Below are 113,703 nucleotides of genomic sequence, written 5' to 3'. Positions count from 1 at the left end.
CGGCGTCGTCGCCGAGCTTCTTGCGCAGCCAGGAGATGTGCATGTCGAGGGTCTTGGTCGACGACCACCAGGTGGTGTCCCACACCTCGCGCATCAACTGCTCGCGTGTGACCACCCGGCCCGCGTCGCGCACCAGCACCCGCAGCAGGTCGAACTCCTTCGCCGTGAGCTGCAGCTCCTCGTCGCCGAGCCAGGCGCGGTGCGAGTCGGTGTCGATGCGTACGCCGTGGGTGGCCGGCGGCTGCGCCTCGGTGGCGCCGCGGCGCAGCAGGGCGCGGACCCGGGCGAGCAGCTCGGCGAGGCGGAAGGGCTTGGTGACGTAGTCGTCGGCGCCCGCGTCGAGGCCGACGACGGTGTCCACCTCGTCCGCGCGGGCGGTGAGCACCAGCACCGGGAAGCCGTGCCCGTCGGCGCGCAGCCGCCGGCACACCTCCAGGCCGTCGATGCCCGGCAGACCCAGGTCGAGCACGAGGAGGTCGACGCCGCCGCGGAGCCCGGCACTGAGCGCCGTGGGACCGTCTTCTCGGACCTCCACCTCGTACCCCTCCCGGCGCAGCGCGCGGGCCAGCGGTTCCGAGATGGCCGCGTCGTCCTCGGCCAGCAGTACTCGGGTCATGGTGCGATGGTAGACCTCCTGTCACCGAGAGTGGGCCGGTGGCGTCCGGTTCTCTCACCTCCCGGTACGCACTAGAACGCCGCGGCGGCGCTCGTGCGCCGGTCCGCGCCGTCGCCGGTTCGCCGTGGCCCGTTCGCGGCCCGTGCCGTCGTCGCCGATCATGAGGTCACCGGGCCGGCGGGTCCGCGGAGAGGCGGGTGCGATGGCTGCGGTACAGGTCCGGTGGCGGCGGCGGCTCGTGGCCGTGGCGCTGGGGACCGCGGCGGCTCTCGTCGCGGGGGTGGTGCAGCCGGGCGGGACGGCGCCGGGGGAGCGTGCGGCGCAGCAGCACTCCGGCGCGGACGGGGCGCTGCGGCGCAGCGTCGGGGCGTACGGGGCGCATCCGCGGCAGCGGGTCACCGTCCACTGGCAGCCGCGCCGGGCGCCCCGCGGCGGGCTGGTCATCCTGCACGGCGGCTACTGGTCGTACGACACCGACTGGGGCGGCTGGGCGCGGGCCTTCGCCCGCCGCGGCTACGCGGTCTTCGACGCCGGCTACCGCCTGACCCCCGGTGTCCGGTGGCCGGCGCAGCGCGACGACGTGCTGGCGGCGCTGGGCTGGGTGCGGCGCAACGCCGCCGCGTACGCCGTGGATCCGGCGCGGGTCGCGGTGCTGGGCTCGTCGGCGGGCGGGCAGTTGGCCGTGGCCGCCGCCACGTACGGGGCGGGGCGTGCGCACGCCGCGGGGGTGGTGGCGCTGTCGCCGGTGGCGTCGCCGTACCGGGCCTGGCTGGACGGCGGGGCGCCGGGTGCGACGGCGGCGGGGCGGCGGCTGCGGGCGAGCGCGGAGCGGCTGGCGGGGTGCGTACCGGACGGCACGCCGGCGGTGTCGGCGGACCCGGTCTGCCGGCGGGCGTGGTGGTCGCTGGAGCCGCGGAGCGGGGCGTCCGGGCGGGACGACGCCCCGATGCTGCTGCTGCACTCGGCGGCCGACTTCGTGCCGGCGTACCACTCCGAGGCGGTGGCGGCGGCGGAGCGGGCGCACGGGATGCCGGCGGAGGACGCTCGGGTGCGGGTGGTGCCGGGCAGCGCGCACGGGATGCGGCTGCTGACCCGGCCGGGGGTGGTGGGGGAGATCCTGGGGTGGCTGCGGGGGCGGATCGGCTAGGCGTACGCGGTGGCAGACGGCGGTACGGACGACGGGCTGGCGAAAGACGGGCTGGCGAAAGACGGGCTACAGCGGCGCCGACAGCTCCGCCCACACCGTCTTGCCCGCCGCTCCCGGCTCCCGCTGCACGCCCCAGTCGAGGCAGAGCCGCTGCACGATGAACATCCCGTGCCCGCCCGGCCTGCTGGCCCGGTGCGGAGTGCGCGGCTCGGGTGTGCCCGTACCGGAGTCGCTGACCTCCAGCCGCAGCACCTTCCCCGCCGTACGCAGCCGCAGCTCGTCCGGGCCGCCGCCGTGCAGGCAGGCGTTCGTCACCAGCTCCGAGACGACGAGCAGGACGTCCTCCGCCGCCGCGCGCTGCTCCGCGTTCACCGCGGGCAGCCAGCCCCAGTCCTCCAGCGCGCGGCGGGCGAAGTCACGGGCGCGGGGCACCATGCCGCTGGCGCCGACGAGCCGCAGCCGGCGCACTTGTCCCGCGGGGCCGGGCTCGCGGCCGGGGCCGGGGCCGGGCTCGCGGCCGGGGGCGGGCTCGCCGGCGGACGCGGCGGCACCGCCGTCCGGGCACGCGGGCGCGGCGGCGCCGCTGCCGGCCTCGCCTTCCGGTGGCAGCGCCCCCGGCGGCAGCGACCTGAAGCTCATCGCCTCACGACCCCCCCTTCGCGCAACCGCACGCCCGTTCGCGCACCCGTCCGCGCATTCGTGCCCTTCCTGCCCGTAACAGAAGTTTCGCCTGGGCTTCTGCCCTACGAGATCGCGGAAACACCCCCGAGTTTCCCCGGGAAGCTGTGACGCGCATCACCTGCCGCACCGGCCCCACCCCGGATCCGGTGGTCAGCGGGTCACTCCACGAGCGCGGCTTCCAGGGTGTCGTGCAGGGAGAAGACCGCCTCGGCACCCGTGATCTCGAAGACTCTGGCCACCACCGGCTGCAGCCCCGCGAGGTGCACGGCACCCCCGTCGGCCTCGGCCTTGAGGCGGGCACCGAGGAGCACGTTCAGCCCGGTCGAGTCGCAGAACTCCAGGCGCGTGCAGTCGAGTACGAGCCGGCTGCGCCCGTCGGCGATACATCGCTCCAGGGGCTCCCGGAGCACCTCGGCCGTGTGGTAATCCAGTTCACCCGCAGGTGTGAGGACGGCGCTCCCGCCATGGACCCGCACGTCGACGTGCAGTCGGCCGCGGCCCGGGCTTCCGGCGGTTCCGGCGTCCATGCGCGCTTGTCTCCTGACCTTCGAGCTGTCGTGCGATGCAGCCCCGACCCTACGCCTTTGGTCACACGATCGACACCCGAACAGCCAACATAATAGGGCAAATATGGACACCTGATTCTTGCACCGGCGAGGAGAAGGGGGTAGGGCTAGAAGCACTTACGAGACGTGGCTTCGGGAGGCGCCGCAGACCACAGCGGACAGAGATGGCATCGGCAGCCGCATGCCGAGAACGATGGAGGACAAATGTCAACCCGGCTCGACGCCGCGGCCAGCACGCCGCCGGCACGACCCCACGCCGAGCACGGCGACGACCACACAGAGCACGACCGCGCGGCCGAGGGCACAGCCGAGGGCACAGCCGCCCGCGCCGAGCCCGGCGAGGACGCGGCGGCCCCGGTGAGCCCCGCGGACCCGGTCGGCGACGACACCGCGGCGGACCCGTTCACGGGGAGCATCGACGAGCTGGAGGGCATCGCCTTCGACGAGGTCGCCCCCGCGGACGCGCGGGCCATGTCGAAGACCCTCTTCGACCGGCTCGGCACCCTCGAAGAGGGCACCCACGAGTATTCGTACGTCCGTAACACCCTGATCGAACTCAACCTGGCGCTGGTGAAGTTCGCCGCCTCCCGGTTCCGCTCGCGCAGCGAGCCGATGGAGGACATCATCCAGGTCGGCACGATAGGGCTCATCAAGGCGATCGACCGCTTCGAGCCCGCCCGCGGCGTGGAGTTCCCCACCTTCGCGATGCCGACGATCATCGGCGAGATCAAGCGCTTCTTCCGCGACACCTCCTGGTCCGTACGCGTCCCGCGGCGGCTGCAGGAGCTGCGCCTGGACCTGGCGAAGGCGGGCGACGAGCTGGCGCAGCAGCTCGACCGCTCCCCCACGGTCGACGAGCTGGCCGAGCGGCTGGACATCGGCCGGGACGAGGTCATCGAGGGCATGGCCGCCTCGAACGCCTACACCGCCAGCTCGCTGGACGCGCAGCCCGAGGAGGACGACTCCGAGAGCGCCCTGTCCGACCGCATCGGCTACGAGGACCACGGTCTGGAGGGCATCGAGTACGTCGAGTCCCTCAAGCCGCTGATAGCGGAGCTGACGCCGCGCGACCGGAAGATCCTCTCGCTGCGCTTCGTGGCCAACATGACCCAGTCGGAGATCGGCGAGGAGCTGGGCATCTCGCAGATGCACGTCTCGCGGCTGCTGTCGCGGACGCTGGTGCGGCTGCGCAAGGGGCTGATGGTCGAGGAGTAGGCCGCGGACGGCCTGCCCGCCTGCCACCTCGCCGCCTCCCCGGGTTTCCGGGGAGGCGGTGCCATGATCGCCCCATGGCCTCCACCCGGCGGAGGGCCGGCGGCCCGGCCCCGGCGCTCGCCCTGCTCGCGGTCCTGGCCCTGACGCTGACGTGGCCGAGCGCGTGCGCGCTGCCGGACGGGGGCGGGAGCCCCGAGCCGCCTGACGCCGGCACCGCGTCGTACGAACCGGACCCCCGCGGCGACGAGTGGACCCCCTGCCCCCTGACGGGCATGGAGCAGCGCGAGTGCCGCGGCGTCACCGTGCCCGTGGGCGGCGGCAGCCACGAGACCCTCCGCCTCGCCCTCTCCCGCCTGCCCGCGCGCGACCCCGGCCGCCGCATCGGCGCGCTCGTCCTCGCCCCTGGCGGGCCCGGCCTCTCGGGCCTCCAGGAGGCGGTGTCCGCCGCCGTCGACTACCCCCGCGCGCTGCGCGACCGCTTCGACATCGTCGGCTACGACCGCCGCGGCACCGGCCGCAGCCACCGCGTCGACTGCGGCGAGCCCCGCGGCCCGCTGGACCGCCTCGGCACCGCGCGCAGCCTCCGGCTCGTCCGGGACGCCACCGCCGTCGACGCCGCCGCCCGCGACTACGTCGAGAGCTGCCGCATCTCCTACGGCCCGCTGCTCGCCCGCCTCGGCTCCCGCGCCGCCGCGACTGACCTGGAGCGGGTCCGCCGGGCGCTGGGCGAGGAGCGGATCAGCCTGCTGGTGCACTCGTACGCCACGGTGGCCGGCCAGGTCTACGTCACCCGCCACCCCGAGCGGGTGCGCGCGGCGGTCTTCGACGGGGTCGTCGACCCGGACCGGCCGGGCACGTCCTATGTACTGAGGACGCTGCACACCCGCCAGGAGCTGGACGACGAGCAGGTGCCGGAGCCGGCGGCCAGGAACGTACCGCGGCAGGTGCCGACGGACGTGCGGGCGGCGTTCGACGAGCTGGACCCGGGGCCGCCGCCGCTCGCCCTCTTCCTGGGGGTCCACTGCACGGACTTCCGGTGGCCGGGGAACCTGCGGGCGCTGCTGCGGGAGCTGGACGGCGCGGACGAGGCGCGGTGGCGTACGCGGACGGTGGCGCGCGACTACGCGCCCTGCGTCCACTGGCCGGGGCGCGGGCAGCCGCTGGGCGCGGTCCGGCCGTCGGACATCGACGGGGACTACGGCGCGGCCGACGGGGCGGATCTGCTGCTGATCAACAGCGAGCACGACATCCGCACCCCGGCGGCGGGCGCGGAGCGGGTGGCGATGCGGTTCCGGGCACCGCTGCTGACGGTCCCGGGCCGGCGGCACGGGCTGGTGGGCTTCGGCAACGAGTGCGCGGAGCGCGCGGCGGTGGACCACCTGACGGCGCGCCCCGTGGCGGACCCGGACGCCGGCATCAGTTGCTGACCCGCACGCGGGCGCGCGTCGTCTCTCCTCAGTTGCCGACCGGCGCGCTCGCGCCCCTCGTCGCTCCTCAGTTGCTGCCCGCCGCGCTCGCGCCCGGCGTCGCTCCTCAGTTGCCGACCCGCCCCGTCCCCCGCGGCACCCGCTCCCCCCGCCGCCACACCTGAGCCAGCAGCGGCACCCCCGGCCGGTACGCCAGGTGCACGTGGCTCGGCGCGTCCAGCAGCGCCGCGTCCGCCCGCGCGCCGGGCGTGAGGCGGCCCACGTCCGTGCGGCGCAGCGCCGCCGCGCCGCCCGCCGTCGCGGACCACACCGCCTCGTCCGGCGTCATGCCCATCTCCCGTACCGCGACCGCCACGCAGAACGGCATGGAGCTGGTGAACGACGAGCCCGGGTTGCAGTCCGTCGACAGCGCCACCGTCGCGCCCGCGTCCAGCACCCGCCGCACGTCCGGGTAGACCGCCCGGGTCGAGAACTCGCAGCCCGGCAGGAACGTCGCCACCGTCACCCCCGACGCCAGCGCCGCCAGGTCCGCGTCGGTCAGATGCGTCAGGTGGTCCGCGGAGGCCGCCTCCAGCTCGACGGCGAGCTGCACCCCGGGCCCGTACGACAGTTGATTGGCGTGCACCCGCGGGGTCAGGCCCCGCGCCTTGCCGGCGGCGAGGATCGCCCGCGCCTGGTCGCCGTCGAACGCGCCCTGCTCGCAGAAGACGTCGATCCAGCGGGCGTACGGCGCGCAGGCGTCCAGCATCTCGCCGGTGACCAGGTCGACGTACGCGCCCGGATCGTCCCCGTACTCCGGCGGGACGACGTGGGCGCCGAGGTACGTGACCTCCTCCACCCCCTCGACCTCCTGGGCCGCGACCCGCAGCCCCCGCGCCTCGTCCGCCACCGTCAGGCCGTAGCCGGACTTGGTCTCCAGCGTCGTCGTGCCCTGGCGGAGCGTCTCCCGGACGAAGTGCGCGAGGTTCGCGGCCAGTTCCTCGTCGGTGGCGGCGCGGGTGGCGGCGACCGTGGTGCGGATGCCGCCCGCGGTGTAGGGACGTCCCGACATCCGGGCGGCGAACTCGCGGGTGCGGTCGCCGGCGAAGACGAGGTGGGAGTGCGAGTCGACGAAGCCCGGGAGCAGCGCCCGGCCCGCCGCGTCGTACGCCGTGTCCGCGGCCGGCGCCGCGTCAGCCGCGCCGACCCATGCGACCCGGTCGCCGTCGAAGACGACGGCCGCGTCCTCCAGCAGCCCGAGCGGTCCTTCTCCGAGCGCCGGGTCGTTGGTGACGAGGCTGCCGATGTTGGTGATGGCTGCGGCGGTCATGCTCCTGCCCTCGGTCGATGGGATCCGGAATCGGGTACGGGTCAGCCGCGCAGCGCCCCGATCGCCGCCGCCAGCGCCCCCGGTACGTCCTCCACGCGCGCGTGCACCCCGTCCCGTACGACGTGCCGGCCCCCCACCACCGTGTGCCGCACGTCCGCCGCCGTCGCCGCGAACACCGCCGTCTCCGCGCCGAGCCGCGGCATCGCGCCCGCCGTGCGCACGCTGTCCAGCGCCACGGTGGTGAAGTCCGCGAGCCCGCCCGGCTCCAGGCGGCCCTGCACCCCCCAGCCGAGGGCGGCGTAGCCGCCCTCGGTGGCGGCGCGCAGCAGGTGGTGGGCGGTCCAGTGGCCGCGGCGGCGGGTGCGCAGCCGCTCGTTCAGCTCCAGCGCCCGCGCCTCCTGAAGGAGATCGATCACGGCGTGGCTGTCGCTGCCCAGCGACAGCACGCTGCCCGCCCGCTCCACGGCCGCGGCCGGGCCGATGCCGTCCGCGAGGTCCCGTTCCGTGGTGGGGCACATGCACACGCCGGTGCCGCTGCCGCCGAGGAGGGTGAGGTCGCCGTCGGTCAGGTGGGTGGCGTGCACGGCGGTGGTGCGCGGGCCGAGGACGCCGTGGTCGGCGAGGAGGCGGGCGGGGGTGACGCCGTGGGCGGCGGCGCACGCCTCGTTCTCGGCGGGCTGCTCGGAGAGGTGGACGTGGAGGGGGGCGCGGCGGTCGGCGGCCCAGCGGGCGACGGTGGCCAACTGGCCGGCGGGGACGGCGCGCACGGAGTGCACGGCGGCACCGATGCGGGTGGTTTCGTCGGCAGGAGAAGCAGAAGCGGCGGCGGGGCCAAGGGCGGTGGCGCGTTCCGCCCACGCCTCCGCGTCCCCGTCGCTGAAGCGGAGCTGCTGCCGGCCCGGCGGCTCGCCGAACCCCCCGGCCAGGTACGCGGTGTCGAGCAGGGTCAGCCGGATCCCGGCTGCCGCGGCGGCGGCGATCAGCGCGCGGCCCATGGCGTTGGGGTCGTCGTAGCGGGCGCCGCCGGGCGCGTGGTGGACGTAGTGGAATTCGCCGGCGCAGGTGATCCCGGCGAGCGCCATCTCGGCGTAGACGGCGCGGGCGAGGTCGTAGTACGTGTCGGGGGTGAGCCGGTCGGCGACGGTGTACATCACCTCGCGCCAGGTCCAGAACGTGCCGGAGCCGACCTGGACGGTGCCGCGCAGGGCGCGGTGGAAGGCGTGGCTGTGGGCGTTCGCGAGGCCGGGCAGGGTGAGGCCGCGCAGCACGGTGGCGCCGGGCGGCGGCGCGGGGACGCCGGTCCGTACCGCGGCGAGCAGCCCGCCGGACGCCGCCGGCTCCAGGACGACGCCGGAGTCGACGACGCCGCCGACCCACGCCTGCTCCGCCCAGTACGTCGTCACGCGGCCCCTTCCGCCCGTAGCGCAGTGTCCCGGTCGCCGTCCCCGCCGTCACCGTCGCCGTCGTCGCCGGCCAGGTCAGCCAGCACGTCCGCCAGCGCCCGTACGCCCGCCGCGCAGTCGTCCTCGGCCGCCGACTCGGCCGGCGCGTGCGAGACGCCCGTCGGATTCCGTACGTACAGCATGGCCGCCGGCACCGTCCCGGACAGGATCCCGGCGTCGTGTCCCGCCCCCGTGGGGAGCAGCGGCGCGCCGCCGAGACGCGTCGCGAGGCGGTCGCGCAGGGCGTGGTCGAAGTCGACGACGGGCGTCAGCGACTCGCGGGTGACCTCCAGCGCGGTGCCGTCGCGGCCCGCGCGCTCGCGGGCGGCCTGCTCGACGGCGGCGACGAGGGTGTGCAGGGTCTCCTCGTCGGCGGCGCGGGAGTCGAGCCAGCCGCGCACGAGCGCGGGGATGGCGTTGACGCCGTTGGGTTCGACGGCGACCTTGCCGAAGGTGGCGCGGGCGCCCGCCTGCACGGCCTTCTTGCGGGCGGAGAGCACGGTGTGGGCGTAGGTCAGCATCGGGTCGTGGCGGTCCTCCATGCGGGTCGTGCCCGCGTGGTTGGCCTCGCCGCGGAAGTCGAACCGCCAGCGGCCGTGCGGCCAGATCGCCGACGCCACGCCCACGGCGTGGTCCGTGCCGGCGAGCGCCACGCCCTGCTCGACATGCAGCTCGACGAAGGCGCCGATGCGCGCCAGCCGCTCGGGGTCGGGGCCGAGGGCGGCGGGGTCGTGTCCGGCGCGCTCCATCGCCTGCGGCAGGGTGACGCCGTCGGCGTCGCGCAGCTCGTGGGCGGCGGTGGTCAGTTGCCCGGCGGTGAGCCGGGAGCCGACGCAGGCCAGGCCGAAGCGGGCGCCCTCCTCGTCGCCGAAGTTGACGACGCCGAGGGGGCGGGCGGGGCGGGTGCCGCGGGCGCGCAGCTCGTCGAGGGCGGCGAACGCGGAGACGACGCCGAGGGGGCCGTCGAAGGCGCCGCCGTCGGGTACGGAGTCGAGGTGGGAGCCGGTGACGACGGCGCCGCCGGCGGCCGGGTCGCCGAGCCAGGCCCACTGGTTGCCGTTGCGGTCGGTCTCGTACGCGAGCCCGCGCGCCGCCGCCTGCGCGTGGAACCAGGCCCGGCAGTCGGCGTCGGCGGCCGTCCACGCGAACCGGCGGTAGCCGCCGGAGGGCGCGTACCGCCCGAGGGGCAGCAGCTCGCGCCACATCTCCTGGAACGAGGACGGGCTCACGAAGCGGGGTCGCCTTCCCGCATCGGTACGCGCACGTCCCGCGCCGCGGCGATCTCCTCGGCCCGCTCGTAGCCCGCGTCCACGTGCCGGATGACGCCCATGCCCGGGTCGTTGGTCAGCACCCGGCGGATCTTCTCGCCCGCCAGCGCCGTGCCGTCGGCGACGGTGACCTGGCCGGCGTGGAGCGAGCGGCCCATGCCGACGCCGCCGCCGTGGTGGAGGGAGACCCAGGAGGCGCCGGAGGCGACGTTGACCATGGCGTTGAGCAGCGGCCAGTCCGCGATCGCGTCGGAGCCGTCGCGCATGCCCTCGGTCTCGCGGTACGGGGACGCCACCGAGCCGCAGTCGAGGTGGTCGCGGCCGATGACCAGCGGCGCGGCCAGCTCGCCGCCGGCGACCATGTCGTTGAACCGCTCGCCGGCCCGGTCGCGCTCGCCGTAGCCGAGCCAGCAGATGCGGGCGGGCAGGCCCTGGAAGCGGACACGCTCGCCGGCCAGCCGGATCCAGCGGGCCAGCGACTCGTTCTCGGGGAAGAGGTCGAGGATGGCGCGGTCGGTGGCGGCGATGTCCTTCGGGTCGCCGGACAGGGCGGCCCAGCGGAAGGGGCCCTTGCCCTCGCAGAACAGGGGGCGGATGTAGGCGGGGACGAAGCCGGGGAAGTCGAAGGCGCGGGCGTAGCCGGCGAGCCTGGCCTCGCCTCGGATGGAGTTGCCGTAGTCGAAGACCTCGGCGCCGGCGTCCTGGAAGCCGACCATGGCCTCGACGTGCCGGGCCATCGACTCGCGGGCGCGGGCGGTGAAGTCGGCGGGCTTCTCGGCGGCGTACGCGGCCATGTCGGCGAACTCGACGCCGAGGGGGAGGTACGCGAGCGGGTCGTGGGCGGAGGTCTGGTCGGTGACGATGTCGATGGGCGCGCCCTCCGCGAGCAGTTGCGGCACCAGCTCGGCGGCGTTGCCGAGGACGCCGACGGACAGCGGGCGGCGGGCGTCGCGGGCCTCGGTGGCCAGGCGCAGGGCGTCGTCGAGGCTGTCGGCCTTGGCGTCGAGGTAGCCGTGCGCCAGGCGGCGCTCGATGCGGGAGGGGTCGCACTCGATGCACAGGGCGACGCCGCCGTTCATGGTGACGGCGAGCGGCTGGGCGCCGCCCATGCCGCCGAGTCCCGCGGTGAGGGTGATCGTCCCGGCGAGGGTGCCGCCGCTGTGCTTGTTTTCACGACTGAGTTTGGCGGCGACGGCGGCGAAGGTCTCGTACGTGCCCTGGAGGATGCCCTGCGTGCCGATGTAGATCCACGAACCGGCCGTCATCTGGCCGTACATGGTCAGGCCCAGCGCCTCCAGCCGGCGGAACTCCTCCCAGGTGGCCCAGTCGCCGACGAGGTTGCTGTTGGCGATGAGGACGCGGGGAGCCCACTCGTGGGTCTGCATGACGCCGACGGGGCGGCCGGACTGGACGAGCATCGTCTCGTCCGGGCCGAGGGTCGTGAGCGTACGCACCATGGCGTCGAAGGAGTCCCAGTCGCGGGCGGCCTTGCCGGTGCCGCCGTAGACGACGAGCTTGTCGGGGTGCTCGGCGACCTCGGGGTCGAGGTTGTTCTGCAGCATCCGCAGGGCGGCTTCCTGCTGCCACCCGCGGGCGCTGGGCCGGGTGCCGCGCGGGGCCCGCACGGGCCGGGGTCCTGCCATGCCTGCCTCCAGACTCGCCGTGCTGAATGACGGCGCTGAATGAATCAAAACACATCCTGACGCCGCTGAATTAGGCTAGTCAAGGCCGCCTCGCGTCCGACAGTTGGACGCCGTACGACAGTATTTGCGGACAGATGATTGACTGCGGTCGTGTCTTACGACGAGTCCGTGCCCGCACCGCAGAACCTCCCGCTCGCCGCCCGCCGCGACCTGGCGGTGCGCGCGGCGCTGGCCGAGGGGCTGGTGTCCGAGGCCGAGCCGGTCGCGGGCCTGCTGGACGTCGCGGGCATCCGGGAGTCGGCGGGTGCGCTGCGGGCCGCGTTCGACGAGGTGGTCACGCCGGGGACGCCGGTGCTGCACTCCTTCGCGGTCAAGGCCGCCGCCCTGGTGCCGGTGCTGCGGCTGCTCGCCGACGAGGGCCTGGGCGCCGAGGTGGCCAGCCCCGGAGAGCTGGAGCTGGCCCGCGCCGCGGACGTCCCTCCGGAGCGCACCGTGCTCGACTCCCCCGCCAAGACCGCCGCGGAGCTGCGCGGCGCGCTGGCCCTGGGCATCGCGGTCAACGCCGACAACCCCGAGGAGCTGGCCCGCATCGACGGCCTGGTCCGCTCGGCGCCGACCCGCTCGACGATCGGCGTACGGATCAACCCGCAGGTCGGCGGCGGCAGCATCGGCGCGATGAGCACGGCGACGGCCACGTCGAAGTTCGGCGTGACGCTCCAGGACGAGGGCGCCCGCGACTGGCTCGTCCGCGCCTACCTCGACCGCCCGTGGCTGACCGCCCTGCACACCCACACGGGCTCGCAGGGGGTGCCGCTGCCGCTGATGGCCGCGGGGGTGCGCGCGGCGTACGAACTGGCGGAGGAGATCAACGCCGCCGCCGGCCGCCGGCAGGTCACCACGCTGGACATCGGCGGCGGGCTGCCGGTCAACTTCGGCTCCGACGAGGTCGCGCCGACGTTCCGCGACTACGCGCGGGTGCTGCGCGACGGGGTCCCGGGGCTCTTCGACGGCCGCTACGGGCTGATCACGGAGTTCGGCCGGTCGCTGCTGGCGAAGAACGGCCTGGTGCTGGCGCGGGTGGAGTACGCCAAGTCCGCGGGCGGCCGGCCCATCGCGGTGACCCACGCGGGCGTCCAGGTGGCCGTGCGCACCGTCTTCGTCCCGGACTCCTGGCCCCTGCGCGTGGCCGCGTACGACGCCGAGGGACACCCCAAGTCGGGCCCGCCGGTCGTCCAGGACGTGGCGGGCCCGTGCTGCTTCGCCGGCGACCTGGTGGCCCGCGCCCGCGAACTCCCCCCGCTGGCGGCGGGCGACCACGTGGCCCTCCTGGACACGGGCGCGTACTACTTCTCCAACCCCTTCTCCTACAACAGCCTCCCCCGCCCCGCCGTCCACGGCTTCACGGCGGACAGCACGACCGGCACGGGCACGGTCCGCTTCGCCACGGTCAGAACGGCCCAGACCCTGGCGGAGATCGTCGCCGAATCCGGCGGCGCCCACGGCACGTCCCTGACCACCCTGGCCTGACCCCCGGCCCGTACGGGCGCGACCACCCGGCGGGCACATGCCGTATCGAGGCGGTCCCGCTTGACGCGGGCGTCGAGCGGGAATTGGCAGGGGCATGCAGACCCCCAACGCACCCGACCTCCACGTGTGGCTGGCCGCTCAGGCCAAGTCCGCCCGGAGGTCCCTCAACTCCGAGATCGTCTATCGCCTGGAGACCCAGCGCACCACTGCCGCAGCGGACGGCGAATCGCGCTGACGCCGATTCGGCTCTCCCTGCCCTGCCCGCAGAAGCCCGGATCCCCTCGGCACGAAGTCCGGGGCGTCGGAGGAACCCTGTAACCGCTCACGGCCACAGCATGCGCTTCGTCCAACCGGGCGGCCCGGACTCGTAGACGAGCCGGGTGTGCCGGCGCGCCTTGTCGCCCTGCCAGAACTCGACCGTCTCCGGCCGCACCGCGTACAGCGTCCAGCCAGGGGCCACAAGACCGGGGTCCGACTCCACCCGGACCAGCGACTCGCGGACCGCCGCGTCCCGCTCCGCCGGGTCCGCCAGCGGGCTGGACTGGCGGCCGAGCAGCGCCTCCGCGCGGGCCCCGGCGCCGCGGGCGAGGAAGTCGGCGGCGGCCAGCTCCGGGGCCGCGGTGCCGACCGGGCCCCGTACCCGCACCTGGCGGGCCAGCGGCGGCCAGTAGAAGGTCAGCGCCGCGTACGGCCGCTTGGCCAGGTCCCGGCCCTTCGCGCTGCCCGCGTCCGAGGCGAACTGCCAGCCGTCGGGGCCGACGTCCTTGAGGATCAGCACCCGCGCCGACGGGTCGCCGCCCGCGTCCGCCGTCGACAGGGTCATCGCGTGCGGCTCCCGCACCCCCGCCCGTACGGCCGCCAGCAGCCAGCTCGTGAAGAGCGCGACCGGCTCGTCCGGAGTGTCCCGCGGGTCGAACGACGGCAAGTCGCCCTCGAAGACCTCGATTCCGCGCAGCAGCCGCCTCAGGTCGCTCATGTGCCCTCCCCTTTCATGCCGATGGCCCGGCCGGAGGACGTCCGTCCGCCGGCCGGGCCACCCGCTCACTCGTGTCAGTCGCTGCCCTGCAGGATGGCGACCAGGCGCAGCATCTCCAGGTAGATCCAGACCAGGGTCAGGGTCAGCCCGAAGGCGGCGAGCCACGCCTCGTTCTTCGGGGCGCCGTAGGCGATGCCGTCCTCGACCTGCTTGAAGTCCATGGCCAGGAAGCACGCGCCGAGCACGACGCCGATGACGCCGAACAGGATGCCGAGGCCCCCGCTGCGCAGACCCAGGCCGTCACCGCCGCCGATGAGCGCGGCGAACAGGTTGACCGCCATCAGCAGCACGAAGCCGATGGCCGCGCCGACGACGAACCGCTGGAACCGGGCCGTGACCCGGATGATCCGCAGTTTGTACGCCACGAGCACACCGAAGAACACCGCCATCGTGCCGAGCACGGCCTGCATGACCGCGCCGTCGACGTAGGTGTTGAAGTACTCGCTGACGATGCCGAGGAAGACGCCCTCGAGGACCGCGTACGACAGGATCAGCGCGGGGACGGGCCGGCGCTTGAACGCCTGGACCATCGCCAGCACGAAGGCGCCGAGCGCGGCGACCAGGCCGAGGCCGAGCGACTTCTCGCCGTCGAAGGCGATCCAGGAGGCGGCGGCGGCGAGGATCACCAGGCCGAGCGTCATGCCCGTACGGGACACGACGTCGTCCATGGTCATCCGGCCGCCGGCGGGCGCCGCATACGGCGCCCATTCGCCCTGCTGCTGGTCCGCGGGCCGGGCGTACGGGTTAGTGGGGGCGCCACCCGGCTGCTGCGCATACGGGTTGGTGCCGGGCTGGGCGTACGGGTTGTTGCCCTGAGCGACAGCGGGGCCCCCGGCCTGCGACGGCGCGTTGAAGCCTGCCGAACCGCCCTCGCGGCTGAACCCCCGTCGCGTGAAGACCGGGTTGCTGCTCCTCATCTCACTCCTCCATGGCCGCACTGCGCGGCCTTGAGACAAGAGTAATAGGTAGGCAAAGACATCGCGCCAGACCTCAGGAGGATCTTTCGCGAGGCTTTCCCAAGTCTTTCCCGGCGGCAGGTAAGCAAGCGCTCAGAAACTGAGGTCCGCGTCACAGTCCGAGAACCGTGACCCCTTCACTACGTACAGGTAATTTCAGCCCAGGACCCTGCCACTCCACGTCCCCTGGGAGCCCCGATGCCCGAAGCCGTGATCGTCTCTGCCGCCCGCTCCCCCATCGGCCGGGCCGGGAAGGGGTCGCTCAAGGACGTCCGCCCCGACGACCTGGCCACGGGCATCGTCCAGGCGGCCCTCGACAAGGTGCCGGGCCTGGACCCCGAGGACATCGACGACCTCATGCTCGGCTGCGGCCTGCCCGGCGGCGAGCAGGGGCACAACCTGGGCCGCGTGGTCGCCGTACAGCTCGGCATGGACCACCTCCCCGGCTGCACCATCACCCGCTACTGCTCCTCCTCGCTGCAGACCACGCGGATGGCGTTCCACGCCATCAAGGCCGGCGAGGGCGACGTCTTCATCTCGGCCGGCGTGGAGACGGTCTCGCGGTTCGCGGGCGGCTCCTCCGACGGCATGCCCGGCACCCACAACCCGCTCTTCGCCGAGGCCGAGGCCCGTACCGCAGAACGCCAGGAGAAGGGCTCGGCCTTCGACGGAGGGAGCTGGCACGACCCCCGCGAAGACGGCCTCGTGCCGGACGTGTACATCGCCATGGGGCAGACCGCCGAGAACCTGGCGCGGGCCAAGGGCGTCACGCGCCAGGACATGGACGAGTTCGGCGTGCGGTCGCAGAACCTCGCGGAGAAGGCCATCGCCGAGGGCTTCTGGGAGCGCGAGATCACGCCCGTCACCACCCCGGACGGCACGGTCGTCGCCAAGGACGACGGCCCCCGGCCCGGCGTGACCCTGGCGGGCGTCGCCGGGCTGAAGCCCGTCTTCCGCCCCGACGGGCTGGTCACCGCGGGCAACTGCTGCCCGCTGAACGACGGCGCCGCGGCTCTCGTCGTGATGTCCGACACCAAGGCGCGGGAGCTGGGCCTCACGCCGCTGGCGCGGATCGTCTCGACCGGTCTGTCGGCCCTGTCGCCGGAGATCATGGGCCTGGGCCCGGTGGAGGCGAGCAAGCAGGCCCTGGCGCGGGCCGGGATGGCGATCGGCGACATCGACCTCGTGGAGATCAACGAGGCGTTCGCCGCGCAGGTCATCCCCTCGTACCGGGACCTGGGCATCGACCCGGACCGGCTGAACGTCAACGGCGGCGCCATCGCCGTCGGCCACCCCTTCGGCATGACGGGCGCGCGGATCACCACGACGCTCATCAACTCCCTGCAGTGGCACGACAAGCAGTTCGGGCTGGAGACGATGTGCGTCGGCGGCGGCCAGGGGATGGCGATGGTGCTGGAGCGGCTGAGCTGACACGGACCGGCCGGGTGACGGCGGTTGGTGACGGCGGTTGGTGACGGCGGTTGGTGACGGCGGTTGCGGGGCGTCCCGCGGCACCGTCACCCGGCGGTGGGACCAAAGACCCGCCCTATTCATGCCATTTTCCGCTAGGGGAGGGGTTCTGCCCTCCGGCAGGCTGAGGTAGAACATGGGGGTCCTACAGCAATCGGGAGTCCGACAGTGAGCGCCACCACCTTCGCCGTCCTGCTGGCCGCCACCCCCGCCGCGCTGCTCGGCGCCGCCGTGCTGCACGCGGTGAGCGGGCTGCGCCGCGAGGTCGTCGTGCTCCGCGCCGAGCTGACCGCGCAGCAGGCCGCGGCGCAGGGCGCCGGGGAGCGGGCGCAGGCCGCCCCTGAGACGGCGGCGCAGGCGGACGCCGACGGCGGGCGGCCCACTCCGGACGACACCGCGGACGACGGCGCGGTGCCGGCCGCCCGGCCCGTACCGGCCGCGGAGATACGTATCGCCGTCGCCCAGGCCCTCGCTGACGAGCGGGAGCGCGAACTCGCCGAGGCCCGGGCGTTCTGGGCCGAGCAGGAGGCGCGCGACAGCATCGACGCGACCCCCTTCCCCGGCGACCCCGTCGACTTCGGCGGCGAGGTGTTCATACCGCGCCAGGCCGGTTTCACCGAGTTCCCCGGCTTCGAGCCGCTGCTCGACCCGATCGACCGGCTGGACAGCATGGACCGCATCGACCGTACGGACCGCGCAGACCGCGCAGACCGCGCGGACCGGCCGGAGCGCAGGGAGCCCGCCGAGCCGGACGACATGGCCGCCGCCGCGGACGCGCCGCCCGCCGAGGGCGAGTCCGCCGAACTGGCCGCCGCCCGCCGGCGCCACCCCTCGCACCCGGACTTCCGCCCGCAGCCGGCCGTCGCCGACCACGAGCGCACCGTGAACCGGCTGGAGGACCTGGCCGCGGGCCGTACGCCGCTGACCGACGTGCGCCTCGGCCCGCTCGGCACGCTCGACGTCTACGTCTTCGCCGACGGCACCACGCTCTGCCTCTCCCCCGGCCACCGCGACACCGCGGAACGGCTCGCCGACGCGCTGGACGGCGGCGCGGCGCCGGTGCTGCTGGGCGGTTCCGCGATCAGCGGGGCGTTCGCGCTGACCTTCGACTGCGCCGGCGAGAGCGTGTACATCCTCGCGGACCGCGTCATCGCCTCCCTCTGAGGCGTACGGTCCGGACCGTACGGGAGGACCGCCGGACGCCCGGCGGCGGTGCGCTCACAGGCGTACGTCCCGTACCACCGCCAGCGCCTCCGCGAGCCCCTCCGCATCCTCCGCCGCCCGCAGCGCCTCCGCCAGATCCCGCCCCGCGACGGCCACCTGGTCCCCCACCGCGAACTCCCCCGCCGCCGGCATCTCGTACGGCACCCGCCCCGGCGCCTCCAGCCGCTGCGCCCGCGCGGACAGCTCGCGCGCCAGCGCGAGCCCCGTGGCGGCTGCGCCGGCGCGCAGCCGGCTCTGCGGCAGCGACCGCAGACGGTCGGCGATCCGGTCAACGGCGGTCACGAAATCGAGCACGTCGAGCACGAGCCGAGCCTAGGGCCTGTCGTTTGGATCTTGCTGGATCAGCCCTAACCCGCCGGTAGGCATCGGAGGTTCGAGCCGTCCCCCTCCAGATGGTTGTCAAGCGGCGCCCCCTCAGGCACGGTGCTGAGAAGGACTGCATACCGGAGGCGCCGATGTCCCAAGTCTTCTCCGCAGAAACCCACCGGAACCTGCTCTCCCGTATCCCCCACTGCACCGGCCGTGAAGTCTCCGACTGGCTGCAGACCGTCGAAGACGGTCCCTGCCTCCTCCGTTTCGAGGAGAAAGTGAGCTGGCTCCGTGGCGAGCACAACCTGGCGTACGGCCACGCCAAAGCGATCATCCACGAGTACGACCTGAGGCGGGCCGCGCGCAAACTGCTCTAGGAGGGGACGAGCACACCCCTGGCACAGCACTGAGCACCACGACACGGCGAATGAAGGGCCCGCGGGAGGCTGATTCCTGAAAACCGCCTGCCTCCGCGGGCCCTTCCGACGGGCACGGCCGCCCGTCACCCCGTTCCCCCGTACGTTCCCCGTACGCGCCTACTCGCTCTTGATGGCCGCGAGCATGTTCAGCCGCGACGCGCGCCGCGCCGGCCACAGCGCCGCCAGCATGCCCACCAGCGCCGCGCCCGCGAGGAACCAGGCCATCCGCTCCCACGGCAGCACCAGCGAGTACGTGTCGAGCGAGCTGGCGATCAGCTCACCGGCCGCCCAGCCGAAGAAGACCCCGAGGCCGATGCCGAGCACCCCGCCGAAGAGCGAGATCACCAGCGACTCCAGCCGCACCATCCGCTTGACCGCGCGCCGGTCCAGGCCGATGGCCCGCAGCATGCCGATCTCCTGCGAGCGCTCGAAGACCGACATGGCCAGCGTGTTGATCACGCCGAGGACCGCGACCAGGACGGCCATGCCGAGCATGGCGTAGAGGACGTTCAGCATCATGCTGATGAACCCGGCGATGGCCTCGGAGACGTCCTCCTCGTTCCTCACCTCGATGGCCGGGCTGTCGCCGAGTGCCGCCTCCAGCTTGTCCTTCGTCGCGTCGCTCTCGCCGCCCCGGACCTTCAGCCAGACCTCGAAGTCGGTGATCTTGTCCACGTGCGAGTCGACGACCGAGGTGTCGAGGATGATGCCGTTGATCATCTCGTTGCCGTGGTAGATCCCGGAGACGGCCAGCGCGCCCTTGGCGCCGTCCTGGTACGTCACCGCGATGGTGTCGCCCGTCTGCCAGCCCTCGTCCTCTGCCGTGTCGTCGTCGACGATCACCTTGGCGGCGGCGCCGCCGGCCGGGGCGCCCTCGGCGAGGACGTCGAACGAGCTCTGCTCGAAGTCCAGGTCCACCAACTGCCCGACGCTCTCGCCCTTGACGGCCGTGAGGTTCTCCTCGTCGCCTCCGATGTCCACGGGCACGTTGCGCAGCGGGGAGGAGGCGGTGACCTCGTCGAGGCCGGAGAGCTTCTCCTCCACCTCCGGGCTGAGCGGGGTGAAGTTCGACATGGAGACCGAGTAGTCGGCCTTCATGGCGTCGGTGGCCATCTTGTCGATGGCGTTGGCGAGGCCGCCGCCGATCACCGTCAGCCCCGTGATGAGGGTGAGCCCGACCATCAGCGCGGAGGCGGTGGCGGCGGTGCGCCGCGGGTTGCGTACCGCGTTCTGGCGGGCGAGCTTGCCGGAGACCCCGAATATCCGCAGCACCGGCGCGGCGAGCCCGATCAGCGGCCGGGACAGCAGCGGCGTGAGGACGAAGACGCCGATCAGCAGCACCGCGGCGCCGCCGCCCATGAGCGCCTTGCCGTCGTCGGCGGTGGTGCCGGCGACGACCATGAGGGCGCCGATGCCGGCGATGACCGCGCCGATGACGTTGCGTACGACGAGGCTGCGGACGGACGCCTGGGCGTGCAGGCTGCTCATCGCGGCGACCGGCGGGATCTTCGCGGCCCGGCGGGCGGGCAGCCAGGCGGCGAGCACGGTGACGACGACGCCGACGGCGAGCGAGATGACCACCGTCGAGGGCGAGACGATCAGCGGCCCGTCGGGCACGGTCTGGCCGCTGGCGCCCATCAGGGAGCGCAGCCCGGCGCCGATGCCGGCGCCCGCGGCGAGGCCGGCGAGGGCCGCGACCGTGCCGACGGCGGTGGCCTCGAAGAGCACCGAGCGCGTGACCTGGCGGCGGCTGGCGCCGACGGCCCTCAGCAGCGCCAGTTCCCTGGTGCGCTGGGCGATGAGCATGGTGAAGGTGTTGGCGATCAGGAAGATGCCGACGAAGAGCGCGATGCCGGCGAAGGCGAGCATGCCGGTACGCAGCCCGTCCATGCCCTGCTTGATCTCCCGGGCCTCGTCGTCGGCGAGCTTGGTGGCGGTGAGCGCCTCGGCCTCGGCCTCGGCGGGCAGGATCTGCTGCGCCTCGGCCCGCAGTTGCTTCTCGGAGGTGCCGGGGGCGGCGGCGAGGTCGATCTCGGTGTACTCGCCGGGCTCGGTGTAGAGGTCCTGCGCGGTCTTCGTGTCGAAGAGGACGAGGCTGCCGCCGGCGGCGACGTTGCCGTCGTCGGTGGTGAAGATGCCGGTGATCACCGGTTCGAGCACGGGGCCGTCGACCGACATCCGCGGGGTGTCGCCGACTTCGTAGCCGGTGCGCTCGGCGGTCTTGGCGTCGATGGCGATCTCGCCGGCGTTCTCGGGTCCGCGGCCGTCGCGCATCGGGTAGCGGGGGTCGGCTGCCTTGCCGCCGGTGCCGCCGGTGCCGTTCTCCCCGCCGGGGTAGTAGTTGGCACCCCTGGTGGACCAGCCGCCGCCGACGAGGTCGCCGTCCTTGTCGGCGAGCGCGGCGAAACCTGCGACGTTGCCCGTGGCGGACTTCACGCCGGGCAGGGCGGCGGCCTTGTCCAGCAGGTCCTGGGTGAGCGGGGGCGAGGCGCCGGGGCGGCCCTCGTCGGCGTCGTCGTCGGGCTGGATGCGTACGTCGAGGTGGTCGAAACCCTGCTCCGAGCTCTTGGTGTAGGCGTCGGAGATGGTGGAGGTGAAGACCAGGGTGCCGGAGACGAAGGCCACGCCGAGCATGACGGCGAGCACGGTCATCAGCAACCGGGCCTTGTGCGCGAAAACGTTGCGCAAGGCGGTGCGAAGCATATGGGGTCAGTCCTGTTGGGGTGGGAAGCCGGTAGCGGGCGGCCTGCGGGGCGGCGAGCGGGGCTCAGCTCACCCGGCTCTGCGTCGAAGCCTGGGGGGTCTGGGGGGCTGCGCCCCCCGGAAGGTGCCGCATCCGGTCGAGCACCTGCTCGGGGTCCGGGTCGCGCAGTTCGTCGACGATGCGGCCGTCGGCGAGGAAGACGACGCGGTCCGCGTATCCGGCGGCCACCGGGTCGTGCGTGACCATGACGACCGTCTGGCCCAGCTCGCGCACGGAGTTGCGCAGGAAGCCCAGCACCTCGGCGCCGGAGCGGGAGTCGAGGTTGCCGGTGGGCTCGTCGGCGAAGATGATCTCGGGCCGGGCGGCCAGCGCCCGGGCGACGGCGACGCGCTGCTGCTGGCCGCCGGAGAGCTGGCTCGGGCGGTGCTTGAGCCGGCCGGACAGGCCCACGGTCTCCACCACCTGCTGCAGCCACTGCTCGTCGGGCTTGCGGCCGGCGATGTCCATGGGCAGCGTGATGTTCTCCAGCGCGTTCAGCGTCGGCAGCAGGTTGAACGCCTGGAAGACGAACCCGACCTTGTCGCGGCGCAGTTGGGTCAGCTTCTTGTCCTTCAGCCCGGTCAGCTCGGTCTCACCGATGCGCGCGGAGCCGCCGGAGATCGTGTCGAGGCCGGCCATGCAGTGCATGAGGGTCGACTTGCCGGAGCCGGAAGGGCCCATGATCGCGGTGAACTCGCCCTGCAGGAATTCGACGGATACCCGGTCGAGGGCGACGACCTTCGTCTCGCCCTCGCCGTAGACCTTCGTCAGCTCGGTGGCGCCGGCCGCCGCCACGCGGGCGTAGGCGGCGCCGCGGCCGGGGGCGCCTGGGATGGTGGTGGTCACGGCGGTGGGCTCCTGTCGGGACGGTGGGGTGCAGCCTGTCCCGTCCATCCTCGCGGCGGATCCGGGCGATCGGATCAGCCCGCGCTCCGGTTCCGGGCGAGACCGAGGACGTACTCCGGCCCCCCGCCGGGTCCTCCTGGGGTATGACCCGCACCCTGACGAAGGCATCGGGCGAGGGCACCCAGAGACCCTATATGGGGAGTGGAATTTCATCCGAGGACTTCTTCGACAACTCGGGCCTAATTCAAGCCAACATCAGTCCGTAGATGGCTAGTTCGGCCCATCCGCACCGCTACTCTGGTTACGCGCCATGCGGTGGTCCGTACGCAGCGTGTGCGGGCCGGGAGTCCTGCCCGGATGGTGGAAAGCAGACACGGCGACCTTAAAAGTCGCTGGCCTTCGGGCCGTGCCGGTTCAAGTCCGGCTCCGGGCACCTCCCGGCAAGAGGTCGTCGACCTGCGAAGACGACTGGTCAGCACGGTGACCCCGCCCCTCCGGGGCACCGCTGACGCCCGGTTCGGCCTCACCCCGGCAGTCTGGAACCGGCCACTGTGCGGAAACGTTCACCCGGACACCGCCGCCCGCGGACGGGCCGCCGCGGCGCCCTCGCCCCCGGCCGCAGCCTCCGGCCCTTTCTCATCCCGCCCTCAGAATCCGCAGGTAGCCTCCCGCGCACGCGGTCGAAGACCCCCGACGGGAGGAGTGGACGTGGCGCGCGGGACGGTGGCGCTGGCACGGGCGGCGGTCGTGGTGCGCGCGGGCGCGGCACCCCTGTGGTGGCTGGGTATCGCCGCCGCGGCGGCAGGTGCCTGGCAGGACGGGCTGACCGGTCAGTGGATCGGGCTCTACGCGGGCGCGGCGCTGTTCCTGATCGTCGCTCCCGCGGTGTACGCGGCACGCCGCGGGCGCTGCCTGGCACAGGCGGAAAAGGCCCAACGGGCGGGCCGCGGCGCGGTGTTGCAGGACCGGGCCGTGACCGTACGGGCCTGGCGGCGGGCGCGGCGGTGGCCGCTGGCGGCGGCTGTCGCCGTCGCAGCCGGCTCGGCGGCGGCGGTGCCGATCGCCGGCGGGTTGGCGCTGGCCGCGGCCGGTGCGGGGGTGTGGGCGAAGGCCGCGTGGCTCGGCCGCTGGGAGCGGGAGCAGGAGGCACTGCTGTGGCTGCCGGTCGACGCGGTGACCCGCAGGGGCGCCGGAACGGGCGGTTCGGGCACGGCGTATGTCCGTACGGGCATCGCCGCGGGCGACGCGCTGCCGGGCGGGCGCGTGCGCCGGGGCTCGCCGGCCTCTGTCTGACGGCGGGCGTCTGACGGCGGGCGTCTGACGGCGGGCCTCTGGCGGCGGGCCTCTGGCGGCGGCCGGTGCGGGGTGCGCGGCGCCGGGTGCGCGGTGCGCGGGCCGGGGATACGGGGTCCGGGGCGCGGGTGGTATTCGCGTACCGGAAAATCCCGGCTATCGCCACCGACGCGGCACCGCGCACACCGAATTCAGCGGCGCAGGAATTAACGGCGATAAGTGAAAAAGCGCGTTCCGCATTACCCGCGTAGGTGCGGCTAACCGGGGCGTCAATCCGTTTCAGCGCCCATATCGCCGTGAACGCGTAGAAAGACGTCAACGGAAGAGGCGGAGCGGAACCGTGCGGGCGAGGAGTGCGTAGCCCTCAGGGTTGAGGTGGAGGTGGTCGCCGGTGTCGACGGCGGGCAGCAGCGCGCGGGGATCGGCCGGGTCGCGGGTGGCCGCGTCGAAGTCGACGACGGCGTCGAAGCGCCCGCTGGTGCGGATCCAGTCGTTGACGCGCTGCCGGGTCGCCTCGCGCAGCCCCTCCGGGTCGTCGTACTGCTCGTTGCCGCCGAACGGCGTGAGCGTGGCCCCGTAGACACTGATGCCCTGCGCGTGCGCGCGCGTGACGATCTGGTCGTACGCGGCCGTCAGTTCGTCGCCGACCTGCCGCTGCGCCGCCTCGGTGGCCGGCGCGGTGCCGATGTCGTTGATCCCCTCGAAGACCAGCAGCCAGCGCGCCCCGCTCACGGCCAGCACATCGCGGTCGAGCCGGGCGAGCCCGTTGGGGCCGAGGCCGTCGTCGAGGATGCGGTTGCCGCCGGCGGCCTGGTTGACGACGGCGACGGGTGCGGCGCCGGATCCGCGCAGGCGGTCGTTGAGCAGGTCGGGCCAGCGGTCGTTGCCGTTGGTGGTGGAGCCGCGGCCGTCGCTCAGGGAGTCGCCGAGGACAACGGCGGCGCGGGTGCGGGCGGGGGCCTTGGCCTCGACACCGCTGAGGAAGTACCAGTGGTCGGTGGTCGTCGCGCCGGGCAGCGCGCCGGCGTCGGTGTGGTCGCCGGCCAGCAGGTACGAGGTGGTGCGCGAGCCCGGGTGCGAGGTGACGTCGGTGGACGCCTGGCCGTCGGCGAGGTACAGGGTCACGGTCAGGTTGGCGCCGGGGGCGGCGTCGAGGCGTACGGGGTCGGAGACGACCTGGGCGCCGACGGGGACCGTCGTGGCCGGCCGGCCGCTGAACGTCAGCGGGCGCGAGCTGCCGGGCACGATCCCGTCGACCCCGGCCGCGCCCCCGGCGGGCAGGGCGACGGCGGCGCTGGTGAGGGGCAGTTCGGCGCCGCTGAAGGCGTTGGAGAAGCGGAACCGGAGCTCGTCGCCGGGGACCGTGAGGCGCACGGTCTGGCGCAGGGTGGCGTCGTGCAGCACGCGGTCGTCCTGGGTGAACGGCGGGGGCGGCATGTTCGCCGGCTCGGTGAGCTGCGGCATCGAGGTCCACGCCGCCACCCACTGCGCCGCTCCGCCGCGTTCGGCGGCTGCGGCGGAAGGCTTTGCGGGGGCGGCGGCGGGTGCGAGGCCCCGCAGCGCATGAGCGGCCACCGCGACGGCCGCGACGAGGGCCATGACGAGCGCGGCGGCGAGTGCGGGATACACGGCGGAGCGGCGGTCACGGGGAGGTGAGTACGCGGACTGGGGCATCTGCGGCTCCCGGAGCGAGACGGCGAAATATTTCGATAACTGTGCCGAAAATTTCTGACCGTACCGTACGGTACGGTCCACCGCCACCGCGGTCAACGCCGCATCCCAAGCAGGTTCATGCCAAAAACCCCGGCGCACGCGCGTGCCCGTCAGGCACCCCGCGCACCGGTCGGGACGGCGGCCCGCCGGCGGATCCGCGGCCGGGCCCGCCGCAGTCCCGGCGGCTCCCCGGCCCGTTCGCCCCGCGGGCCCGCGTCAGTCCCAGTCGGACTTGCTCTTCTCCGCCCGCCGGCGGCGGAACACCCCGGTGGCGTGCACCGCGTTCACGGCGAAGATGCCGCCCCAGGTCACCAGCAGCCCGGCCAGCCCCTCGTTGACCACGCCGATCGCCGACAGCGGGATCGCCAGAATCATCGAGACGGCCGCGAAGCCGAACCGCTGGCCGTACGTGCCGTCCGGCGAGCCGGCGGCCGGCTGCGTGCCCCGCGCGACCTGCATCTGCTGCTCGGCGAGCTGGCGGCGCAGCCGGGTGTCGAACGTCCCGTCCATGCGCTGCTGCACCTTGTCGAGGAAGCCTTCGATCAGCTCGTCCTCGTACTCGGGGCCGAGGTCCCTGCGGGTCTGCAGGGTGGCGTCGAGTTCATTCTTGATCTCCGGGTCCCGCGCACTCATAACCCGTACGGTACGGAGTCGGCGCGCACGGGTGCAGTAGTGCTAACCCCCCAATTGGTTCCGGTGCGCCCTTGCCGTGGTGCATACGGTCATGCAGAGTCGTCGTGCAGTGAATAGCACATCGGATCCGGAGGTGGGATGGTCTCCGCCGACGCGGGCGCCCGGCTGCAGAAGCTCTTCGAGGGGCGCCGGCTGACGCCCACCCAGCGCCGTATCGCGCACTGCATGGTGCGCAGGGCCGCCGACGCGCCGTTCCTGTCCAGCGTGGAACTCGCCGAGCTGGCCGGGGTGAGCCAGCCCTCCGTCACCCGCTTCGCCGTCGCCCTCGGCTTCGACGGCTACCCGGCGCTGCGCCGCGCGCTGCGCGAGGCGGGGCTCGGCGAGCCGGCGGGGCGGGTCGCGCGCAACGAGTACCAGCAGGCCGTACAGGCCGAGATCGAGAACCTGCGCAACCTCTCCGCCCTCCTCGCCGACCCCGCCCCCGTCGAGGACGCCGGCCGGCGGCTGGCCGCCTCCCGGCCGCTGCCCGTCCTCGGGCTGCGCGCCGCCGCAGGACAGGCCCGCGGCTTCGCCTACTTCGCCGCGAAGGTTCACCCCGACGTCCGGATCCTCGACGAGGCCGGCTCGATGCTCGACGACCGCATCGACGCCGCCGCCCGCGCCGGCGCCACGGCACTGCTGTGCTTCGCACTGCCGCGCCACCCGCGGGAGCTGGCGGACGCGCTGCGCACGGCGCGGGCGACGGGGCTGACGGTGGTCACGGTGGCGGACAGCTCGTTCACGCCGGTCGCGCAGGACAGCGACGTCCTGCTGCCGGCGGCGGTGGGCACGGGGCTGTCGTTCGACACGGCGTGCGGGCCGATGCTGCTGGGGCGGGTGCTGCTGGAGGCGATGTGCGACGCGCTGCCGGACGCCCAGGCGCGGCTGGAGGAGTTCGACGCGCGGGCGGCCGAGCGGGGGCTGTTCCTGGACTGAGGCGCGGGGCGAGCGGCGCACGTCGTACGGGGGCTGCATGCGTCACCATGGCCGCCTCATGTCGCCCGCACACCCGCCCCAGGGTATGCCGCTCCTGTGACAATGCGGTGCCGGCAGAGGGCGATCCGCGGGCGGTGAACGTCGTACGAGGCCGTGGGCCGCGGCGCACCGGCGGCGGGCTCGCCGCGTACGAGCGCCACGCCCTCTGCCGTACGAACCGCGACCCGCGCGCCACGCGGCCTGCACGCCGCCGGGCATCGCGCGGACGACCGTCGCACGAGTCCGGCCAGCCGACGCACCGCCCGGCGCGCCCGCCCACCGCCGCGCCCTACCCCCGCTCCCCCACCGCCGCCTGCTCCGCGTCCGTCTCCGACTCCGCCACCCGCCGCCTGCGCCGGTGCTTCAGCAGCGCCCACGGCCCGCGACCGCCCGTCGCACCGGCCGGGGCGACCTCCGTACCGCTCTCGCCCGCGGCCCGCGCCGCGGCCTTGGCCACCGGCAGGTAGCCCTCGTCGCGGCGGACGTCCGGGCGCTCCTCCTCCGCCGGCCACATGCCCAGCGCCGCGGCGAGCGTGGGCAGCAGGGCCATCGCGGCGGTGGCGTAGCCCTCCGCCGAGGGGTGGTAGTTGTCCGGTCCGAACAGCTCGCGCGGGTTGGCCGCGAACTCCGGCCCGAGCAGCGTGCCCAGCGACACCGTGCGCCCGCCGCGGTCGAGTACGGCGATGGTCTGCGCCGCGGCGAGCTGCCGGCTCAGCCGGCGGGCCAGCCAGCGCAGCGGCTGCTGCACCGGCTCGATCGTGCCCAGGTCCGGGCACGTACCGACGACGACCTCCGTGCCGGCGTCGCGCAGCCGCGCGACGGCGTCCGACAGGAAGCGCACCGACACCGGCGGCGGCACCCGGTGGGTGACGTCGTTGGCGCCGACCATGATGACCGCGACGTCGGGCCGCAGCTCCTCCTCGTCCAGCAGCAGCGTCACCTGCCGGTCGAGGTCGTCGGACTGCGCCCCGGACTGCGCCACGTTGCGCAGGTCCACCGGCCGCTCGGCGAGGGCTGAGAGCCCGGAGGCGAGCAGCGCCCCCGGCGTCTGGCGGGGCCGGTAGACGCCCTGGCCCGCGGCGGTGGAGTCGCCGAGGAACGCCAGCAGCACCGGCTGCGCCCCGCGCCTGCCGCCGAACCCCGCCCCGTACCGCCCGTCGGCGCGCGGCGGCTCCTCGTCGCTGCTGCCCACCCGGCGCCGCGCCAGGTGCACCTCCGCGACCAGCACACCCACCGCGGCGCCGCCGATGAGGCCGATGCCCCCGCCGCCGTACGCCGCCGCCGCGGCGATCCGGCGTGCCGCCCTCGCCCTGATCATCGACATCGCTTCTCCGTTCCGCGCCGGCCTGATGTGCCGTGCCGCGCCCTGTCCGTACGTACCGCTGCCGGTGGTTCCGTCACGCGGTGTCCGTGAAGCCGTGCCCGTACCACCGTGTCCGTACCGCCGCCGTGCCCGCCTGCCGCCCTGCCCGCCTGCCGCCGTGCCTGCCTGCCGCCCTGCCCGCCTGCCACCGTGCCTGCCTGCTGTCCTGCCCGCCGCCCTGCTTGCCGCCCTGCTTGGCGTCCGCCGTCCGCCCCCGCCCCTTCTCTGTCCTACGCCGTCTCCCGCTCCCGTCCGCGGCGGCGCGCGGGCACCCGCCTCCCACCGCGGTCTACGCGCGTGCTAACACTTTGTTGCCCGGCCTTGTGCCCGGCTCAATCACCCGCGGGGAAGCCTTACGCTGGGCTCGCCCCGAGAGCCACGGACCCTGGAGTGAGCGGTGCAGTATCACGAGTCGATCACCGACCTGGTGGGCAACACGCCCCTGGTCAGGCTGGGCCGCGTAACCCAGGGCATCCGGGCGACCGTGCTGGCGAAGGTGGAGTACTTCAACCCCGGCGGCTCGGTGAAGGACCGCATCGCGCTGCGCATGATCGAGGCCGCCGAGCGCTCGGGCGCACTGCGGCCGGGCGGCACGATCGTCGAGCCGACGTCGGGCAACACCGGCGTGGGGCTGGCGATGGTGGCCCAGCAGAAGGGCTACCAGTGCATCTTCGTCTGCCCTGACAAGGTGTCCACCGACAAGATCAACGTGCTGCGGGCGTACGGCGCGGAGGTCGTCGTCTGCCCGACCGCCGTCGACCCCGAGCACCCCGACTCGTACTACAACGTCTCCGACCGCCTGGTCCGCGAGACCCCCGGCGCCTGGAAGCCCGACCAGTACAGCAACCCGGACAACCCCGCGTCCCACTACCACTCCACGGGCCCCGAGCTGTGGACGCAGACCGACGGCCGCATCACACACTTCGTCGCGGGCATCGGCACCGGCGGCACGATCTCCGGCACCGGCCGGTACCTGAAGGAGGTCTCCGACGGCGCCGTGCAGATCGTCGGCGCCGACCCGGAGGGCTCGGTGTACTCCGGCGGCTCGGGCCGCCCGTACCTGGTCGAGGGCGTCGGCGAGGACTTCTGGCCGGACGCGTACGACCGCGGGGTGGCGGACGAGATCGTCGGCGTCTCCGACAAGGACTCCTTCCGCATGACCCGCCGCCTCGCCCGCGAGGAGGGCCTGCTCGTCGGCGGCTCCTGCGGGATGGCGGTCGTCGCCGCGCTGCGGGTGGCGGCGCGGCTGGACGAGAACGGCGTGGTCGTCGTCCTGCTGCCGGACAGCGGGCGCGGCTACCTGTCGAAGATCTTCAACGACGACTGGATGGCGGACTACGGCTTCCTGGAGGAGACCGGCACCGCGAGCGTCGCGGACGTGCTGCGGGACAAGGAGGGCAGCATGCCGTCGCTGGTGCACATGCACCCGGAGGAGACGGTGGGCCAGGCGATCGAGGTGCTGCGCGAGTACGGGGTCTCGCAGATGCCGGTCGTCAAGCCCGGGGCGGGGCACCCCGACGTGATGGCGGCGGAGGTCATCGGCTCGATCGTCGAACGGGAGCTGCTGGACGCGCTGTTCACCCGCAAGGCGGAGCTGGACCACCCGCTGGAGCAGCACATGTGCCCGCCCCTGCCGCAGGTCGGCTCCGGCGAGCCGGTGGCGGACCTGGTCGCGGTGCTGGAGGGCGCGGACGCGGCGGTGGTGCTGGTGGAGGGCAAGCCGACGGGCGTGGTGTCGCGCACGGACCTGCTGGCGTACCTGGCGAAGGGCACCGGCGTTGCCTGAGGTGGCCTGAAGCCGCCAAGTTATCCACACCCTTCGCACACGTGTCACCACGCATCGCTACGATGCACGGGTATCCAGGGGGAACGACACGTGCGGGAGGGGAACCTTGTCGGAACGACTCGCCGTCGACGGCGACGAACTCGACCGCTTCATGCGGCTGCTCAAGCGCTCGGTGCAGTCGCTCGAAGGGGTGCACAAAGCCCTGCGCGACTCCACCATCACCGGACTCGGCACCGACGACCTCGATGACGCGTGCCAGGACTTCCAGGACGACTGGAAGTACGGCACCGGGCAGATCGGCGAGCAGGTGGCGGAGCTGGCGGGGATCGTCGGGGACAGCAAGGAGAGCTACGCCGAGGTCGACAAGGCCCTGGAGGAGAACCTGACGAAGGCGGCCCAGGGAGGCGGCGCATGACGAACGGCGATATTCCCGGCTTAGACGGCGCCCGGCGACCGCGCGGCATGTTCGCCGACTTACCCATGACCCAGCCCCAGGGACTCCAGCCGGGCACGGTCCCGGACAGGTATCCGCACCTGGGCTTCAACCCCGCGCCGGGCAGCACGGACACCGTCCACGCCCTCCGCGCCAAGCTCATCAAGTGCGCGGAGGTGCTCGAAGAGACCCGCGACATGATCACCAAGCTGATGGACGGCAGCTACTGGAAGGGCGACGCGGCCACCGCCTTCCGGGACCAGCTTGAAGACGGCCCGCTCCCGCTGAACCTCAAGAACGCCGCGCACTCCATCAGGAAGGCCGCGAGGCAACTCGACCGCTGGGAATCCGACCTCGGCGAGTTCCAGGACCGCGCCAACCGCCTCAACGACAAGGCCCGCGAAGCGCGGGAGATCCTCGGCGACGCGGAGTCCAACGCCAACGCGGCCAAGCGGGACGCCGGCGACGGCGGCGGGAAGTCCGACGACGAGGACGAGGCGAAGGCGACGATGCGCCGCCTCAACGCGGCGGTGGCCCATGCCCAGGCGGACCTCGAACGCATCCTGTCGAGCGCCCAGAACCTCGCCTGGGAACACGAGAACAAGGCCGGCGACCGCGCGGCAAGGATCCGCGACGCCACGGACAAACTGGCCCCGCAGGAACCGGGCTTCTTCGAGAAGGCAGCGGCTTGGGTCAAGGAGAACCTGCCCGACATCCTGAGCATCGCGGCGGGCGTGGTGGCGCTGGCGGCCTTGACCATCGTCACGGGCGGCACGGCGACGGCGGCGCTGCTGCTGGTGGCGTCGGCGCTGAGCGCGGGGGCGCTGGTGCTCCGGGTGACCGACTCGGAGGTGTGGTCGTCCCTGGTGAACGGCTTCACGAAGGGCCAGTTCGACGCGGACTTCTTCTCCAACTTGGTGAGTGTGGGTGCCGACTTCCTGGGCATGGTTCCCGGTCTGGCTGCGGCAGGGCAGGGAATCAGATTCGGCACGAGATTTATTCGAACAGGCGCCGAGGCTCTGACACTGGGCCAGAAGTTTGGCGCCGTGGGCAGCCGCGTCATGACGGAAGCACAAGGAATCGCCGCGCTGGACAACCCCGTGCTGACTCGCATTGTCCATGGCGTGCGGCTGCCTGATTCAGCGAAAGATGTGATTCAGATCGCCGCAACTTCCAGCGGTGTGCTCTCCGGGGGAGCCGGCCTGCTCACTGACAACGAGGGCGTCGGCATTTCAGGCACTGCCATGGGTGGTCTGGAGATCGCGGGGATCGGCAGTGGAGAGCTGATCGCCCTCATACCCCGCGTTTTCCCCTGACAGCAGCCCCAACAGCATTCTCGAATGAGGTCTCTCGCGTGTACCCGTCCGACTACGCCACCGCCTGGGAGCACCCGCCGACCCGGCGCGCCTGGGCCAAGCAGACAACGATCAGCATCCTTGCCTTCATCGGGTGGTTCCTCAGCCCATGGTGTCTCTTGTTCGTCCTTGTCGTCTTCCTTTCCAAGGCGTTCGCCTTCGTCTTCGTACTACCGATGGGTTACGGCGCCTACCGAGCCTGCATCCAGCCCCTCGTCATCACGTTCGACTTCCGTATCCGAACTCTCCTTCGGGCCTACCCCTGGCACCTCGACGACCCTCCATACAGCCTCTCCCCACATCCAGAATCATCGTTCACGAAGCCCTGGTTCGAGTTTCCTCATCCCGGACGGATGGGGGAACGCATACCGATGTTCCTTCACCTGCATTACCGCACCGGATTTTGGGACAGGCGAATGGCACCGCGTGCCAAGCCCGCGCTGAAGGCCCAGTTGTCGCCGATCTGGTTCGCCGGTGACCCGCGCTTCTTCGGTGTCATCGCCACGACCAGACCCGGAGGTGATAAGACCAGCCCCGCCCCCAGGCGCCTGCACCTGCTCGTCCAGATCGGCGCAAGTAAGAGTGAGGCACCGATTGACGTCAATCCGTGGCAGGCCACTCCCGAGGACCTTGACCGTGCTCGGCAGGCTGTTGGCTGGCGGGGCCCCCGTGACTGAGGACCAAACCACGTACATCCTCAGCGACTCCGCCACCGCTCCCGATCGCGAAGCCTGGTTCGCTCTGCCGGCCGGGTTTACCACCCTGCCGCTCGACGCCTTCACCTCCCCGCCTGACAGCCCCGACGCCTCGCGGCTGCGGGAGGCGGTCGACGGGATCCTCGTCGGGGTTCCCGACGGGGTCGTTCGGCAGCAGATGATCGGCCACTTAGCCACCGCTCAGCGCATGCTGCTCGCCCTCCGCGAGGAGGGCACCGTGCACTGTTCGCTGGGCCTCCACCGCGACGACGACGGCGACGGGCAGGTGCTCACCTCGTTCTTCACCTTCCGGTGGCAGGAGATCAGCCGCGCGCCGCGGCACCTCACCGCCGCTCGCGCCGTCGCCGCCGGGCACGAGCGGATCGAGGTGCTCGACCTGCCCTGCGGGCCGGTGGCGCTCGGGGAGGAGGCCAAGACCGTCGCGCCGGATCTGGGGCTGCCCGTCGACCGGCTGCTCCAGCTCCACGCCTACCTGCCCCACCCCGACGGCTGCCGGCTCGTCGTGCTCAGCCTCACCACCGCCGCGCTGGCTCGCCGCGCGCACTACCGCGCGATGCTGCGGGACATCGCCGAGCACGTCAGCTTCGACAACCCGCTGGCAGAGGCACAGCCGTGAGGTGTGGGCGCCGGGACCGGGGTGGGGCGTCGGGGTGGTGCCGACGCGGCCCGGGGACGGAGGGGTGCCGCCTACCGCCTTCGCCGGCGATGGCACGGAGCAGGCGGCGATCGGCCCTCGTATCCCGCCCGGACCGCGGACCCACGCGCAGTCCCGGTGCGCTCGGGAGCCCGTCGAGTGCGTGTAGGTAGGCGACAGTCGGCCCCGATGGGTGATTTGCCCTGGTTTCGTGGGCGGGTTACCGCGAGTTTGTCACGGCTAGGCGCATACGGGGCGCCCCCGGGCGGATCGCCGCCTGCTCCGCGACATCGCCGGCGCAGCGGGAGTGCGGCACTCCTGGAGAGCCGATCGGTGCGGCCCCGGGGGCCAATGCTCACAACCACCGTCACCGCAGCCCCACACCCACAACGCCCGCCCCGACACCGCGCCGGTCCGCCTTGCCGGGTCACCCGCCGACCGGGGCGAGCCCCGGTGCAGGTGCATCGGGGTCACGCGCCGAGCTCACCGCACAGACGAGGACGGCCCCGTAGTAGTCGAGGGCCGTCCTCGTGCGCACGGGCCACGGCAACGGTCCGTGGCCGGTAGGCGGCTGGGCTCAGCGCTTGGCCACCAGGACGTGCGCTGCGGTCCGCGTGGGAAGGTGGGCGGCCCGGTGGCCGCTGCCGACCAGCACGCCGCCGGGTGCCGACGTCACGCTCACGAAGGCGCCGGGCCGCACTCCGGCGTGCCGCAGGTTGTGCATCAGCTCGGGGTCGGTCTGGACCGGCTCGCCGATGCGCCGCACGATGGCGCTTGCGCCGTGAGGCCCCGGCTCCAGGGAGTTGAGACCGACCACGCTCTCGTCGGGGAACGGACTCGCGGTGGGCTTCTCTCCCAGCTCCTCCAGGCCCGGGATGGGGTTGCCGTAGGGCGACTGTGTCGGGTGCCGCAGCAGCGTGAGGATGCGGCGTTCGACGGCCTCGCTCATCACATGTTCCCAGCGGCAGGCTTCGGCGTGGACATGTTCCCACTTCAGCCCGATCACGTCGCTGAGCAGGCATTCGGCGAGCCGGTGCTTGCGCATCACGCGGACGGCGATCCGCCGGCCCTCCTCGGTCAGCTCCAGGTGCCGGTCGTCGGCGACGTACAGCAGGCCGTCGCGCTCCATGCGGGCGGCGGTCTGGCTGACGGTGGGGCCGCTCTGGTTCAGGCGCTCGGCGATGCGGGCGCGCAGGGGGGGCCGTGCCTTCCTCCTCGAGTTCAAGGATGGTGCGGAGATACATCTGGGTGGTGTCGATGAGGTGGGACATGCTGGTCGTCAGGCCGGGGTTTCCGCGGTGGCGGTCAGGACCGCGCGGCCGAGGATGTGGCCGGCCGTGGTGAAGCCGAGGAGGGCCGGGGTGGAGTCGGCCGGGACGCCGATGGACGCGACGTCGAGGGCGTGCACCACGACGACGTAGCGGTGCGGGCCGTGGCCGGGTGGCGGGGCGGCGCCGGTGAAGCGGGCCGCGCGGGCGTCGTTGGGCAGTTGGAAGGCGCCCTGGGGCAGGCCCGAGCCGGTGTCGTCGCCGGCGCCCTCGGGCAGCTCGGTGACGGTGGCGGGGATGTCGGCGACCGCCCAGTGCCAGAAGCCGGAGCCGGTGGGGGCGTCGGGGTCGTAGACGGTGACGGCGTAGCTGCGGGTGCCTTCCGGGGCTCCGTTCCAGGACAACTGCGGGGAGAGGTCCTTCCCGCCGGGGATTGCGGAGGCGTGCTGCTCGGGCGGCCAGGCGGCGCCGTCGGCGACGGTGGTGCTGGTCACGGTGAAGGAGGCCGCCTCGGGGAGGCGGGCGAAGGGGTCGTTGCCGCTGGTCATGTCGGTGTGCCGGTCCTTCCGGGCGTCATCGTGCTGCGGTGCGGCGGTCGGCCGCAGTCGGCCGCCGCAGAATCGACTGTAGGCAAGATAATCGATTATTGCTCCCATCGTCTATGCTTCGGGCCATGACCGAGACGGCTCACACCCCGGCCTCACCGGGCAAGCGGATGCTCTCCGAGCAGGTCCACGCGCACTTGCGGGACGCGATCATGCGTGGGGACCACGCCCCCGGCGACGCCCTCAAACCGCAGGACCTCGCCAGGGAACGGGGCGTGAGCCTGGCCGTCGTACGCGAGGCGCTCGTGCGGCTCGTCGGCGAAGGGCTCGCCGACCGGCTGCCCAACCGTGGCTTCGCCGTCCCGGCCTTCTCCGACCGCCGCTGGCAGCAGATCGCCGAGGCCCGCCGCACCATCGAGCCCGTCATGCTGCGCATGTCCATCGAACGCGGCGACGTCGACTGGGAAGCCCGCGTACGCGCCACCCACCACCGCCTGGCCCGCACCCCGGCGTACGCGCCTGAGGAGGGCACGCACTACACCGGCGCGTGGTCCGAAGCCCACCGCGCCTTCCACCGCACCCTGCTGGACGGATGCGGCAACCCCGTCCTGCTGGAGACCTTCGACCGGATGTGGACCGCGAGCGAGTTGGCCCGCCGCTTCGCCGCGCGCCGCGCCCCCGACCGCGACGGCGTCGCTGAGCACCGCCGGCTTGAGGAGGCGGCACTCGCCCGCGACGCCGACACCGCGGCCGAGGTCCTGGCCCGACACCTCACCCAGACCGCGGCCACGCTCACCGGCCCCACCCACCACGAACCCCCGAAGGACGCCTGACGTCCCGCCAACTCGGCCGGACGAGCCGCGGTCTCCGATGAACGCGGCGACGACTGCCCTCAGCCGACCGCCGGTTCCACCGTGCGGGGGCACCCGCCCAACCGGGGCGAGCCCCGACGCGGGCCCCCGTTGGGCCGTACCAGTTGCGTAAGATCCCGGTCCGCGCGCCGATATACCGCTCAGTCGTATGGGCAGGCTGAGTTCCGTCCTGGCTGCGACGCTGAGAACGCGTACGGGGAATCGTCCCCGTACCCCGCTGGGGCGCGTGCAGGCAGAGGTGTAGGGGCGGGGACCGCCGTACCCCCGGTGCGCTAACCGGGGCGGGACGGCGGCGGTCCCCGCGGGGGACGCGGGCCCAGGCCCGCGTCCGGCGACCAGGAGGTCCGGGAGCCGCTCCGGAGGTCCTTGCCGACGTTCTCTACTGTGGCGGAGCCGTGTTAACCCCGTGCTGCGCGGGCGTGACGCTCTCGTACCGTTTGCGGCATCACACGGCCCCGGCAGCCACCCCGGCAACCGCCCCGGTCAGCGCCACTGCGGCTGCCTCAGCGGCACCCCGGAGTCCCCCGATCCCGGGGTCCGTACCGCCAGCACCTGGTTCACGCCGATCCGGTTGCGTTCGAAGGACAGCGCCGAGGCCGCCATGTACAGCCGCCACACCCGCGCCCGCCCCGGCGAGGTCAGCGCCACCGCCTTCGCCCAGCGGGTCTCCAGGTTCGCCACCCAGCGGCGCAGCGTCAGCGCGTAGTGCTCGCGCAGCGCTTGGGCGTCGCGCACCTCGAAGCCTGCCCGCTCCAACTGGTCCACGGTCGTGCTCAGCGGCGACAGCTCCCCGTCGGGGAAGACGTAGGCGTCGATGAACTCGTCGATGGCGTAGTCCTCTTCGTCGGCCAGCGGGCGGCGGGCGATCTGGTGGTTGAGCAGCCGGCCGCCGGGGCGCAGGAGACGGTGGAGTGCGCGGGCGTAATCGCCGTAGCGCTGGGAGCCGACGTGTTCTGCCATGCCGATGGAGGAGATCGCGTCGTACGGGCCGTCGGCCGTCTCGCGGTAGTCCTGTACCCGGATCTCGATGCGGTCGCCGAGCCCGGCGTCGGCCACCCGCTTGCGGGCGTACGCGGCCTGCTCGCCGGAGAGGGTGATGCCGACGGCGCGTACGCCGTACTCGCGCGCCGCGTGCAGCACCATCGAGCCCCAGCCGCAGCCGACGTCGAGCAGCCGGTCGCCTTCTTTGAGGCCGAGCTTGCGGCAGACGAGGTCGAGCTTGGCGGCCTGGGCGGCCTCCAGGGTGCCGCCGGCGTCCCAGTAGCCGCAGGAGTAGATCATGGACGGGCCGAGGACGAGGGAGTAGAAGTCGTTGCCGACGTCGTAGTGGTGGCTGACGGCGGCCTTGTCGCGGCGCAGGGTGTGCAGCGGGCCGCGGGTCTTGTGCCGGCGCACCTCCTCGGGCGGCGGCGGGGGCGGGGGCAGCGGCCGGGCGAGGGCGAGCGCGTCGCGGGCGGCGGCGGCGAGGCGGGCCGGGCGGGGGCGGGGGGTGTCGGGGCCGCGTTCCCAGAGCAGTTCGGCGAGGCGGTCGAGGGCGGTGTACAGGTCGCCCTCGACGTCGAGTTCGCCGGCGACCCAGGCGCGGGCGAGGCCGAGTTCGCCGGGCCGCCACAGGATGCGGCGCAGTGCCCTGCGGTGGCGTACGACGAGGACGGGGGTCCCCTCGGGGCCGGCTTCGGAGCCGTCCCAGGCGCGGATACGGATCGGCAGCGGGCCTCCCAGCAGGTCTTCTGCGAGGGCGGCGAGCCGGGGAGCGGCGTCGTGGGGCATGGCGCACCTCCGTGAGATGGGCAGGTGGTCGACGTGTGTCCGCAGTTGCTGGACTCCACGTAAACACCAAAGCCCACCCCGAGAAGTCCCGTTGCGCTCCGGTACCAACCGAAAAGAGCAGTCAGGCGCCCTGCCCGGCGGACCGGGAGGGCGCCTGAGCGCGGTCGGCCGGGGCCGGCCGGGCGCGCGGCGGGGTGCGCGGCGGGGTGCGCGGCGGGGTGCGCGGCGGGTCAGGAGGCGCGGGCGGCCTCGCGGTTGCGCTCGTCGCTGTTGCGCTCGTCGCGGGTGTCCTCGGCGGGGGGCAGGCCGGCGGCGCCGCGGGCCTGCTCCTGCTCGCGCGTCGCCTCCCGTTCCCGTACGGTCCGGTCGTGCTCCGCCCGTGCGGCGGCGGTGACCGGCGCGGCGGCCTCGTAGAATTCGTCGCGCGGCGACTCCATGGCGCCCAGCGAGACCACCTCGCGCTTGAGGAAGACGCCGAGAGTCCAGTCCGCGAGGACCCGGATCTTGCGGTTGAAGGTCGGCACGGCCGCGCCGTGGTACGCGCGGTGCATGTACCAGGCGAGGCGGCCCTTGAACTTCAGGGTCCGGCCGAACACGCTGACCATCGCGACGCCCTTGTGCAGGCCGAGCCCGGCGACGGCGCCCTTGTTCTTGTGCCGGTACTCGCGCAGCGGGAAGCCGCGCAGCTCCGCCACGACGTTGTCGCCGAGGAGCTTGGCCTGCCGCAGGGCGTGCTGGGCGCTCGGCGGGCACCAGGCGTTCTCGACGCCGGCGTCGCGGGCGGCGAGGTCGGGGATCTGAGCGTTGTCGCCGGCGGCCCAGATGTAGTCCGTGCCCTGGACCTGGAGGGTGGCGGCGGTGTCGACGTGCCCCCGGGGGCCGAGCGGCAGGCCGTACTCCTTCAGCACCGGGTGCGGCTTGACGCCGGCGGTCCACACGACGGTGTTCGAGTCGACCTCCAGGCCGTTCTTCAGCACGACGTGGCCGTCGACGCACGACTCCAGGGAGGTGTTGAGGTAGACCTCGATGCCGCGCTGCTGCAGGTGCTTCAGACCCCACTTGCCGAGCGCCGGGCCGACCTCCGGAAGGATCTTGTCGGCGGCGTCGAGGAGGATGAAGCGCATGTCCTCGCGCTTGATCGAGGGGTAGTACTTGGCGGCGTCACGTGCCAGGTCCTCGATCTCGCCGATGGTCTCGGCGCCGGCGAACCCGCCGCCGACGAAGACGAAGGTGAGGGCCTTCTCCCGGGTGTCGGCGTCGTTGGTGGACTCGGCCTTGTCGAGCTGCTCCAGCACGTGGTTGCGCAGGCCGATCGCCTCTTCGACGCCCTTCATGCCGATGCCGTTCTCGGCGAGGCCGGGTATCGGGAAGGTACGCGAGACGGCGCCGAGCGCGATGATCAGGTAGTCGAACGGCACCTCGTACGGCCCGCCGACGATGGGAGCGACGACCGCCACCTTGCGGTCCTGGTCGATGGAGGTGACCCGGCCGGTGAGCACCTCGGCGCCGGGGAGGACCTGGCGCAGCGGCACCACGACGTGCCGGGGGGAGATGCTGCCGGCGGCCGCCTCGGGGAGGAAGGGCTGGTACGTCATGTACGGGCGCGGGTCGACGACGGTGACCGACGCCTCCCCGTACCGCATCTTCTTCAGGATGCGGCGCGCCGCGTAAAGGCCGACGTAACCGCCGCCTACTACGAGGATCCTGGGACGCTCCGTAGTGCTCATGTTTCCGAGTATCCCCCCGGTACCGGACCCATGCTCGTGAGGGGGTTCACAAGCTCCACCCCCGGTGGTGCTACACTGCGCCGCCGCATCTTTCGCGCTCGACGGGGTGCCCGGGGCGGTTTCTGTCGCCAAGGCGCTGAGCTGCGATTTCGAGGGCGGGGCGCGCAGATGTCACTCTGACGCAAAGCACCCGTCACACCCCACGCGAGGCCCGGGAGTCCAGGATTCGAGCACGGCGGCCAAATCCACCCCCGAAGCATGTGAATATCTTCACGAAGTTCGTTCCGTGGTGTCCGGCACGAGCCGGCCCGTGAAGCCGGCATCGCGCAGGCGCTCGTAGGCTGCGGTCACTTCGTCCGGGATGCGTTGTTCGATCATGAATCCCCTGGGCGGGTAGATCATGAGCCGCTGATGTGCGCCGGCCAGCATGTCGAGCACCAGTCGCGCGTCACCGATGGAGTCGGCGTACCCGGTCAGGCTCATGGGCGCGGACGCGCTGACCCACTCGACTTCGGGCCACTGCTTGCGTGCGGTCGCGTAGGCCCGCCGTTCCTCGTACGGCTTGCTGATCAGCAGAGCGGACGACACGGGGACGTGCTGCTCTTCGAGCAGCGCGCGGGAGAAGCGGATGTTCTCCCCCGTGTTCCGGGCTCGCGGCTCGACGAGGATCGCACCGGCCGGCACCCCCAGTTCCCTCGCCCGCTCGCGGTAGTGCTCAGCCTCCCCGCGCGGCATGCGGTCGCGTGTGGTGCGGCTGGTCGCGCCGCTGAAGACGATCAACGGCACCATGCCGCGGCGATACAGATCAGCGGTTGTGTCCGCGACTCCCAGGTCATGGCTGCCCAGTCCGATCGCCACCGAGCACGGGCGCGGCTCGTGGCCCATCTGCTGGAAGTCCCAGAGCCGTTGAGCGTCGGCCCATGCCTGCACTGAGATCACCTGTTCCCGCCCTCCGCCTCCGCCGAGTCGGGGACCGGTGGGGCCGGGCGGAGTTGGGCCAGGAGGGCTGCGTCGCCGGTGACGGCCAGGCCGCGGGCGCGGGCCTCGGTCGGGTCGATGCGGTGGGCGAGCAGCCCGAAGGCCGCGTCGGGCGGGCCGGTGAGGACGAGGTCGGGCGCGGCGGCCCGGCCCGGTTCCAGGGTGACGCGGCCCGCGGCCGAACGGAGCGTCATGGGCTCGTCGTCGCACCGCACCTCGACGGTCAGCTCCGGGCGGGCCGGGTCGTGGCCCGGGAAGAGGTCGGCGACGGGTAGGGCCAGCCAGTGGCCGCGGAACGCGTCGCCCTCCGCCATGCGGTCCATCAGGGGCGCGGCCCACCCGCCGATGGCGGACACCACCTCGCGCAGGCCCTCGCCCCGCTCGGTGAGCCGGTAGCGGTCGCCGGTCTTGGCCACCAGCCCGTTGCCCTGCATGGTGCGCAGCCGTTCGGAGAGCAGGTTGCTGGCGATGCCCGGGAGTCCGTGGCGCAGTTCGCCGAAGCGGCGCGGGCCGGCCAGGAGTTCCCGGACGATCAGGAGCAGCCAGCGGTCGCCGATGACGTCGAGCCCTCGCGCCAGCGCGCAGTACTGCCCGTAAGACTTCACGGTTCAAGCATAGTCAGTTGCTTACCAACACTTGCTGAGGTTTATTTTTTCAACCATCTAGGGGTAGTGTGGCAGCACGACGTCCGATTCGACCGACAGCAGGAGGCACACCATGCCGATCATCTCCATCGACGGCCCGGCAGGACTGCCGCAGAGCGCCAAGCAGAAGCTGGTCCGGGAGGTGACCCGGGCGGCCGACGAGGCGTACCACGTCCCCGACGTCCGGATCTGGCTGCGCGAAACCGCGGCCGACTGCTACGCCCAGGACGGCGACCTCGGCGCCCGGATCCGCCCCGTCGCCACCCTGGAGGTCCCCGAGCTGTCGAGCACCGATGCCAGGCGCACCCTGGTCGCGCACATCAACGCGGCGCTGGCCGAGGCGTACGCCGGGCTCGCCGACACCGAGAACATCATGGTGTTCCTCAACGGCTACCCGCTGGAGCAGGTCGGCTGGGCGGGCCGGCTGCAGGCGGACGTACCCGAGATGGTCAAGCTCGCCGAGCAGCTCGCGGGCTGAGTCCCCGCCCCGGCGCGCCCACCGCCGGCCTTCCGCACCGGGACCCGGTGCGGAAGGCCGGCGAACGCGATCCCTCGGGGACCGCTCGCGCTCAGGGTCGGCAACCGCCGGGTCGCGTACCAGATCCACGACGGCGAACTCGTGATCCTCGTCGTCAGGGTGGGCGACCGGTGAGACGTCTGCCGCAACAGCTAGTGCCTCGCGCGAAGCCCGGGAACGATCACAGAGCCGGCTGCGCGGCGGAGGCGAAGGCGATGCCGTCGAGGATGTCGTGTTCGCTGACGATCACCTCTGGGGCGCCCGTGCGCTCCAGCACCGACAGCAGGACCAGCGCCCCCGCGGCGATCACGTCGATGCGGCCCGGGTGCATGACCGGGATGGCGGCCCGTTCCGCGTGGGTCGCCTGGAGCAGGGTGCTCGTGATCTCGCGGATCCTGGCCACCGGGATGCGGGCGTGGTGCAGGGCCGCCGTGTCGTACGCGGGGAGGTTCAGGGCGATGCCCGCGACCGTGGTGACCGAGCCGGCGAGGCCCACCAGGGTGGCGGTCTCGCGGAGCGGAACCGCCGCTTCCGCCGTGTCCAGGGCCGCGGTGATGTCGGCCTTCGCCGCCGCGATCTGCTGCGGCGTCGGGGGGTCCGCGAAGTGGTGGCGTTCGGTCAGGCGGACGCAGCCGATGTCCACCGAGCGGGCCGCCTCGACGTGGTCGGCGCCGGCGACGAACTCCGTCGAGCCGCCGCCGATGTCGACCACCAGGTACGGGCCCGGCACCCGGCCGGACAGTTCCTTCGTGGCGCCCGCGAAGGACAGCTCGGCCTCCTCGTCGCCGGTGATGACCTCCGGGCGGACCCCGAGCAGCTCCTCCACGCCGCGGACGAAGTCCGCGCGGTTCTCGGCGTCGCGGGAGGCCGACGTGGCGACGAACCGGGTACGCACCGCGCCCAGGCGCTCGATGATCTCCGCGTACCGGCGGCATGCCGCGAAGGTGCGCTCCAGCGCTTCCGGCGCCAGCCGGCCCGTACGGTCCACGCCCTGGCCCAGCCGGACGATCTCCATCCGGCGGTCCAGGTCCTTCAGTTCGCCGGAGGCCGCGTCGACGTCCGCGACCAGCAGGCGAATCGAGTTCGTGCCGCAGTCCACGGCTGCCACCCGGGTCATGCGCCGTCCTCCCCTGACTCCTCTGACTCCTCTGACTCCTCTGACTCTCCTGGCCTGCTCACGCACGGGCCCTTCGCCCACCACTCCGGCAGCATCGCCAGCGCCTCGTCCCCCAGCGGGTTCACCCCCGGCCCCGCCGCCAGCGCGTGCGCGACGAGCACGTGCAGGCACTTCACCCGGTCCGGCATCCCGCCCGCGCTCGGGAAGCCGGGCAGCTCGGCGATCGCGTCGCGGCGGGCGACGTAGTCCTCATGCGCCGCGCGGTACGCCGCCGCCAGCTCGGGTTCCGCCGCCAGCCGGGCCGTCATCTCCTTCATCACGCCGTCCGCCTCCAGCGTGCCGATCGCGGAGTTCGCGCGCGGGCACGTCAGGTAGTACAGCGTCGGGAACGGCGTGCCGTCGGGCAGCCGCGGGGACGTCTCCACGACGTCCGGGTTGCCGCACGGGCAGCGGTGGGCCACGGCGCGCAGGCCGCGCGGGGCGCGGCCCAACTCCGCGGCCACGACGGCGGCGTCCGCCTCGGTGGCGGGGGTGTGCCCGGTGGGCGGCGGGGGCTTGTCCATCTCTCCTCTTCAGCCGGCGGCCGGTATTCGACGGCAGGCGGCGGTCAGCGGTCAGCGGTCGGCGGTCGCGTACGTACGCGCCTCAGCGCCGGCCGTCCGCGGCGTCCAGGCCGTCCCACAGGTTCTCGTACCACGGCCTGTCCGCCGCCTCCCCCGCGTCGCCGGAGCGGGCGGAGCCGGTGCCGTCGCGCATCAGGTAGCCGGTCTCGCCGGGCAGCACGTAGTGCAGGTGCTCGCGGGCCTGCCGGCGCACGTACTCCGGGTCCTGCCAGCGCGCCTTCTCGTCCCGCAGCTCCGCCACCCGCCGCTCGGCCTGCGCCTTCTCCCGCTCCAGCTCGTCGATCTCGGCGCGCTGGGCGACGTACTGGCGCAGCGGGTACGCGAGCGCCACCACCAGCGAGCAGACGACGAGCGCGAGCAGCGCCGCCCGCCCCGTCAGCCGGCTGCGCCGCGGCGGACGCGCGCGGTAGACGCGCTCGGAGACCCGGCTGACGGCCTGCTCGCCGAGCAGCTTGAGCCGGGTGGTGGTGGAGAAGCGCTCCCTGGCCATGTGCGTTCGCGTCCTCCTCCCCGGCTCCCCGGGCGGCGTGCGGTGGTCGGCCCCGGTCGCACCCTACGCGGTGCGGCCGGGGCCGGGCGGGTCCGACGCCGATGCCGTACGGGCGGGCTGTCGTACGCCGTACGGGGCGGGTCAGCCGTTCTTGAAGCGGGGGAAGGCGCTGCGGCCCGCGTACTCGGCGGCGTCGTCGAGGATCTCCTCGATGCGCAGCAACTGGTTGTACTTGGCGACCCGCTCGGAGCGGGCCGGGGCGCCGGTCTTGATCTGGCCGCAGTTCGTGGCGACGGCCAGGTCGGCGATGGTGACGTCCTCGGTCTCGCCGGAGCGGTGGGACATCATGCAGGTGAAGCTGTTGCGCTGGGCCAGCTCGACGGCGTCCAGGGTCTCGGTGAGCGAGCCGATCTGGTTGACCTTGACCAGCAGCGCGTTCGCCGCGTTCTCGTCGATGCCGCGCTGCAGCCGCTCGGGGTTGGTGACGAAGAGGTCGTCGCCGACGATCTGGACCTTGTCGCCGAGCCGCCCGGTCAGCACGTGCCAGCCGGCCCAGTCGTCCTCGAACAGCGGGTCCTCGATGGACACCAGCGGGTAGTCGGTGACGAGCTGCTCGTAGTACTCGGTCATCTCGGCGGCGGAGCGGTCCTTGCCCTCGAAGACGTAGACGCCGTCCTTGTAGAACTCCGAGGCGGCGACGTCGAGCGCGAGGGCGACGTCCTGGCCGGCGGTGTAGCCGGCCTTCTGGATCGCCTCGACGATGAGGTCCAGCGCGGCCCGGTTGGAGTCGAGGTTCGGCGCGAAGCCGCCCTCGTCGCCGAGGCCGGTGGACAGGCCGCGCTCCTTGAGGACGGCCTTGAGCTGGTGGTAGATCTCCGCGCCGCACCGTACGGCCTCGGAGAACGACTCGGCGCCGATCGGCGCGATCATGAACTCCTGGATGTCGACGTTGGAGTCCGCGTGGCTGCCGCCGTTGAGGATGTTCATCATCGGCACCGGCAGGACGTGCGCGTTGGGACCGCCGAGGTAGCGGAACAGCGGCAGGTCGGAGGCTTCGGAGGCGGCGTGCGCGACGGCGAGCGAGACGCCGAGGATGGCGTTGGCGCCGAGGGACGACTTGTCGGGGGTGGCGTCGAGGTCGAACATCGCCTGGTCGATGAGGCGCTGCTCGGTGGCGTCGTAGCCGACGAGCTCGGGGCCGATCTGCTCGATGACGGCGAGCACGGCCTTTTCCACGCCCTTCCCGCCGTAGCGGGCCTTGTCCCCGTCGCGGAGCTCCAGGGCCTCGAAGGCGCCGGTGGAGGCGCCGGACGGCACGGCAGCACGGCCGGTGCTGCCGTCGTCGAGGCCGACCTCGACCTCGACCGTGGGGTTGCCGCGGGAGTCGAGAATCTCTCGGGCTACGACGACGTCGATGGACGGCACGGTGTCTCCTTCGGAGGGATTCGCTTTCGCTACGTGTTCCGCCCTGAGCCTAGCCGCCCCGGGTGACACCCCCGGTGCGCACCCGGCCGCATTCCGCGGTACGAGACGGTACGAGCCGGTACGAGCCGGTACGAGGCCGTACGGCCCGGGAGCCGCGCGGGGCGGCCGGCCGGGTTGCGGTACGGCGCGGTCGCCCCGGCCCGCGCACCGGACGGGCCGGGACGACCGCGGCGCAGGGCGGCGGCGTACGGGGCGGCGGGGGGCCGCGCCAACGGGGCGCGGGCGGGCCCACGGGCCGTCCGCCCCCGGGTACGGCGCGGCCCGCCCGCGCGCGCCGGGCTAGTCCAGCTTCAGCTTCTGGCCCGGCTGGATCAGGTCCGGGTCCTCGCCGACGACCGACCTGTTGTCCTCGTACACCTGCTGCCAGCTCTCCGCACCGTGCCGCCGGGCGATGTCGTCCAGGGTGTCGCCCTCGCGGACCTCGTAGTAGAAGCCGCGGAAGACCGTGCGGGAGTCCGGCTGCGTCTGCTCGCCGGTGCCGCGGCCCTCCGTGCCCTGCGGCGCCGCTTCCTGCGCCTGCGGTCCGGTCTCCGGCAGGGGCTGCGGCAGGGTCTGCGGCCGGCTCTCCTGCGGCGCCGCCGCGCCGTCGGCGGTCAGGCCCGCGCGCGGGCCGCAGTTGGGCCACGCGCCCGGACCCTGCATGGCCAGCAGCCGCTCGGCGGCGGCGATCTGCTGCTCCTTCGTCGCCAGGTCGGCGCGCGGGGCGTAGTCGAGGCCACCGGCGGCTTCCCAGCTCGACTGGGAGAACTGGACGCCGCCGAAATAGCCGTTCCCGGTATTCGTCGCCCAGTTCTTTCCGGACTCGCAGGCGGCCACCCGTTCCCAGGTATCGATCGGCGCCGCGGTGGCGTTTTGGGCGCCGAGCACCGGCAGCCCGATCGCGGTTCCGGTGGCGCCCACGAGAACGGCCATGCGGGAGTGCGTGCCAACGCGGGCCTGTGCGGCGGGGCGGCGGTGCTTACCCGTTCCGTCAGGAAGCAGCATGATGCTCTTTTCTCACCGACGCCTGCGAGGTGAGCTGTCGGGTGCGGGCTGTGAGTGCCCGGCCGTACGTCGAGCGTGCGGCTTGACCCCAAGCCGCCCGGTCCGCCTTCTCGTTGGACCGGAGCGGCGCTTACCGTGGGTCCCCCGCTCCTGTCAGCGGTGCTTCAATGCACAGGTGGCCCGGGTGAACGCCGACAGGATTCGGCGTGAGGCGATCACCGGGGCTCGCGTTGGCGAGCGATGTGACGGTAAGCACATAGGCGTGTGCGATTCAAAGACCTCGCAAAGTGCCGCGCCCGGTTTTCCGTCCTTCAGGTAGCCCGGTCAGCCGATTACGTCAAATATGACTAATCTGCGCCGACTTCACCCGCCAGTTGTTCAGTTCCCGCTCAATTCGAGTTCCTGACCAGGCTTGATGTTGTCGGGATCCGCACCGAGGGAGTTCTTGTTTCCGTCGTACAATTCCGACCATCCGCCTGTCAGTGCATGCTCACTGGCAATTTCCGAGAGGGTGTCACCCGGTCGGACGGTATAACTCCGGTCGCCCGCCGCGGTGTCGCCGCTTTCCCGGTCACCGTCGCGCTTTTCCACCTCGCCGGGGATCTCGGCGATCCACTCGCGGCCGGGGTCGGGCACCTCGGTCGCGTCGGGCCCCTGGGTGGCGCCGGGGGTCTCGACGGCCTCGCGCGGGGCCTCGGGGATGCCGGGCGAGAGCGGGGTGTCGGACGGGGAAGGGGACGCGGAGGCGTCCGGGGCGCGGTGCCGGCCGGAGGCGTCGGAGGCTTCGGAGTCCCCGCCGGTCCATTCGCCGGAGCCGCCGTCGCGCTCGGCGGGGTCCTGGGTGCCGCGGTGCTTGCCGCCGCCCTCGGCGGACCGCCCGGTGTCGCGGTCGTCCCCGTCCTCGCGGCTGTCCTCGCGGTCCGTACGCCCGTCCTCGTCCCTGTCCTCGCGCTGGGAGCCGTCCGAAGCGCCCGGCTCGGGGGCGAGGGTGGGCGGCGTGGAGGGCGGCAGCGGCAACTCGGCGCCGGGGTCGACCTCCGGCACCGCGTCGTCGCCGGGCAGCCCGGCGTCGTCGGCGCACTCCGGCCACGCCTTGTCGGCGCCCATGCCGGCAAGGATGCGTTCGGCGACGGTGATCTGCTGCGCCCGGCTGGCGAAGTCGGGCTGCGCGGCGAACTCCTCGCCCCCGTACTCCTGCCACATGTCCATCGTCAACTGCAGGCCGCCGTAGTACCCGTTGCCCTCGTCGGCGCTCCACAGGCCGCCGCTCTCGCACTCGGCGACCCGGTCCCACGTGCCGGCGTCGGCGGCGCTCGCGCCGCTCGCGCCCAGCAGCGGCAGGGCGAGTGCCCCTGTCGCACCGGCCGCGACGACGAACGCGGGGGCCTGGCGGGGACGTCGGTGGCGTCCGTTACCCGAGCGCATGCGAGTGCCTTTCGTTCCCGGTGTGTTCGAACCAGTGGCCGAACCTAATACCGAACCGCCCACGATCACAAGTTGATCGCCTGAGAGTTACGCGCAGATCACAGTGAACTGCCGAAGCGCACCGGCAGGGTCCGAAGACCGCGCATGATGAGCCCGCCGCGCCACCGCAATTCGGACGTCTCGACGGCGAGCCGCAGGTCGGGAAGGCGGCGCAGCAAGGTACCCAGGGCGGTCTGCGCCTCCAGGCGGGCGAGGGGGGCGCCGAGGCAGTAGTGGATGCCGTGGCCGTAGCCGACGTGCTGATTGTCACGGCGGGAAAGGTCCAGGGTGTCGGGGCCGGCGAAGCGGGCGGGGTCGCGGTCGGCGGCGGCCAGCACGACGAGCACGGGGTCGCCCACGGCGACGCGCTGCCCGCCGATCTCCAGCGGCTCGGTGGCGAACCGCCACGTCGCCATCTCCACCGGGCCGTCGTAGCGCAGCAGTTCCTCCACCGCGGAGGGCAGCAGCGCGGGCTCGGCGGCCAGCCGGGCGCGCTCGGCGGGGTGGGTGAGCAGGGCGTACGTGCCGTTGCCGATCAGGTTGACGGTGGTCTCGAAGCCGGCGAACAGCAGGATGAACGCCATGGCGGCGGCCTCGTTCTCCGTCAGCTTCTCGCCCTCGTCGGAGGCGCGGATGAGGCCGGAGATCAGGTCGTCGTCGGCGCGGTCGCCGTGCCCGAGGGCCGCGCGCTTCCTGTGGATCAGCTCGGCGAGGTACGCGCGCATCTTCTTCACGGCGCGGGCGACGCCGCCGCGGGTGCTCTTGCCCTGGTTCCGGGGGTCCGGGGGGCGCCCCCCGGGCTGATGCAGCATCACCCCTGCCCAGTCGCGGAAGTCGTCCTGGTCCTCGGCGGGGACGCCGAGGAGGTCGCAGATGGCGTAGATGGGGAGCGGGAAGGCGAACTCGTGGATGAGGTCGGCCTCGCCGCGGTCCGCGAAGCCGTCGATGAGGCGGTCGGTGAGCTCCTGCACGCGCGGCGCGAACGCGGCGACGCGGCGGGGCGTGAACGCCTTGGAGACCAGCCGGCGCAGCCGGGTGTGGTCGGGCGGGTCGATGTTGAGCAGGTGGGTCATGAGGCCGGCGCTGCGCTCGCCGGGGATGCCGGTCTTGTCGCTGTGGTGGTGCGCGGGGTTCTTGGACAGCCGGGGGTCGGCGAGGGCCTGGCGGGCGTCGGCGTAGCGGGTGACGAGCCAGGCGTCGACGCCGCTGGGCACGGTGGTGCGGTGGACGGGGGCGTGGGTACGGAGCCAGGCGTACGCGGGATAGGGGTCGGCGGCGAAGTCCCCGCTGAAGAGGGCGGGTCGCGGACCGCTGCCCGCGTCGGGACCGGACACGTCAGCGACCACCGGAGGGGCGGCGGGAAGCGCTCCCGGGGGCGCCGCCCGACGGGCTGCCGGGAGCGCCGCTGGTCCCGTCGGCCCCGGTGGTTCCGCCTCCGGCGGGGCGGTACGGATCACGTACGGCGCCCGCGGCGCCCGGCGTAGCAGCGTCGCCGCGGACGGCCGTCCCGGCGGCGTCAGGACTGCCGGCGCTGCCGTTCGCAGCGGGTGGCGGTGCTACGGATCCCGCCGGCCCGCCCGCACCGTCAGCACCCGTCGGCCCGTCCCCGCGGGACTCCGCGGCGCCCGCGGCATCCGAGCCCGGCTCCGCGCCGTATGCGGCGGGCGGCGGCGCCGAGCCCGCCGGACCGTCGGCGCCGCCCGCGCGGGGCTCCGCGGCGCCCGTAGCGGACTCTGTGCCCCTCGCGGCGCCCGGCGCGGCAGCGTCACCGCCGGATGCGGACGGTTCGGCGCCGTGGGAGCCGGGGGTTGATGCCTCGGCGGTCGCCTTCTCGGCAGCGCGGATCGCCTCGCGGTACGCGCGTGCCGCCGACCGCAGCGCCGCCTCCGGGTCGACCCCCTGCGCCTCCGCCCGCAGGGCCACCGCGAGCAGTTCCGCGCCGAGACGGGCCGCGGGCTCGCCCGCCGCCGGCGGCGCCGCGCCGCGGTCGCCCGGCGCGGCGGCGCCGGCGTCGTCCTCGGCACCGCCCGGCCCGCCCGCTGCCGTACCGCCGGACCCCAGACCGGTCCGCGGACCGCCGGCCTCGTCCGGCCCCCCGCCGTGCTCCCGCACACCGGGCTCCGCCGCCCCGGGCGCCGCCACGTGCAGGCCCGCCGTGCGGGCGCGGCCCGCGAGCTTTGCGACCAGCGACAGCGCCGGCTGAGCCAGCGGGACGCCCTCCGTGACCGACGTGCGGCGCTTTTCTATGGCCTTCTCGCGCAGCCAGTGCTCCCTGACGTCCGCCGGGGTCTCGGCCACCGCGTCGCCGAAGACGTGCGGATGGCGCCGTACCAGCTTCTCCACCAGGGTGCCCGCCACGTCGTCGACGGAGAACGGCTCCTCGGTGTCGTCCTCGGCGATCCTGGCCTGGAAGACGACCTGCAGCAGCACGTCCCCCAGCTCCTCGCGGACCGCCTGCCTGTCCCCCGCCTCGATCTCCTCGACGAGCTCGTACACCTCTTCCAGGCTGTGCTTGACCAGCCCTTCGCTCGTCTGCCCGCTGCTCCAGGGGCACTCGCGCCGGATCCGGTCCATCACCTGGACCACGTCGATCAGCCGCGCCCCCGGCACGTCGTACGACCCGGGCAGCAGCTCCAGCGACGGCATCTCCACCCGCCCCGAGCCCGCCAGCCGCGCCAGGTCGTCCGTCAGCCGGGGCTCGCCGTCCGCGCCGGCGACCACGACGACGGTCGCGCCCGCGGCGCAGGCGTCGACGAGTTCGTAGGCGTCGGGCTCGGCGGTCTCCACCTCGACGCCCGCCTCGCGCAGGTACGGCAGCTGAGGATGCGCGGCGTCGGCGCACAGCACGCGGTCGGCGCCGCGCAGCGCCTCCCACGCGGGCCAGGACAGCAGCCCCGGGGCGATGCGGTGGGTGGTGGTCAGCAGGACGAGTCGGCCGGTCACGTCCCCGACCGTAACCGACGCCACCGACAGCCCGGCACCGGCCGCCCCGCACCGGCCGCCCTGCACCGGCCGCCGCCGGGCGGCCGTCCCCCGGCCGCGCGACCCGGCTACTGCTGGGGGAGCAGGCCGCCCTCCGCGGGGGCGGCGGCCTGCTTGATCCACGGGGTGTCGGCCTGCAGCAGCTCCCCCTGCTGGTCCTCCCACTTGCCGTACCGCGGGCTGACCTCGATGTCCAGGTCCTCCGACGCCTCGACCATCACTTCACTGAGCCGCGCCGCGCCCTCCGGCGTCTGCGGGTCGACACCCAGCTCCTCGACGAGCCCTTGCAGCAGGTTCTGCTGCTCGTAGTACTCGTCGAGCCCGTCGGGACCGATGTTGTATCGCTGCACGTACCACGCTGCGAGTTCCTTCTCGCCGCCCGCCGCCTCCACCTCGGCCTGGCGCACCTGCTGGACCTCGCCGCGGTCGACCGTCACGCCGTAGTTCTCCGCGGCCCGCTCCGTGATCCGCCCGCGGAGCATCGACTTCAGCGTGATCTCGCTGAGGTTGGCCGACTGGGCGATCATCTCCTCGGCCTGGTCGCTGTCGTTCTGCACGTCCCGTACGTCCTCGACGCGGTTCTGCAACTGCGAGACGGTGATGCGCTCGTCGTCGCCGAGCACGGCCGCGGCTCCCGCGCGGGGTTCGGTGCCGCACGAGCTGAGCAGCGGCACGGCCGCGACGAGCGCGGCGGTGGTTACGGCGAGCGCGATCCTGCGCATGGCTGCCTCCTGGGCGGCTTTCCTGCGGCGGCGTGCCACTTCGTGATACGGATCACGATCTTATGCAAGGGGCGCCCGGCGCCACCACTGCTAAGGCATGACTTGTCTGTTCGGCCGTCATTCATGTTCCGTACACCGCGGCACAAGAAGGTTCGGCAGTGACCGTATCCGACGTGCCGGTGCAGCCGGCAGCCGCCTCCGTCTCACCGCCCCCGCACACCGCCGCCGCACCGCCCGCCGCACCGCCCTCCCGGCCGCGCGGCGGCCACCGTTACGACGTGGACGTGATCCGGCTGCTGTGCGCCTGCGGCGTCATCCTGGGGCACACCGGCTCGGAGTTCATCGACGCCGTCGGCCGCCGGGAGGCGAACGGCGCCGCCGCGTACTGGGCGGGCATGACGGCCGACGCGCTCAGCCGGTTCGCCGTCCCCATGTACTTCGCGATCGCCGGCTGGGCCGTCCTCGCCGGCGCCCCGCCGCGCGACGGGTGGCGCCTGGCGCAGCGCATGGTGCGCATCGTCGTCCCCATGGCCGTGTGGACGGTCCTCTATCTGCTGTGGGGCAGGTGGCAGGAGACAAATGAGGACCCCCTGCGGGACCTCGCCGTGGACGCGGCGTTCGGGACCGTACGCCCCGCGTACCACCTCTGGTACCTGTACGCCTACGTCCCCGTCGTCCTCCTCCTCGGCTTCGTCGTCCTGCTGCGCGCCGGCCGGCGCCCGTGGTGGCTCGGCGCGGTGCTCCTCGGCTTCGCGCTCGGCCCCGGCCTGCTGGCCGACGCCGGCCGGGCCACGGGCTGGGGCACGCCGTCATTCGGCTGGGGGTTCGGCGTCTACTCGCTCGTGTACGCGGCCGGGGGCGCCCTGCTGTTCTCGCTGCGCCCGCGGAGCGGGCGGGGCGTACGCGCGCTGTGGCTGGGTGCAGCGACGGCGGCGATGCTGGGCGTCCTCGTCTACCAGACGCAGGTCAGCTACGTGATCCCCAACGCCCATGTGCTGGTCGCGGTCTTCACAGGCGCGGTGCTGCTGGCGCTGACCCGGGTGCGGGTGCGCGAGCGGTGGCGCCCGCACCTGAAGCGCGTCGCGGGGGCGGCGTTCGGGGCGTACCTGGTGCACCTGATGGTGATCAGGACCCTGGCGGAGCCGCTGGTGTCGGCCGACCTGGGCGGGGCGGAGGCGGTGGCGCTGACGGCGGGGATCTGGGCGGCGAGCGTGGTGCTGTCCTTCGGCGCGGCGCTGCTGTGGCAACGGCTGGGCCTGCGGCGGCTGCTGGGGTAGGGCGGGCTCGCGGGAGGCGGCGCGCGGGCCGGGTGGCGCGTGCCGGTGCGGGCCTTCTCCTGCCCGTACGCACCCGCCCCTACGGCTTCGTCAGCGCCCTGCGCACCTTCCCCAGCGCCCTGCGGGCCTGCGGGACCCGGCCGAGGTTGCCGCCCGGCAGCCGCAGCGCCGTCAGCCGCTTGCCCTTGAAGTACGGGCGCGTGGCGGCGTCCAGGTGCACCGCCAGCCACTCCTGCGCACGCGCGCGCAGCCGCGGGTGGTTGTCGGCCTGCATGCAGTACCCCACCGCCGTGAGCAGCCCGGCGAGTTGGGCGGTGTCCCGCGCCGGGCGGTCCGGCCCGCCCAGCTCCGGCACGATCGAGTCCACGAGGGTGACAGGGATCCGGTTGCTGTTCTGGTACGGGGTCAGCCGCTCCAGTAGCGTGTCCGTGCCGACCCGGGCGACGGGGATGCCGTACAGGGTCGCCGCGGTGAGCATCGCCGTGGAGAAGCAGCCGACGACCAGCCGCGGGCGCAGCGTGCCGTACAGCGCCTCCGCGAGCATCGGCTCTTCCTGCACCGTCAGCGTGACGCCCGCGTCCGCGGCGGCCTTCTGCAGCACCGTGGAGTAGCGCGCGGGGGCCGTGGGGTGGGGCTTGAAGAGGACCGCGCGGTGGCCGGCCGCGGCGGCGCCGCGCAGCATCCGCTCGTGCAGCGCCTCCTCCTCGGCCTGGCTGAGGATGTTGAGCGCGGCGAGGTACTGGCCGAGGAGTACGGCGGTGGGCGCGCCGTCGCCGTCCGCGGGCAACGCGGGCGTCGCGGCGGTCACTTCGTCGAGCACCGCGCGGAACGCCCCGTTCGGCACCACCTCCGCCGGCACCCCGTACTCGGTGAGCAGCAGCGGTTCAAGGCCCGGCACGAGGTCCAGGTGCAGCAGCCGCTGCACCCGGCAGGCCACGTGCTGCGGCAGCCGCTCGCGGGTCGGGCCGTAGCTCATCAGCCCGTCCGCGTACACGTGCACGCCGGCGTCGGCGAAGATCGCGACAAGCGCCTTGGCGGGCGGCGCGGTCACCGACTCGACCACCAGGTCCAGCGGCCCGTCGCCGAGGTCCCAGGCGCGGCGCAGCAGCCGCTGCAGCAGCGGCGCGTCGCCGCCCTTGGGGTGCCAGGCGGCGGGGTGGTGCGGGCGGATCTCGTGGTTGTAGTCCAGCACCTCGTCGAAGCGGGCGGAGACCTGCGTCCAGCCGTGCATCTCCGCGATCCGGGTCGCGGTCTCGGGTACGGGCGCGTTGTTGGCGACGAGCAGGATGCGGCGGGCCGCGGCGCGCGGCCCGAACCGCCCGGCATCCAGCGCCGCGGCGAGCGTCGCCGCCCCGTACAGCGTGGAGACTTCGAAGATCTGGGTGCGGTGCTCGTGCACGGCTCAGGCGACCCTTTCCGGCTTTCCCGTCCTGTCCTGCCTGTCCTGCTTCTCCGTACCGCCCGGCTTCCCGGGCTTTCCCCGCCCCGACGCGCGCAGTTGGCGCAGCATGCGCGCGCGCTGGTCGTCCATGCCGCGCAGGGTCTCCTCCAGCACGTCCTGCGGCATGCGGCGCAGCGCCTCGGCCGAGGCGCGCTCCAGCCGTCTGGCCAGACCGGGCTCCAGGCGCTCGGAGTTGCCGCGGTGGAAGGCGATGAGGGCGCAGTAGGTGCGTACCGCCTTGGGCAGGAAGCGGTCTGCCTCGGGGTCGGCGAGGACGGCGTCGAGCATCGCGTCGTGCGCGGGGATGAAGTCGAGCTGGCGGTCGTCGCTGATCTGCGTGAGGGAGGTCTTGACGCCGCGCCGGTAGAAGACGCCGAGCAGGCCGGTGACCGCGAAGGTCTCGGCGGTCAGGTGCAGCGTCCAGGTCCACAGCCGGTCCTCGGCGGTGCGCAGGTCGGCGGCGAAGCGCCGGGCGCCGTCCTGGAACAGCCGGCGGTGGTATATCCCGGCCCAGACGAAGGGGTAGTCGACCATCGTTTCGAGATGGGCCTGGCCGATGCCGTCGCGGGCCGCGAGGATCGTGTCGCGGCGGCGGGCGGGGGCGCGGCGCACGACGCGGTCGCGGCCGTTGGACTGTACGTGGTCGGTGCGGACGAAGTCCGTGCCGTACCGGTCCATGGCGGCGACGAGGTCGTCCAGGTAGCCGGGCGCGTACCAGTCGTCGCCGTCGAGGAACGTCAGATAGTCGCCTTCGGCGGCGTCGATGCCGCTGTTGCGGGCGCGGGCGATGCCCTGGTTGGTCTCGTGCCGGATCACCCGCGCACCGGGCAGCGTCCGCGCGGCGCTGTCGACTATCTGCGCGGTGGCGTCCGTCGAGCAGTCGTCGACGAGGATGAACTCCCGGTCGGAACGGGCGTTGCGGGCCAGGCTGCGCAGGGTGTCCTGGGCGAAGTCCTGCACGTTGTGGAGGGGCACGATGACCGACAGTTTGGGCACTTCGCAAGGCTAAACGCGCGCCCGTGCACGCGGTTGCCGCCGAAGAGTCCAGCGGGTGAACACTCGGTGCCCGCCCTGCGAACGTGTGCCGTTCCTCCGGCTTCGTACGGGGACGCCGTCCGGCGGGTACGGGGCCCGCTCACGCCCCGCGCCGCCGCTGCGGCGGCACGCCGCGGCTCACGGCGGTCTCCCGCTCCATGCGCGAGAGCTTCTCGGGGTTGCGCACGAAGTACACGCCGGTGACGTAGCCGCCCTCGACCCGCATCGACAGCACGCAGTCGATCTCCCCGCCGTCGCGCAGGAGCAGCCCCGCACCGCCGTTGACCCGCGTCACCTCGACCGAGCGGGGTCCGAGGCGCTTCCACAGCCCGGCGCTCAGCAGGGCGGCCAGGCTGGCGAACCCCACGACCGGCCGGGTCAGGGCGCGCCTGACGCCCCCGCCGTCGCTGAGGGCGACGACGTCCGGGGCCAGGATGTCGAGCAGGCGCTGGATGTCGCCGGTCTCCACCGCCCGCGCGAAGGCGTCGAGCGCGGCCCGGGTCTCCGCCGGGGAGGCGGTGCCGCGCGGCCGGCGCGCGGCGACGTGCGCCCGCGCCCGGTAGGCGGTCTGGCGCACCGCGCCCGGGGTCTTGCCGACGGCTTCCGCGATCTCGTCGTAGGACAGGTCGAAGACCTCGCGCAGGACGAACACCGCCCGCTCGACGGGCGCGAGCGTCTCCAGCACCAGCAGCATCGCCATCGACACGCTGTCGGCCAGTTCGACGTCCTCGGCGACGTCGGGTGCGGTCAGCAGCGGCTCGGGCAGCCACGGCCCGACGTAGGACTCCTTGCGCCGGCTGAGGGCGCGCAGGCGGTCCAGTGCCTGCCGGGTGACGATCCGTACGAGGTACGAGCGCTCGTCCCGCACGGTCGCCAGATCGACGCCGATCCACCGCAGCCAGCTCTCCTGCAGGACGTCCTCCGCGTCGGCGGCCGACCCGAGCATCTCGTAGGCGACGGTGAACAGCAGGTTGCGATGGGTGACGAACAGCTCGGTCGCCCGGTCCTCGGCACGGCCGGGGCGCTCGTCCGTGGCCGTCGTCCGTCCGCCGTGCCCGCTCATGCCCGACCCCTGTCTGTCCGGTTCCGCATCACCCACTAGACGCCGCTCACCGCCGTTTTGTCACACCGCGGGCGGTGACCCTCGTCACCCTCCGCGCGCTGTGACAGAACCCGGGGCGCCGGCGTCTGGTGACCGTCAGGACGCCGCGCCCTCAGCGGGCGCGGCGGACACCACCGCGAGCGAGGACGGACTCATGGAAAGCACGAAGGCGCAGGCCCCGGCGGCGGATACGCGCCGCTGGGCCGCGCTGTTCTTCATCGGACTGGGGCAGCTTCTGATCGTTCTGGACCTGACGGTCATGAACATCGCGCTGCCGTCGCTCCAGCGGGATCTGGAGATCTCCGACGGCGACCGGCAGTGGATCATCACCGCGTACACGCTGGCCTTCGGCAGCCTGCTGCTCCTCGGCGGCCGGATCGCCGACTACACCGGCCGCAAGCGGGCCTTCCTCATCGGGCTCCTCGGCTTCGCCGCGGCCTCCGCGCTCGGCGGCGCGGCGGACGGCTTCGCGGTGCTGCTGAGCGCCCGCGCCCTGCAGGGCGGGTTCGCCGCGCTGCTCGGCCCGGCCGCGCTGTCGCTGGTGAGCGTCACCTTCACCGAACCCGGGGAACGCGCCAAGGCGTTCGGGGTCTGGGGCGCCATCACCGCCGCGGGCGGCGCGCTCGGCCTGCTGGCCGGCGGCGCGCTGACCGACTATCTGGACTGGCGCTGGTGCCTGTACGTCAGCGTCCCGGTCGCCCTGGTCGCGGCCGTCGGCGGGCGGGCGATGCTGACCGAGTCGCGGAGCGGGGAGCGGGCCCGCTTCGACATCCCCGGCGTGCTGCTGGTGACCGGCGGGCTGGTCGCGCTCGTGTACGGCACGAGCCAGGCGGAGGCCGACGGCTGGCGCTCGATGACCGTCCTCGGCCCGCTGGCCGGCGGCGCGCTGCTGCTCGCCGCGTTCGCCGTCGTCGAGAGCCGGGTGGCCCAGCCGATGCTGCCGCCGCGCCTGGTCGCCGACCGGACCCGCGGCGGCGCCTGCCTGAGCGTGGGCCTGGCCGCGGTCGCCATGCTCGGGGCGTTCCTGTTCATGACGTACTACCTGCAGGTCGTCAAGGGATACTCGCCGGTCAGGACGGGCGTGGCCTTCCTCCCGATGACCGTGGTGGTCCTCGTCTCGGCCGGCGGGATCGCCTCCCGGCTGCTGCCCAGGGTCCCGCCGCGGGTGCTGATCGTGCCGGGCATGCTGCTGATCGCCTCCGGGATGCTGTGGCTGCGCACCATGGAGACCGGCACCGCCTACGCCCGCGGCGTGCTGGTCGCGGGACTCCTGCTCGGCTTCGGGGTGGGCCTGATCATGCCGGTGGCGTTCAACTACGCCACCCACGGGGCCGACCAGCGCGACGCGGGCATCGCCTCGGCGACCGTCAACACCGCCCAGCAGGTCAGCAGTTCGGTCGGCACCGCGCTGCTCAACACCATCGCCGCCAGCGCGACCGCGGACTACGCGGCCGACCACGCCGGCGCGCGGGGCGGGAGCCCGGCGTTCGCGAAGGAGGCGATGCTGGAGGGATTCGCGACGTCCGCCACCTGGGCGGCGGGGATCCTCCTGACGGGCGCGCTGATCGTCGCCTTCCTGATGAACACCCCGCGCCCGGCCCCGCCGCGGCCGGCGGACCCGGCCGCCGCGGAGGCCGGATCCGACCGCCTGATGAAGCGCGTTCACCCGTCACGATGACGGCGGCGCAGCGCGGTGCCTGCGGGCAGGCACCCGCTCCATGCGGGTCCAGCCCTTCCAGCCCCTCTCCTCCAGGATCGCCAGGAGTCGCCTGGCGCCCGGTGAGGAGTTGGCCGCGGTGGAGTCCAGCAGGTCGACGAACTGGTCGTCGAAGCCGTCGACGCCCGTCTCGCCGGCCTCCTCGGCGTCGGTCATCAGGCGCTCCAGGATGTCGGCGATCGCGACCACCCGCGCCTCGTCGACCGGCCAGTCGAGTGCCCCGCTGAGGAGGCTGTAGAGCTGCACCATGGCGGGGTTGTCCAGTTCCTCGTGCTTCTTGGCGATCACGGCGTCGATCACGTGCGGCACCTGGGCGGCGATCATGATCCAGGCATCCCGCTCCATCTCGATGTACCACTCCTCGACGCCGAGACCGCGCAGCCGGTCGAGGAAGTCCACCACGCTCTGCGGGAGCGCCAGGTGCTCTCCGGCGGCGAGCCGGGCGAGCCGGCGGCGGCTGTCCTGGAGCCGGCGGATCTCGGCACGCAGATCCTTGTCGATCTCCCGGACGCCGCCGGCGAACTCCTCCGGGCCGGCGTCGAGGAGTTCCTGCACCCTGGCCAGCGGCACGCCGGCATCGGCCAGGGTGCGGATCCGGATCAGCCGCACGACCGCGGCGGCGTCGTAGGTCCGGTACCCGGACCGGTCGCGCTCGGGCTCGGCCAGCAGCCCGATCTTGTGGTAGTGGCGCACCGCCCGTACCGTCACCCCGGCGTACGCCGCCAACTGGCTGATGGTGAGCATGGGACTCAGCCTGCCTCCTCAGGCGGCCTTCCGGCGATGGGCGCTCATCGCGAAGGCGTACGCCACGACGAGGATGCCCAGGCACCACGCGAGCGCGGTCCAGACGTCGCCGCCGGCCGACTGCTCGGTGAACAGCGCACGGATCGTGTTGACGATCGACGTCACCGGCTGATTCCCGGCGAACCAGCGCACCGGGCCGGGCATCGTCTCCGGGGGTACGAACGCCGAGCTGACGAACGGCAGGAAGAGAAGCGGGTAGGCGAACGCGCCCGCGCCCTCGACCGACGACGCGGTGAGCCCGGGGATCACGGAGAGCCAGGTCAGCGCCAGGGTGAACAAGAGCAGGAGGCCCGCGACCGCGAGCCATGCCGCCACTCCCGCCCCCGAGCGGAAGCCCATGAGCACCGCGACGCCCACGACGAGGACGAGTGCGATCACGTTGGCGACCAGAGACGTGACGACATGGGCCCACAGCACACCCGAGCGCGCGATCGGCATGGACTGGAACCGCTCGAAGATCCCGCTCTGCACATCGGTGAACAGCCGGTACGCGGTGTAGGAGACGCCCGACGCGATGGTCATGAGCAGAATGCCGGGCAGCATGTAGTTCACGTACGAATCCGACTCGGTTTCGATGGCGCCGCCGAACACGTAGACGAAGATCAGCATCATGGCGACCGGCATGAGGACGGTCGTGATGATGGTGTCGATGCTGCGTGTGATGTGCCGCAGGGTCCGCCCCGTGAGCGCGGCGGTGTCGCTGAAGAAGTACGCGGTCATCCCTGTCCCCCCGTGGCCGCGCCGGCGGCGTCGCTCCTGTCGCTGGTCTTGTCGCTGGTCTTGTCGCTGCTTCTGCCGCTGCCGATGACCGCGAGGAAGATCTCCTCCAGGGTCGGCTGCTTCTCGACGTACTCGACCGTGGCGGGCGGGAAGAGCTGCTTGAGCTCGGCGAGAGTGCCGTTCACGATGATCCGGCCCGCGTGGAGGATCGCGATCCGGTCGGCCAGTTCCTCGGCCTCCTCCAGATACTGCGTGGTGAGCAGCACCGTCGTCCCCTGGCCGGCCAGTTCCCTGACCGCATCCCACACCTCGATGCGCGCCTCGGGGTCGAGCCCGGCCGTCGGCTCGTCCAGGAAGATCACCGGCGAATCCCCGATGAGGCTCATCGCGATGTCCAGCCGGCGGCGCATCCCGCCCGAGTACGTGGCCACGCGCCGCCCGCCCGCCCCGCTCAGCGAGAAGCGCCTGAGCAGGTCGTCCGCGACCGCGCCCGGGTCGTCGAGGTGGCGCAGCCTGGCGACGAGGGCGAGGTTCTCCCGGCCGCTGAGGATCTCGTCGACGGCCGCGAACTGCCCGGTGAGACTGATGGACTCCCGCACGTCAGCCGGCTGCGCGGCGACGTCGAAGCCGTTGACGCGCGCCGTCCCCGCGTCGGCCTTCAGGAGCGTGGCGAGGATCCGCACGGTCGTGGTCTTGCCCGCCCCGTTGGAGCCCAGCAGGGCGAAGATGCTGCCCCGCGCCACGTCGAAGTCCACGCCGCGCAGCACGTCGAGTGCCCCGTACGACTTCTCCAGCCCCCGCACGAGCATCGCCGGACCGGCGATCGTCTCGGCCGTCATGGTCATCCGCCTCCTTCGCAGAGCTGCGCCACGCGGCTGCGCGGCCGTCCCTGACGGAAGGATGGAGGGTTGACCCGGCGTCAAGGTCAAGCCGGCCCCGCCCCACGCCCCTGCCGTCGGCGGCCCGGCGACGGCGAAGGCCACAGCTCCCGGCTCGGGCGCTCGGCGCGGATCCCGGGGATCGCGGGGCCTAGCGGAAGGCGGCGACGTGGCGCCGGGCCCAGTCGGCGAAGGTGCGGGGTGCGCGGCCGAGGAGCCGCTCGACGTCGGGGCTGATGCGCTGCTCGGCGGGGGTGGGTTCGCCCAGGATGGTCAGCGTGGTCTCGGCCACGGGCTCGGGCATGAACCGCAGCATCTGTGCGAGGGCCTCGTCGCGGGTCTGCTCGATGAACCGGACGTGTTCGCCGAGTGCATCGGCAATCGCCTCGGCCCGCTGGCGGGGCGTGCTGAGGGCGGGCCCGGTCAGCTCGTATATCTGTCCGGCGTGGCCGTCCTCCCGCAGGGCTGTGGCGGCGACCTCGGCGATGTCGTCCGGGTCGATGGTCGGCAGGCCGATGTCGGCGAACGGCGCGACGGCGGTCCTGCGGGCGCGGACCGACTCGGCCCAGGCGTACGTGTTGGAGTTGAACCCTCCGGGCCGCAGGATCGTCCAGTCCATGGACGACTGCTGGACGGCGTCCTCGATGGAGCGTCCCACGTCCCCGTGAGAGGCCGATTGCGGTCGGGTCGCGACTCCTTGGGAGGACAGCAGGACGACCCGCCCGACGCCGCCGGCCTTGGCGACGTCGAGGATGTCCCGCGGTCTCAGCAGGTGTGCGCTGGGGCCGCCGCTTTGCAGGAACAGCGCGTCGGCTCCGTCGAGAACGGGCCGAAGGCTCTCAGGATCGACCAGATCCGCCCGCGCGTACGGGACGCTCTCCGGCACGTCCCCGTCCGAGACCCCCCGGGATGTCGCGGTCACGCGCGCACCCGCTGCCGCGAGGGCCTGCACGAGCGATCGGCCGACGTTACCCGTCGCACCCGTCACTACGAACATGAACAACTCCCGTGTCAATTCGGCATGGTTTCCCCGCCCGAGACGCGGGCGGGGCCGCCGCGGAGACCTGCTCTCCGGACGACACGGGGACGCTAACACCGCCGATATAGTAGGTACCTATAGGAAAGTGACTATCCCGAGGGGTGTGTATGGCCGGTGACGCCGACCGGGCGGCAGCCGCTGCGACCGACCCGGAACTCGCCTGTCCGACCAGTGCGGTCGTGGACATCGTGTTCAGCCGGTGGACCACGCCGATCCTGTGGACTCTCCACATGCACGGCCGGCAACGGTTCGTCGAGCTGGAACGACGGATCGGCACGATCACACCGAAGGTGCTGACCCAGCGGCTGCGTCAGTTGGAACGCGACGGCATGGTCGTGCGTACGTACCATCCGGAGGTCCCCCCTCGGGTCGAGTACGAGATCAGCGAGCTGGGCCGCAGTCTGGCCCCGCTCTTCGCGCACCTCGCCGAATGGGCTGCCGGCAACATGGACAAGGTCGAGCAGGCCCGGCACGACTACGACACCCCGGCTGGGCAACGTCAGACGTGACAGCGCCACAGGCCGGTTCACCTTATCCGCCGCACTGGGCAAGCATCGTCTGCTTGTCCGCCGCCGTCACGGGCAGCTCGTACGCGAGCGCGACCTGCGCGAACCGTACGCCGTACGCGCAGCGGATCCCCTCCTCCGGAGGCAGCCACTCCGCCGGGCCCGAGTCGCCCTTCGAGGAGTTCGTGCCGCCGTCGACCGCGAGGAGGTTCAGCGGGTCGTTCGCCAACTGCCGGCGCTTGTCCTCCGCCCACGTCGCGGCGCCCATCTGCCACGCGTACGACAGCGGCACCACGTGGTCTATCTGCACCTCCATCGAGGAGGACGGGCCGCGCTCAAAGGCGATGACCCGGCCGGCGTACGGATCCGCCAGCTCCATGGTCTCCACCGTGCAGTCGTCGCCGCTCCGCAGCCGGACGTCCTGTCCGTCCCGGCGCAGGAGGTCGTTGCGGGTGTCGCAGCCGTTGCCGGCCAGCGGTATCCCGTCCGCGGTGTCCAGCCAGGCGTAGCCGAACTCGTCGCGCTCGTAACCGGCGGCGGATCCGGGGTTCTTGGCGGTGAGCCGGCCGATGACGCCGCGGGCGGCCTCGCGGTCGGCGGCGGTGGTCAGGGGGGCGAGGCCGGGGGCGGTGCCGTCGGGGTTGTCGAGAGGGGAGGCGGCGCGGCCGGGGGTGGCGGGGGCGCTGCCGCTCGGGGGCTTGTCCGCCGGGGGGCCGTCGGCCGCGGTGTCACAGCCGGCGGTCAGCGTCACGGTCGCCGTCGAGGCGGCGAGGAGCAGCGGCAGCAGGCTGCGTATGCGTATGCGTATCAAGGGACTCGCCGTATTCGTATCAAGGCACTCGCCCTCCCCGTCCGAGCCGGGACCCCGGCCGGGCCCCGGCTCCGCATGCTAACGGCCGGCTACGGATAGACCTCCGCCCGGTCGACGGACACGAACGCCGCGCCCGAGTCGGGGTTCTTGTCCCCCGTCACCCGGATCCGTACCGTGTGCTCGCCGCGCGGCAGCACCGGGCTCACCCACTGCAGTTGCTCCCCGACGCGGGGGCTGCCGTAGTAGTCCACGTGCTGCTCCGCGCCGCCGTCCACGGAGATCGCGGCGATGCCGTTGCCGGTGTCCTTGACGGACAGCAGCGCCAGCCGCGTACCGGTGAAGCGGAACGTGGCGGTCGCGCCGGCCTCCTGGCTCCAGTGGTCGTTGCCCCAGAAGCACTGCACGGCGCAGCCGCTGCCGGAGTTCCAGTTGCCGGTGTACGTCACCTGCGGGTCGGTGTCGTTGAGGGCCGTCGTGCCGGGGCCCGGGTCGCCGGCGGGCAGATCGATGGTGGCGCCTGCGGCCACGGGCGTGCCGAGGTCGGGGCGGCCGTCCGCGGTCCAGCCGATCTTCTGCACCCGGGTGGTGCGCCAACTGTAGGTGTACGTCGTCGTGTTCTTGGCGTGGTACGCGATCCAGTCCTGGCTGCCGTCGGGGGACTTGAAGAAGAAGTGGTGCCCGGGGCCGTAGACGCCCGCGCCGTCGTTGCGCGCGAACATCGGGCCCGGCTCCTGGCGCCAGGCGGCGGGGGCTGGGGGTACCCCCACGCCCTCAGGGCGTAGGGGGAGGGTTCGCGCCGGGGGCGAGGGACTTGGCCCAGATCGCGTAGTCGGGCTTGCCGGTGTCGCAGGCGGAGTAGGTGAGGTAGAGCCGGCCGGCGGCGTTGTGCAGCGGGGTGGGGCCCTCGCGCACCTCGGGGCAGTTGCCGTCCGCGGGGAGGTGGACCCGGCCGCCGGAGAGCGTCCAGGGGTTGGCCATGGGGGCGACGAAGAGCTGGTTGCCGACGCCGTCGTCGCGCTGGCCGCTCCAGGCGAAGTACAGCTTGCCGTCGTGGCGGAAGGGCTCGCCGTCGATGGCCCAGCGGTCGTTGTTGAAGTCGGCGACCTTGGCCTTGAAGTGGTACGGGCCGAGCGGGTCGGCGCCCTCGGACTCCAGCACGTACATGCGGTGGGTGGCGTCGTTGCCGTCGCTGGCGGTGTAGTAGAGGTACCAGCGCCCGCCGTCCCGGAAGAGGCCGGGGGCCCAGATCTGCTTGTTGCGGGAGGGGTCGCTGTCGCGCCAGACCTCGTGCGGAGCGGCGGTGAGGAGGGTGGCGACGGAGGGGGACTTCCACATGCGGATGGCGTCGCCCTGGGTGGTGGCGACGTAGTAGTTGCCCTGGTGTGTGACGAGGGTGGGGTCGGCGCCGGTGTTGACGGGGTTGCGGAACTGGCCGGCGGCGGCGGGGCGGTCGGCTGCCGGGTTGGTGGAGGCGGGGGCCGGGTCCGGGGCTGCTGCGGCGCGGTCGGCCGCGGGGCCCTCGTCGGCCGCCGCGGGGCCGAGTCCGGCCACCACGGCGACGGCGAGCAGCGTCGCGGCCAGGGCCGGCCAGCGCCGGCGGCGGAGTCTGCGTACGGCGTGGGTCACGGTCCGAACCTTCCGTGCGATGCCTGTGGGGGTGGTGCGCGGGAGGGTGCCACGAAGTTTGTAGCGGAGATTTCAACGTTGTACAACCCGCCGCGGCGCGGGCGCCCTTGGCGCCCGGGACGTACCCAGGTGCCACAGCAGCGCCACCCCGGTGACCCCCGCTGCCACCGGCCCCAGCCCCGCCGGGCTCAGCCCGGACCACTTCTGCGCCAGCCCGCCGAGCCCGCCGCCGAGCGCCATCCCCGCGTACAGCGCGGAGGAGTTGAGCCCGAGCAGGACAGGCGCGGCGGCCGGGCCGAGCGCGACGAGCCGGTGCTGCTGCGGCACGACGACGAAGCCCACGGCCACGCCCCAGACCACCGCCCAGACCAGCGCGGGTATGAGGGCGCGGGTCGCCAGGGGGGTCAGCGCGAGCGCGACGACGGCGAGCGCGAGCGCCCCGGTGACGACGTGGGCGGGGTCGCGGCGGTCGACCAGCCGCCCGGCGGCGGTGTTCCCGGCCAGCACGCCGACGCCCCAGGCCAGCAGGGCCAGGGTCAGCAGCGGCTCGTCGCCGTCGGTGGCGTCGTGCAGGGCGGGGGCGACGTAGGTGTAGAGCGTGTACGCGCCCAGGAACGCCAGCGTCGTCACCGTCAGCAGCGCCGGCACCCGGCCGCCCTGCGCCAGCGGGCGCAGCCGGTCGCGGAGCGTCGCGGCCGGCAGCCGTACGGCGGGCAGCCCGACGGCGACGCCGGCCGCCGCCACCAGCCCGGTCCCGGCGACGGCCCAGAGCGTGACCCGCCAGTCGGCGCTGCCGATCAGCGTGCCGAGCGGCAGCCCGAGCGCGGTCGCCAGCGTCAGCCCGCCGAGCACGAACGCCAGCGCCCGGCCGCGGCGTTCGGGCGGGACGATCGCGGCGGCGGTGCTGGAGGCGGCGGAGTTGATGACACCGGCGCCCACGGCGGTGGCGACGCGGGCGGCCATGGCGGTCCCGTAGCCGGGGGCCAGGGCGGTGGCGGCGTTGCCGGCGGCGAAGACGCCGAGCGCGATCAGCAGGGTCGTACGCCGGTCGAGCCCGCCGGTGAGCGCGCCGACGACCGGCGCGGACGCGGCCATCGTCAGGGCGAAGACCGTGACGAGCTGCCCGGCCGCGGCCGTCGACACCCCGAGATCGGCGGCGATGACGGGCAGAAGTCCCGCGATGACGTAGCTGTCGGTGCCGACGGCGAAGGTCGCGAGGGCGAGGGGGAAGAGCTTTCTGGTCACGGAACGGCACTGTAAGCAATACATGGATGGTTGTCCATGTATCCATGCGTGGGTAGGGTGGGGGCAGACGCCGGAAGGAGCAGGGAAGACGATGCGCGAGGTGTCCCAGCCCGCGGCCGAGGCGATCCGGATGGTGGACGTGCTGCGCGCGCTCTCCGACCCGGTGCGGCTGGAGGTCGTGCTACGGCTCGCCGCGACCGGCGAGGAGAGCTGCAACGCCATCGGCGGCGACCTCGACGTCCACCAGACGACGATGTCGCACCACTACCGGGTGCTGCGCGAGGCGGGCGTGACGTGGACGACGGTCCAGGGCCGGACGCGGCTGGTACGGCTGCGCCGGGACGACCTGGACGAGCGGTTCCCGGGCCTGCTGGACTCGGTGCTGAACGGCGCGGCACCGGCGGAAGCGGCGCCGGCGGACGGCGGCGGCGCCCGGCGTTGAGCAGGACCTCCCCGGGCCCGTACGCCAATGCGGCAGGGGGCGCCCGGACGGCCCGCCGCCTTCCGTGGCGGCGGGCCGCGCTCATGCCCTTCCTTTCCGGCGCTACTCCGCCGCCCGTGCCGGAGACGCGCCCTGGATCGACAGCTCGTACGGGAACGGGTCCCCCACCCCGACCTCCCACATCGGGTAGTTGCGGTGCTGCGACGGGGTGGCCGCGACGACCAGCATCAGGTGCGTCTCGCCGCTCTGGAGGCTGAAGTCCGCCGTCTGACCGGGTGCGAAGGCGTTGCTGTACCTGACGGAGAAGTCGGGTTTCACCGCCGCCAGGCGGAAACGCCAGTCGGCACCGGAGAGGCCGGACCGGCCCTGGAGCTGGACGGACACCTGGCCGCCGCCCGGGTTCAGCTGGATGACGTTGTGCCCGTACTGGTGCGGGGCATCGCCGTCGGCGATGCGGTAGACACCGCCGCCCAGGCTCTGCAGGGGATCGGTGTGCAGCGGGCGGTAGCTCTCGCCGCCGCGCCAGAAGTCACTGCGGATGGCGGCGCCGTCGGCGAAGTCGTAGACGACCTGCCGGGACGTGTACTCGGCGATCAGCCCGGCGAACTCCTGGTGATCGAGGCCGAGGACCCGCTTGATGGTGTCGATCGGGTGCTCGCCCTGCTCGGCCTCGTACCAGAGCCGGTCGACCGCCTCCGGCCCGTAGAGGTCCCGGATGGTGGTGAACAGCATCCAGTCGCCGTAGTACGTCTCCTGGGAGAGCCACCGGCGGTGCTGGCGGTCGACGTAGTAGCCGGATCCGACGACCACCTCGGGGCGCTTCATCCGGGCCATGTAGTTGGCGTGGGCTTCCCACACCGGCCCGGACACCGGGTTGCCGGCGCCCCAGCCGCCGCCGTGACCGGCCTCGATGTTGAGGTCGACGGCGTAGTTCTGGAGGACGTGGGTCAACTCGTGCGACTCGACCCAGTCGTCCCAGATCTTGTCGTACGGCAGGCACATGTGCCCCAGCCCGATGTCGTCGGGGCCGGCCCAGTTGGCCGGCGGCAGGAAGTCGCCGGACCAGGTCCCGCACAGATAGAGATTGATCTTGTACTGGGAGCCGACCCGGTGGTCCGCGGGATCGACGAACCCGACCTGGTTCACGTAGTAGTCGTAGATGTCGTCCATGTGGTCCGCGACCCACTGCGGGTAGTTGTCGAGCCCGCGGTTCGCCCTTCCCCACGCGACGGCGTCGACCGCGTCGCCCCAGCGGACGGCGAAGTGCTCCGACTCCGCTACGTATCCGGTCGCGGCCCCCGCGTCGATCATGAACTGCGGGATCCGGGTCTGCTTCACCGCCTGCACCTGCGCGTCCGGTGCCGCGCCTGCCGGGCCGGCCGTACCCGCTGGGCCGGCCGCACCCGCCGGACCCGAGGGGCCCGCGAGCACGAGAGCCGCGGCCGACGCGGCGGCGAGCGCGAGACCGCGCCGCCACAGGGCCCGTAAGCCGGACGTGTGTCGTCTTCGGGACATGGGATCACCTTTTCCGTCGTGGGGGGTTGCGGCAGCCCGACGGGTGCGGGGCTGCCGTCGGCTCAGGGGGTCTGGACGACCTGCCGCATGGTGCCGTCAGGGTCGAAGAACAGATCGTCGATGGCCACGGAGCGGCGGAAGTTGCCGCCGCCGGGAGCGCCGGCCGTGTGGTAGACCATGTGCCACCGGTCGCCGAACGCCATGATGGCCGGGTGGTTCGTCGTGGAGCTGACCTGGCCCAGCACGACTCCCCGGTGCGTCCAGGGGCCCGCGGGGCTGTCGGCGGTCGCGTACCTGATGCAGGCGTAGGCCGAGTCGGTGACGCAGTCGGCTCCGGAGTTCGAGGCGTAGGCCAGGTAGTAGACCCCGCCGCGCTCGAACAGCCAGGGCGCCTCCCAGAATCCCGTCAGGCCCGCCGGTTCGAAGACCCCGCCGTCGAGCGCGGTCATGGAGTCCTGGAGGCGCACCGCTCGGGGCTCCCAGTACGAGCCCCAGTACAGGTAGATCGCGCCGTCGTCGTCGATGAACACCGTCGGGTCGATGTTCAGCGAGGAGGAGCCGGGGGTGGCGTCCGAGATCAGCGGGCCGCCGATGGCGTCCCGGTACGGGCCGAGGGGGTCGTCGGCCACCGCGACGCCGATGTTCATCCACCCGCCGTCGGTGCGGCCGTCGACCGAGACGAACCAGTAGAACCGGCCGTCGGGCCCCTGCACCACCTCGGAGGCCCAGGCGTTGGCGCCGGCCCAGGCGAAGGTGTCGAGCGAGAGGATCGCCCCGTGGTGCTGCCAGGCGGCCGGGTCGTTCGAGGGGGACCGCGAGGAGAAGGCATGCCATTCGCGCATGACGAACTCCTGCTGGCCGGGCGCCGCTTCGTCGCGCCCGGTGAAGACGTACGCGGTGCCGTCGACGACGAGCGTGGCGGGGTCGGCGGTGTAGATGTCGGTGACGATGGGGTTGGCCGCGGGGCCGGTGCGGGCCGCGGTTTCCGCGGGGGCTTCCGCCGGGGTTTCCGCCGCGGCCACTCCGGCGGTGAGCAGTATGGCCGCGACTGCCGCGACCAGCCGGACGAACGGTCTCCGGTACGTCATCACGGTGCCTCCTCCTTGGCCCCGGTTTACGATCATGCTGAAACGGAGAACTGCGTTCGAAATCCCGGATGTACCGGGCTGTCCTCAGGTGCGCCAGTAGACGTTATAGCGGGTGTGGTGCGTACGGGCGAGGGGCAGCAGCGTGACGTCCTCGCCATCGGCGCGCGCGGTGAAGGTCATGGGGTCGGCGGCCTGCTGCTCGACCGAGCCGGCCGCCAGCCGCGGCATGGGGAAGCCGCTGCGGTCGCCGTACTGGCCGGCGAGCACGACCGGGCCGTAGAGCACCGCCTGCACGGCCGGGTCGTCGGGGGTGGGCTCCAGGACGACGCGCATCGGCAGCGAGACCTCGACGGTGTCGCCGGTCTGCCACTGCCTGTCCACGGCCGCCCAACTGCCGGGTGCCGGACGGTCCGGCAGCTCCTCGCCGTTGACGGCGACGACGGCACCCTCGGCCCAGGCCGGGATCCGGACCCGCAGCGTGTGCGCGGCGGCGCCGGCCTGGACGGTGAGGGTGGTCCCCGCCTGGTCGGGAAAGCCGGTGGTCTGCCGCCAGGTGATGCCCTGCTCCTGCCAGTGCACCTCGGAGGGGATGAAGAGATTGACGTAAAGGCCGTCCGCGCTGTGCGTGTAGACGGTGTCGGCGAACTTCGCGTGGGTCTCCATGCCGGTGCCGTGATCGCAGGAGAAGTTGTCGTAGTCCGTGGAGTACGCCTCCGGGTCGCTGCCCATGAAGCTGGGCTGCTGCTTGTACGCGCCGGGGGCCAGCCCGGTGTAGTAGATGTTGAAGCCGTGCGCGGAGTCGGGGTCCTGCTCGCCGAGCATCTGGTTGAACAGCGTGCGCTCGTAGTAGTCGAGCAGCTCGACGCGGTCGGGCTCGCCGAAGTGCAGCAGCCGGGTGAGCTTGAGCATGTTGTAGCTGTTGCAGTTCTCGCAGCAGCCGTTGCCGAGCTGCGAGGCGATGGCGCCGGGCTCGTGGAAGACCTCGCCGTTGCTGTTGCCGCCGATGACGTAGGTGTGGTCGTCGGTGACGATCCGCCAGAAGTTCGCCGCGATGGTGTGGTACCGGGGGGCACGGCCCTCCTCGTACAGCCGCTGCGCCCCCACCATCTTGGGGATCTGGGTGTTGGCGTGCAGTCCGTCGAGCCGGTCCTGGTTGGCCGCGAGGGGGTCGAAGACGACGTCGTGGGTGAAGCGCTCGGCGACGTCGAGCCAGCGGGCGTCGCCGGTGACGGCGTACAGGTCGGCGAGCACGTCGTTCATGCCGCCGTACTCGGTCTGCAGCACCCGCTGCATGTGGTCGTGGCTGAGCGCCGCCGTGCGCCGGTCGAGCCACCCCGCCTGGGCGAGGACGACGTCGAGCGCCTGCTGGCTGCCCGCGAGCCGGTACTGGTCGACGAGGCCGGCCATGATCTTGTGGATGGTGTAGTACGGCGCCCAGACGCCGCCTCCCGCCTCCAGCCGGTCGAAGAAGCTCTCCGGGTACGCGGACAGGTACCCCTGCCCGTAGCCGGCACCGGGCGAGGCGGCCTGGCACTCGGCCAGCGCGGCGACGAGTTCGTCACCCTTGGCGCGCATGGCCTGGTCGCCGGTGTGCGCGTAGGTGAGGGCGAGGCCGGAGAGCAGGTGGCCGGTGCTGTGGCCGCGCAGCTCGGTGTCGGGCGACTCCCAGCCGCCGCAGGGCTGGGCGGTTGTGGGCAGGCCGACGTTGCGGCGGAAGGTGTGCAGCAGGCGGTCGATGTCGACGAAGCTCAGGTAGGCGGTGTTACGCGACTGGTTGGCCCGGAAGGGGCCGTCGAGCAGGGAGACGGCGCTCGGCGGGAAGGGCGCCGCGGCGCGGACCGCGGCCGGCACCGCCCGACGCGGTCCGGACCCGGCGACGGTCGGCGTCGCCGCCGCTCCGGACCCGCCGAGCGCGACGGCGGCTGCGCCGCCGGTCGCCGTCGCGAGTAACTGCCTTCTGCTCGGGCGTGTGTTCATGGGGGGTGGCCACCTTCGTGACGTTGATTCTGGTTCGACATACCGGACAACGTACGGGATTTGGCACCCACCGAAGCTACTCCCGGCACGGGCAGTGTCAACCCGGAAGGCCCCACCCGCCGTTGAGCAGGGCCTCCCCCAGGTCCGTACGCCGGTGCATCACGCAGGGCCCGCGCCGCTCGGAGCGAACGAGCCCCGCCTCACGCAGGACGGCCGCGTGCCGGCTGGCGCTGGCGGGCGCGACGTACAGGGCGTCCGCGATCCGCCCCGTCGACATCGGCCGGTCGAGCAACTCCAGCACCCGGGCACGGGTGAGACCGATGAGCCGGACGAGGGAGTCACCGACGCGCCCCGGGGCGGCGGTCGCGGAGGTGGCCGGATCGGGCAGCCAGCCGGGCGCTGGGGCGAGCGGATGTACGAGCACCGGCGGCAATTCAGGATCGGCGAGGGCAACGGGCCTGCGGGTGCAGAAGAACGACGGGATCAGCGTCAACGGCCGCCCGTCGAGAGCAAACCCCCTGTTCACCGGGTACGCACACTCCAGCCGGTCCCCGCGCCAGGTCACCTCCGGCGCGTAACTGGAAAGCAGCCCCTCCGCCCCCTCCCGCAACGCCGCCTCGGCACGCACGGGCCGATCCGCCGCGGCAGCGGACCGGATCGCCTCCCGGTACGGCGCCACAGCCACCGCGTTGTACCGCCGCACCGCCTCCCCGAGCCGCCGCAGCGCCCCGGCATCCCCGTCAGCCAACCGCCGCGCCCCCCGCGGCGGTACGGCGTTGGCGCAGAGCAGCCCGATCTCCTTGCGCAACCGGGCCTTCGGGGTCCGCAGCACCTGCTCCAGCTCGGCGTCCAACGTCCCGCCACCGCCGCTGCCCGGCGTGAGAAAGTCCGGAAAGTACGCGGCCTCCGGACACAACCGCTGCAACGACGCCACGGTGCCGCCGAGCCCGGCGGCGCCCAGCTCGGCCCGTACCCGGCGCCGCCAGGGGTCGAGGGCCAGCGCGGCGTGGTCGGTCTGCAACGCCTGGAGGCTGAGGACGACTTCCCACATGGGACTGACGTCACCCGCCAGCCGCAGCCGGTTCAGATCGGCAGACGTGAACTCGATGTGAAGCATGATTCCCCCGTGGATGAGACGTGCGGTACACGGTCCCAGTTGCAGGGCAACTTCCCGCTCACACCGCGCCGTACGCCACGGGGGTCACGCGGACGGGGTCTCTCCGGCCATCAGCGGCCACCTCCCACGACCCGTACGCGCTCAGGCCACGCGCACCCCGCGATGCGCGGCCCACGCCTCCGCTGCCACCGTCAGCACCCGCAGCCGGTCCTCCTCGGGTCTGCGAGCGGCGAGCGCACGATTCATCCGCACGTTGGCGGCGGCGTAGGCGTCGAGGGCCTTCGGGTCGGCCTTCGCCCAAGCCGCACAGCGGGAGACCAGGGATTCGGCCGACTCAGCGCTGTGGCCGGCTGATACGAGTTGCACGACCAGCAGGGCCGGGTCGATGAACGCCGCCCCACGGGTGGGCCACGCCCAGTCGACCAGCCAGGTCCGGTCGGCGCCGACATGCAGGTTGCCGGGGTTGATGCCGGTGTGCAGCAGCGCGTCCCCCCGGAGCAGCTCTGCCTCGGCCTGATCGGCGGTGAACCGGTCCCAGCAGGTCTCCACCCAGTCCTGGGCGACCTCCGGCACGGGGCCCAACTGACTGAGACCGTCCACGGCGTCCACGACCGCGGGCAGGTCCGGTGAACCCGGCGCGAAGTCCGCCGGCCGCCCCTCCACGGCCTCGAAGGAGATGACGATCCACTCCTTGCTTTCCGCACACCAGCGCACGGCCGGGGAGACCGGCACGACGTACGGGTTGATCAGGCCCTCCCGAAGGATCGAGTCCCGCCGCCCGCCGGGCCGGTTGCGCATCGCCTTGATGAAGAACGGGCCCTCTTCGCACGCGACCAGCGCCGCGAAGTCCGAGCTGACCTCCCGGGAAGGCCGGATCTGTGTCGCCAGCTCACCCGTGTACGGCCTGATCAGCGCTCGGAGTTCGTCAATCGGAAGGCTGTCTGCCATGGATGTCAGCTCCTCGGTCCATACCTGATACCGGGGTACCCCGGGCTGCACTCGGCGTGGGCTCCAGCCATGGCCGGACTCCCGAGAATAGCGGCCAGAGGGGCTCGCCGGGCGCTACCCGCCGACCGCACGGGCGGCGGCGACGAGTTCCCTCGTTGCCGGGGCGACGTCCGCGGCGAACGTCTGAAGAAGCTCCGGACTCCCCACAGGCAGCAGATACCCGCTGGTGCCCGCTTCTACGGCCGGCTCGGCCAGTTGCTCGGGCCAGTCGGGCGGGGCGCCCTGCGGCCAGCCGCCCCGCCCCGGCGACACGTTGTACAGCCGTCGCACCTGCTCCGGTTTGCGACCGGCCTCCCACGCGGCCTCGTCGACCAGCAGTTGCCCCCGGGCCAGTCGGGGCGGCGGGACGTGGGGAACACTCGGCAGCCACCCGTCGGCCGCGGCCCCGGCGAGGCGCAGCATCCGCGGTCCCACCGCGCAGAGCCAGAGGGAGACGGGGTGCGCGGGCTGCGGGCCGGGGGCTGCGCCGTGCAGCGCGTAGTGGTGGCCGTCGAGGTCCACCGGCCCGCCGCCGGGGGTCCACAGCGCCCGTATGACGTCGAGGGCGGTCCAGGCGTCGAGGAGTTCGGGCCGGTAGGGGTGGTCGGGTACGGAGACCAGGTCGAGGCCGTACTGTCGGCGAGCCGGGCACAGCGTCACCTCGGCGGCGCACCTCAGCGGCCTGGGCAGCGACGAGACGCTCCGCCGCGCCTTCGCCCGCCACCTGGGCACCACGCCGTCCGCGTACCGCAGCCGCTTCGCGACCACCGGGCCGCAGCCGCCGCCGTAGGCCACCCTCCCCTACGGTTACGGGTCGTGACCGATACGGTCCAGCACCGGGCTGGACCTGTGCGGGGAGTCGGCTGCGGCGGGGCGGTGCCTGGTCCGGTACGGGCTCGGGGGGTGTTGCCGGAACGGCAAGGTTTCTCGCGGGATCCGGCCGCGCGGGCGACACTGCCCGCGTACCGGACGCCACCTGTCGAAAGGCACCCCATGGCCGCCCCATCCCGCCGCAGGGACACCCCGCCGCCGCGTACCGGAGGCACCGAGGCCGGGACGCTGCGCGGGTTCCTGGACTACCTGCGGACGTCGATCGCCGCGAAGGTCGAGGACGCCCCGGAACCGCAGGTGCGCACGGCCGGAGTCCCGTCGGGTACGAACCTGCTGGGCCTGCTGCACCACCTCACGTACGTGGAGCGCGCGACGTTCCTCAGCGAGCGGGTCACCGACTGGCCGGCGACCTTCGAGGCCCCGGCGGAGGCGAGCGTGGCGGAGGTCGTCGCCGGCTACCGCGCGGCGGTCGAGGGCGCGAACGGGGTCCTCGACGGGTGCGGGGACCTGGGCGCGCAGGTGCCGGGGCGGGGCGGGAAGGGGCCGAGCGTGCGGTGGGCGCTGACGCACATGATCGAGGAGACGGGCCGCCACGCGGGGCACGCGGACATCCTCCGCGAACAGATCGACGGCGCGACGGGCCGCTGACCGGGGGCACACAGCGGAGGGCGGAACGTACGGGATCCGTGGACCCGTAAGGCAGCGGGTACTGGCCCGTGCTCCGCGAGGCGCTGGAGCAGGGCAAGGTGGCGGGGCCGATGGTGCACGACGGGCGGGTCGCCGCGCTGTGCCGCATGCACGGCGTACGGGAACTCTGGTCCGCCGACCGCGACTTCAGCCGGTTCCCCGGGGTCCGGGTGCGCAACCCGCTCGCTGGGGAAGGCCCGTAAGCCCCCGGCGTGCGCGGTGCGACCGAGCACAGGACGCCTCCGTCAGCCTCCGTCCGCTTCCGTCAGCCTCCGTCCGCTTCCGTCAGCTTCCGTCAGCTTCCGTCAGCCTCCGTTCGCGGCCGAGCCCGCCGGCTGCCGTGCCTGGTTCCGGAACTGCGCGGGCGATGAGCCGACCACGCGGCGGAACGCGGTGCTGAACGCGCTCTCGGAGAGGTAGCCCGTGGCCCGTGCGAGCTCGGAGATCGACAGAGTGTCGCGGGCCAGGGCGTCGCGCGCCAGGCTCATGCGCCACTGGATCAGATACTCCAGCGGCGGGACCCCGACGTGGCTCTTGAACGCCTGGGCGAACGCGGAACGCGACATGTGGCTGATCTCCGCGAGCTCCTTGAGGCTCCAGGAGTGGGCCACGTCCGCGTGCACGGCGCGCAGCGCGGCACCGATGGCGTCGTCGTTCAGGGCGCCGAGCCAGCCGGTGGGCCGGTCCGTCTGACCTGCGTGCGCGCGCAGCATGTGGACGAGGAGGATCTGGGCGAGGTGGTTCTGCACCAGCGGGCCGCCGGCGGCGGTGACCCCGACCTCGGTGGCCAGGAGATCGATGAGCTGCGCGAGCCGCGCGCCATGAGGATCGCCCACGCGGACGATCACCAGCGACGGCAGCAGATCGGTCAGCAGGCCCGCGTTCCTGTCGTCGAACGCGATGTGCCCGACGCAGAGGTAGAGGTCCTCCTCGGACTCCGGGCCGATCCGCACGAACCCGTCTTCGGCACCCGCGAGCACCGGCGCCGCGGGGCGCGGGGTTGCGTCGGGTGTGCTGGCGAGCACGTAGGGCGGCGGGTTGCCCAGCATGAAGGTGTCGCCCTCGTGCAGGAGCACCGGGTCGTGCCCTTCGAGGATCAGCCAGCACGTGCCGCGCACGAGGCCGCCGATCCGCACGTGCAGGAACCTCTCGAAGCGCAGCGCCCACTCGCCCGCGGCCAGGAGGCTGGGCCCGACCACCGTACGGGGCCGGAGCAGGCCGATCGCGTCAGCCACTGGATCCCGAAAGCCGAGCGCCAACGCCGCCTCCTGGACGATACGTAAGGAATGCAGGACTGTGCATTATGGATGCTACTCCGTTGCTCCCGCACTATCGGTGTCGAACGGATCGACGTCGAGAAGTGAGGGACACCCCCATGGGACAGCTCGAAGGCAAGACGGCGGTGGTCACCGGAGGCAGCAGCGGCATCGGCCTGGCCACCGCCGTACGGCTGGCGGACGAGGGCGCGCACGTGTTCGTCACCGGGCGGCGCGAGGCCGAGTTGGAGGCTGCCGTCAAGACGATCGGACCGGACCGGGCCACGGCGGTGGGCGGCGACATCTCCGCGATGGCCGACCTGGACCGGCTCTACGACGCGGTCCGGGCCCGCGGCAGAGGGCTGGACGTGCTCGTGGCGAACGCGGCGATCGGCACGTTCGTGACGCTGGAGCAGACCACCGAGGAGCACTTCGACGAGACCTTCGCGGTCAACGTCAAAGGCACGCTGTTCACCGTGCAGAAGGCGTTGCCGCTGCTCAACGACGGAGCCTCGGTCGTCCTGGCCGGTTCGACCGCCGGCGACCGCGGAGTGGAGGCGTTCGGCGCGTACGCGGCGTCGAAGGCGGCCGTCCGGTCCTTCGCGCGGACGTGGTCCAACGAGCTGAAGGGCCGTGGCATCCGGGTCAACGTGGTCTCGCCGGCATGGATCGAGACTCCCGGGGGCACCGCCGCTTTCGGCGACGAGGAGACCGCGCGGGCCGTCAAGGAGAACGTCGCCGCGACCGTGGCCAAGGGCCGCATGGGTCAGCCCGAGGAGGCCGCCGCGGTCGTGGCCTTCCTGGCCTCGGAACAGAGCAGCTACGTCGTCGGCGCGAACCTCTACGTCGACGGAGGCACGAACCAGATCTGAGCAGGCACGCATGGCGGGTGGCAGCGGCGGTGGCACCGCTTCCCTGCCACCGCTGTCCACGAGGCCCGGACCCGCACACGCCGGGCCCGTACTCCCGGACCCGTCGGTCAGGGGACCGGTCTACGAGTCCAGGACCGTCGTCAGCAGCTCCCCCACCCACGCCAGCAGTTCGCGGCCCTTCAGCGGCTGCGCGCCCACCTGCTTCGGCTTCGGGCGGTCCACCAGGATCTGGTTCACCGCCGGCTTCACCACCGCGCCCGGGTACAGCCGCTTCAGCCGCAGCTCCTGCGACTCCCGCAGCGACACCGGGCTGAAGCGGATGCGGGTGCCCTGCAGCGTGATATCCGCGACGCCGCAGGCGCGGGCCAGCATGCGCAGGCCGGCGACCAGCAGGAGGTTCTCCACCGGCTCCGGGAGCGGGCCGTAGCGGTCGGTCAGCTCCTCGCGGACCGCGCGGATGTCGTCTTCCGTCGTGACGGAGGCGATCGCGCGGTACGCCGCGAGGCGCAGCCGTTCGCCCGGGGCGTAGTCGTGCGGGACGTGGGCGTCGACCGGCAGCTCGATCTTGACCTCCGGCGGCGGCGCCTCCGCTGCTTTTCCGTCGGCTCCCCCCATCGTCGCCCGGTAGTCCGCGACTGCCTCGCCGACCATCCGGACGTACAGGTCGAAGCCGACGCCCGCGATGTGCCCGGACTGCTCGCCGCCCAGCAGGTTGCCCGCGCCGCGGATCTCCAGGTCCTTCATCGCCACGTACATGCCGGCGCCCATCTCGGTGTGCTGCGCGATGGTGGCGAGCCGTTCGTGCGCGGTCTCCGTCAGCGGCTTCTCCGGCGGGTAGAGGAAGTACGCGTAGCCCCGCTCGCGGCCGCGGCCGACGCGCCCGCGCAACTGGTGCAGTTGCGAGAGGCCGAAGGTGTCGCCGCGTTCGACGATGAGGGTGTTGGCGTTGGAGATGTCGATGCCGTTCTCGACGATCGTCGTGGAGACCAGCACGTCGAACTTCTTCTCCCAGAAGTCGACGACGACCTGCTCCAGCGCCGACTCCGACATCTGCCCGTGCGCCGTGGCCACCCGCGCCTCCGGCACCGCCGCCCGCAGCCGGGAGGCGGCGCGGTCGATGGACTCCACCCGGTTGTGGATGTAGAAGACCTGGCCCTCGCGGAGCAGTTCGCGGCGCACGGCGGCGCCGATCTGCTTCTCCTCGTACGGGCCGACGAAGGTCAGCACCGGGTGCCGCTCCTCCGGCGGGGTGGTGATCGTCGACATCTCGCGGATGCCGGTCACGGCCATCTCCAGCGTGCGCGGGATGGGGGTGGCGGACATCGTCAGCACGTCGACGTTGGCGCGGAGCTTCTTCAACTGCTCCTTGTGCTCCACGCCGAAGCGCTGCTCCTCGTCCACGATGACCAGACCCAGGTCCTTGAACCGGGTGTCGGACGAGAACAGCCGGTGCGTGCCGATGACGACGTCCACCGAGCCCTCGCGCAGCCCGTCGAGCACGGCCCTGGCCTCGGTGTCCGTCTGGAACCGCGACAGCGCCCGCACCACCACGGGGAACTGCGCGTACCGCTCGGAGAACGTGCCCATGTGCTGCTGCACCAGCAGCGTCGTCGGCACGAGGACGGCGGCCTGCTTGCCGTCCTGTACGGCCTTGAACGCCGCCCGCACCGCGATCTCCGTCTTGCCGTACCCGACGTCGCCGCAGACGAGGCGGTCCATGGGCACGGGCTTCTCCATGTCCTCCTTCACCTCGGTGATGGTGGACAGCTGGTCCGGCGTCTCGATGTACGGGAACGCGTCCTCCAGCTCGCGCTGCCAGGGCGTGTCCCCGCCGAAGGCGTGGCCGGGGGCGGCCATGCGCGCCGAGTAGAGCTTGATGAGGTCGGCGGCGATCTCCTTGACGGCCTTCTTCGCCCGGGACTTGGTCTTCGCCCAGTCGGAGCCGCCGAGCCGGTGCAGCGTGGGGGCCTCGCCGCCGACGTACTTGGTGACCTGGTCGAGCTGGTCGGTGGGGATGTACAGCCGGTCGCCCGGCTGGCCGCGCTTGGCGGGCGCGTACTCGACGAGCAGGTACTCGCGGGTGGCGCCCTGCACCGTACGCTGCACCATCTCCAGATAGCGGCCCACGCCGTGCTGCTCGTGCACGATGTAGTCGCCGGCCTGGAGCGTCAGCGGGTCGATCTGCTTGCGCCGCCGCGCGGGCATCCGCACGCCGTCCCGGGCGGCGGTCCTCTGCCCGGACAGGTCGGTCTCGGTGAGCACCGCGAGCTTCAGCTCCGGGGCGACGAACCCGTGGTCCAGCTCGCCGCACGAGACGTGCACGACGGACGGCGCGAGCGCGTCGGGGCCGAGGTCCGCGCCGAGGCGGGCGGCGATGCCCTCGCCGCCGAGCACCTCGGCCGTACGCTGCGCGGGGCCGTGGCCCTCGGTGAGGTAGACCACGCGCCAGCCGTCGGCGAGCCAGCCCTTGGTGTCGGCGAGCGCGCGGGCGGTGTCCCCGCGGTAGACCTCCGGGGCGTGCAGCCCCAGCTCCAGGGCGTCGTCCTCCAGCTCCGTACCGACGGAGAAGGGGCTGACCGACCACCACATCATGCCCAGCTCGCGGGCGTGGTCGCGGACGTCGGCGATGCCCCACAGCGACGCCCGGCCCAGCAGCTCCAGGTCGATCGGCGCCTGCCCTCCCCCGGCTGACGCGGCCCACGACGCCTGGAGGAACTCCTGCGACGTGGCGACCAGGTCCGCGGCGCGGGTGCGCACCCGCTCGGGGTCGCAGGACACCGCCATGCTGCCGGCCGGCAGCACGTCGAGCAGCAGTTCCATGTCATCCACGAGGACCGGCGCCAGGGACTCCATGCCCTCCACCGCGATCCCCTCGGCGATCTTGCTCAGGATCTCGCCGAGCTGCGGGTGCGCTACGGCCAGATCGGCGGCCCGGGCCCGGACGGAGGCGGTCAGCAGCAGCTCGCGGCACGGCGGCGCCCACAGGCCGTGCTCGGCGACCTCCAGGGAGCGCTGGTCGGCGACCTTGAAATAGCGGATCTCCTCGACGTCGTCGCCCCAGAACTCCACCCGCAGCGGATGCTCCTCGGTGGGCGGGAACACGTCGAGGATCCCGCCGCGCACCGCGAACTCGCCGCGCTTCTCCACCAGCTCCACCCGGCTGTACGCGGCGGCCCCCAGCGCCTGCACCGTCTCTTCGAGATCGGCGGACATCCCGCTGCGCAGCGCCACGGGCTTGAGGTCGCCGAGCCCCTTGACCTGCGGCTGGAGCACGGAGCGTACGGGCGCGACGACGACGGAGACCGGGCCGGCGGCCGGGTCACCGGGGTCCGGGTGCGCGAGCCGGCGCAGCACGGCGAGGCGGCGGCCGACGGTGTCGGAGCGGGGCGAAAGCCGCTCGTGCGGCAGGGTCTCCCACGCCGGGTACTCCACGACGGCGTCCTCGCGCCCCGGCGGCATCAGCGAGCGCAGGGCGGCGGCCAGGTCCTCGGCCTCGCGGCCGGTGGCGGTGACCGCGAGCACCGGGCGCCCGGTCCGGGCGGCGAGCGCCGCAAGCGCGAGGGGGCGGGCGGCGGGCGGGCCGACGAGGTCGACGTGCGGCCGGCCGCCGCCTTCGGCGGCCGTCACCGCCTCGGCGAGCGCGGGGTCGCGGACGACGGCGTCGAGCAGGCCGTGCAGGCTCATGGGAGATCCGCTCCGGGTGGGTGGCAGAGGCTGGTGGGCAGAGCTGGTGGGCAGGGCTTGAGCGGGCAATGCTGGGCGGGCCAGGCGGAGGGCTGGGCTGAGTGGGCAACGCGAACAGCCCGAGGCGGCGAACGCCCCGGGGGTCTCCAGCGTACGACGCCCCACCGACACCCGCGCCCGCAGCCGAAAGCACCGGCCGCCCGGCCGCGAGCCCCGCCGAAGATCCGGAAAGCGCCGACGCGCAGGCGCCGCCCGCAGCAAGCGGGACCTGCAACTGCCTCTAAGGACAATAGCGATCAATTCCCCTTCCCTCCTATCGTGCTTGCACCAAAGACACACCGGGCGGTCCCGGGTCTCGGCTGGGGCCGCACGCCACCAAAGTCGAGGCTCCATAGACGTCGAACCGTTATGGGGGGAAATGTTGCCGAAACTGCCGCGGCCATCCCGAAAAGGGGTCGTCCTACCTCTCGCCCTGACCACCGGCCTGCTCGCGGCCTCAGGGATTTCCTGGGCCGCGGTGACGGACAACCTTGTCCCAACCGGAAACTATGCGGTCGCGTGCGCGGAGGGTATGAACCACGGAACAGTTTGCCAGACCGACAACAGTGCCGTGTATTACTACATGGACTCCAACGGTAAGTACAGGCTGGAGGCAGGAGATAAGGACACGGTCACGCGCGCATTGCGGGGTGAATATTCGCCGACCGATCTCGCGATTCACTACGACAGCAATCCGAGCTTTTCCGGGTCGGCCGAGACCGACATCATCTACCAGGAGGGCTCAGACGGCCTCGACGACGATGCAGCCGGTACCACCTGGTGCAACGACAACAGCTCAGCCGGCACCTACACATGCGATCAACAGTATGTGCGCATTCGAGGCAACGGATACATCACGTATGCCCGCTCCTGTCACGAGGCCGGTCATGCCGTCGGCCTCCTCCACGGCAACAGGGCATCCCCCCGGCTGGGCCTCAGGAACGACAAGTTGGGCTGCATGGTGACACCGAGCACCGGGCACAACAACCTGGGGAGCAACCAAGTCGACAACATCAACGGAGTGTACTGAAAACCGGGCGCAGCGAATTATGAAACGACGTATGACTGTCGCGTGCGCGGCGACTGGAGTCGCCGCGCTGGCCAGCATAGGCACCACGATCGCAATGAACAACACGGGCTCTACGGGGGCGCAGCAGAGTCAGCAGGCTGCGATCCTGGTAGGTCACGGAGAAGACCGCTATCCGAGCAGCTTCGCCTCCGAATGGGTCACGTACGCCGATCATGTCGTGGTCGCCACACCCTTGTCGGAGACCGAGATCGCACCGGACGAAGTGGAAGTCAGCCGGGGTGAAGGGTTGATCGGCCGGTCAGTCGAGATGCGAGTCGACCGCGTCCTTTGGTCGCGAGACGACGCCACCAGACCAGCTCCCGGTTCCTGGACGAGGTTCTCCAGCGGGTGGCAGTTCAAGGACGGGGACGTGGACAATCGGGTGGAGTTCGCGTTGGCGGAGGCTCCGCGCATTGAACTCGGCCATCAGTACATCATCGCTCTCACCTGGGAGACGGCGAAATGCTCCCCGGACGATGATCCCGAGCCGGCACGATGGGTGGGGCTCGGCAGCGGCTCCACCGTCCCGTACGACGACGGTGTCATCGGCAACGGCGAGTTGGAGGGGCGAGAGCAGTCGGTGGACCAGGCCAGGGCCGCCTTTCAGGAAGCGGGTGAAGGTGCCACGCTGGAGGAGGAGATGGCCGGCCAGAGTGGCGATGCGCTGGCGTCCAGGCTGAGGTCTGCCAGCCCTCAGCAGAACCTGGCGGACCACGCACCTGCAGCCGGCGCGTGCACGTAGGGCACCGGTGCGCGGTCGGGGCTTCGGACAGGGGACGACGGCATCAACGATGAGGCGAAGATGAGACGCATTCACCCGGGGACCTGGTCGGTAGTCGCCGTCTGTTGTGCGCTCGCGCAGGTGGGGGCTGTTGCGTGCGGTAACGCCGAAGAGCGGGCCGGTGGCTCGCGAGCCTACGACCTCGTCCGCGAGGACGCCGCCGAGCGTGATCGCTCGGCGGCCGAGCACCGGGCACGGGAAGCCGCCGAGGCCCTTGCGTCTGCCGCCAGACCGATGAGGCTCGTCGTGTCCGCGACCGAGGATTCCTGCGAGTACCGGGAGCGCGGGCCGTGGCTCGCGCGCTGCACGAGCACGGCGACTTTCTACTTCGGCATCGACGGGGATCTCCCGGACGTGCTGCCACAGGTCGCGGATGCGGCGGCCGGGGCGGGCGTCGGCATGCCGCCCGGAGACGAGCCCGGCGGTCTGCCGTACGCGCTGCGCTACCTCGAACGCAAGGGTGACGCCGCCGATGGCACACCTATGAACGCACCCCTCCTGGGACTGCCGGACGGCAGGGGCGGCGTGGTCCGCTGGGACGATCCGTACGGCCGGGATGTCGAGGAACTCGACCCGGTGAGGTCGCGTTACGACGACGGCTCAGGCCCGTACCGCGACTACAAGGTCATCCCGGGGTTCGTGTCATCCGGAGGCAAGGACCGGGAAGTGCGGACGGTCGCCGGGATCCGCGAGGAGTACGACACGGTGGTCGCCTGGCAGATGGCGCCCGCCGAATACGTCCGCGTCGAGCAGACGGACTAGCACGGGCCAGCACGGACTGGCGTCGCTCCTTCGTGACGGGCCACCAGCTTTGCTGGTGGCCCCACAGGCATGGGCCCGGCACGGTGCGGCGACCTCCGCGGTACGGCGCACGCGCAGCGCCGCCCGCCGCCCCGGGCATGCGCGCGCACCCGGAAGCACCGGCCGCCTGGCCGCCCGCCGGCAGGCCCGCCCCGTCCCCGTGCCCCCCGGCCGCCCCGCCCGCGCCCGGCCCCGCAGCCACACGCCCCCGCCCGATCCGCGAAGCGCCCGCAGCCCGTACCCCCGGCCGGCCCCCACCCCGAAGCCGCAGGTGCCGCCGCGGAACCCCGGCCCCGGCCCCGTACCGCCCCCGCACCCCCTAAGGGCCCGCCCCCCGCACAAAGCAGGGGGCGGCTCCTCCGTCCGGCCGACGGGACCGCCCCCGCGCGCTTCCTAGCCTGGTCAGGCGGGTCGACGGCGGAAAGCACCAGCCGGCCGGGGGGTCCGTCCCCAGTACGGAGGTGGGGATATCCCCACGCCGGATACGGCGCCAGGCACCAGGGATTTCCCGGCCGCCGCCCACGAGACTCAAGTGCACGACGGACAGGTTCCGCAGACGAAGGAGACACGACAGTGACCACGGCTGTAGCGGCGCGCACGGCCGTCGCCGCACGAGCGCGACAGGTGACCAAGGCGTACGGCACGGGGGAGACGCGGGTCCTCGCTCTCGACAACGTCGATGTGGACATCGCCCGGGGCCAGTTCACCGCCATCATGGGGCCCTCGGGCTCCGGCAAGTCGACACTCATGCACTGCCTCGCCGGCCTCGACACGGTCACGGCGGGCCGCATATGGATCGACGAGACCGAGATCACCGGGCTGAAGGACAAGAAGCTGACCCAGTTGCGGCGCGACCGCGTGGGCTTCATCTTCCAGGCGTTCAACCTCCTGCCCACCCTCAACGCCCTGGAGAACATCACGCTGCCCATGGACATCGCCGGCCGCAAGCCCGACCGCGAGTGGCTGCAGCGCGTGGTGGACACCGTGGGCCTGGCCGACCGCCTCAAGCACCGCCCGAGCCAGCTCTCCGGCGGCCAGCAGCAGCGCGTCGCCGTGGCGCGGGCGCTCGCCTCCCGGCCGGAGATCATCTTCGGCGACGAGCCGACCGGCAACCTCGACTCCCGGGCCGGCGCCGAGGTCCTCGGCTTCCTGCGCCGCTCCGTGGACGAGCTGGGCCAGACCATCGTGATGGTCACCCACGACCCGGTCGCGGCCGGCTACGCCGACCGCGTCCTCTACCTCGCCGACGGCCGCATCGTCGACGAGATGTGGAACCCCACCGCCGAGCAGGTCCTCGACCGCATGCGCCTCTTTTCCGGGGGAAACCCCCGGACCCCCGCCTTCGACACCCGGGGCCGGGTGTCCTAGATGACCGTCGTCAAGACCTCGATGCGCAACTTCTTCTCGCACAAGGGACGCATGGCGCTCTCCGCCGTCGCCGTCGTCCTGTCGGTGGCGTTCGTGTGCGGCACGCTCGTCTTCTCCGACACCATGACCACCACCTTCGACCGGCTCTTCAACGCCTCCGCCTCCGACGTCCGCGTCAGCCCCAAGACGGCGGACAACGACGACAACGAATGGGGCCGCAAGCCGCAGCCGACGCTGCCGGCCGCCGACCTGGCGCGCGTCGAGAAGATCGACGGCGTCGAGTCCGCGGACGGCGAGGTGTCCAACGACGCCATCACCGTCGCCGACGCCGACAACAACAACCTCGGCTCCGACACCGGCGCCCCCACCATCGGCACCAACTGGGACCGCAGGGAGCTGCAGACCGCCGAGATCACCACCGGCCACGAGCCGCGCGGCCCCACCGAGGTCGTCATCGACGCCGACGCCGCCGACAAGCACGGCGTGGAGATCGGCGACCGGATCCGTACGATCGCCGACCCCGGCTCGTTCAGCTCCGAGGTCGTCGGCATCGCCACCTTCAAGATGACCAACCCCGGCGCGACGATCGTCTACTTCGACGACGCCACCGCGCAGAAGAGGCTCCTCGGCAAGGAAGGCGTCTACTCCTCCCTCAACCTCACCGCCGCCGCCGGCGTGAGCAACGAGGAGCTGAAGGCCAGCGTCCAGAAGGCCGCGGGCGACCTCACCGACCCCGTCAAGGTGCAGACCAAGGACGAGGTCGTCGAGGAGAACAAAGACGACCTCGGCGGCCTCCTCGACGTCCTGAAGTACGCCATGCTCGGCTTCGCCGGCATCGCCGTCCTCGTCGGCATCTTCCTCATCGTCAACACCTTCTCCATGCTCGTCGCCCAGCGCACCCGCGAGCTGGGCCTGCTCCGGGCCATCGGCGCCGGCCGCCGCCAGGTCAACCGCTCCGTACTCCTCGAAGCGCTGCTCCTCGGCGCCATCGGCTCGGTCCTCGGCGTCGGCGCGGGCATCGGCATCGCCGTGGGGCTGATGAAGCTCATGGGCGCGGCCGGCATGGAGCTGAACACCGACGACCTCACGATCAAGGCCGCCACGCCGGTCGTCGGCATCGTCCTCGGCATCGTCGTCACCGTGCTCGCGGCGTGGCTGCCGGCCCGCCGCGCGGGCAAGGTCTCGCCGATGGCCGCGCTGCGCGAGGCCGGCACCCCGGGCGACCGCAGGGCCGGTGCCGTACGGACCGTGCTGGGCCTGGTCCTCACCGTGGCCGGCGGCGGGCTGCTCTTCCTCACCACCCGCGTCGACGAGGCCGCCGACGGCGGGCTGTACCTCGCGGGCGGCGTGCTGCTGTCCCTGCTGGGCCTCATCGTCTTCGCGCCGGTGCTTGCCGGGCTGCTCGTACGGGCCCTCGCGGCGGGCGTGCTGCGGATCTTCGGCCCGGTGGGCCGCATGGCCGAACGCAACGCCCTGCGCAACCCGCGCCGTACCGGCGCCACCGCCTCGGCGCTGATGATCGGCCTCGCGCTGGTCGCCTGCCTGTCGGTGGTCGGGTCCTCCATGGTCGCCTCGGCGTCGGAGGAGCTGGACAAGTCGGTGGGCGCGGACTTCATCATCCAGTCCGACATGGGCCGGCCGATCGTCCCGGAGGCGGCGAAGGTCATCGAGGACGCCCCGCACCTGGAGCACGTCACGCACTACAAGGCGCTCGACGCGGACGTGACCCTGCCGGACGGCAAGACCGTCAAGGAGTACTCCCTGACCGCCGCCGACAAGACGTACGCCCAGGACCTCAGGTCCGAGACGGTCAAGGGCGAACTGGCCGACGCCTACGGCAAGAACAGCATGTCGGTCCCGGAGGACTTCGCCGACGACCACGGGCTGAAGATCGGCGACACCCTCGCCGTCGACTTCGAGGACGGCGGCGCGGCGGAGCTGACGCTGCGCGCGATCACCTCCTCCGAGACCGCGATCGACTCGGGTGCGGCGTATGTGAACCTGGACACGGCGAGGGACTACATCAAGCAGGCCGACCTGCCGCGCGACGACATCATGTTCGGCAAGGCGAAGGACGGCCAGGAGGAGGCCGCGTACGCGGCGCTGAAGAAGGCGATGGACCCGTACCCGCAGTACAAGGTCCGCGACCAGACCGACTTCAAGCAGACCCTGAAGGACCAGGTGGGCCAGATGCTCAACCTCGTCAACGGGCTGCTGGCGCTGGCGATCATCGTGGCCGTCCTCGGCGTGGTCAACACCCTGGCCCTGTCGGTGATCGAGCGGACCCGGGAGATCGGGCTGGTGCGCGCGATCGGCCTGTCGCGCAGGCAACTGCGCCGGATGATCCGCCTGGAGTCGGTGGTGATCGCCCTGTTCGGCGCGGTGCTCGGCCTCGGCCTGGGCATGGCGTGGGGCACCGCGGCACAGCAACTGCTGGCGCTGGAGGGCCTGAAGGTGCTCGACATCCCCTGGCCGACGATCGGGGTGGTGTTCGCGGGCTCGGCCGTCGTCGGACTGTTCGCGGCGCTGGTGCCGGCGTTCCGGGCGGGCCGGATGAACGTGCTGAACGCCATCGCGACCGAGTAGCGGCGGTACGCGGTGGAGGGGCCCGGCGAAGCTGGTGGGCATCGCCGGGCCCTGTACGCGTGCGGGCTCCAGTACGCGTGCGGGCTCCAGTACGCGTGCGGGCTCCAGTACGGGGGGGCCGGGGACCTGGCCCGCTCGCCGGTGAGCGTGACCATCGGGGAGGAAGTCCGGTGGTCACGCTCGCCGGTCGCAGGGGCTGTGCCCGTGTCCCTGCGGGAGGGGCCGGGTCAGTCGTTGACGCAGACGTTGCCGAAGGGCGGGTTGGCCAGAGCGATGATGTTGATCGAGTTGCCGCACAGGTTCACCGGGACGTGCAACGGGAACTGGACGACGTTGCCGGAGACGATTCCGGGCGAGTTGGCCGCGGTGCCCTGGGCACCGGAGTCCGCGACCGCGAGGCCGGCGCCGCCCAGCACGACGGCACCGGCGCTGACGGTGACGGCAAGGGTCTTCTTCACTGCAAACACGATGCTGCTCTCCTTGGGTGTGGCGTACGCTCCGCCAGCGCAGAGCGGGGCGCCGAAGGCGCCCCGCCCCGGCCAACTCCACAAGAGGACAAAAGGCACGGTTCTTCACCCGGTTGGCCTCACTCGGGGGGCGCCCCGGCGGAAATCTCCGCCGAGGCCGTGGCCCTTCCAGTGTGAACGTGCCCGCCGAGTGCGCGTAGGTAGGCGAAAGTCGGCCCCGGCGGGCGATTTGCCCTGGTTTCGCGGGTGGGTTACCCAGAGTTTGTCACGGCTAGACGCATTCGGGGTGCCCCCGGGGCGGATGTGGCGCCGGCTGGCCCGCGGGGCGCCCCCAGCCCGGCCCACCCCGGCACCGCTCCCGCCCGCCCCGACCCCGGTCCGCGCAGCAGCAGGGCCGCGCCCAGGACGGCCAGCGAGCTGGCGTACGGCATGGTCCGGCCCCGGGCCGTGGTGTGAGGGCACGGTTCCGGGGCCGGGTGGTGAGGTGGGCAGCGGGTCAGGCGGTGGGGAACTCGTCCGCCTTGACCGCCGCCACGAAGGACCGCCAGGCGTCGCCGGTGAAGACGAGGGCGGGGCCGTGGGGGTCCTTGGAGTCGCGTACGGGGACGGCGGCGTGGCCGTCGGCGACCTCGACGCAGCTCCCGTTGCTGGCACCGCTGTAGCTGGACTTCCGCCACGACGTCAGTGTCGACGCCACGGCGATGACATGATCACGCATTCCGGAACTCCTCTGCTGCCGCCTTCAGGAGAGCGATCGACGCACGGTGGGACAGTGCGTCCCCCAGCGCCAGGTTGTAGTACGAGTGGCACCTGACCACCCGCGCCGGGTCGTCGAGCAACTGCCCGGTGGTCACGCCCTCAACGTATGCCACCGGCGCCATGTCGTCGAACGACATAAGGCTCACCATGCCCTCCATCAGCGCGTACGCCCCCACTGAGAAGGGGAGCACGTGCAGCCGGATGCGCCTGGCCTCGGCCAACGCCGCGATGTGCTCCAGTTGTTCAGCCATGACCTCAGGGCCCCCGACCGGTCGCCGGATGACCGACTCGTCCAGGATGCTCCACACGGCCGGTGACAACGGATTGTCGAGGATCCGGGCACGCTCAAGCCGGTTGACGACCCGCCTTTCAAGTTCTTCCCCCGTGTCGTTGGGCTCACCAGACGCGAAGATCGCGCGCGCGTAGTCCGGCGTCTGCAGCAGTCCGGGCACCGCCGACAGAGCGAACTCGCGGATGACGGTTGCCAGTCGCTCCAGCTCCGCCGCTTCCGCGAAGTGGTCGGCGTACGGACCCTCAAGGTTCACCAGCCAGCGCGCGAAGAACCCGTCCGTCCCCAGCGCCTGGTCGATCCGCTGCGCGTCCTCCATCCTCGGCAGCCGCCGCCCCGCCTCGAAGTGGCTGATCAGCGTGGGCGAACACACCACCACATCAGCCAGCGCCTCCTGTGTCATCCCCTTCGCTGACCGCCGCAGCCGCAGCTCCTCGCCGTACTTCTGGCGCGGGGTCTTACACGTCTCCACGTCGCCTCCCACTTGAATGACGCACCGTCAGCCGAACAACTCTGGTGCACCGTAGTCGCACCACGTCACGCTTGATGCACAGAAAGCGATGATTCGACAGAAAGAGCGAATTCATGACTGAGGAGCACCAGTGCAGGGAATGCCTTCGACTCGCCGTGTATCTGCGCAACGCCCGTGCGACGCGGGACGGTTCGAAGGAGACAGACGCGCGCGTGCTCATCAAGCGCCACAAGCGGGACGTGCACTCCGCGGAGGGCTACGGGCCCCAGGACGAGGTCCGCGCCGACGTCATCCTGGGTCACGTCCTCCGTCGCGACGACAGACTTCCGCCCTTCGCCGCCGACGACGGCGCGCGGCTCGTCGTCCCCCTCCGGGGAGAGCCCGGCCACACCGGCAGCCTGGAGCTGAGCCGCTGCGACGCCGAGTACCTGTGCGCGCGCTTGCAGTTCCTCCTCGACCGGGGCCGGAGCCTTGACACGTACACACAGCGGTATGGCTGCTGAACCGGCGGGCACGGCGGCACCAGACGAGGGCGCCCTCGGGCGCCGTGGGAGAGGCGGCCATGGAACAAGGCACCCGCGGCCAGCTCATCAGCCGGCTGGCCGAGACGATCAGGTCCGTCAGGTCCGTCAGGTCCGTCAGGTCCGTCAGGTCCGTCACGTCCGCCAGGTCCGTCAGGTCCGGCTCGGCCGCGCACCCGCTGCGGGTCGCCGTCGACGGGCCGCCCGCCGCCGGCAAGACCACGCTGGCCGACGAGCTCGGGGGCGTCCTGCGCGCGCAGGGCGGCGGCGTCATCCGCGCGACCGTCGACGACTTCCTCTTCCCCACGGCACAGCGCTACCGGCGCGGCAGGTACTCGGCCGAAGGCTGCTACTACGACGCCCACGACCGCGCCGCGCTGTGCCGGGTGCTGCTCGATCCGCTGGGGCCGGGCGGGGACCGGAGGTTTCAACACGCGGTGTACGACAGAGAGAGCGACACCCCGTCGTCCCCGCCGACCACGACCGCCCCCGCAGACGCCGTGCTGCTCTTCGACGGCGTCTTCCTTCTGCGCCCGGAACTCGTCGACCGCTGGGACCTGCGCATCTTCGTGTCCGTACCGTTCGAGCAGACGGTGGCTCGCGCCCGGGACCGAGGTGCGGCGCTCGCCGGATCCGCCGACGCCGCCGAGGTCGAACGGTCCTGGCGCGACCGCTACATCCCCGCCCAGCAGCTCTACTTCGCCACCGCCCGCCCGGCTGATCACGCCGAAGTCGTCGTGTACAACGATCAGCTTCAACGGCCGGCCTGGGAAGTCCGCATGAAACCACAGACGATCACGCCCCGGCACGCGCCCTAGTCGTCCGCGTTGGGGGAAGGGCCCGGGACCGTGCCCGCGGCCGGGTCGGAGTCCGGGGCGCGGCCCGTCATCGCCGTGAGGGTGGCCCGTACGTTCTCCATGTGCGCCGACAGCTCCTCGCGGCGGACCTCCGCCTCGCGCAGCACGCGCTGCGTGTCACGTTCGATCTCCTCCGCAGCCGCCACCGCCTCCGCCACCAGCTCCGTGCCCTGCGCCTCCGCCTCGTCGCGGCAGCGGCCCGCGTACGCCTCGGCCTCGGCGTGGGCCGCCTGCTGCTCGGCCAGGTGTGCCTCCGCGCTCTGGGTACGGGTGGCGAGTTCGGCGTCGAGGGCCTGGCGGCGCTCCCGTACCTCCGCGTCCAACTGCAGGGCCGCGGCCTCGCGTTCGAGGCGTGCCTCGTCGAGCATCGCCGTCGAGCGGTGCCGCATCTCCGCCAGCGCCGCCGCCGCCTCGCCCGCGGTGTCCTCGACCGCGGCCTTGGCGGACGACAGCAGGTCGGCGGCCTCCTGCTCGGCCGCGCCGAGCGCGCTGCGCAGCCTGGCCTCGGCCTCCTCGCGCAGGGCCTGGGCCGCGCGGCGGACGTCGGCGGTGGTCTCCTCGACGTACTGGCGCGTCTCGGCCTGCGCGCGCTGCAGTTGCTCCGCCGCCGTGTCGCGCAGTTCGGCGGCCTCGTCCTGGGCGAGGCGCAGGATGTCCTGCGCGCGGGCGCCCAGTTCCGCGTAGGTCTGCTCCTTGAGGTGCGCCAGCTCGCCGGTGAGCCGCTCCAGCTCCTGGCTCAGCTCGCGCTCCAGGACGGTGAGGCGGGCGGCCCGCTCCCAGGCGGAGTCGCGCTCCTCACCCACGCGGGTCACCGCGGCGTCCACTTGGTCGGGGCGGTAGCCACGACCACCGCGTACGGTGTCGAAGCCCCGAGCCGACGTCTTCACAGCGCCCATGTGACCGAGCTCCTCTCATCCCCGACCGACTGTCGGCGCTCATCCTTCAGGACTCCCGCGAATCACCCATACCTTGACACCTAACCCTTTCAGGTGGTCATCGGTTGAAAAACATACGAAACGGCCCCACCGGCGGACCGGTGAGGCCGTTTTCGCGTGCCGTGCGGGTGGCTACAACAGGCCGTCCCAGAGCTGTTCGAGGACGACCGACCACCAGTGGTCCGGGCCCTCCAGCGCCGCCGGGTCGATCGCCACCAGCTGGGACTGGAAGTCGACCGTCCAGCGCCCCGCCTGATCCGGCGTGAGCCCGAAGCGCAGCCGCCACATGTGGCCGAGCATCGACAGACAGCGCACGAACTCCGGCAGCCCCGTGTTCACGAACTGCGGCGGCGCACTGCCCCCGCCGGGCGCCGCCTCCAGCGGCACGGCCACGATGTGCGCCGTACCGTACTGGACGCACATCTGGCGGCCGAAGTCGTTGCCCATGACGAGGTACGAACCGGCGTCCGGCGCCGGCTGCACGCCCCGCTCCGCCGCCAGCTCCGCCAGCGTCGGCACCGGCCGGCCCGGCTGCGCCTGGCCCCAGAAGAACGGGCCGAAGTCCATCGGCAGCCCCGCCCACACGAGCGTCTGCGCCACGACGTCCGGCACGCCCTGGCGGGCCACGGCCCGCTGGTCGTAGCGGAACACGCCCTGCGGCCCGAACGCCTGGTACAGCTCGTGCCCCAGCGCCTCGGGCGGCAGCGGCGGCAGCACCGGGACCTGGCCGGGCCCCGGCAGCGGCGCGCGCTGCGGCCGGGGATGGGCCGGGCCGTCGGCGACCTGGTGCAGCTCGCCCTGGTGCTCGATGAGGTGCTGCATGCCCTGCTGCCGGGAGGCGTGGTCGCGGCCGTAGGAGGCGGTGTGACTCAGCCGCACCTGCGGCCAAGTCTCGCGGATCATGCGGGAGCAGTAGCCGCCGGGCAGGTCGCAGGGTTCCAGCTCGGTGTGCAGCTCCAGGACCTGCTGCGGGGGTACGCCCATGCCGCGCAGCTCGTGCAGGATCTGCCACTCGGGGTGCGGGGTACCGGGCGCGGAGCGGCGCATGACCTGCTGCTCGGAGCCGTCCTGGGCGCGGTAGCGCAGGACGGCGAGGTAGCCGGGTCCGACGGTGGGGACACCGGGGGGCGGGTAGCCGTAGCCGGGGGTGGGGGTGGCCTGGCCGGGCGCGGGGTGCTGGGCGCCGGGGGGCATGCCGGGGGCACCGGGGGGTCCGGCGGGGGCGCCGGGGGGTCCGGCGGGGGCGGCTCCGGGGGCGCCCGGCGGGAAGGGGGCGCCGCCGGGTCCGGGGGGCGCGCCGGGGGCGCCCGGGGCACCGGGCGCGAAGGGAGCGCCGCCGGGGGGCGGGGCGGCCTGGCCGGGCGCGGGGGGCGGGGTTAGGGGCGCGGGGGCGGCGGGTGGTGCGCCGGGGGCGGCTGGGGCTGACGGCGCCCCTGGGGCGGGTGGGGTGCCGGGGGCTCCGGGGGCTCCAGGTGCGGCTGGTGTGCCCGGGGCTCCGGGGGGTCCGGGAGGCGCGGGCGGGCCGCCCGCGGACGCGCTCGGGTCGACCTGCGACACGAGTTGGGTCGGAATGTACGCGTTCCCGCTGCCCGGAGTGCCGGGAGCGGACGGCGGTGGCGGCGCCGAGGAGCCGGAGCCGCGGCCGGCGCCGGGCGTGCCGGGGGCGCCGGGCGGGGGCGGTACGCCCTGCCCGGCGGGGGTCCGCTTGCCCTTGAGCGGGGGCGGGAGGGGGGTGGCCTTGCTGGTGGCCTGGTCGGCGATGTCGGCTGCCCCGCCGCCGGCACCGGGGCTGGGGCTGGGGCTGGAGGGTGGGGTGCTCGGAGTGCCGGGGGTGTTGGGGGTGTTGGGTGCGCTGGGGATGCCTGGTGTTCCCGGGGCGCTTGCTGCTCCGGTGATGCCTGGGGCTCCCGGGGCGCTTGGTGCTCCGGGGGTGCCTGGTGTTCCCGGGGTTCCGGGGGGTGCGGGAGTGCCTGAGGCGGCGGGCGGTGTGCCCGGGGCGCCGGGGGCGCTCGGGGCTCCCGGTGTGCCGGGGGTGCCCGTGGATCCGGGGGCTCCCGCGGTGCCCGGGGCACCCGGCGGTACGGGGGCGGGGGCGCCGGGTACGGGGGGCGGGGTGCCCGGCGCACCGGGGTAGCCGCCGGAGCCGGGTGCGGGGGCGGTGCCGGGGGGCGGGGGCGGCGCACCGCCGGGGGGCGGCGGAGTGCCGGGGGCCGCGGGCGGGCCGGGCGGCGCCGGGGTGCCGGCGCCCGACGCCGGGCCGCCGGGGGCGCCGGGGTAGCTGCCGGAGCCGGGCGGGGGCGGGTACGGGCCGCTCGGCGGCGGCGTGTCGGGGAGCTTCGACGAGAGGACCGTCTCCGGCAGCGGTACGGAGGCCGCCTCGTCGCCGCCGCGGGAGTTGGTGTCGTTCCACGGTGTCGGTGCCGCCGCTGCCGCGGGCGCCGTCGGGTCCACCCGCGGGCCGACCGACCCGGAGGCCCCCGCCGCGTACGGCGACGCGGGACCGCCCGGCGACGACGTACCGGAACTCCCCGCCCCGTACGGCGTACTCGAACCCGACGACGACTGCGACGGTGCCGACGGGCCGGAGTCCGACGCCGCACCTGCGTGCCTGCCGCCAGAACCGGAAGAACCCGAAGAACCCGAAGAACCCGAGCCGCCGCGGCGCGGAATGCCGATCTGGTCCGCCGCCTCCTGCAGCCACTCCGGCGGCGTCAGCAGGAACGACGTCGCCCCCAGGTCCACCCGCTCCCCCGGCTGCGCCCCCCGCTGCGGCCCGGCCTCCTCGCCGCCGTACTCCTCCTCGAAGCGCCGGATCACCTCGCCGACCGGCAGCGCCGGCCACAGCGTCGTGTCGCCCGAATCGCGCGCGATGACCAGCCGCGCCCCCGAGCCCTCCGGCACCTCACCGCCCGCCGGGATCTCGGCCCAGGCCACGAAGCCCAGCTCGAACTCCCGCACCTTGACCTCGCGGCGCCGCTGCTGCGGCACCCCGCCGTTGATCCACGAGTCGGCGCGCTCCTGCGCCTGTGCGAAGGTGACCATCACGCCTTCACCCCTCCACCGGCACGGCGCGCGCGAAGCCGCCGTCCACCATCAGATTCGCCACGGTCTCCAACTCCGGCGGGCCGCCGACCAGCCGGTCCAGGAAGGCGTCGAAGTCCTCCCCGCAGAACAGCAGCAGCCGCTCCACCCGCTCCTCGACCGTCCAGCCCGCATCGCCCTGATCGCGGGCGTCGTCGTACGGGCAGAACCACACGCTGCCGCGCCTGCGGCCCTTCGTCTTCAGCGCCAGCACCCCGCCCTGCAGGAACGCGACACCCAGATAGTCCTTCGTCAGATGGTCACGCAGGCACTTGTTGACGTAGACCAGATCGTTGACCGCCGCCTCTTCGCGCACCGTGAAGAACGGCTGGTCGACCAGCAGCCCCAGCTCCGGATCCAGCGCCGCCCCGACCGGCGCGCAGCCGCCCGCCGCCTTGAGGAAGTCGCGGTACGCGCCCGGCAGCCCGTACCCCAGGTCCTCCTCCACGCCGAGCACCTGCTCCTCGGTGACCGCCACGCCGTCACGCGGCAGGGTGAAGTGCACCGGCCGCGTCTCCTGCAGCGGGCGCGTACCGCGCTTGTCCTGGTCCACGGCCGCCGTCGCCAGCCCGCCGTGGTGCCGCAGCAGCGCCTTCACGTCGGCCGGCACCAGCTCCATGCGGCGGGTGCCCGCCACGTGGTGCCACGTCCAGCCGTGCGGCGTCGCCACGAGCGGCAGCGTCGACCACAGCTCGTGGCCCTGCGCGTGCAGCGCCGCGTTCGCCGATACGTAGTCCGTCAGCCGCAGCTCGTCGATGCCGAAGCCCTCCGGCGGCTCCGCGATCTCCGCCGCCGCGCGCGCGTACGGAGAGAAGTCCGGGTAGCCGTCGGCGTCCACGCGGACGCCCCGGGGGTGTCTGGCAGCCCGGACCGGGTCCGGGAAGTTCACGACCTGCCCGGCGTATGCCGCGTTCGGCGGTGCGACGGTCGTTCCTCGCCGACCTGACGTCATCGCGTGTGCCCCCTGCCATTGGTCTCCGTCAAAACACAGCCTATGGGTTGCCGCGGCCGGCGGTCGTGCCCTGGTCAGACAGCGCCCCGGCAGGCGGCGTGATCTGCTCCGCAATGACGGACTTGCCCAGCACCGGCGCGGCCTCGAGGGGTGCACACGCCGGCACGGAAGGCAGCGCGGGTGGCCTGTCGTACGTATGTGGCAAGCTAAACAAAGCGAGACAGCGGAGTTTCACGGGGGAGGCTCTTACCGCTATGCACGCACGCTCAGACACCGCAGATCCGCTCGCGGACGGCGATCCATACGGCGGTATGGGACGCTTGTCCGGCGAGACGGACACTCCGTACGGATACATGGAAACGGACATCGAGACGGGGTCCGGCCCACCGGCCGACCCCCGCACAGACTGGCGCGACACGGCGCCCCGCGACGGCGCACCGCGCCTCGCCAGCCGGCGTGACGGCGTCCTGCCGGCCGTCGGCGCCGCCCTCTCGGTCCGCGGCCAGACCCTCACCTGCACGGCGGGCCGCGCCGACCGGGGACCCCTGCTCCACCCACTGGTCCAGGACTTCCTCGACACGCTCACCAGCGGTCGCCGCGAACGCTTCACCGGGCGCTGCCCCGAAGCCGTGCTGCTCTCGCGGCACCTGGCAGCCGTCGAGGCCGGCCGCAGCAAACGGGCCGCGCGCAAGCCCCTGTCGGCGGGAGAAGCCCGGCGGGCGCTGAAGCAGGCGAAGATCACCGCCCGGCACATCCGCGAGGACGGCGACCCGCTGCACGGACGGTACGCGCCGCCGTGCCGCTCCTGCGCCGCCCTCCTGACCCACTTCGGCGTGCGCACCGTGGGCGACGCGCACGCCGAGGGCTGAGCCGTGGTCTCCACGGACCCGCGCGACCTGGCAGCGGCGCACACGCGTTTCCCGGTCGAGGTCGACAGCGCGCTGCGCGTGGCCGGCTGGGAGCCGGGCCGGTGGGACATAAGACAGGCGGAGACCTGGGCCGACACGCTCCGGGCGCACGTCGCGCCGGGCGGGCACGTGCACGCCGTGTTCCCGGCGGCGGTCGAGGCATGGGCGGAGTTCGGCGGGCTGCGCGTCGTCGGCGAAGGCCCCGGACGGCAGTTGGGCCCGGCGGACCTGCACGTGGACCCGATGCACGGCCTCCACCTCACCCGCACCCTCGCGGACCTCGGCCGCGCGCTCCAGACCGAGCTGTGCCCGCTGGGCGCGGAACTCGCCCCGGACGGCAGCACCGCGCAGGCGGTGCTCGCGGTGGACGCGGACGGCAGGGCGTACGCGCTCGACCACACCGGGGACTGGTTCCTCGGCACAAGCGTGGACGAGGCACTGGTGACGCTGGTGACGGGACTCGAACCGCAGCGCCTGGCACCGGAGACGGGACAGGGGCGGGACTGACAACGGCGGTACGGGGACGGACGGCCGGTCCGCCGGCCGGCGCCCCGGGGCTACTTCACGCCGGGAAGCACAGCCGAGACGCGGAAGCCGCCCGCCTCCGTCACGCCCGAGACGAAGCCGCCGCCCAGGCCCGTCACGCGCTCACGCATGCCCACCAGGCCGTTGCCGCCGCTGGGCAGCCCGGCGCTCTGCGACGCCGCGTCGGACGGGCCGTTGACCACGAGCACCGCCACCTCGGCGACCCGGTGCACGAGCAGCACCCGGGTCTTGGCGCCGGGCGCGTGCTTGTGGACGTTGGTCAGCGCCTCCTGCACGACCCGGTAGACCGTCTGCTCCACCTCGGCGGCGTACGGGCCGGGGTCGCCCTCCACCGCGAAGTCCACGGCCATCCCGGCGGCCCGGGACTCGCCGATCAGCGACTCCAGGTCGTCCAGGCACGGCCCCGGCCCGCCGCCGGCCTCGTCGTCACCCGCTCCCCCGCGGTACGCGCCCTGCGGGCCGCGCCCGGCACCGGGCGCGGCGCCGCCCCCGGCGGGCCCGCCGTACGAAGCGCCCCCTGCCTCCGCCACGCGCCCCGACCCGCCACCGGGCGCCGGCGGGCCGGCACCCGCGGCTACGGGCCCGGAGGACCCGCCCTCCGCACCCGCCCCGGCCTCGGCAACCCCCACACCACCACCGCCGCCGGCAGCAGCACCGGCACCGGCACCGGCACCCGAAGCGGCAGTCCCGACGCCCCCGGCCGCCGCCACCCCGGCACCCGCACCAGCCGACGCCACCGCACCCGCAACAGCCCCGCCCGCGGCCCCGCCACCGCCCGGAACGCTCCCCGGAACCCCCTCCGAAGCCGAACCCTCCGAAGCCGAACCCTCAGAGGCCGGAGCCGACGCCGAACCCCCCGGCGCCGAACCCCCCGGCGGCGCCGCCACCGACCCCGCCGGCATCCGCAGCACGCCCAGCATCTCCCGCAGCTCCGTCAGCGCCTGCCGCCCCATGTCCCCGACCAGCGCCGCGTTCCGCGCCGCCTTCTCCGGATCCTTCAGCGCCACCCGCTCCAACGCCGCCGCGTGCACCACCATCAGACTCACCCGGTGCGCCACCACGTCGTGCATGTCCCGCGCGATCCGCGTCCGCTCCTCACGCCGCGCCCACACCGCACGCTCCTCCGCCCGCTCCGCGAGCAGCGACAACTCCCGCTCCAGCCCGTCGGCCCGCTCCCGCAGGCTCTCCACGAGCCGGCGCCGCGCCCCCGCGTACAGCCCGAGCAGCAGCGGCGGCAGCGTCACGCCGACCGACATCAGCAGCGCGACGAGCGCGGCCAGCACGAACGGGGAGTCCCGGTCGTGCTCCTCGAAGGTCTGGTACATCCGCACGAACGTGACGATGATCACGGCGATGACCGACATCCCGGCGAGGGCCGCGGTGATGCGCCGCGGGATGTCGGAGGCGGCCAGCGTGTAGAGGCCGACGATGTTCAGCAGGAAGCCCATCTCCGCGGGCGTGACGGCCATGGCCACCAGCACCGGCACGATCGGCCACCGCCGCCGGAGCACGAGCGCGCTCCCCGCGACGACCCCCAGCACGACCCCGAACCCCACGGGCAGCCCGGCATCCCGCGAAAACGGCACCCCCTGCGCCGCACACTCCGCGGCCGACAGCACCGCCAGCACCACATCGAGCACCATCGACCGGGGCCGCGCCCACCACCACACGGGCCTCCGCCCCCCGGAGACCTCACTCACGGCTTCCCCCGACGTGGTCATACCAACCAGCGTAAGGGCCGATCCCGCGGAGTCAGGCTTCGGGTTCAACAGCATGCAACGCGTTCGAACGCACCCGAAACCGCCAGGTAAGCCCCGAACTGGTGAATCGACCGCACATGCGCACCCCGGCCTCGAAGCCCGGCCAGGTCAGCCCTCCACGGCCCGCCTCCCTGACGAGGCGCTGACCTCAACCGTCGCGTGGAGGGGTGGTGGTGCGGCATAGTAGTGGCCGCACCTCACCCCGATCACCGAATCGGGCATAGGTGGTGAACTATCCCGGGTCGTCTAATGGCAGGACAAATGGTTTTGGTCCATTGAATGAGGGTTCGACTCCTTCCCCGGGAGCCTCGACCATGACTCACCCTGGGCCCCGGCACCGCCGGGGCCCGTTTTCGTTACCCCCGCATACCCCCTCGGTATCCTGCCGGTACCCCCGATTCCGCCTGCGTAAGGACACCACACGTGACCGCGAACCGCCCCGCAGCCGTCGTCGTACTCGCCGCGGGCGAAGGCACCCGTATGAAGTCCGCGACCCCCAAGGTCCTGCACCGCATCTGTGGTCGCTCGCTCGTCGGGCACGTCGTCGCCGCCGCTGGAGAGCTGGACCCCGAACACCTCGTCGTGGTCGTCGGGCACGGCCGGGAGGCCGTCACCGCGCATCTCGGCGAGGTCGCCCCGCAGGCCCGCGCCGTCGTGCAGCACGAGCAGAACGGCACCGGGCATGCCGTGCGGATCGCGTTGGAGGAGCTGGCCGGGAGCGGGGTGGAGCTGGACGGGACCGTGGTGGTGGTGTGCGGGGATACGCCGTTGCTGGCCGGGGAGACCCTGGGCCGGCTCGCCGGGGTGCATGCCGCCGACGGGAACGCCGTGACCGTGCTGACCGCCGAGGTGCCGGACGCGACCGGGTACGGGCGGATCGTGCGGGAGGGCGGCACGGAGGACGGGACCCAGGGCGCCCGAGCCGTGACGGGGATCGTGGAGCACAAGGACGCCTCCGCGGCGCAGCGGGAGATCCGGGAGATCAACTCGGGGGTCTTCGCGTTCGACGCGAAGCTGCTGGCGTCGGCGTTGACGCAGGTGCGGCGGGACAACAGTCAGGGCGAGGAGTATCTGACGGACGTGCTGGGGATTCTGCGGGCGGCGGGGCACCGGGTGGGTGCGTCGCTTGCCGCCGATCACCGGGAGATCCTCGGCATCAACAACCGGGTGCAGTTGGCGGAGGCGCGGCGGCTGCTGAACGACCGGCTGCTGCGGGACGCGATGCTGGCCGGGGTGACGGTGGTGGATCCGGCGTCGACGTGGTTCGACGTGGGGGTGTCGTACGAGCCGGATGCCGTGGTGCAGCCGCAGACGCAGCTCCTGGGGGAGACGCGTCTGGGGGCGGGTGCCGAGGTGGGGCCGGGGTGCACGTTGACGGACACGGTGGTGGGCGCGGGGGCGCGGGTGCTCCACACGGTTGCGGACGGGGTGGAGATCGGGCCGGAGGCGAAGGTGGGCCCGTACACGTATCTGCGGCCGGGGACGCGGCTCGGTGCGGGGGCGAAGGCGGGGGCGTACGTGGAGATGAAGAACGCGGACGTCGGTGCGGGGACGAAGGTGCCGCATCTGTCGTACGTGGGGGACGCGACGATCGGGGAGCACACGAACATCGGTGCGGCAAGCGTGTTCGTCAACTACGACGGGGTGGAGAAGCACCACACGACGATCGGGAGTCATTGCCGTACGGGTGCGGACAACATGCTTGTTGCGCCGGTCACAATCGGGGACGGCGCGTACACCGCCGCGGGGTCGGTGATCACGAGGGATGTGCCGCCGGGTTCGCTGGCCGTGGCGCGGGGCCAGCAGCGCAACATCGAGGGCTGGGTGGCCCGTAAGCGGCCGGGGAGTGCGGCGGCGCGGGCGGCCGAGGAGGCGCGCCGCGGGGGTGCGGAGGAGGACGAGGGGGCCGGTCACCAGGGGTGAGGGCGTGGGAAGCGGGGCTGTGCGGGGCGTACGGTGAGGAGGACATCCGACCGGCCGCCCGCCCGGCCGCCTGCCCTGATACCGAGGAGAACGTGCTGTGACCGGGATCAAGACGACCGGCCAGAAGAAGCTGATGCTTTTCACCGGCCGTGGCTACCCCGAGCTTGCCGAGGAGGTCGCGCACCAGTTGGGTGTGGGCCTCGTGCCGACGAAGGCGTTCGACTTCGCCAACGGTGAGATCTACGTCCGTTTCCAGGAGTCGGCGCGTGGTGCCGACTGTTTTGTGATGCAGAGTCACACGACGCCCATCAACCAGTGGATCATGGAACAGATGATCATGGTGGACGCGCTGAAGCGTGCCTCCGCGCGGAGCATCACCGCGATCGTGCCGTTCTACGGCTACGCCCGCCAGGACAAGAAGCACCGGGGCCGCGAGCCGATCTCGGCGCGGCTGATCGCGGACCTGCTGAAGACCGCGGGCGCGGACCGGATCCTGACGGTGGATCTGCACACGGACCAGATCCAGGGTTTCTTCGACGGCCCGGTGGACCACCTGTTCGCGCTGCCGGTGCTGGCGGACTACGTGGCGTCGAAGACGGACCGCTCGAAGCTGACGGTGGTCTCGCCGGACGCGGGGCGGGTGCGGGTGGCGGACCGGTGGGGTGACCGGCTGGGGGCGCCGCTGGCGATCGTGCACAAGCGCCGGGATCCGGATGTGGCGCACCAGGTGACGGTCCACGAGGTCGTGGGGCACGTGGAGGGCCGGGTGTGCGTGCTGGTGGACGACATGGTGGACACCGGCGGCACGATCTGCGCGGCGGCGGACGCGCTGTTCGCGAACGGCGCGGAGGACGTGATCGTGGCGGCGACGCACGGCGTGCTGTCGGGTCCGGCGGGTGACCGGCTGAAGCAGTCGCGGGTCAGCGAGTTCATCTTCACGAACACGCTGCCGACGCCGAGCGAGCTGGACCTGGACAAGATCACGGTGCTGTCGATGGCGCCGGTGATCGCGCGGGCGGTGCGCGAGGTGTTCGAGGACGGGTCGGTGACCAGCCTCTTCGAGGAGCTGGCGTAGCTTTCCCGGAGAAGATCGACTTGGGGCGGCCTCCCGCCGCCGGGTAGACTCGCGGAGTTGCTCGGCGAGGGAGGCCGCTGCCGGTTCGTACGGTCCCGTACGGTTCCGGTCCGGCGCTCCGTTATCGACGCGCTCTTCGTAGCAGGCCGATTGCGGCCGGGTGACCGTCCCGTCAGCTTCACCTACTGCGAGGAGTGCAGTCATGGCCGAGTACAAGATCGCCGCGGAGCCCCGGACCGAGACCGGCAAGGGCGCGGCCCGCCGGCTGCGCCGCGAGAACAAGGTTCCGGGTGTCATCTACGGCCACGGCTCCGACCCGCGGCACGTGGCCCTGCCGAGCTACGACCTGCTGATGGCTCTGAAGACCTCGAACGTGCTGATCAGCCTGGAGGTCGACGGCAAGGCCGAGCTGGTCATCCCGAAGGACGTGCAGCGCGACGCGCTGCGGACCGGGGTGCTCAAGCACGTGGACCTGCTGGTCGTCAAGCGCGGTGAGAAGGTCACCGTCGAGGTGCCGATCCAGGTCGAGGGCGACCTGGCGCCGGGCGGCAACCTGCTGGAGCACACGCTGCACGCGCTGCCGGTGGAGGCCGAGGCGACCAACATCCCGGAGGCCGTGACGGTCAGCGTCGAGGGGCTGGACGCGGGTGCGACGGTGGCGGCGAAGGACGTGAAGCTGCCGGCCGGGGTGACCCTTGCGGTCGACGGCGAGGACCCGGTGCTGCACGTGGTCGCGCCGCAGGCGGAGGAGCCGGCGGCGGAGGGCGAGGCCGCCGAGGGCGAGGCCGCGGCCGAGGCCGGCGCTTCGGAGGAGTGAGTCCGGCGGGCCGGGGCGGGTGGCCGGCCGGGTGCGTCCCGGCCGCGCCGCCGGCTCCTGCCCGGGAGCTTCGCCGCCCGCCCCGCCCCCGTACGCGCCGCACGTCCTGTACGCCCTGGGCGTCCCGTACGCCCGCGTGCCCGTCGCCGTACGGGCCCGCCCTCCGTCTCCGTACGAGCCCGCACACGCACCCCGGGAGAGTCAGCAGATGTCGGACGCAGCGCAGCCGTGGCTCGTCGTGGGCCTGGGCAATCCGGGCCCGGGGTACGCGGGCAACCGGCACAACGCGGGGTTCATGGTCGCCGATCTGCTGGCGGAGCGCGCCGGCGGCCGGTTCAAGACGCACAAGTCGCGGGCGCAGGTCGCGGAGGTGCGGCTGGGTGCGCCGGGGCCGTCGAGCCGGCGGATCGTGCTGGCGAAGCCGATGTCGTACATGAACCTGTCCGGCGGCCCGGTCTCGGCGCTCGCCGGCTTCTACAAGGTTCCGCTGGACCGGCTGGTCGTCGTCCACGACGAGATCGACCTGGAGTACGGCACGCTGCGGCTGAAGCTCGGCGGCGGCGACAACGGGCACAACGGGCTGAAGTCGCTGTCGAATTCGCTGGGCCGGGAGTATCTGCGGGTGCGGTTCGGCGTGGGCCGGCCGCCGGGGCGGATGGAGGTGGCGGACTACGTGCTGAAGGACTTCTCCGCCGCCGAGCGCAAGGATCTCGACTACTTCGTGGACCGCGCGGCGGACGCGGTGGAGGCGCTGGTCACGGAGGGTCTTGAGCAGGCGCAGAACCGCTATAACGGCTGATCACGGGGCCTGTTGCGAAACTGTGACGGGGCGTTTTCCGCACCCAGTGCCCAAACCGGGACGAGCGGTGCGCATGCGCCTTGACCCGTACGTCCTCTCCGACGGAAGCTGAACCGCCCCCCGACTTCCCTGTGCACACCCTTCACTTACGAAGTTGGTATCCCATGCGCACCATTGCTTCCGTCAGTGCCGTGGCTGCCGCCGCTGCTGCATCCCTGCTCTTCGCCGCCCCGACCGCGCTGGCGACCAACGGCGACAACGGAACCGTCAAGATCCACGACGCCGCCACCGGCCAGGAGGATCCCCGGAACGAGCCGAAGGTCTGCGAGTTCTACCTCGACGCCTTTGACTTCGACGGCGCCCAGCAGGTGACCTGGCAGATCATCGGCTGGAAGCCGACCGGGGACAACAAGACGGTCGCGGACGAAGGCACGATCGTTCTCGATGGCGAGGGCAACGGCCGTACCGAGGACATGACCCTGCCTGACGGCCACTACAAGCTCTTCTGGAACTGGGAGGGCGAGAACGGCGCCGCGAAGCACAAGGTCTTCTGGACCGAGTGCGAGGACGGCTCCGAGTCGCCGAACCCGTCGGACACCCCGAGCGACACCCCGTCGGACGACTCCTCCGAGCCGGCCGAGGAGCCGGGTGAGCCGGGCGACGACGTGAAGCCCGCCGAGTCCAACGCGCCCGGCGCGCAGGGTGGCGGCGACGACGAGGGCGGCCTGGCCGCGACCGGCGCGTCGGTCACGGGCATCTCGGTCGCCGCGGCCGTCCTCCTGGGCGCGGGCGGCTTCCTGGTGCTGCGCCGCCGCGGCCTGGGCCGCCAGCACTGATCAACTCTGCGTCACCGAGTACGGCGCACGGCCCTCACCCCTGGGTGAGGGCCGTGCGCCGTCTGCGGGCGCCGGACGCAGGGCGCCGGACACGGGGCGCCGGACACGGGGCGCCAGACGCGCCAGAGAAGCAGGCAACGGATTCGGCCCCGGCACCGGGTGCCGGGGCCGGCAGTCACCGTCCGCGCCCGCCGCGCCGTGCGCAGCACGACCGCGGCCCCGCGGACGGGCGGCCCCGCGGACGGGCAGGCGACACCACCCGCTGCCCCGGACCGGAGGTCAGGACGCCGCCCGGACCGGAGGTCACCCCGTATTGCGCAGCCCCGCCGCCACTCCGTTGACCGTCAGCAGCAGTGCCCGGCTCAGCAGCGGGTCGGGGACCTGGCCGTTTTCTGCGGCTTCGCGCTGCCGGCCCAGGAGCGTGACCTGGAGGTACGAGATGGGGTCGAGGTAGGCGTCGCGGATGCGGAACGTCTGCTGGAGCACCGGGTTGGCCTCCAGCAGCTCCGACTCGCCGGTGATGCGCAGCACCTCGCTGACGGTCAGCTCGTGTTCGGCCTCGATGGCGGCGAAGATGTGCTTCAGCTCGTCGGGCACGAGCGTGTCGACGTAGTGCCGGGCGATCCGCAGGTCGGTCTTGGCGAGCGTCATCTCGACGTTGGCGAGGAAGTTGCGGAAGAAGTGCCAGTGTTCGTACGCCTCCTCCACGACGGCGTCGAGCCCGGCCTCCCGCGCGGCGCGCAGCCCGGAGCCGACGCCGAACCAGCCGGGCACGATCTGCCGGGACTGGGTCCAGCCGAACACCCAGGGGATGGCGCGCAGCCCGTCCAGGCCCGCGCCGGTGTCGGGGCGGCGGGAGGGCCGGGAGCCCAGGTGCAGCTCGGCGAGCTGGTCGACGGGGGTGGAGGCGAAGAAGTAGGCCGGCAGGTCGGGGTCTTCGACGAGGCGGCGGTACGCGGCGTGGGCGGCGTCGGAGACGACGTCCATGGCGGCGTCCCAGCGGGTGAGCGCCTCGACGGACTGCCGGGGCGCGGTGTGCAGGGCGGACGCCTGGAGGGTGGCGGCGACGGTCAGCTCCAGGTTCTCCCGGGCCAGGGACGGCACGAGGTACTTGTCGGAGATGACCTCGCCCTGCTCGGTGACCTTGATCTCGCCTTCGAGGGTGCCCCAGGGCTGGGCGAGGATCGCGTCGTGGGTGGGGCCGCCGCCGCGGCCGACGGTGCCGCCGCGGCCGTGGAAGAGGCGCAGCCGTACGCCGTGCCGGTGGGCGACGTCGCGCAGCCGGCGCTGGGCGCGGTGGATCTCCCACTGGGAGGTGGTGATGCCGCCGAACTTGGAGGAGTCGGAGTAGCCGAGCATGACCTCCTGGACGTCGCCGCGCAGGGAGACCAGGCGCCGGTAGGAGGGGTCGGAGAGCATGGCGTCGAGCAGGTCGTCGGCGATCTTCAGCTCGTCGGTGGTCTCCAGCAGCGGCACGATGCCGATCTTCGCCCAGCCGGCGTGCAGGTCGACGAGCCCGGCCTCGCGGGCGAGGACGGCGGCGGCGAACACGTCGTCGGCGCCCTGGCACATGGAGATGATGTACGACTCGATGACCTCGGGCCCGAAGGCGTCGATGGCCTTCTTGACGGTCTCGAAGACGGCGAGGGTACGGGCGCCGGCGTCGTCGAGCGGCGCGGGGGTGGGCGCCAGCGGGCGGCGGGAGCGCAGTTCCTTGGCGAGCAGGCCGCGGCGGTAGTCGCGGGGCATGTCGAGGTAGCGCCAGGACTCCTCGCCGAGCCGGTCGAAGAGCTGGCCGAGGGCGTGGTGGTGGGCGTCGGCGTGCTCGCGTACGTCCATGGTGGCGAGCTGCAGGCCGAAGGCGGCGATGGTGCGGATGGTGCGTTCCAGCCGGCCGTCGGCGACGAGGGAGCCGCGGTGGGCGCGCAGCGAGGTCTGCACGAGGGTGAGTTCGTCGATGAGCTGCGCGGTGCCGAGGTAGTCGCGGCCGGGCACGTGGGCGCTGCCCTCGGCGAGGCGGCGGCGGGTGTTGAGGAGCTTCTGCCGGATGCAGGTGGCCTTGAGCCGGTAGGGCTCTTCGGCGTTGAGCCGCTTGTAGCGGGGGCTGATCTCGGGGAGCACGTCCAGGTCGGCCTGGACGGACCGCAGGAGTTCTTCGGTGGCGCCGCCGTTGCGGATGGAGTTGGACAGGGCGGAGCGCAGGTCGTCGACGTGGCCGATGGCCTCGTTGATGCCGTGCTCGTGCTGGAGGAGGAGGACGTCCCAGGTGACCTGGGGGGTGACGTTGGGGTTGCCGTCGCGGTCGCCGCCGATCCAGGTGCCGAAGGTCAGCGGGCGGGTGCCGGGCGGCAGGACGGTGGACTGCCCGGCGCCGACGCGCGCCAGTTCCGCGGCGAGGTCTTCGAGGACGTCGCCGACGGCGCCGCGGTTGAGCTCGTCGAGGTAGTAGATGGCGTTGCGGGCCTCGTCGGCGGGTTCGGGGCGGACGACGCGCAGTTCGTCGGTCTGCCAGATGAGGTCGATGGCCTCGGCGAGGCGGCGGTCGCAGCGCCGGCGGTCGGCGGCGGCCTTGCCCTCGTCGGCTTCCAGCAGGCTGGCGACGTCGCGCAGCTTGGTCAGCACGGAGCGGCGGGCGGCCTCGGTGGGGTGGGCGGTGAAGACGGGCCGTACGCCGAGGCTGGCGATGGTCTCGCGCAGGTGGGCCGGGTCGGCGTCCTTGAGCATGTCGGCGGTACGGGCGAGGCTGCCGCCCTCCGCGGCGCGGCGGGCGCGGAACTCCCGGCCGCGGTGGACCTGCTCGGCGACGTTGGCGAGGTGGAAGTAGGTGGAGAACGCCCGCACGAGGCGGGCGGCGGTCTCCAGGTCGACGGTGCGCAGCAGCTCGGCGGCGGCCTCGCCGTCGGTGCGGGTCAGGGCCCGTACGCGCTCGACGAGGTCCAGCAGTTCCGGCCCGTCCTGGCGGACGAGGGTCTCGCCGAGCAGGTCACCGAGGCGCCGGATGTCGGCGCGCAGGTCGGCGTTGCCGGCTGCCGCGGCGCCCGGGTCGGGGCCTGCGGCTCCGGCGGGGCGGTGCGCGTGGATGTCGGCACTGGTCACTGGTGCGGCTCCTTGGCGTGCGGCGCTGGTGTTTCCGCCCGTGCGCGGCGGCGCGCGGCGGGCAGGGGTGCGGACCGCGCTGTCCGACGCCCCCAGACTAGTCGGCCCTGCTCGCTGCCCGGGTGGGCGAAGCCCGCGGAGTTGCGGCATGGGAACCGGTGTCCGCGGGCACTCAAGAGGTGTTCCTTCCACACGGGCGCGCAGGTACGCCTGGGGGACCGTGCCTCTTTCAGCCCGGAACTGAGGCATGCCATACTTACGCCAACGTAGGTTACGGGACCGTAGCCTCTGGCCCGTATTCTCCAGTCCACGTTCCCCAGTCCATGTTCCCCAGCCTCCGAGGGATGCCCATGCCGTCCACGTCCGAAGTGATCGACGAGCAGCCCCGCTCGGCCACGGTCACCGCCGAGTCCGCGACACTCGGCGGCGAACACAAGAGATCGATCGAGCAGATCACGCTGCTCGCCTTCATCGTGGTGCCGTTCGTCGCGCTGGCCGCGGCGATCCCGCTGGCCTGGGGCTGGGGGGTGAGCTGGCTCGACGTCGGGCTGATGGTGGCCATGTACTTCATCGGCCTGCACGGGGTGACGATCGGGTTCCACCGGCACTTCACCCACGGCTCGTTCAAGGCGAAGAAGCCGCTTCGGGTGGCGCTGGCGATCGCCGGGTCGATGGCGGTGGAGGGCCCGGTCGTCCGCTGGGTCGCGGACCACCGCCGGCACCACAAGTTCTCCGACGCCGAGGGCGACCCGCACTCCCCCTGGCGGTTCGGCGAGACCATCCCGGCACTGATGAAGGGCCTGTGGTGGGCGCACGTCGGCTGGCTGTTCGACGAGGAGCAGACGCCGCAGGACAAGTACGCGCCGGACCTGATCAAGGACTCGGCGATCCGCCGGGTGTCGCGTCAGTTCGTGCTGTGGACGACGGTCTCGCTGCTGTTCCCGCCGCTGGTCGGCGGGCTGGTCACCTGGTCGTGGCAGGGCGCGCTGTCCGCGTTCTTCTGGGCCTCGCTGGTACGTGTCGCGCTGCTGCACCACGTCACGTGGTCGATCAACTCGATCTGCCACGCGGTCGGCAAGCGCCCGTTCAAGTCCCGGGACCGCTCGGGGAACGTCTGGTGGCTGGCGGTCCTGTCCGGCGGCGAGTCGTGGCACAACCTGCACCACGCGGACCCGACCTGCGCCCGGCACGGCGTGATGAAGGGGCAGATCGACTCCAGCGCCCGGGTCATCCGCTGGTTCGAGAAGCTCGGCTGGGCCTACGACGTGCGCTGGCCGACCCAGTCCCGTATCGACGCGAAGCGCAACAAGGACGGCGACGCCCCCAAGGGCGCGCGCAAGGGCGCGGCTGCCGCGGCGGCCCGCCGTGAGGAGGCCGCCGCCGACGCGGCATGATGGGAGCCGTGGCTACCGGCGGTAAGAGCAGCACGGGCAACAGCGGCGACGGCGGCGAGGGGAAGCCGCCGCGCCGCACCCGGCGGCGGATGACGGGCAAGGAGCGCCGCGAGCAGCTCGTCGACGTGGGTCGCACGCTGTTCGCGGCGCGCGGCTTCGAAGCGACGTCGGTGGAGGAGATCGCCTCGAAGGCGGGTGTGTCCAAACCGGTCGTGTATGAGCACTTCGGGGGCAAGGAAGGGCTGTACGCGGTCGTTGTCGACCGGGAGATGCGGCAGCTCCTCGACATGGTGGCGAGCGCGCTGACCGCGGGGCATCCGCGGGAGCTGCTGGAGCAGGCGGCGTTCGCGCTGCTGGACTACATCGACGAGTACACCGACGGCTTCCGCATCATGGTCCGGGACTCCCCCGTGGCGCAGTCGCACGGCTCGTTCGCCTCGCTGATCAGCGACATCGCCACCCAGGTGGAGGACATCCTGGGGATGGAGTTCAAGTCCCGCGGCTTCGACCCGAAGCTGGCGCCGCTGTACGCGCAGGCGCTGGTGGGGATGGTGGCGCTGACCGGGCAGTGGTGGCTGGACGTGCGCAAGCCGAAGAAGGCGGAGGTCGCGGCGCATCTGGTGAACCTCGCCTGGCACGGCCTGGGCGACCTGGAGGCCAAGCCGAAGCTGATAGGCCACCGGCGGGCGTAGCGCGGGCGCCGGGTGGGGTGCGCGGAAGGCTGCTCAGACCCGGGTGATGTCCTTGCCGATGACGAGGCCCTTCGCCGGCCCTTCCGGGACGACGGCGTCGGTGCCGTACGGGACCCGGTGCTCCTCCGCGTAGGTGCCCTTGCCCGGCTTGGGTGCGCTGAGCACGGCCACGGTGCCCTCGTCGTCGAAGTCGTCGACGATGACGTAGACCGGAACGCCGGCCTGGGCGTAGGCGCGGCGCTTGCGCACGCGGTCCCGGTCGAGGTTCCGCCGGCCGGGGGACGTCACCTCCACGACCAGGGCGACACCGGAGGCGTCGACGCCGAGGTCGTCCTCGTCGGGGATCTCGTCGAGGTCGGCGGGGGCGACGAAGAGGTCGGGGAGGAGGACCGTCCGGCGGTGGATGACGTTGCCATCCTGGTAGGCGGCGTAGTCACCGTCGGCGAGGTGCGCCTCCAGCGCACGGCGCAGACGGTTGATGACGACCGTGTGACGGCGGCGACCTGTGGGTGACACCTCGATGGACTCCTCGATGATCTCCGCCCGGTAGCCCTCCGGAAGCTCCATGGCCTTCCACGCGTCCCACAGGACCTCGTCGAGGGATGGCTCCGGCTCGGGCTCCTCCTCGGGAGCGGCGGGCGGGATCTCATGGGCGAGAGCGGTCATCGTGAAGCACCTCCTTCTCCAGTGTGGGCGTGGGCGTCGCAGTGGCACAAGCGACGACGTCACGCTATCGGCGGTTTCGCCGCCGGCCCGCGGCTCATCGGATCATCACCCGATGGGATGACCGGGTCCCCGCCCGGCGGAGCCCTTACGCCGCCTGGAACTCCAGCCGGTTGCCGAACGGGTCGGCGGTGTGGAAGCGCCGTACGCCCGGGATCTCGCCGTCGGCCCAGGTCACGTCGTACCCGCGGGCGGCCAGCCGGCGGGCCAGCGCGTCGAGGTCGGTGACGACGAGCGCGGGGTGCGCCTTGCGGGCGGGGCGGAAGTCCTGCTCGACGCCCAGGTGGAGGGTCACGGCGCCGGAGGTGAACCAGCAGCCGCCGCGCGGGACGAGCGCCGCGGGCTTGGGCACCTCGGTCATGCCGAGGACGTCGCCGTAGAAGACGCGCAGCACCTCCTCGCTGCCGGCGGGGACGGCGAGCTGGACGTGGTCGAGTCCGGTGATCATGGGGTTACTCCCAGCGCGAAGATGCGGCGGAACGGGAACGGGGTGCCGTGCGGGCCCGGCGGGTAGGCGGTGCGCAGCAGGGCCGCGTAGGCGGTGACGAACGCGTCGGCGTCGCCGAGGGCGTCGAGGACGGGGCGCAGGCCGGTGCCCTTCACCCAGTCCAGCACGGGGTCGGTGCCGGGCAGGAGATGGGCGTACGTGGTCTCCCAGGCGTCGGCGGCGCAGCCGAGGTCGCAGAGCAGCTCCAGGTACGCGACGGGCTGGAGCACCGGCCGGTCGGGCAGGACGCCCGCCAGCCGCTCCCGCCAGCGCGGGTCGCCGGCGAGCTGCCGCATCAGGGCGTGGCTGGGGGCGTCGAAGTTGCCGGGGACCTGGAAGGCGAAGGTGCCGCCGGGGGCGAGACCGGCGAGCCAGCGGGGGAAGTGCTTCCAGTGGTCCGGCACCCACTGCAGCACGGCGTTGCCGAGGATCAGGTCGTACGCGCCGGGCTCCGGCGTCCAGTCGTCGAGGTCGGCGTGGGCGAAGTCGATCCGCCCGCCGCCGGGCGTGGGGCCGGCGTGCGCGGCGGCGGCGCGGAGCATGCTCGGCGAGTTGTCGTACCCCGTGATGCGGGCGGTGGGCCAGCGGGCGGCCAGCAGGGCGGTGCCGTTGCCTGTGCCGCAGCCGATGTCGGCGATCCGCGCGGGGGTGCGGGGCAGGTCGCCGACGTGGGCGAGGAGGTCGGCGAGGGGGCGGGTGCGGGGCCCTTCGTGGCGCAGGTACTGCTGCGGGTCCCAGGACGGTGAGGTCATGCTTTCAGCGTTCCGCCGATGTATCTCGATGTCAAGAGACTTCATGTCGACAGACCGTTTACACTGATCGCATGCGGGACGAGGTGGACCGGCTGGTCGCGGCGTGGCGCCGGGAGCGCCCCGACCTCGACGTGGAGCCGCTGGAGGTGCTGAGCCGGGTGAGCCGGCTGGCCCGCCACCTGGACCGGGCGCGGCGGCTGGCGTTCGCAGAACACGCCCTGGAGGGCTGGGAGTTCGACGTGCTGACCGCGCTGCGCCGCGCCGGCGAGCCGTACCAGCTCTCCCCCGGCCAGCTCCTCACCCAGACCCTGGTCACCTCCGGGACGATGACCAACCGCATCGACCGGCTGGCGAAGAAGGACCTCGTCGAGCGGCTGCCGGACCCCAGCGACCGGCGCGGCGTGCTCGTACGGCTCACCCCGGAGGGCCTGAGACGCGGAGACGCGGCGCTGGCGGCGCTGCTGGCGCAGGAGCGGGCGATCCTGGCGGAGCTGCCCGCGGAACGGCGCCGGGAGCTGGCGGGGCTGCTGCGGCAGCTGACGGCACCGTTCGACAACGTCCCGTAATCCGCTGCCCGGTGGGCGTCCCGGGGCCGGCCGGACGGGAAGCGCCGGCCCGCGGGCCGGCGGGAACGCGGACGAGGGCGCGGAGGCGCGGGCGTCAGCGCGCGCGAAGCCCGGCCGCGGCGGCAGACGCGAGGCCCTCGGCCATCTCGCAGAGTTCCTCCGTGGACGGCCGACCGCTGACGTCCAGCCGCACCATCTCGGCGGAGGTCTCGGCGCCCTGGCCGCTGTACCTGCGGTACTCGACGAAGGCAGAGCAGGTGTCGCCGTCGTCGTCCGGCTCCACCACGGTGCGGTACCCGCTCAGCCGGACGGTGGCGACGGCGTCCTCCGCGGACTTGGGCTCGTCGCGGAAGAAGGCGATGTTCGCGTCCACGCCCTCGTCGTCGCTCGACCACTTGCAGCTCCAGTTCGCGACGCCGGTTCTCGGGACGTCGTCCCTGAGGCCGGTAACGGCCGACAGCGTCCGGGCGTCCAGCAGCCGGCAGGCGTTCGCCCAGGCGAGGGACGTGCTCGGGTAGGCCGGCTCGCGGCGCGGGAGCGGGCGCTGGTCGAGGACCTCGGCCGCGCTCTCGGCGGCGCTGTCCGCGACCGCGCACAGCGTTGCGGTGCCGCCGACGACGGAGCCGTGGCCCATATTGACACGTACCCCCACCAGCATGTCCTCGGCAGCGGTGGCGGACGACAACAGCAGCGTGCACTCGTCGCTCTCCGTCTGCTCCCGGTGTATGCCGATCCTCCCGACGGTGCGGGAGGGCTCGGCCCCCTCGGGCGGGGTGCCCGGCCGCAGGCGGAGCTCCACGTCGATCCGGGTTTCCTCGTCGATGTCCAGCAGGACGTCGCACTGGTCGAAGTTCCCGTAGTCCACGTCCACATGGACCTCCTCCGCGTCGAACTGGCCGAAAGCGGCGGGGTCGGCCATCGCGCACACGTCGGCCGTGTGCGGATCAGCGACCAGAGCGTTCGACGCGCCGTTCGCGCCGTCCCCCCGCGGCGCGCCGCTGCCGGGCCGCGGGGTGCTCCCGGCGCCGTCGCGGTCGGGGACGACGAGGAACGCCAGGGCCAGGAGCGCGGCGGTGCCGAGAGCGGCGGCCAGCGGCAGCCGCCACCGTCGGCGCGGGGCACCGGTGCCGGTGGTGGCGGTGCCTCCCGCGGCGCCGCCTCCCGCGGCCGTGGGCTCAAGGGCCGTGGGCTCAAGGGCCGTGGGCTCAAGGGCCGTGGCCTCAGGGGCGGTGGCCTCAAGGGTCGCCGCGTCCCCGGAGGTTCCCCGCCCGGGCGCGGCCACCGCCGCCAGGAGCCGCCCGGCCTCAGCGGCGTCGGGGCGTTGCCGGAAGTCGCGTCGCAGCATGGCGGCGAGCACGGGACGCAGCGGTCCCACGGCGGGGTCCAGCTCGACGACGCCCCGCTCCGCCTTCCAGTGCCTCAGCCACTCGCCCTGCTCTCCGGCCTCCTCCGTGCCGGCCTCGTCCACCGTCCCGGCGGAGGCGGGGTCCGCACGGGTCGTGCCCCCGCGCGGCGGCGCGCCGGTGACCAGTGCGTGGAGGGTCCCGGCCAGGCAGAACACATCCGAGGCCGGCTGCGGGAGGCTGCCCCGGGCCACCTCGGGGGCGGCGTAGTCCGGGGTGTAGCTGACGGGCCCTTCGACGGTGATCGTGTCGGTGCCACCGGTCCGGTGGACCGCCCCGAAGTCCAGTAACTTCGCGTCCCCCTGCCGGGTGAGACCGATGTTGGCGGGTTTGACGTCACAGTGGACGATGCCCGCTTCGTGCAAGGCCGACAGCGCGTCCGCGAGCTGCGCGCCGATACGGGCCGCCTGTTCGGGGGAGATCCGCGGCCTCCGGTCGAGGCCGCCGCCCGGCACGTACTCCATGACGAACCAGAACGCCCGCGCCCCGGACTCGTCCGGCTCCGCGGGCACGACGTCGAACAGGGTCACGACGTGGGGGTGGTCACGGAACTTGGCCATGGCACGCGGTTCGCCCAGCAGTTGCCGCACCGCGGTCCCGCCCGGCCCGCCCGCCCGCTCCGGCTTCAGCGCGACGTCCTGGCCCAGCACCGTGTCGGCGGCCAGCCACACGTCCCCGCCCCGCCCCGTGCCGAGGACCTCCTTGAGCACGTAGCGGTCGGCGAAACTGTCCCCGGAACGCACGAATCTCCCCTCGGTCGAGTCCAGTCCCTGTACGGCCGGAGCCGCGCGCGCCTCGGTCAAGCGTACTGAGCGCTACGGGCCGTACGGGAGGATGTACCCAGAGTCTTCACAACTGCACCTCGGCCAGGACGGCACGGGCACCCGAGGGCGAACAGGGGACCGGTCCCGGCGAGAGCGCCTACGGTACGCGCATCCCGACCGACCGCTCCCCCCGGAGGAACCCCCCTGCGCTTCGCCCTGAGCCCCGTCCTGGCCGCTCCGCACCCGCCACGTGCCAGCCGGGGCCTAGGTTCTGTTTCTCGGATCTGCTGACAGGGCCTTGTGGGCTGGTCCAGGCTGTGGGAGTGGCTGGACGAGGGTCTTTGACGAACGCGGAGTGGGAGCGGCTGGAGCCGCTCCTGCCTCGTGGCGGGAACCGTGGTGGCCGCTGGAGCGATCATCGCAAGGTGATCGATGGCGTCCTGTTCCGTGTCCGGACGGGAGTTCAGTGGCGTGACCTGCCGGATCGCTTCGGGCCGTGGCAGACGGTGTACAAGCGGCACCGGCGCTGGTCGGCCGACGGCACCTGGGAGCGTCT

Annotated in this window: 99 protein-coding genes, 2 tRNA genes, 5 pseudogenes and 1 riboswitch (1 of these 107 only partly in view); of the genes and pseudogenes, 46 read left to right on the top strand and 60 right to left on the bottom strand. The window is 72.9% G+C overall.

The genetic code is table 11. From position 1 onward, the window contains the following. Positions 1-616 carry the 5' portion of a response regulator transcription factor gene (locus tag B124_RS18120; protein ID WP_496503902.1) on the bottom strand. It extends 59 nt beyond the left edge of the window, so 616 of the gene's 675 nt are visible here — the first part of the coding sequence; it begins with the start codon at positions 614-616; its stop codon lies off the left edge, out of view. Positions 617-818: 202 nt separating this feature from the next. Here B124_RS18120 and B124_RS18115 point away from each other — a divergent pair, with 202 nt between their 5' ends. Beyond that, a complete protein-coding gene (locus tag B124_RS18115; protein ID WP_496503901.1) occupies positions 819-1,763 on the top strand; it encodes an alpha/beta hydrolase in 945 nt (314 codons plus the stop codon). A 66-nt stretch (positions 1,764-1,829) separates the two neighbouring features. Here B124_RS18115 and B124_RS18110 read toward each other — a convergent pair whose 3' ends face one another. Both B124_RS18110 and B124_RS18105 read right to left on the bottom strand, forming a co-directional pair. Further along, positions 1,830-2,402, bottom strand: coding sequence for an ATP-binding protein (locus B124_RS18110; RefSeq protein WP_496503900.1), 573 nt, complete (start codon positions 2,400-2,402; stop codon positions 1,830-1,832). Positions 2,403-2,602: 200 nt separating this feature from the next. After that, positions 2,603-2,971, bottom strand: coding sequence for an STAS domain-containing protein (locus tag B124_RS18105; RefSeq protein ID WP_496503899.1), 369 nt, complete (start codon positions 2,969-2,971; stop codon positions 2,603-2,605). Between the two features lie 243 nt (positions 2,972-3,214). On the opposite strand from B124_RS18105, the gene B124_RS18100 reads away from it, so the two are divergent. Further along, positions 3,215-4,225: an RNA polymerase sigma factor SigF gene (locus tag B124_RS18100; protein WP_496503898.1), complete on the top strand. Its 1,011-nt coding sequence runs from the start codon at positions 3,215-3,217 to the stop codon at positions 4,223-4,225. Between the two features lie 74 nt (positions 4,226-4,299). Continuing rightward, positions 4,300-5,652, top strand: a complete 1,353-nt coding sequence (locus B124_RS18095; protein ID WP_496503897.1) for an alpha/beta fold hydrolase — start codon at positions 4,300-4,302, stop codon at positions 5,650-5,652. A gap of 106 nt (positions 5,653-5,758) precedes the next feature. Here the strand turns inward: B124_RS18095 and hutI are convergent, their stop codons facing one another. The 4 genes from hutI to hutU are packed head-to-tail and all read right to left on the bottom strand — an operon-like array spanning position 5,759 to position 11,314. Beyond that, a complete protein-coding gene (gene hutI / locus B124_RS18090) occupies positions 5,759-6,961 on the bottom strand; it encodes an imidazolonepropionase (RefSeq protein ID WP_496503896.1) in 1,203 nt (400 codons plus the stop codon). Between the two features lie 41 nt (positions 6,962-7,002). Then, positions 7,003-8,364: a formimidoylglutamate deiminase gene (locus B124_RS18085; RefSeq protein ID WP_496503895.1), complete on the bottom strand. Its 1,362-nt coding sequence runs from the start codon at positions 8,362-8,364 to the stop codon at positions 7,003-7,005. Next, positions 8,361-9,632 (bottom strand): allantoate amidohydrolase, encoded by a 1,272-nt coding sequence (locus B124_RS18080; RefSeq protein ID WP_496503894.1) that lies wholly within the window; start codon positions 9,630-9,632, stop codon positions 8,361-8,363. The genes B124_RS18085 and B124_RS18080 overlap by 4 nt, the downstream gene beginning before the upstream one ends. Continuing rightward, a complete protein-coding gene (gene hutU, locus B124_RS18075) occupies positions 9,629-11,314 on the bottom strand; it encodes a urocanate hydratase (protein ID WP_496503893.1) in 1,686 nt (561 codons plus the stop codon). The genes B124_RS18080 and hutU overlap by 4 nt, the downstream gene beginning before the upstream one ends. Before the next feature lie 150 nt (positions 11,315-11,464). On the opposite strand from hutU, the gene B124_RS18070 reads away from it, so the two are divergent. Both B124_RS18070 and B124_RS18065 read left to right on the top strand, forming a co-directional pair. Further along, positions 11,465-12,841: a type III PLP-dependent enzyme domain-containing protein gene (locus B124_RS18070; protein ID WP_496503892.1), complete on the top strand. Its 1,377-nt coding sequence runs from the start codon at positions 11,465-11,467 to the stop codon at positions 12,839-12,841. 94 nt (positions 12,842-12,935) lie between these two features. Further along, positions 12,936-13,076: an Arc family DNA-binding protein gene (locus B124_RS18065; RefSeq protein ID WP_496503891.1), complete on the top strand. Its 141-nt coding sequence runs from the start codon at positions 12,936-12,938 to the stop codon at positions 13,074-13,076. A gap of 87 nt (positions 13,077-13,163) precedes the next feature. On the opposite strand, the gene B124_RS18060 is transcribed toward B124_RS18065, so the two are convergent. Further along, on the bottom strand, positions 13,164-13,817 hold the full coding sequence (locus B124_RS18060) for a pyridoxine/pyridoxamine 5'-phosphate oxidase (protein ID WP_496503890.1): 654 nt from the start codon (positions 13,815-13,817) through the stop codon (positions 13,164-13,166). A 74-nt stretch (positions 13,818-13,891) separates the two neighbouring features. Beyond that, on the bottom strand, positions 13,892-14,794 hold the full coding sequence (locus B124_RS18055; RefSeq protein ID WP_496503889.1) for a Bax inhibitor-1/YccA family protein: 903 nt from the start codon (positions 14,792-14,794) through the stop codon (positions 13,892-13,894). A 237-nt stretch (positions 14,795-15,031) separates the two neighbouring features. Here B124_RS18055 and B124_RS18050 point away from each other — a divergent pair, with 237 nt between their 5' ends. Beyond that, the gene (locus B124_RS18050; RefSeq protein ID WP_496503888.1) at positions 15,032-16,264 is read left to right on the top strand and encodes an acetyl-CoA C-acetyltransferase; all 1,233 of its coding nucleotides are present in this window, start codon (positions 15,032-15,034) and stop codon (positions 16,262-16,264) included. Between the two features lie 207 nt (positions 16,265-16,471). Further along, the gene (locus B124_RS18045) at positions 16,472-17,467 is read left to right on the top strand and encodes a hypothetical protein (protein ID WP_496503887.1); all 996 of its coding nucleotides are present in this window, start codon (positions 16,472-16,474) and stop codon (positions 17,465-17,467) included. Between the two features lie 54 nt (positions 17,468-17,521). On the opposite strand, the gene B124_RS18040 is transcribed toward B124_RS18045, so the two are convergent. Continuing rightward, positions 17,522-17,830: a hypothetical protein gene (locus B124_RS18040; RefSeq protein WP_496503886.1), complete on the bottom strand. Its 309-nt coding sequence runs from the start codon at positions 17,828-17,830 to the stop codon at positions 17,522-17,524. A 152-nt stretch (positions 17,831-17,982) separates the two neighbouring features. On the opposite strand from B124_RS18040, the gene B124_RS18035 reads away from it, so the two are divergent. Next, positions 17,983-18,213 carry a DUF4287 domain-containing protein gene (locus tag B124_RS18035; protein ID WP_047016108.1) on the top strand — a complete coding sequence of 77 codons (231 nt, stop codon included), beginning with the start codon at positions 17,983-17,985 and terminating at the stop codon, positions 18,211-18,213. Between the two features lie 159 nt (positions 18,214-18,372). Here the strand turns inward: B124_RS18035 and B124_RS18030 are convergent, their stop codons facing one another. Further along, positions 18,373-20,958, bottom strand: coding sequence for an ABC transporter permease (locus B124_RS18030; protein ID WP_496503885.1), 2,586 nt, complete (start codon positions 20,956-20,958; stop codon positions 18,373-18,375). 64 nt (positions 20,959-21,022) lie between these two features. After that, positions 21,023-21,892, bottom strand: coding sequence for an ABC transporter ATP-binding protein (locus tag B124_RS18025; protein WP_496503884.1), 870 nt, complete (start codon positions 21,890-21,892; stop codon positions 21,023-21,025). A gap of 303 nt (positions 21,893-22,195) precedes the next feature. On the opposite strand from B124_RS18025, the gene B124_RS18020 reads away from it, so the two are divergent. Together B124_RS18020 and B124_RS18015 are read left to right on the top strand one after the other, a co-directional pair. Continuing rightward, positions 22,196-22,277, top strand: a tRNA-Leu gene (locus B124_RS18020). A 275-nt stretch (positions 22,278-22,552) separates the two neighbouring features. After that, positions 22,553-23,137: a hypothetical protein gene (locus tag B124_RS18015; RefSeq protein WP_496503883.1), complete on the top strand. Its 585-nt coding sequence runs from the start codon at positions 22,553-22,555 to the stop codon at positions 23,135-23,137. Positions 23,138-23,452: 315 nt separating this feature from the next. Here B124_RS18015 and B124_RS18010 read toward each other — a convergent pair whose 3' ends face one another. Both B124_RS18010 and B124_RS18005 read right to left on the bottom strand, forming a co-directional pair. Next, positions 23,453-24,811 carry an SGNH/GDSL hydrolase family protein gene (locus tag B124_RS18010; protein ID WP_496503882.1) on the bottom strand — a complete coding sequence of 453 codons (1,359 nt, stop codon included), beginning with the start codon at positions 24,809-24,811 and terminating at the stop codon, positions 23,453-23,455. Between the two features lie 255 nt (positions 24,812-25,066). Next, on the bottom strand, positions 25,067-25,483 hold the full coding sequence (locus B124_RS18005; protein ID WP_496503881.1) for a hypothetical protein: 417 nt from the start codon (positions 25,481-25,483) through the stop codon (positions 25,067-25,069). 138 nt (positions 25,484-25,621) lie between these two features. Between B124_RS18005 and B124_RS18000 the strand changes: the two genes are divergently transcribed. Then, entirely contained in the window at positions 25,622-26,458 is an 837-nt protein-coding gene (locus B124_RS18000) for a MurR/RpiR family transcriptional regulator (RefSeq protein ID WP_496503880.1), read from the top strand. A gap of 328 nt (positions 26,459-26,786) precedes the next feature. Here the strand turns inward: B124_RS18000 and B124_RS17995 are convergent, their stop codons facing one another. Continuing rightward, positions 26,787-27,821 carry an SGNH/GDSL hydrolase family protein gene (locus tag B124_RS17995; protein WP_496503879.1) on the bottom strand — a complete coding sequence of 345 codons (1,035 nt, stop codon included), beginning with the start codon at positions 27,819-27,821 and terminating at the stop codon, positions 26,787-26,789. Positions 27,822-28,257: 436 nt separating this feature from the next. On the opposite strand from B124_RS17995, the gene B124_RS17990 reads away from it, so the two are divergent. From B124_RS17990 to B124_RS17970, 5 genes are all read left to right on the top strand, one after another. Beyond that, positions 28,258-29,646, top strand: coding sequence for a cystathionine beta-synthase (locus B124_RS17990; RefSeq protein ID WP_496503878.1), 1,389 nt, complete (start codon positions 28,258-28,260; stop codon positions 29,644-29,646). A gap of 106 nt (positions 29,647-29,752) precedes the next feature. Continuing rightward, positions 29,753-30,061 (top strand): DUF6317 family protein, encoded by a 309-nt coding sequence (locus B124_RS17985; RefSeq protein WP_496503877.1) that lies wholly within the window; start codon positions 29,753-29,755, stop codon positions 30,059-30,061. Beyond that, positions 30,058-31,395 carry a hypothetical protein gene (locus B124_RS17980; RefSeq protein WP_496503876.1) on the top strand — a complete coding sequence of 446 codons (1,338 nt, stop codon included), beginning with the start codon at positions 30,058-30,060 and terminating at the stop codon, positions 31,393-31,395. Before B124_RS17985 ends, B124_RS17980 begins: the two co-directional genes overlap by 4 nt. A 38-nt stretch (positions 31,396-31,433) precedes the next feature. Continuing rightward, complete coding sequence (locus B124_RS17975; RefSeq protein ID WP_496503875.1) at positions 31,434-32,111, top strand: hypothetical protein; 678 nt, start codon at positions 31,434-31,436, stop codon at positions 32,109-32,111. After that, entirely contained in the window at positions 32,104-32,766 is a 663-nt protein-coding gene (locus tag B124_RS17970) for a hypothetical protein (protein WP_496503874.1), read from the top strand. Before B124_RS17975 ends, B124_RS17970 begins: the two co-directional genes overlap by 8 nt. A gap of 595 nt (positions 32,767-33,361) precedes the next feature. On the opposite strand, the pseudogene B124_RS17965 reads toward B124_RS17970, so the two are convergent. After that, positions 33,362-34,055, bottom strand: a pseudogene (locus B124_RS17965) (iron-dependent transcriptional repressor DtxR). Between the two features lie 8 nt (positions 34,056-34,063). Continuing rightward, a complete protein-coding gene (locus B124_RS17960; protein WP_496503873.1) occupies positions 34,064-34,600 on the bottom strand; it encodes a YbhB/YbcL family Raf kinase inhibitor-like protein in 537 nt (178 codons plus the stop codon). 125 nt (positions 34,601-34,725) lie between these two features. On the opposite strand from B124_RS17960, the gene B124_RS17955 reads away from it, so the two are divergent. Further along, complete coding sequence (locus tag B124_RS17955; protein WP_496503872.1) at positions 34,726-35,430, top strand: GntR family transcriptional regulator; 705 nt, start codon at positions 34,726-34,728, stop codon at positions 35,428-35,430. Positions 35,431-35,952: 522 nt separating this feature from the next. Here B124_RS17955 and B124_RS17950 read toward each other — a convergent pair. From B124_RS17950 to B124_RS17935, 4 genes are all read right to left on the bottom strand, one after another. Next, the gene (locus B124_RS17950; RefSeq protein WP_496503871.1) at positions 35,953-37,239 is read right to left on the bottom strand and encodes a class I SAM-dependent methyltransferase; all 1,287 of its coding nucleotides are present in this window, start codon (positions 37,237-37,239) and stop codon (positions 35,953-35,955) included. A 230-nt stretch (positions 37,240-37,469) separates the two neighbouring features. Next, positions 37,470-38,966, bottom strand: a complete 1,497-nt coding sequence (locus tag B124_RS17945; protein WP_496503870.1) for an NAD(P)/FAD-dependent oxidoreductase — start codon at positions 38,964-38,966, stop codon at positions 37,470-37,472. Positions 38,967-39,236: 270 nt separating this feature from the next. Continuing rightward, entirely contained in the window at positions 39,237-39,905 is a 669-nt protein-coding gene (locus tag B124_RS17940) for a YdcF family protein (protein WP_496503869.1), read from the bottom strand. Beyond that, positions 39,902-40,549: a winged helix-turn-helix transcriptional regulator gene (locus B124_RS17935; protein WP_496503868.1), complete on the bottom strand. Its 648-nt coding sequence runs from the start codon at positions 40,547-40,549 to the stop codon at positions 39,902-39,904. Before B124_RS17935 ends, B124_RS17940 begins: the two co-directional genes overlap by 4 nt. 112 nt (positions 40,550-40,661) lie before the next feature. On the opposite strand from B124_RS17935, the gene B124_RS17930 reads away from it, so the two are divergent. Both B124_RS17930 and B124_RS17925 read left to right on the top strand, forming a co-directional pair. Then, entirely contained in the window at positions 40,662-41,066 is a 405-nt protein-coding gene (locus B124_RS17930; RefSeq protein ID WP_496503867.1) for a tautomerase family protein, read from the top strand. An 18-nt stretch (positions 41,067-41,084) separates the two neighbouring features. Continuing rightward, positions 41,085-41,240 (top strand): annotated as a pseudogene (locus B124_RS17925) (type II toxin-antitoxin system RelE family toxin); the annotation flags it as partial. Positions 41,241-41,286: 46 nt separating this feature from the next. Here B124_RS17925 and B124_RS17920 read toward each other — a convergent pair. The 9 genes and pseudogenes from B124_RS17920 to B124_RS17880 form a co-directional block, all read right to left on the bottom strand. After that, positions 41,287-42,222, bottom strand: coding sequence for a Ppx/GppA phosphatase family protein (locus tag B124_RS17920; protein ID WP_496503866.1), 936 nt, complete (start codon positions 42,220-42,222; stop codon positions 41,287-41,289). Beyond that, positions 42,219-42,785 carry a DUF501 domain-containing protein gene (locus tag B124_RS17915; RefSeq protein WP_496503865.1) on the bottom strand — a complete coding sequence of 189 codons (567 nt, stop codon included), beginning with the start codon at positions 42,783-42,785 and terminating at the stop codon, positions 42,219-42,221. The genes B124_RS17920 and B124_RS17915 overlap by 4 nt, the downstream gene beginning before the upstream one ends. Positions 42,786-42,867: 82 nt before the next feature. Continuing rightward, the gene (locus B124_RS17910) at positions 42,868-43,335 is read right to left on the bottom strand and encodes an FtsB family cell division protein (RefSeq protein WP_496503864.1); all 468 of its coding nucleotides are present in this window, start codon (positions 43,333-43,335) and stop codon (positions 42,868-42,870) included. Positions 43,336-43,476: 141 nt separating this feature from the next. Then, positions 43,477-44,760: a phosphopyruvate hydratase gene (gene eno, locus B124_RS17905; protein ID WP_496503863.1), complete on the bottom strand. Its 1,284-nt coding sequence runs from the start codon at positions 44,758-44,760 to the stop codon at positions 43,477-43,479. A 339-nt stretch (positions 44,761-45,099) separates the two neighbouring features. Beyond that, entirely contained in the window at positions 45,100-45,732 is a 633-nt protein-coding gene (locus B124_RS17900) for a transglycosylase family protein (protein WP_496503862.1), read from the bottom strand. 76 nt (positions 45,733-45,808) lie between these two features. Then, positions 45,809-45,973, bottom strand: a riboswitch (cyclic di-AMP (ydaO/yuaA leader). A 209-nt stretch (positions 45,974-46,182) separates the two neighbouring features. After that, entirely contained in the window at positions 46,183-47,229 is a 1,047-nt protein-coding gene (locus tag B124_RS17895; RefSeq protein WP_496503861.1) for a transglycosylase family protein, read from the bottom strand. A 98-nt stretch (positions 47,230-47,327) separates the two neighbouring features. Then, positions 47,328-48,602: a cytochrome P450 family protein gene (locus B124_RS17890; RefSeq protein WP_496503860.1), complete on the bottom strand. Its 1,275-nt coding sequence runs from the start codon at positions 48,600-48,602 to the stop codon at positions 47,328-47,330. A gap of 487 nt (positions 48,603-49,089) precedes the next feature. Then, positions 49,090-50,211: pseudogene (locus B124_RS17885) on the bottom strand (nucleoside triphosphate pyrophosphohydrolase); the annotation flags it as partial. 107 nt (positions 50,212-50,318) lie between these two features. After that, positions 50,319-50,972: a SurA N-terminal domain-containing protein gene (locus tag B124_RS17880; protein WP_496503859.1), complete on the bottom strand. Its 654-nt coding sequence runs from the start codon at positions 50,970-50,972 to the stop codon at positions 50,319-50,321. A 179-nt stretch (positions 50,973-51,151) separates the two neighbouring features. Here B124_RS17880 and B124_RS17875 point away from each other — a divergent pair, with 179 nt between their 5' ends. Continuing rightward, positions 51,152-52,249, top strand: a complete 1,098-nt coding sequence (locus B124_RS17875) for an acyltransferase (RefSeq protein WP_496503915.1) — start codon at positions 51,152-51,154, stop codon at positions 52,247-52,249. 79 nt (positions 52,250-52,328) lie between these two features. On the opposite strand, the gene B124_RS17870 is transcribed toward B124_RS17875, so the two are convergent. The 3 genes from B124_RS17870 to B124_RS17860 form a co-directional block, all read right to left on the bottom strand. Next, positions 52,329-53,648 (bottom strand): polysialyltransferase family glycosyltransferase, encoded by a 1,320-nt coding sequence (locus tag B124_RS17870; protein ID WP_496503858.1) that lies wholly within the window; start codon positions 53,646-53,648, stop codon positions 52,329-52,331. Positions 53,649-53,651: 3 nt separating this feature from the next. Further along, complete coding sequence (locus B124_RS17865) at positions 53,652-54,686, bottom strand: glycosyltransferase family 2 protein (RefSeq protein WP_496503857.1); 1,035 nt, start codon at positions 54,684-54,686, stop codon at positions 53,652-53,654. A gap of 139 nt (positions 54,687-54,825) precedes the next feature. After that, positions 54,826-55,788: an RNA polymerase sigma-70 factor gene (locus tag B124_RS17860; RefSeq protein WP_496503856.1), complete on the bottom strand. Its 963-nt coding sequence runs from the start codon at positions 55,786-55,788 to the stop codon at positions 54,826-54,828. 193 nt (positions 55,789-55,981) lie between these two features. Between B124_RS17860 and B124_RS17855 the strand changes: the two genes are divergently transcribed. Next, on the top strand, positions 55,982-57,505 hold the full coding sequence (locus B124_RS17855) for an MFS transporter (protein WP_496503855.1): 1,524 nt from the start codon (positions 55,982-55,984) through the stop codon (positions 57,503-57,505). Here B124_RS17855 and B124_RS17850 read toward each other — a convergent pair. The 4 genes from B124_RS17850 to B124_RS17835 all read right to left on the bottom strand — a co-directional run bounded on the left by B124_RS17850 (position 57,497) and on the right by B124_RS17835 (position 60,943). Beyond that, positions 57,497-58,288, bottom strand: a complete 792-nt coding sequence (locus tag B124_RS17850; RefSeq protein ID WP_496503854.1) for a MerR family transcriptional regulator — start codon at positions 58,286-58,288, stop codon at positions 57,497-57,499. The genes B124_RS17855 and B124_RS17850 overlap by 9 nt on opposite strands. Before the next feature lie 18 nt (positions 58,289-58,306). Beyond that, on the bottom strand, positions 58,307-59,068 hold the full coding sequence (locus tag B124_RS17845; RefSeq protein ID WP_496503853.1) for an ABC transporter permease: 762 nt from the start codon (positions 59,066-59,068) through the stop codon (positions 58,307-58,309). After that, the gene (locus tag B124_RS17840; RefSeq protein ID WP_496503852.1) at positions 59,065-59,907 is read right to left on the bottom strand and encodes an ABC transporter ATP-binding protein; all 843 of its coding nucleotides are present in this window, start codon (positions 59,905-59,907) and stop codon (positions 59,065-59,067) included. Before B124_RS17840 ends, B124_RS17845 begins: the two co-directional genes overlap by 4 nt. Before the next feature lie 190 nt (positions 59,908-60,097). Then, the gene (locus B124_RS17835) at positions 60,098-60,943 is read right to left on the bottom strand and encodes an NAD(P)H-binding protein (RefSeq protein WP_496503851.1); all 846 of its coding nucleotides are present in this window, start codon (positions 60,941-60,943) and stop codon (positions 60,098-60,100) included. A 149-nt stretch (positions 60,944-61,092) separates the two neighbouring features. Here B124_RS17835 and B124_RS17830 point away from each other — a divergent pair, with 149 nt between their 5' ends. Continuing rightward, positions 61,093-61,494, top strand: a complete 402-nt coding sequence (locus B124_RS17830; RefSeq protein WP_496503850.1) for a winged helix-turn-helix transcriptional regulator — start codon at positions 61,093-61,095, stop codon at positions 61,492-61,494. A 22-nt stretch (positions 61,495-61,516) separates the two neighbouring features. Here B124_RS17830 and B124_RS17825 read toward each other — a convergent pair whose 3' ends face one another. The 3 genes and pseudogenes from B124_RS17825 to B124_RS17815 all read right to left on the bottom strand — a co-directional run bounded on the left by B124_RS17825 (position 61,517) and on the right by B124_RS17815 (position 65,173). Beyond that, a complete protein-coding gene (locus tag B124_RS17825; RefSeq protein ID WP_496503849.1) occupies positions 61,517-62,302 on the bottom strand; it encodes an HNH endonuclease family protein in 786 nt (261 codons plus the stop codon). Between the two features lie 89 nt (positions 62,303-62,391). Continuing rightward, a pseudogene (locus tag B124_RS17820) lies at positions 62,392-63,928 on the bottom strand (family 43 glycosylhydrolase). Positions 63,929-64,000: 72 nt separating this feature from the next. Next, on the bottom strand, positions 64,001-65,173 hold the full coding sequence (locus B124_RS17815) for an MFS transporter (protein WP_496503848.1): 1,173 nt from the start codon (positions 65,171-65,173) through the stop codon (positions 64,001-64,003). Between the two features lie 91 nt (positions 65,174-65,264). On the opposite strand from B124_RS17815, the gene B124_RS17810 reads away from it, so the two are divergent. After that, a complete protein-coding gene (locus B124_RS17810; protein WP_496503847.1) occupies positions 65,265-65,615 on the top strand; it encodes an ArsR/SmtB family transcription factor in 351 nt (116 codons plus the stop codon). Positions 65,616-65,717: 102 nt separating this feature from the next. Here B124_RS17810 and B124_RS17805 read toward each other — a convergent pair whose 3' ends face one another. From B124_RS17805 to B124_RS17780, 6 genes are all read right to left on the bottom strand, one after another. Then, positions 65,718-67,130 (bottom strand): DUF6055 domain-containing protein, encoded by a 1,413-nt coding sequence (locus tag B124_RS17805; protein WP_496503846.1) that lies wholly within the window; start codon positions 67,128-67,130, stop codon positions 65,718-65,720. A gap of 62 nt (positions 67,131-67,192) precedes the next feature. Beyond that, positions 67,193-68,218, bottom strand: a complete 1,026-nt coding sequence (locus B124_RS17800) for a family 43 glycosylhydrolase (protein ID WP_496503845.1) — start codon at positions 68,216-68,218, stop codon at positions 67,193-67,195. 84 nt (positions 68,219-68,302) lie between these two features. After that, a complete protein-coding gene (locus B124_RS17795) occupies positions 68,303-70,195 on the bottom strand; it encodes a glycoside hydrolase family 127 protein (RefSeq protein ID WP_496503844.1) in 1,893 nt (630 codons plus the stop codon). A gap of 97 nt (positions 70,196-70,292) precedes the next feature. After that, positions 70,293-71,312: an ArsR/SmtB family transcription factor gene (locus B124_RS17790; protein WP_496503843.1), complete on the bottom strand. Its 1,020-nt coding sequence runs from the start codon at positions 71,310-71,312 to the stop codon at positions 70,293-70,295. A 141-nt stretch (positions 71,313-71,453) separates the two neighbouring features. Then, positions 71,454-72,260 (bottom strand): protein kinase, encoded by an 807-nt coding sequence (locus B124_RS17785; RefSeq protein ID WP_496503842.1) that lies wholly within the window; start codon positions 72,258-72,260, stop codon positions 71,454-71,456. Between the two features lie 114 nt (positions 72,261-72,374). Next, entirely contained in the window at positions 72,375-72,977 is a 603-nt protein-coding gene (locus B124_RS17780) for an LLM class flavin-dependent oxidoreductase (protein ID WP_496503914.1), read from the bottom strand. Here B124_RS17780 and B124_RS17775 point away from each other — a divergent pair. The 3 genes and pseudogenes from B124_RS17775 to B124_RS17765 form a co-directional block, all read left to right on the top strand. Beyond that, positions 72,946-73,089: pseudogene (locus B124_RS17775) on the top strand (AraC family transcriptional regulator); the annotation flags it as partial. The gene B124_RS17780 and the pseudogene B124_RS17775 overlap by 32 nt on opposite strands. A gap of 203 nt (positions 73,090-73,292) precedes the next feature. Beyond that, positions 73,293-73,778, top strand: coding sequence for a DinB family protein (locus B124_RS17770; protein ID WP_496503841.1), 486 nt, complete (start codon positions 73,293-73,295; stop codon positions 73,776-73,778). A gap of 68 nt (positions 73,779-73,846) precedes the next feature. After that, positions 73,847-74,020, top strand: a complete 174-nt coding sequence (locus tag B124_RS17765; RefSeq protein ID WP_496503840.1) for a type II toxin-antitoxin system VapC family toxin — start codon at positions 73,847-73,849, stop codon at positions 74,018-74,020. A gap of 102 nt (positions 74,021-74,122) precedes the next feature. On the opposite strand, the gene B124_RS17760 is transcribed toward B124_RS17765, so the two are convergent. Next, the gene (locus B124_RS17760) at positions 74,123-75,052 is read right to left on the bottom strand and encodes an AraC family transcriptional regulator (RefSeq protein ID WP_496503839.1); all 930 of its coding nucleotides are present in this window, start codon (positions 75,050-75,052) and stop codon (positions 74,123-74,125) included. Positions 75,053-75,192: 140 nt separating this feature from the next. Here B124_RS17760 and B124_RS17755 point away from each other — a divergent pair, with 140 nt between their 5' ends. Next, positions 75,193-75,945 (top strand): SDR family NAD(P)-dependent oxidoreductase, encoded by a 753-nt coding sequence (locus tag B124_RS17755; protein WP_496503838.1) that lies wholly within the window; start codon positions 75,193-75,195, stop codon positions 75,943-75,945. Between the two features lie 120 nt (positions 75,946-76,065). Here B124_RS17755 and mfd read toward each other — a convergent pair whose 3' ends face one another. Continuing rightward, positions 76,066-79,629, bottom strand: coding sequence for a transcription-repair coupling factor (gene mfd, locus B124_RS17750; RefSeq protein ID WP_496503837.1), 3,564 nt, complete (start codon positions 79,627-79,629; stop codon positions 76,066-76,068). A 517-nt stretch (positions 79,630-80,146) separates the two neighbouring features. Between mfd and B124_RS17745 the strand changes: the two genes are divergently transcribed. The 5 genes from B124_RS17745 to B124_RS17725 all read left to right on the top strand — a co-directional run bounded on the left by B124_RS17745 (position 80,147) and on the right by B124_RS17725 (position 86,273). Continuing rightward, positions 80,147-80,698, top strand: a complete 552-nt coding sequence (locus B124_RS17745) for a hypothetical protein (protein WP_496503836.1) — start codon at positions 80,147-80,149, stop codon at positions 80,696-80,698. 31 nt (positions 80,699-80,729) lie between these two features. Continuing rightward, complete coding sequence (locus B124_RS17740) at positions 80,730-81,479, top strand: hypothetical protein (protein ID WP_496503835.1); 750 nt, start codon at positions 80,730-80,732, stop codon at positions 81,477-81,479. Positions 81,480-81,764: 285 nt separating this feature from the next. Continuing rightward, on the top strand, positions 81,765-82,280 hold the full coding sequence (locus tag B124_RS17735) for a hypothetical protein (RefSeq protein ID WP_496503834.1): 516 nt from the start codon (positions 81,765-81,767) through the stop codon (positions 82,278-82,280). Between the two features lie 612 nt (positions 82,281-82,892). Next, positions 82,893-83,687 carry an ABC transporter ATP-binding protein gene (locus tag B124_RS17730; protein ID WP_496503833.1) on the top strand — a complete coding sequence of 265 codons (795 nt, stop codon included), beginning with the start codon at positions 82,893-82,895 and terminating at the stop codon, positions 83,685-83,687. Further along, positions 83,688-86,273, top strand: a complete 2,586-nt coding sequence (locus B124_RS17725) for an ABC transporter permease (protein ID WP_496503832.1) — start codon at positions 83,688-83,690, stop codon at positions 86,271-86,273. It begins immediately after the preceding gene. Between the two features lie 227 nt (positions 86,274-86,500). On the opposite strand, the gene B124_RS17720 is transcribed toward B124_RS17725, so the two are convergent. From B124_RS17720 to B124_RS17710, 3 genes are all read right to left on the bottom strand, one after another. Then, entirely contained in the window at positions 86,501-86,740 is a 240-nt protein-coding gene (locus B124_RS17720; protein WP_496503831.1) for a chaplin, read from the bottom strand. Positions 86,741-87,236: 496 nt separating this feature from the next. Then, complete coding sequence (locus B124_RS17715) at positions 87,237-87,458, bottom strand: DUF397 domain-containing protein (RefSeq protein WP_496503830.1); 222 nt, start codon at positions 87,456-87,458, stop codon at positions 87,237-87,239. After that, positions 87,451-88,260: a helix-turn-helix domain-containing protein gene (locus tag B124_RS17710; RefSeq protein ID WP_496503829.1), complete on the bottom strand. Its 810-nt coding sequence runs from the start codon at positions 88,258-88,260 to the stop codon at positions 87,451-87,453. Before B124_RS17710 ends, B124_RS17715 begins: the two co-directional genes overlap by 8 nt. Before the next feature lie 113 nt (positions 88,261-88,373). On the opposite strand from B124_RS17710, the gene B124_RS17705 reads away from it, so the two are divergent. Both B124_RS17705 and B124_RS17700 read left to right on the top strand, forming a co-directional pair. Continuing rightward, the gene (locus B124_RS17705; protein ID WP_496503828.1) at positions 88,374-88,763 is read left to right on the top strand and encodes a hypothetical protein; all 390 of its coding nucleotides are present in this window, start codon (positions 88,374-88,376) and stop codon (positions 88,761-88,763) included. A gap of 59 nt (positions 88,764-88,822) precedes the next feature. Then, a complete protein-coding gene (locus tag B124_RS17700) occupies positions 88,823-89,599 on the top strand; it encodes a cytidylate kinase family protein (protein ID WP_496503827.1) in 777 nt (258 codons plus the stop codon). Here the strand turns inward: B124_RS17700 and B124_RS17695 are convergent. The 3 genes from B124_RS17695 to B124_RS17685 form a co-directional block, all read right to left on the bottom strand. Further along, positions 89,596-90,534, bottom strand: a complete 939-nt coding sequence (locus B124_RS17695; RefSeq protein WP_496503826.1) for a hypothetical protein — start codon at positions 90,532-90,534, stop codon at positions 89,596-89,598. The genes B124_RS17700 and B124_RS17695 overlap by 4 nt on opposite strands. A 171-nt stretch (positions 90,535-90,705) precedes the next feature. Continuing rightward, positions 90,706-93,615 (bottom strand): SUKH-4 family immunity protein, encoded by a 2,910-nt coding sequence (locus B124_RS17690; protein ID WP_496503913.1) that lies wholly within the window; start codon positions 93,613-93,615, stop codon positions 90,706-90,708. A gap of 7 nt (positions 93,616-93,622) precedes the next feature. Continuing rightward, positions 93,623-94,606 (bottom strand): SMI1/KNR4 family protein, encoded by a 984-nt coding sequence (locus B124_RS17685; RefSeq protein WP_496503825.1) that lies wholly within the window; start codon positions 94,604-94,606, stop codon positions 93,623-93,625. 353 nt (positions 94,607-94,959) lie between these two features. Between B124_RS17685 and B124_RS17680 the strand changes: the two genes are divergently transcribed. Together B124_RS17680 and B124_RS17675 are read left to right on the top strand one after the other, a co-directional pair. Beyond that, on the top strand, positions 94,960-95,475 hold the full coding sequence (locus B124_RS17680; protein WP_496503912.1) for a YwqJ-related putative deaminase: 516 nt from the start codon (positions 94,960-94,962) through the stop codon (positions 95,473-95,475). 3 nt (positions 95,476-95,478) lie between these two features. Next, the gene (locus B124_RS17675) at positions 95,479-96,021 is read left to right on the top strand and encodes an SUKH-3 domain-containing protein (RefSeq protein WP_496503824.1); all 543 of its coding nucleotides are present in this window, start codon (positions 95,479-95,481) and stop codon (positions 96,019-96,021) included. 50 nt (positions 96,022-96,071) lie between these two features. On the opposite strand, the gene B124_RS17670 is transcribed toward B124_RS17675, so the two are convergent. Beyond that, positions 96,072-97,781, bottom strand: coding sequence for a sensor histidine kinase (locus tag B124_RS17670; protein WP_496503823.1), 1,710 nt, complete (start codon positions 97,779-97,781; stop codon positions 96,072-96,074). A 274-nt stretch (positions 97,782-98,055) separates the two neighbouring features. On the opposite strand from B124_RS17670, the gene B124_RS17665 reads away from it, so the two are divergent. The 6 genes from B124_RS17665 to B124_RS17640 all read left to right on the top strand — a co-directional run bounded on the left by B124_RS17665 (position 98,056) and on the right by B124_RS17640 (position 103,270). Then, positions 98,056-98,126 (top strand) — tRNA-Gln (locus tag B124_RS17665). 117 nt (positions 98,127-98,243) lie between these two features. Beyond that, on the top strand, positions 98,244-99,743 hold the full coding sequence (gene glmU / locus B124_RS17660; protein ID WP_496503822.1) for a bifunctional UDP-N-acetylglucosamine diphosphorylase/glucosamine-1-phosphate N-acetyltransferase GlmU: 1,500 nt from the start codon (positions 98,244-98,246) through the stop codon (positions 99,741-99,743). A 97-nt stretch (positions 99,744-99,840) separates the two neighbouring features. Next, positions 99,841-100,818, top strand: a complete 978-nt coding sequence (locus tag B124_RS17655; RefSeq protein ID WP_496503821.1) for a ribose-phosphate diphosphokinase — start codon at positions 99,841-99,843, stop codon at positions 100,816-100,818. 202 nt (positions 100,819-101,020) lie between these two features. Then, complete coding sequence (locus tag B124_RS17650; protein WP_496503820.1) at positions 101,021-101,635, top strand: 50S ribosomal protein L25/general stress protein Ctc; 615 nt, start codon at positions 101,021-101,023, stop codon at positions 101,633-101,635. A 208-nt stretch (positions 101,636-101,843) separates the two neighbouring features. Next, on the top strand, positions 101,844-102,434 hold the full coding sequence (pth, locus tag B124_RS17645; RefSeq protein ID WP_496503819.1) for an aminoacyl-tRNA hydrolase: 591 nt from the start codon (positions 101,844-101,846) through the stop codon (positions 102,432-102,434). 164 nt (positions 102,435-102,598) lie between these two features. Then, entirely contained in the window at positions 102,599-103,270 is a 672-nt protein-coding gene (locus B124_RS17640; RefSeq protein ID WP_496503818.1) for a hypothetical protein, read from the top strand. Between the two features lie 303 nt (positions 103,271-103,573). Here the strand turns inward: B124_RS17640 and ppc are convergent, their stop codons facing one another. Next, the gene (ppc, locus tag B124_RS17635; protein ID WP_496503817.1) at positions 103,574-106,366 is read right to left on the bottom strand and encodes a phosphoenolpyruvate carboxylase; all 2,793 of its coding nucleotides are present in this window, start codon (positions 106,364-106,366) and stop codon (positions 103,574-103,576) included. 350 nt (positions 106,367-106,716) lie between these two features. Here ppc and B124_RS17630 point away from each other — a divergent pair, with 350 nt between their 5' ends. Then, positions 106,717-107,760 carry an acyl-CoA desaturase gene (locus tag B124_RS17630; RefSeq protein WP_496503911.1) on the top strand — a complete coding sequence of 348 codons (1,044 nt, stop codon included), beginning with the start codon at positions 106,717-106,719 and terminating at the stop codon, positions 107,758-107,760. Beyond that, the gene (locus B124_RS17625; protein WP_496503910.1) at positions 107,760-108,452 is read left to right on the top strand and encodes a TetR family transcriptional regulator; all 693 of its coding nucleotides are present in this window, start codon (positions 107,760-107,762) and stop codon (positions 108,450-108,452) included. The genes B124_RS17630 and B124_RS17625 overlap by 1 nt, the downstream gene beginning before the upstream one ends. A 33-nt stretch (positions 108,453-108,485) precedes the next feature. Here the strand turns inward: B124_RS17625 and B124_RS17620 are convergent, their stop codons facing one another. The 3 genes from B124_RS17620 to B124_RS17610 all read right to left on the bottom strand — a co-directional run bounded on the left by B124_RS17620 (position 108,486) and on the right by B124_RS17610 (position 110,414). Beyond that, entirely contained in the window at positions 108,486-109,118 is a 633-nt protein-coding gene (locus tag B124_RS17620) for a Uma2 family endonuclease (protein ID WP_496503816.1), read from the bottom strand. Positions 109,119-109,263: 145 nt separating this feature from the next. Then, complete coding sequence (locus tag B124_RS17615) at positions 109,264-109,623, bottom strand: VOC family protein (RefSeq protein WP_496503815.1); 360 nt, start codon at positions 109,621-109,623, stop codon at positions 109,264-109,266. After that, a complete protein-coding gene (locus B124_RS17610) occupies positions 109,620-110,414 on the bottom strand; it encodes a trans-aconitate 2-methyltransferase (protein WP_496503814.1) in 795 nt (264 codons plus the stop codon). The genes B124_RS17615 and B124_RS17610 overlap by 4 nt, the downstream gene beginning before the upstream one ends. Before the next feature lie 71 nt (positions 110,415-110,485). Here B124_RS17610 and B124_RS17605 point away from each other — a divergent pair, with 71 nt between their 5' ends. Continuing rightward, positions 110,486-110,980, top strand: coding sequence for a MarR family winged helix-turn-helix transcriptional regulator (locus B124_RS17605; protein ID WP_496503813.1), 495 nt, complete (start codon positions 110,486-110,488; stop codon positions 110,978-110,980). Between the two features lie 94 nt (positions 110,981-111,074). Here B124_RS17605 and B124_RS17600 read toward each other — a convergent pair whose 3' ends face one another. After that, complete coding sequence (locus B124_RS17600) at positions 111,075-113,126, bottom strand: serine/threonine-protein kinase (protein WP_496503812.1); 2,052 nt, start codon at positions 113,124-113,126, stop codon at positions 111,075-111,077. A 344-nt stretch (positions 113,127-113,470) separates the two neighbouring features. On the opposite strand from B124_RS17600, the gene B124_RS17595 reads away from it, so the two are divergent. Beyond that, a partial coding sequence (locus B124_RS17595) for a transposase (protein WP_496503811.1) occupies positions 113,471-113,703 on the top strand: 233 nt, incomplete at its 3' end.

This window comes from Streptomyces sp. CNP082, from assembly GCF_059570535.1.
The sequence above is the reverse complement of the archived record's forward strand: the minus strand, read 5'-3'. Positions and strand labels throughout refer to the sequence as shown.

What these genes read in the sequence shown, in the direction of transcription:
- B124_RS18050 (WP_496503888.1), top strand. Translation starts at nt 15,032, where the DNA reads ATGCCCGAAGCCGTGATCGTCTCTGCCGCCCGCTCCCCCATCGGCCGG.
- B124_RS17610 (WP_496503814.1), bottom strand. Translation starts at nt 110,414, where the DNA reads ATGACCTCACCGTCCTGGGACCCGCAGCAGTACCTGCGCCACGAAGGG.
- B124_RS17640 (WP_496503818.1), top strand. Translation starts at nt 102,599, where the DNA reads ATGCGCACCATTGCTTCCGTCAGTGCCGTGGCTGCCGCCGCTGCTGCA.
- B124_RS17860 (WP_496503856.1), bottom strand. Translation starts at nt 55,788, where the DNA reads ATGAGCGGGCACGGCGGACGGACGACGGCCACGGACGAGCGCCCCGGC.
- B124_RS17785 (WP_496503842.1), bottom strand. Translation starts at nt 72,260, where the DNA reads ATGGCAGACAGCCTTCCGATTGACGAACTCCGAGCGCTGATCAGGCCG.
- hutI (WP_496503896.1), bottom strand. Translation starts at nt 6,961, where the DNA reads ATGACCGCCGCAGCCATCACCAACATCGGCAGCCTCGTCACCAACGAC.
- B124_RS17615 (WP_496503815.1), bottom strand. Translation starts at nt 109,623, where the DNA reads ATGATCACCGGACTCGACCACGTCCAGCTCGCCGTCCCCGCCGGCAGC.
- B124_RS18065 (WP_496503891.1), top strand. Translation starts at nt 12,936, where the DNA reads ATGCAGACCCCCAACGCACCCGACCTCCACGTGTGGCTGGCCGCTCAG.
- B124_RS17790 (WP_496503843.1), bottom strand. Translation starts at nt 71,312, where the DNA reads ATGCTTCACATCGAGTTCACGTCTGCCGATCTGAACCGGCTGCGGCTG.
- B124_RS18005 (WP_496503881.1), bottom strand. Translation starts at nt 25,483, where the DNA reads ATGAGTGCGCGGGACCCGGAGATCAAGAATGAACTCGACGCCACCCTG.
- B124_RS18010 (WP_496503882.1), bottom strand. Translation starts at nt 24,811, where the DNA reads ATGCCCCAGTCCGCGTACTCACCTCCCCGTGACCGCCGCTCCGCCGTG.
- B124_RS18110 (WP_496503900.1), bottom strand. Translation starts at nt 2,402, where the DNA reads ATGAGCTTCAGGTCGCTGCCGCCGGGGGCGCTGCCACCGGAAGGCGAG.
- B124_RS17715 (WP_496503830.1), bottom strand. Translation starts at nt 87,458, where the DNA reads ATGCGTGATCATGTCATCGCCGTGGCGTCGACACTGACGTCGTGGCGG.
- B124_RS17835 (WP_496503851.1), bottom strand. Translation starts at nt 60,943, where the DNA reads ATGTTCGTAGTGACGGGTGCGACGGGTAACGTCGGCCGATCGCTCGTG.
- B124_RS17630 (WP_496503911.1), top strand. Translation starts at nt 106,717, where the DNA reads ATGCCGTCCACGTCCGAAGTGATCGACGAGCAGCCCCGCTCGGCCACG.
- B124_RS17995 (WP_496503879.1), bottom strand. Translation starts at nt 27,821, where the DNA reads ATGTCGATGATCAGGGCGAGGGCGGCACGCCGGATCGCCGCGGCGGCG.
- B124_RS17910 (WP_496503864.1), bottom strand. Translation starts at nt 43,335, where the DNA reads ATGGCCAGGGAGCGCTTCTCCACCACCACCCGGCTCAAGCTGCTCGGC.
- B124_RS17930 (WP_496503867.1), top strand. Translation starts at nt 40,662, where the DNA reads ATGCCGATCATCTCCATCGACGGCCCGGCAGGACTGCCGCAGAGCGCC.
- B124_RS18055 (WP_496503889.1), bottom strand. Translation starts at nt 14,794, where the DNA reads ATGAGGAGCAGCAACCCGGTCTTCACGCGACGGGGGTTCAGCCGCGAG.
- B124_RS17620 (WP_496503816.1), bottom strand. Translation starts at nt 109,118, where the DNA reads ATGACCGCTCTCGCCCATGAGATCCCGCCCGCCGCTCCCGAGGAGGAG.
- B124_RS17685 (WP_496503825.1), bottom strand. Translation starts at nt 94,606, where the DNA reads ATGACGTCAGGTCGGCGAGGAACGACCGTCGCACCGCCGAACGCGGCA.
- B124_RS18105 (WP_496503899.1), bottom strand. Translation starts at nt 2,971, where the DNA reads ATGGACGCCGGAACCGCCGGAAGCCCGGGCCGCGGCCGACTGCACGTC.
- B124_RS17895 (WP_496503861.1), bottom strand. Translation starts at nt 47,229, where the DNA reads ATGCGCTCGGGTAACGGACGCCACCGACGTCCCCGCCAGGCCCCCGCG.
- pth (WP_496503819.1), top strand. Translation starts at nt 101,844, where the DNA reads ATGTCGGACGCAGCGCAGCCGTGGCTCGTCGTGGGCCTGGGCAATCCG.
- B124_RS17700 (WP_496503827.1), top strand. Translation starts at nt 88,823, where the DNA reads ATGGAACAAGGCACCCGCGGCCAGCTCATCAGCCGGCTGGCCGAGACG.
- B124_RS17950 (WP_496503871.1), bottom strand. Translation starts at nt 37,239, where the DNA reads ATGCCCCACGACGCCGCTCCCCGGCTCGCCGCCCTCGCAGAAGACCTG.
- B124_RS18060 (WP_496503890.1), bottom strand. Translation starts at nt 13,817, where the DNA reads ATGAGCGACCTGAGGCGGCTGCTGCGCGGAATCGAGGTCTTCGAGGGC.
- B124_RS17705 (WP_496503828.1), top strand. Translation starts at nt 88,374, where the DNA reads ATGACTGAGGAGCACCAGTGCAGGGAATGCCTTCGACTCGCCGTGTAT.
- B124_RS17605 (WP_496503813.1), top strand. Translation starts at nt 110,486, where the DNA reads ATGCGGGACGAGGTGGACCGGCTGGTCGCGGCGTGGCGCCGGGAGCGC.
- B124_RS17725 (WP_496503832.1), top strand. Translation starts at nt 83,688, where the DNA reads ATGACCGTCGTCAAGACCTCGATGCGCAACTTCTTCTCGCACAAGGGA.
- mfd (WP_496503837.1), bottom strand. Translation starts at nt 79,629, where the DNA reads ATGAGCCTGCACGGCCTGCTCGACGCCGTCGTCCGCGACCCCGCGCTC.
- B124_RS17810 (WP_496503847.1), top strand. Translation starts at nt 65,265, where the DNA reads ATGCGCGAGGTGTCCCAGCCCGCGGCCGAGGCGATCCGGATGGTGGAC.
- B124_RS17900 (WP_496503862.1), bottom strand. Translation starts at nt 45,732, where the DNA reads ATGGCCGTTCTCGTGGGCGCCACCGGAACCGCGATCGGGCTGCCGGTG.
- B124_RS17695 (WP_496503826.1), bottom strand. Translation starts at nt 90,534, where the DNA reads ATGGGCGCTGTGAAGACGTCGGCTCGGGGCTTCGACACCGTACGCGGT.
- B124_RS17845 (WP_496503853.1), bottom strand. Translation starts at nt 59,068, where the DNA reads ATGACCGCGTACTTCTTCAGCGACACCGCCGCGCTCACGGGGCGGACC.
- B124_RS17795 (WP_496503844.1), bottom strand. Translation starts at nt 70,195, where the DNA reads ATGAACACACGCCCGAGCAGAAGGCAGTTACTCGCGACGGCGACCGGC.
- B124_RS17800 (WP_496503845.1), bottom strand. Translation starts at nt 68,218, where the DNA reads ATGACGTACCGGAGACCGTTCGTCCGGCTGGTCGCGGCAGTCGCGGCC.
- B124_RS18000 (WP_496503880.1), top strand. Translation starts at nt 25,622, where the DNA reads ATGGTCTCCGCCGACGCGGGCGCCCGGCTGCAGAAGCTCTTCGAGGGG.
- B124_RS18025 (WP_496503884.1), bottom strand. Translation starts at nt 21,892, where the DNA reads ATGGACGGGACAGGCTGCACCCCACCGTCCCGACAGGAGCCCACCGCC.
- B124_RS17690 (WP_496503913.1), bottom strand. Translation starts at nt 93,615, where the DNA reads ATGGTCACCTTCGCACAGGCGCAGGAGCGCGCCGACTCGTGGATCAAC.
- B124_RS18095 (WP_496503897.1), top strand. Translation starts at nt 4,300, where the DNA reads ATGGCCTCCACCCGGCGGAGGGCCGGCGGCCCGGCCCCGGCGCTCGCC.
- B124_RS17980 (WP_496503876.1), top strand. Translation starts at nt 30,058, where the DNA reads ATGACGAACGGCGATATTCCCGGCTTAGACGGCGCCCGGCGACCGCGC.
- B124_RS17755 (WP_496503838.1), top strand. Translation starts at nt 75,193, where the DNA reads ATGGGACAGCTCGAAGGCAAGACGGCGGTGGTCACCGGAGGCAGCAGC.
- B124_RS17880 (WP_496503859.1), bottom strand. Translation starts at nt 50,972, where the DNA reads ATGCGCAGGATCGCGCTCGCCGTAACCACCGCCGCGCTCGTCGCGGCC.
- hutU (WP_496503893.1), bottom strand. Translation starts at nt 11,314, where the DNA reads ATGGCAGGACCCCGGCCCGTGCGGGCCCCGCGCGGCACCCGGCCCAGC.
- B124_RS18030 (WP_496503885.1), bottom strand. Translation starts at nt 20,958, where the DNA reads ATGCTTCGCACCGCCTTGCGCAACGTTTTCGCGCACAAGGCCCGGTTG.
- B124_RS17670 (WP_496503823.1), bottom strand. Translation starts at nt 97,781, where the DNA reads ATGACCACGTCGGGGGAAGCCGTGAGTGAGGTCTCCGGGGGGCGGAGG.
- B124_RS18100 (WP_496503898.1), top strand. Translation starts at nt 3,215, where the DNA reads ATGTCAACCCGGCTCGACGCCGCGGCCAGCACGCCGCCGGCACGACCC.
- B124_RS17680 (WP_496503912.1), top strand. Translation starts at nt 94,960, where the DNA reads ATGGAAACGGACATCGAGACGGGGTCCGGCCCACCGGCCGACCCCCGC.
- B124_RS17960 (WP_496503873.1), bottom strand. Translation starts at nt 34,600, where the DNA reads ATGACCAGCGGCAACGACCCCTTCGCCCGCCTCCCCGAGGCGGCCTCC.
- B124_RS17920 (WP_496503866.1), bottom strand. Translation starts at nt 42,222, where the DNA reads ATGACCCGGGTGGCAGCCGTGGACTGCGGCACGAACTCGATTCGCCTG.
- B124_RS17770 (WP_496503841.1), top strand. Translation starts at nt 73,293, where the DNA reads ATGGCCGCCCCATCCCGCCGCAGGGACACCCCGCCGCCGCGTACCGGA.
- B124_RS17805 (WP_496503846.1), bottom strand. Translation starts at nt 67,130, where the DNA reads ATGTCCCGAAGACGACACACGTCCGGCTTACGGGCCCTGTGGCGGCGC.
- B124_RS17740 (WP_496503835.1), top strand. Translation starts at nt 80,730, where the DNA reads ATGACTGTCGCGTGCGCGGCGACTGGAGTCGCCGCGCTGGCCAGCATA.
- B124_RS17850 (WP_496503854.1), bottom strand. Translation starts at nt 58,288, where the DNA reads ATGCTCACCATCAGCCAGTTGGCGGCGTACGCCGGGGTGACGGTACGG.
- B124_RS17625 (WP_496503910.1), top strand. Translation starts at nt 107,760, where the DNA reads ATGGGAGCCGTGGCTACCGGCGGTAAGAGCAGCACGGGCAACAGCGGC.
- B124_RS17840 (WP_496503852.1), bottom strand. Translation starts at nt 59,907, where the DNA reads ATGACGGCCGAGACGATCGCCGGTCCGGCGATGCTCGTGCGGGGGCTG.
- B124_RS17945 (WP_496503870.1), bottom strand. Translation starts at nt 38,966, where the DNA reads ATGAGCACTACGGAGCGTCCCAGGATCCTCGTAGTAGGCGGCGGTTAC.
- B124_RS18035 (WP_047016108.1), top strand. Translation starts at nt 17,983, where the DNA reads ATGTCCCAAGTCTTCTCCGCAGAAACCCACCGGAACCTGCTCTCCCGT.
- B124_RS17650 (WP_496503820.1), top strand. Translation starts at nt 101,021, where the DNA reads ATGGCCGAGTACAAGATCGCCGCGGAGCCCCGGACCGAGACCGGCAAG.
- B124_RS18115 (WP_496503901.1), top strand. Translation starts at nt 819, where the DNA reads ATGGCTGCGGTACAGGTCCGGTGGCGGCGGCGGCTCGTGGCCGTGGCG.
- B124_RS17915 (WP_496503865.1), bottom strand. Translation starts at nt 42,785, where the DNA reads ATGGACAAGCCCCCGCCGCCCACCGGGCACACCCCCGCCACCGAGGCG.
- B124_RS17855 (WP_496503855.1), top strand. Translation starts at nt 55,982, where the DNA reads ATGGAAAGCACGAAGGCGCAGGCCCCGGCGGCGGATACGCGCCGCTGG.
- B124_RS17955 (WP_496503872.1), top strand. Translation starts at nt 34,726, where the DNA reads ATGACCGAGACGGCTCACACCCCGGCCTCACCGGGCAAGCGGATGCTC.
- B124_RS17830 (WP_496503850.1), top strand. Translation starts at nt 61,093, where the DNA reads ATGGCCGGTGACGCCGACCGGGCGGCAGCCGCTGCGACCGACCCGGAA.